At 69.2% G+C, this 112577-nt stretch carries 107 protein-coding genes, 2 tRNA genes and 1 pseudogene (1 of these 110 running past the window's edge); 57 read left to right on the top strand and 53 right to left on the bottom strand.

What is annotated here, in order from left to right; all coding sequences use genetic code 11:
• The 4 genes from B140_RS0104580 to crgA all read left to right on the top strand — a co-directional run.
• A protein-coding gene (locus B140_RS0104580) for a peptidoglycan D,D-transpeptidase FtsI family protein (protein ID WP_018118176.1) crosses the window boundary here: on the top strand, window positions 1-266 show its final stretch. Its footprint begins 1171 nt before the window's first position; 266 of the gene's 1437 nt are visible here — the last part of the coding sequence; its start codon lies beyond the left edge, outside the window; its stop codon occupies window positions 264-266.
• 67 nt (window positions 267-333) lie between these two features.
• On the top strand, window positions 334-1950 hold the full coding sequence (locus B140_RS12945; RefSeq protein WP_156801667.1) for a serine/threonine-protein kinase: 1617 nt from the start codon (window positions 334-336) through the stop codon (window positions 1948-1950).
• Complete coding sequence (pknB, locus tag B140_RS0104570; protein WP_018118174.1) at window positions 1947-3971, top strand: Stk1 family PASTA domain-containing Ser/Thr kinase; 2025 nt, start codon at window positions 1947-1949, stop codon at window positions 3969-3971. The genes B140_RS12945 and pknB overlap by 4 nt, the downstream gene beginning before the upstream one ends.
• 108 nt (window positions 3972-4079) lie before the next feature.
• The gene (gene crgA, locus B140_RS0104565; protein ID WP_018118173.1) at window positions 4080-4352 is read left to right on the top strand and encodes a cell division protein CrgA; all 273 of its coding nucleotides are present in this window, start codon (window positions 4080-4082) and stop codon (window positions 4350-4352) included.
• Between the two features lie 35 nt (window positions 4353-4387).
• Here crgA and B140_RS13705 read toward each other — a convergent pair whose 3' ends face one another.
• The 4 genes from B140_RS13705 to B140_RS0104550 form a co-directional block, all read right to left on the bottom strand.
• On the bottom strand, window positions 4388-4561 hold the full coding sequence (locus B140_RS13705; RefSeq protein WP_156801658.1) for a hypothetical protein: 174 nt from the start codon (window positions 4559-4561) through the stop codon (window positions 4388-4390).
• Window positions 4543-4752, bottom strand: coding sequence for a hypothetical protein (locus B140_RS0104560; protein ID WP_018118172.1), 210 nt, complete (start codon window positions 4750-4752; stop codon window positions 4543-4545). The genes B140_RS13705 and B140_RS0104560 overlap by 19 nt, the downstream gene beginning before the upstream one ends.
• Window positions 4753-4978: 226 nt before the next feature.
• Window positions 4979-5644, bottom strand: coding sequence for a rhomboid family intramembrane serine protease (locus tag B140_RS0104555; RefSeq protein WP_018118171.1), 666 nt, complete (start codon window positions 5642-5644; stop codon window positions 4979-4981).
• 79 nt (window positions 5645-5723) lie between these two features.
• Entirely contained in the window at window positions 5724-6248 is a 525-nt protein-coding gene (locus B140_RS0104550; RefSeq protein ID WP_026165997.1) for a peptidylprolyl isomerase, read from the bottom strand.
• 59 nt (window positions 6249-6307) lie between these two features.
• Here B140_RS0104550 and B140_RS0104545 point away from each other — a divergent pair, with 59 nt between their 5' ends.
• A complete protein-coding gene (locus tag B140_RS0104545; RefSeq protein WP_018118169.1) occupies window positions 6308-7042 on the top strand; it encodes a hypothetical protein in 735 nt (244 codons plus the stop codon).
• Here B140_RS0104545 and B140_RS0104540 read toward each other — a convergent pair.
• From B140_RS0104540 to B140_RS0104530, 3 genes are read right to left on the bottom strand one after another with little or no spacing between them, the layout of a single operon-like run.
• The gene (locus B140_RS0104540; RefSeq protein ID WP_018118168.1) at window positions 7039-7773 is read right to left on the bottom strand and encodes an ATP-binding cassette domain-containing protein; all 735 of its coding nucleotides are present in this window, start codon (window positions 7771-7773) and stop codon (window positions 7039-7041) included. The two genes, B140_RS0104545 and B140_RS0104540, sit on opposite strands and share 4 nt — an antisense overlap.
• Window positions 7770-8759: an ABC transporter permease gene (locus B140_RS0104535; RefSeq protein ID WP_018118167.1), complete on the bottom strand. Its 990-nt coding sequence runs from the start codon at window positions 8757-8759 to the stop codon at window positions 7770-7772. The genes B140_RS0104540 and B140_RS0104535 overlap by 4 nt, the downstream gene beginning before the upstream one ends.
• 38 nt (window positions 8760-8797) lie before the next feature.
• Window positions 8798-9796, bottom strand: a complete 999-nt coding sequence (locus B140_RS0104530; protein ID WP_018118166.1) for a substrate-binding domain-containing protein — start codon at window positions 9794-9796, stop codon at window positions 8798-8800.
• A gap of 249 nt (window positions 9797-10045) precedes the next feature.
• On the opposite strand from B140_RS0104530, the gene B140_RS0104525 reads away from it, so the two are divergent.
• Window positions 10046-10273 (top strand): hypothetical protein, encoded by a 228-nt coding sequence (locus B140_RS0104525; protein WP_018118165.1) that lies wholly within the window; start codon window positions 10046-10048, stop codon window positions 10271-10273.
• Window positions 10274-10366: 93 nt separating this feature from the next.
• On the opposite strand, the gene B140_RS13700 is transcribed toward B140_RS0104525, so the two are convergent.
• Window positions 10367-10543, bottom strand: a complete 177-nt coding sequence (locus tag B140_RS13700) for a hypothetical protein (RefSeq protein ID WP_156801657.1) — start codon at window positions 10541-10543, stop codon at window positions 10367-10369.
• Window positions 10544-10724: 181 nt separating this feature from the next.
• Here B140_RS13700 and B140_RS14525 point away from each other — a divergent pair, with 181 nt between their 5' ends.
• Window positions 10725-10850: a hypothetical protein gene (locus B140_RS14525; protein ID WP_280512655.1), complete on the top strand. Its 126-nt coding sequence runs from the start codon at window positions 10725-10727 to the stop codon at window positions 10848-10850.
• Between the two features lie 49 nt (window positions 10851-10899).
• Here the strand turns inward: B140_RS14525 and B140_RS0104515 are convergent, their stop codons facing one another.
• The gene (locus B140_RS0104515; protein WP_018118163.1) at window positions 10900-11697 is read right to left on the bottom strand and encodes an SDR family oxidoreductase; all 798 of its coding nucleotides are present in this window, start codon (window positions 11695-11697) and stop codon (window positions 10900-10902) included.
• A gap of 169 nt (window positions 11698-11866) precedes the next feature.
• On the opposite strand from B140_RS0104515, the gene B140_RS0104510 reads away from it, so the two are divergent.
• Window positions 11867-13090 carry a DUF3500 domain-containing protein gene (locus B140_RS0104510; RefSeq protein ID WP_018118162.1) on the top strand — a complete coding sequence of 408 codons (1224 nt, stop codon included), beginning with the start codon at window positions 11867-11869 and terminating at the stop codon, window positions 13088-13090.
• 67 nt (window positions 13091-13157) lie between these two features.
• Here B140_RS0104510 and B140_RS0104505 read toward each other — a convergent pair whose 3' ends face one another.
• From B140_RS0104505 to gyrA, 5 genes are all read right to left on the bottom strand, one after another.
• Complete coding sequence (locus tag B140_RS0104505; RefSeq protein WP_018118161.1) at window positions 13158-13526, bottom strand: DoxX family protein; 369 nt, start codon at window positions 13524-13526, stop codon at window positions 13158-13160.
• A 151-nt stretch (window positions 13527-13677) separates the two neighbouring features.
• Window positions 13678-13750 (bottom strand) — tRNA-Ala (locus B140_RS0104500).
• 9 nt (window positions 13751-13759) lie between these two features.
• Window positions 13760-13836: transfer RNA gene (locus B140_RS0104495), tRNA-Ile, on the bottom strand.
• A 75-nt stretch (window positions 13837-13911) separates the two neighbouring features.
• Window positions 13912-14253: a DUF3566 domain-containing protein gene (locus tag B140_RS0104490; RefSeq protein WP_026165996.1), complete on the bottom strand. Its 342-nt coding sequence runs from the start codon at window positions 14251-14253 to the stop codon at window positions 13912-13914.
• 12 nt (window positions 14254-14265) lie between these two features.
• A complete protein-coding gene (gene gyrA, locus B140_RS11965; protein WP_018118159.1) occupies window positions 14266-16866 on the bottom strand; it encodes a DNA gyrase subunit A in 2601 nt (866 codons plus the stop codon).
• 105 nt (window positions 16867-16971) lie between these two features.
• Between gyrA and B140_RS0104480 the strand changes: the two genes are divergently transcribed.
• From B140_RS0104480 to B140_RS0104465, 4 genes are all read left to right on the top strand, one after another.
• Window positions 16972-17169, top strand: coding sequence for a hypothetical protein (locus tag B140_RS0104480; RefSeq protein ID WP_018118158.1), 198 nt, complete (start codon window positions 16972-16974; stop codon window positions 17167-17169).
• 14 nt (window positions 17170-17183) lie between these two features.
• Window positions 17184-17447 carry a hypothetical protein gene (locus B140_RS0104475; protein WP_026165994.1) on the top strand — a complete coding sequence of 88 codons (264 nt, stop codon included), beginning with the start codon at window positions 17184-17186 and terminating at the stop codon, window positions 17445-17447.
• 128 nt (window positions 17448-17575) lie between these two features.
• On the top strand, window positions 17576-18967 hold the full coding sequence (locus B140_RS0104470; protein ID WP_018118156.1) for a YPDG domain-containing protein: 1392 nt from the start codon (window positions 17576-17578) through the stop codon (window positions 18965-18967).
• A 331-nt stretch (window positions 18968-19298) separates the two neighbouring features.
• The gene (locus tag B140_RS0104465) at window positions 19299-19739 is read left to right on the top strand and encodes a DUF6918 family protein (protein ID WP_018118155.1); all 441 of its coding nucleotides are present in this window, start codon (window positions 19299-19301) and stop codon (window positions 19737-19739) included.
• A gap of 56 nt (window positions 19740-19795) precedes the next feature.
• On the opposite strand, the gene B140_RS0104460 is transcribed toward B140_RS0104465, so the two are convergent.
• Window positions 19796-21244: an NAD-dependent succinate-semialdehyde dehydrogenase gene (locus B140_RS0104460; protein ID WP_040426039.1), complete on the bottom strand. Its 1449-nt coding sequence runs from the start codon at window positions 21242-21244 to the stop codon at window positions 19796-19798.
• Window positions 21245-21404: 160 nt separating this feature from the next.
• Here B140_RS0104460 and B140_RS0104455 point away from each other — a divergent pair, with 160 nt between their 5' ends.
• Window positions 21405-22217 (top strand): hypothetical protein, encoded by an 813-nt coding sequence (locus B140_RS0104455; protein WP_018118153.1) that lies wholly within the window; start codon window positions 21405-21407, stop codon window positions 22215-22217.
• An 11-nt stretch (window positions 22218-22228) separates the two neighbouring features.
• Here the strand turns inward: B140_RS0104455 and gyrB are convergent, their stop codons facing one another.
• From gyrB to dnaA, 5 genes are all read right to left on the bottom strand, one after another.
• Window positions 22229-24268 (bottom strand): DNA topoisomerase (ATP-hydrolyzing) subunit B, encoded by a 2040-nt coding sequence (gene gyrB, locus B140_RS0104450; RefSeq protein ID WP_026165993.1) that lies wholly within the window; start codon window positions 24266-24268, stop codon window positions 22229-22231.
• A gap of 132 nt (window positions 24269-24400) precedes the next feature.
• Window positions 24401-25042, bottom strand: coding sequence for a DciA family protein (locus B140_RS0104445; RefSeq protein ID WP_018118151.1), 642 nt, complete (start codon window positions 25040-25042; stop codon window positions 24401-24403).
• Window positions 25026-26273, bottom strand: coding sequence for a DNA replication/repair protein RecF (gene recF, locus B140_RS0104440; protein WP_018118150.1), 1248 nt, complete (start codon window positions 26271-26273; stop codon window positions 25026-25028). The genes B140_RS0104445 and recF overlap by 17 nt, the downstream gene beginning before the upstream one ends.
• Before the next feature lie 56 nt (window positions 26274-26329).
• Complete coding sequence (gene dnaN / locus B140_RS0104435; protein ID WP_018118149.1) at window positions 26330-27517, bottom strand: DNA polymerase III subunit beta; 1188 nt, start codon at window positions 27515-27517, stop codon at window positions 26330-26332.
• Window positions 27518-28242: 725 nt separating this feature from the next.
• Window positions 28243-29895, bottom strand: a complete 1653-nt coding sequence (gene dnaA / locus B140_RS0104430; RefSeq protein WP_425304658.1) for a chromosomal replication initiator protein DnaA — start codon at window positions 29893-29895, stop codon at window positions 28243-28245.
• A 999-nt stretch (window positions 29896-30894) separates the two neighbouring features.
• Here dnaA and rpmH point away from each other — a divergent pair.
• From rpmH to B140_RS0104395, 8 genes are all read left to right on the top strand, one after another.
• Entirely contained in the window at window positions 30895-31038 is a 144-nt protein-coding gene (gene rpmH, locus B140_RS0104425; RefSeq protein ID WP_018118147.1) for a 50S ribosomal protein L34, read from the top strand.
• A gap of 12 nt (window positions 31039-31050) precedes the next feature.
• Window positions 31051-31434, top strand: coding sequence for a ribonuclease P protein component (gene rnpA / locus B140_RS0104420; protein WP_018118146.1), 384 nt, complete (start codon window positions 31051-31053; stop codon window positions 31432-31434).
• Window positions 31431-31730: a membrane protein insertion efficiency factor YidD gene (yidD, locus tag B140_RS14520; RefSeq protein WP_083912231.1), complete on the top strand. Its 300-nt coding sequence runs from the start codon at window positions 31431-31433 to the stop codon at window positions 31728-31730. The genes rnpA and yidD overlap by 4 nt, the downstream gene beginning before the upstream one ends.
• A 78-nt stretch (window positions 31731-31808) precedes the next feature.
• Window positions 31809-32759 carry a membrane protein insertase YidC gene (yidC, locus tag B140_RS0104415; protein ID WP_018118145.1) on the top strand — a complete coding sequence of 317 codons (951 nt, stop codon included), beginning with the start codon at window positions 31809-31811 and terminating at the stop codon, window positions 32757-32759.
• Between the two features lie 144 nt (window positions 32760-32903).
• Entirely contained in the window at window positions 32904-33560 is a 657-nt protein-coding gene (gene rsmG / locus B140_RS0104410) for a 16S rRNA (guanine(527)-N(7))-methyltransferase RsmG (RefSeq protein WP_051069242.1), read from the top strand.
• A gap of 70 nt (window positions 33561-33630) precedes the next feature.
• A complete protein-coding gene (locus B140_RS0104405; protein ID WP_018118143.1) occupies window positions 33631-34569 on the top strand; it encodes a ParA family protein in 939 nt (312 codons plus the stop codon).
• Window position 34570: 1 nt separating this feature from the next.
• On the top strand, window positions 34571-35650 hold the full coding sequence (locus tag B140_RS0104400) for a ParB/RepB/Spo0J family partition protein (protein ID WP_018118142.1): 1080 nt from the start codon (window positions 34571-34573) through the stop codon (window positions 35648-35650).
• 19 nt (window positions 35651-35669) lie between these two features.
• Complete coding sequence (locus tag B140_RS0104395) at window positions 35670-36344, top strand: hypothetical protein (RefSeq protein ID WP_018118141.1); 675 nt, start codon at window positions 35670-35672, stop codon at window positions 36342-36344.
• A gap of 40 nt (window positions 36345-36384) precedes the next feature.
• On the opposite strand, the gene B140_RS0104390 is transcribed toward B140_RS0104395, so the two are convergent.
• The 7 genes from B140_RS0104390 to B140_RS0104360 form a co-directional block, all read right to left on the bottom strand.
• Window positions 36385-37578, bottom strand: coding sequence for an N-acetylmuramoyl-L-alanine amidase (locus B140_RS0104390; protein ID WP_026165991.1), 1194 nt, complete (start codon window positions 37576-37578; stop codon window positions 36385-36387).
• A 47-nt stretch (window positions 37579-37625) separates the two neighbouring features.
• Window positions 37626-37949: a thioredoxin gene (gene trxA, locus B140_RS0104385; protein ID WP_018118139.1), complete on the bottom strand. Its 324-nt coding sequence runs from the start codon at window positions 37947-37949 to the stop codon at window positions 37626-37628.
• A 37-nt stretch (window positions 37950-37986) separates the two neighbouring features.
• Window positions 37987-38928, bottom strand: a complete 942-nt coding sequence (gene trxB, locus B140_RS0104380) for a thioredoxin-disulfide reductase (protein ID WP_018118138.1) — start codon at window positions 38926-38928, stop codon at window positions 37987-37989.
• A gap of 101 nt (window positions 38929-39029) precedes the next feature.
• On the bottom strand, window positions 39030-39602 hold the full coding sequence (locus tag B140_RS0104375) for a sigma-70 family RNA polymerase sigma factor (protein WP_018118137.1): 573 nt from the start codon (window positions 39600-39602) through the stop codon (window positions 39030-39032).
• A gap of 91 nt (window positions 39603-39693) precedes the next feature.
• The gene (murJ, locus tag B140_RS11960; RefSeq protein ID WP_083912230.1) at window positions 39694-43362 is read right to left on the bottom strand and encodes a murein biosynthesis integral membrane protein MurJ; all 3669 of its coding nucleotides are present in this window, start codon (window positions 43360-43362) and stop codon (window positions 39694-39696) included.
• A gap of 74 nt (window positions 43363-43436) precedes the next feature.
• The gene (locus tag B140_RS14305; protein ID WP_018118135.1) at window positions 43437-46070 is read right to left on the bottom strand and encodes a hypothetical protein; all 2634 of its coding nucleotides are present in this window, start codon (window positions 46068-46070) and stop codon (window positions 43437-43439) included.
• Window positions 46067-47032, bottom strand: a complete 966-nt coding sequence (locus B140_RS0104360; RefSeq protein ID WP_026165990.1) for an NUDIX hydrolase — start codon at window positions 47030-47032, stop codon at window positions 46067-46069. The genes B140_RS14305 and B140_RS0104360 overlap by 4 nt, the downstream gene beginning before the upstream one ends.
• A gap of 83 nt (window positions 47033-47115) precedes the next feature.
• On the opposite strand from B140_RS0104360, the gene B140_RS0104355 reads away from it, so the two are divergent.
• From B140_RS0104355 to B140_RS0104340, 4 genes are read left to right on the top strand one after another with little or no spacing between them, the layout of a single operon-like run.
• A complete protein-coding gene (locus B140_RS0104355; protein ID WP_026165989.1) occupies window positions 47116-48594 on the top strand; it encodes a CCA tRNA nucleotidyltransferase in 1479 nt (492 codons plus the stop codon).
• Complete coding sequence (locus B140_RS0104350; protein WP_051069241.1) at window positions 48573-49226, top strand: YqgE/AlgH family protein; 654 nt, start codon at window positions 48573-48575, stop codon at window positions 49224-49226. The genes B140_RS0104355 and B140_RS0104350 overlap by 22 nt, the downstream gene beginning before the upstream one ends.
• Complete coding sequence (locus B140_RS0104345; protein WP_026165988.1) at window positions 49226-49921, top strand: AzlC family ABC transporter permease; 696 nt, start codon at window positions 49226-49228, stop codon at window positions 49919-49921. Before B140_RS0104350 ends, B140_RS0104345 begins: the two co-directional genes overlap by 1 nt.
• Complete coding sequence (locus B140_RS0104340; RefSeq protein ID WP_018118130.1) at window positions 49918-50262, top strand: AzlD domain-containing protein; 345 nt, start codon at window positions 49918-49920, stop codon at window positions 50260-50262. Before B140_RS0104345 ends, B140_RS0104340 begins: the two co-directional genes overlap by 4 nt.
• Before the next feature lie 9 nt (window positions 50263-50271).
• Here the strand turns inward: B140_RS0104340 and B140_RS0104335 are convergent, their stop codons facing one another.
• The 10 genes from B140_RS0104335 to B140_RS0104290 form a co-directional block, all read right to left on the bottom strand.
• Window positions 50272-50589, bottom strand: a complete 318-nt coding sequence (locus tag B140_RS0104335) for a hypothetical protein (RefSeq protein WP_018118129.1) — start codon at window positions 50587-50589, stop codon at window positions 50272-50274.
• A gap of 31 nt (window positions 50590-50620) precedes the next feature.
• A complete protein-coding gene (locus B140_RS0104330; protein ID WP_018118128.1) occupies window positions 50621-51580 on the bottom strand; it encodes a bile acid:sodium symporter family protein in 960 nt (319 codons plus the stop codon).
• Between the two features lie 10 nt (window positions 51581-51590).
• Window positions 51591-51974, bottom strand: coding sequence for a Rieske (2Fe-2S) protein (locus tag B140_RS0104325; protein ID WP_018118127.1), 384 nt, complete (start codon window positions 51972-51974; stop codon window positions 51591-51593).
• Between the two features lie 62 nt (window positions 51975-52036).
• A complete protein-coding gene (gene trpA / locus B140_RS0104320) occupies window positions 52037-52894 on the bottom strand; it encodes a tryptophan synthase subunit alpha (protein ID WP_018118126.1) in 858 nt (285 codons plus the stop codon).
• Window positions 52894-54141, bottom strand: a complete 1248-nt coding sequence (trpB, locus tag B140_RS0104315) for a tryptophan synthase subunit beta (protein ID WP_018118125.1) — start codon at window positions 54139-54141, stop codon at window positions 52894-52896. Before trpB ends, trpA begins: the two co-directional genes overlap by 1 nt.
• Window positions 54142-54145: 4 nt before the next feature.
• Window positions 54146-55669, bottom strand: coding sequence for a bifunctional indole-3-glycerol-phosphate synthase TrpC/phosphoribosylanthranilate isomerase TrpF (gene trpCF, locus B140_RS11950; RefSeq protein ID WP_018118124.1), 1524 nt, complete (start codon window positions 55667-55669; stop codon window positions 54146-54148).
• Entirely contained in the window at window positions 55659-56687 is a 1029-nt protein-coding gene (trpD, locus tag B140_RS0104305) for an anthranilate phosphoribosyltransferase (RefSeq protein WP_018118123.1), read from the bottom strand. Before trpD ends, trpCF begins: the two co-directional genes overlap by 11 nt.
• The gene (locus B140_RS0104300) at window positions 56684-57334 is read right to left on the bottom strand and encodes an anthranilate synthase component II (protein ID WP_018118122.1); all 651 of its coding nucleotides are present in this window, start codon (window positions 57332-57334) and stop codon (window positions 56684-56686) included. Before B140_RS0104300 ends, trpD begins: the two co-directional genes overlap by 4 nt.
• Window positions 57331-58902, bottom strand: coding sequence for an anthranilate synthase component 1 (locus tag B140_RS0104295; protein WP_018118121.1), 1572 nt, complete (start codon window positions 58900-58902; stop codon window positions 57331-57333). Before B140_RS0104295 ends, B140_RS0104300 begins: the two co-directional genes overlap by 4 nt.
• Before the next feature lie 297 nt (window positions 58903-59199).
• A complete protein-coding gene (locus tag B140_RS0104290) occupies window positions 59200-59616 on the bottom strand; it encodes an SdpI family protein (protein ID WP_018118120.1) in 417 nt (138 codons plus the stop codon).
• Window positions 59617-59668: 52 nt separating this feature from the next.
• Here B140_RS0104290 and B140_RS0104285 point away from each other — a divergent pair, with 52 nt between their 5' ends.
• The 3 genes from B140_RS0104285 (at window position 59669) to B140_RS0104275 (ending at window position 64058) form a co-directional block, all read left to right on the top strand.
• Window positions 59669-61294, top strand: coding sequence for a dihydroxyacetone kinase family protein (locus B140_RS0104285; RefSeq protein WP_026165987.1), 1626 nt, complete (start codon window positions 59669-59671; stop codon window positions 61292-61294).
• A 391-nt stretch (window positions 61295-61685) separates the two neighbouring features.
• On the top strand, window positions 61686-62543 hold the full coding sequence (locus B140_RS0104280) for a DUF2382 domain-containing protein (protein WP_018118118.1): 858 nt from the start codon (window positions 61686-61688) through the stop codon (window positions 62541-62543).
• Window positions 62544-62810: 267 nt separating this feature from the next.
• On the top strand, window positions 62811-64058 hold the full coding sequence (locus tag B140_RS0104275; protein WP_018118117.1) for a dicarboxylate/amino acid:cation symporter: 1248 nt from the start codon (window positions 62811-62813) through the stop codon (window positions 64056-64058).
• Between the two features lie 157 nt (window positions 64059-64215).
• Here B140_RS0104275 and B140_RS0104270 read toward each other — a convergent pair whose 3' ends face one another.
• Window positions 64216-65577 (bottom strand): MFS transporter, encoded by a 1362-nt coding sequence (locus tag B140_RS0104270; protein WP_211208144.1) that lies wholly within the window; start codon window positions 65575-65577, stop codon window positions 64216-64218.
• 250 nt (window positions 65578-65827) lie between these two features.
• Between B140_RS0104270 and leuS the strand changes: the two genes are divergently transcribed.
• Entirely contained in the window at window positions 65828-68695 is a 2868-nt protein-coding gene (leuS, locus tag B140_RS0104265) for a leucine--tRNA ligase (RefSeq protein WP_018118115.1), read from the top strand.
• Window positions 68696-68882: 187 nt separating this feature from the next.
• Here leuS and B140_RS13275 read toward each other — a convergent pair whose 3' ends face one another.
• The gene (locus tag B140_RS13275) at window positions 68883-70370 is read right to left on the bottom strand and encodes an ATP-binding protein (RefSeq protein WP_083912229.1); all 1488 of its coding nucleotides are present in this window, start codon (window positions 70368-70370) and stop codon (window positions 68883-68885) included.
• 139 nt (window positions 70371-70509) lie between these two features.
• Window positions 70510-70980: a hypothetical protein gene (locus B140_RS0104260; protein WP_156801655.1), complete on the bottom strand. Its 471-nt coding sequence runs from the start codon at window positions 70978-70980 to the stop codon at window positions 70510-70512.
• Between the two features lie 151 nt (window positions 70981-71131).
• Here B140_RS0104260 and B140_RS11945 point away from each other — a divergent pair, with 151 nt between their 5' ends.
• On the top strand, window positions 71132-71599 hold the full coding sequence (locus B140_RS11945; RefSeq protein WP_018118113.1) for a VanZ family protein: 468 nt from the start codon (window positions 71132-71134) through the stop codon (window positions 71597-71599).
• On the opposite strand, the gene B140_RS0104250 is transcribed toward B140_RS11945, so the two are convergent.
• Window positions 71569-73209: a bifunctional ADP-dependent NAD(P)H-hydrate dehydratase/NAD(P)H-hydrate epimerase gene (locus tag B140_RS0104250; protein WP_026165985.1), complete on the bottom strand. Its 1641-nt coding sequence runs from the start codon at window positions 73207-73209 to the stop codon at window positions 71569-71571. The genes B140_RS11945 and B140_RS0104250 overlap by 31 nt on opposite strands.
• Before the next feature lie 462 nt (window positions 73210-73671).
• Between B140_RS0104250 and B140_RS0104245 the strand changes: the two genes are divergently transcribed.
• The 3 genes from B140_RS0104245 to B140_RS0104235 all read left to right on the top strand — a co-directional run bounded on the left by B140_RS0104245 (window position 73672) and on the right by B140_RS0104235 (window position 75877).
• On the top strand, window positions 73672-74790 hold the full coding sequence (locus B140_RS0104245; RefSeq protein WP_026165984.1) for a sensor histidine kinase: 1119 nt from the start codon (window positions 73672-73674) through the stop codon (window positions 74788-74790).
• A gap of 179 nt (window positions 74791-74969) precedes the next feature.
• Window positions 74970-75185 (top strand): hypothetical protein, encoded by a 216-nt coding sequence (locus B140_RS13695; protein WP_156801654.1) that lies wholly within the window; start codon window positions 74970-74972, stop codon window positions 75183-75185.
• Window positions 75173-75877: a response regulator gene (locus tag B140_RS0104235; protein ID WP_018118109.1), complete on the top strand. Its 705-nt coding sequence runs from the start codon at window positions 75173-75175 to the stop codon at window positions 75875-75877. The genes B140_RS13695 and B140_RS0104235 overlap by 13 nt, the downstream gene beginning before the upstream one ends.
• Window positions 75878-76739: 862 nt before the next feature.
• Here the strand turns inward: B140_RS0104235 and B140_RS0104230 are convergent.
• Both B140_RS0104230 and B140_RS0104225 read right to left on the bottom strand, forming a co-directional pair.
• Window positions 76740-77345: a response regulator gene (locus tag B140_RS0104230; RefSeq protein WP_026165982.1), complete on the bottom strand. Its 606-nt coding sequence runs from the start codon at window positions 77343-77345 to the stop codon at window positions 76740-76742.
• On the bottom strand, window positions 77342-78733 hold the full coding sequence (locus B140_RS0104225; protein WP_156801653.1) for a sensor histidine kinase: 1392 nt from the start codon (window positions 78731-78733) through the stop codon (window positions 77342-77344). The genes B140_RS0104230 and B140_RS0104225 overlap by 4 nt, the downstream gene beginning before the upstream one ends.
• Before the next feature lie 184 nt (window positions 78734-78917).
• Here B140_RS0104225 and B140_RS0104220 point away from each other — a divergent pair, with 184 nt between their 5' ends.
• Window positions 78918-79967: an FtsX-like permease family protein gene (locus B140_RS0104220; RefSeq protein ID WP_018118106.1), complete on the top strand. Its 1050-nt coding sequence runs from the start codon at window positions 78918-78920 to the stop codon at window positions 79965-79967.
• 35 nt (window positions 79968-80002) lie between these two features.
• On the top strand, window positions 80003-80755 hold the full coding sequence (locus B140_RS0104215) for an ABC transporter ATP-binding protein (protein ID WP_018118105.1): 753 nt from the start codon (window positions 80003-80005) through the stop codon (window positions 80753-80755).
• Here the strand turns inward: B140_RS0104215 and B140_RS0104210 are convergent.
• Complete coding sequence (locus B140_RS0104210; RefSeq protein ID WP_018118104.1) at window positions 80683-81513, bottom strand: Fpg/Nei family DNA glycosylase; 831 nt, start codon at window positions 81511-81513, stop codon at window positions 80683-80685. The two genes, B140_RS0104215 and B140_RS0104210, sit on opposite strands and share 73 nt — an antisense overlap.
• A 64-nt stretch (window positions 81514-81577) precedes the next feature.
• Here B140_RS0104210 and B140_RS0104205 point away from each other — a divergent pair, with 64 nt between their 5' ends.
• The 4 genes from B140_RS0104205 to B140_RS0104190 all read left to right on the top strand — a co-directional run bounded on the left by B140_RS0104205 (window position 81578) and on the right by B140_RS0104190 (window position 87165).
• Window positions 81578-83065: a DUF1846 domain-containing protein gene (locus B140_RS0104205; RefSeq protein ID WP_018118103.1), complete on the top strand. Its 1488-nt coding sequence runs from the start codon at window positions 81578-81580 to the stop codon at window positions 83063-83065.
• A gap of 214 nt (window positions 83066-83279) precedes the next feature.
• A complete protein-coding gene (locus B140_RS12940) occupies window positions 83280-85118 on the top strand; it encodes an efflux RND transporter periplasmic adaptor subunit (protein ID WP_156801652.1) in 1839 nt (612 codons plus the stop codon).
• 41 nt (window positions 85119-85159) lie between these two features.
• Window positions 85160-85867, top strand: a complete 708-nt coding sequence (locus B140_RS0104195) for an ABC transporter ATP-binding protein (protein WP_018118101.1) — start codon at window positions 85160-85162, stop codon at window positions 85865-85867.
• 2 nt (window positions 85868-85869) lie between these two features.
• Window positions 85870-87165: an ABC transporter permease gene (locus tag B140_RS0104190; protein WP_244874390.1), complete on the top strand. Its 1296-nt coding sequence runs from the start codon at window positions 85870-85872 to the stop codon at window positions 87163-87165.
• Between the two features lie 54 nt (window positions 87166-87219).
• Here B140_RS0104190 and B140_RS0104185 read toward each other — a convergent pair whose 3' ends face one another.
• Window positions 87220-88308: an inositol-3-phosphate synthase gene (locus tag B140_RS0104185; protein WP_018118099.1), complete on the bottom strand. Its 1089-nt coding sequence runs from the start codon at window positions 88306-88308 to the stop codon at window positions 87220-87222.
• 247 nt (window positions 88309-88555) lie between these two features.
• Between B140_RS0104185 and B140_RS13690 the strand changes: the two genes are divergently transcribed.
• Window positions 88556-89236 carry a hypothetical protein gene (locus B140_RS13690; RefSeq protein ID WP_156801651.1) on the top strand — a complete coding sequence of 227 codons (681 nt, stop codon included), beginning with the start codon at window positions 88556-88558 and terminating at the stop codon, window positions 89234-89236.
• A gap of 100 nt (window positions 89237-89336) precedes the next feature.
• On the opposite strand, the gene B140_RS14620 is transcribed toward B140_RS13690, so the two are convergent.
• Complete coding sequence (locus B140_RS14620) at window positions 89337-89600, bottom strand: pentapeptide repeat-containing protein (protein WP_425304660.1); 264 nt, start codon at window positions 89598-89600, stop codon at window positions 89337-89339.
• A 178-nt stretch (window positions 89601-89778) separates the two neighbouring features.
• On the opposite strand from B140_RS14620, the gene trhO reads away from it, so the two are divergent.
• From trhO to B140_RS11935, 3 genes are all read left to right on the top strand, one after another.
• On the top strand, window positions 89779-90681 hold the full coding sequence (trhO, locus tag B140_RS0104180; RefSeq protein WP_018118098.1) for an oxygen-dependent tRNA uridine(34) hydroxylase TrhO: 903 nt from the start codon (window positions 89779-89781) through the stop codon (window positions 90679-90681).
• 123 nt (window positions 90682-90804) lie between these two features.
• Window positions 90805-91167 carry a hypothetical protein gene (locus B140_RS0104175; protein ID WP_018118097.1) on the top strand — a complete coding sequence of 121 codons (363 nt, stop codon included), beginning with the start codon at window positions 90805-90807 and terminating at the stop codon, window positions 91165-91167.
• Window positions 91168-91235: 68 nt separating this feature from the next.
• Window positions 91236-91604: an antibiotic biosynthesis monooxygenase family protein gene (locus tag B140_RS11935; protein ID WP_051069249.1), complete on the top strand. Its 369-nt coding sequence runs from the start codon at window positions 91236-91238 to the stop codon at window positions 91602-91604.
• A gap of 9 nt (window positions 91605-91613) precedes the next feature.
• On the opposite strand, the gene B140_RS0104165 is transcribed toward B140_RS11935, so the two are convergent.
• From B140_RS0104165 to B140_RS0104150, 4 genes are all read right to left on the bottom strand, one after another.
• Window positions 91614-92111, bottom strand: coding sequence for a hypothetical protein (locus tag B140_RS0104165; RefSeq protein ID WP_018118095.1), 498 nt, complete (start codon window positions 92109-92111; stop codon window positions 91614-91616).
• Window positions 92108-92740, bottom strand: a complete 633-nt coding sequence (locus B140_RS0104160; protein ID WP_026165979.1) for an SDR family oxidoreductase — start codon at window positions 92738-92740, stop codon at window positions 92108-92110. The genes B140_RS0104165 and B140_RS0104160 overlap by 4 nt, the downstream gene beginning before the upstream one ends.
• Window positions 92741-92782: 42 nt before the next feature.
• Window positions 92783-93730, bottom strand: coding sequence for a universal stress protein (locus B140_RS0104155; RefSeq protein ID WP_018118093.1), 948 nt, complete (start codon window positions 93728-93730; stop codon window positions 92783-92785).
• A 68-nt stretch (window positions 93731-93798) separates the two neighbouring features.
• The gene (locus B140_RS0104150; RefSeq protein ID WP_026165978.1) at window positions 93799-94251 is read right to left on the bottom strand and encodes a MarR family winged helix-turn-helix transcriptional regulator; all 453 of its coding nucleotides are present in this window, start codon (window positions 94249-94251) and stop codon (window positions 93799-93801) included.
• Between the two features lie 86 nt (window positions 94252-94337).
• Between B140_RS0104150 and B140_RS0104145 the strand changes: the two genes are divergently transcribed.
• From B140_RS0104145 to dnaB, 9 genes are all read left to right on the top strand, one after another.
• Window positions 94338-94733, top strand: a complete 396-nt coding sequence (locus tag B140_RS0104145) for a DUF5318 family protein (protein WP_018118091.1) — start codon at window positions 94338-94340, stop codon at window positions 94731-94733.
• A gap of 63 nt (window positions 94734-94796) precedes the next feature.
• The gene (locus tag B140_RS0104140; protein ID WP_018118090.1) at window positions 94797-97097 is read left to right on the top strand and encodes a transglycosylase domain-containing protein; all 2301 of its coding nucleotides are present in this window, start codon (window positions 94797-94799) and stop codon (window positions 97095-97097) included.
• A gap of 15 nt (window positions 97098-97112) precedes the next feature.
• Window positions 97113-98600 carry a glycosyltransferase 87 family protein gene (locus tag B140_RS11930; protein ID WP_018118089.1) on the top strand — a complete coding sequence of 496 codons (1488 nt, stop codon included), beginning with the start codon at window positions 97113-97115 and terminating at the stop codon, window positions 98598-98600.
• Window positions 98597-98791, top strand: a complete 195-nt coding sequence (locus B140_RS0104130; RefSeq protein WP_026165977.1) for a hypothetical protein — start codon at window positions 98597-98599, stop codon at window positions 98789-98791. Before B140_RS11930 ends, B140_RS0104130 begins: the two co-directional genes overlap by 4 nt.
• Before the next feature lie 149 nt (window positions 98792-98940).
• Window positions 98941-99228, top strand: coding sequence for a 30S ribosomal protein S6 (rpsF, locus tag B140_RS0104125; RefSeq protein ID WP_026165976.1), 288 nt, complete (start codon window positions 98941-98943; stop codon window positions 99226-99228).
• An 83-nt stretch (window positions 99229-99311) separates the two neighbouring features.
• Complete coding sequence (locus tag B140_RS0104120) at window positions 99312-99896, top strand: single-stranded DNA-binding protein (RefSeq protein WP_018118086.1); 585 nt, start codon at window positions 99312-99314, stop codon at window positions 99894-99896.
• 56 nt (window positions 99897-99952) lie between these two features.
• A complete protein-coding gene (gene rplI, locus B140_RS0104115; RefSeq protein ID WP_018118085.1) occupies window positions 99953-100405 on the top strand; it encodes a 50S ribosomal protein L9 in 453 nt (150 codons plus the stop codon).
• Between the two features lie 550 nt (window positions 100406-100955).
• The gene (locus B140_RS0104110) at window positions 100956-102770 is read left to right on the top strand and encodes a glycoside hydrolase family 15 protein (RefSeq protein ID WP_018118084.1); all 1815 of its coding nucleotides are present in this window, start codon (window positions 100956-100958) and stop codon (window positions 102768-102770) included.
• 40 nt (window positions 102771-102810) lie between these two features.
• A complete protein-coding gene (gene dnaB, locus B140_RS0104105; RefSeq protein ID WP_018118083.1) occupies window positions 102811-104274 on the top strand; it encodes a replicative DNA helicase in 1464 nt (487 codons plus the stop codon).
• Window positions 104275-104333: 59 nt separating this feature from the next.
• Here dnaB and B140_RS0104100 read toward each other — a convergent pair whose 3' ends face one another.
• Both B140_RS0104100 and B140_RS0104095 read right to left on the bottom strand, forming a co-directional pair.
• The gene (locus B140_RS0104100) at window positions 104334-104534 is read right to left on the bottom strand and encodes a hypothetical protein (protein WP_018118082.1); all 201 of its coding nucleotides are present in this window, start codon (window positions 104532-104534) and stop codon (window positions 104334-104336) included.
• A gap of 40 nt (window positions 104535-104574) precedes the next feature.
• Window positions 104575-106827: a heavy metal translocating P-type ATPase gene (locus tag B140_RS0104095; protein ID WP_018118081.1), complete on the bottom strand. Its 2253-nt coding sequence runs from the start codon at window positions 106825-106827 to the stop codon at window positions 104575-104577.
• Between the two features lie 52 nt (window positions 106828-106879).
• Between B140_RS0104095 and trxA (B140_RS0104090) the strand changes: the two genes are divergently transcribed.
• Entirely contained in the window at window positions 106880-107350 is a 471-nt protein-coding gene (gene trxA, locus B140_RS0104090; protein ID WP_425304659.1) for a thioredoxin, read from the top strand.
• Between the two features lie 171 nt (window positions 107351-107521).
• Window positions 107522-108286, top strand: coding sequence for a PspA/IM30 family protein (locus B140_RS11925; protein ID WP_040426031.1), 765 nt, complete (start codon window positions 107522-107524; stop codon window positions 108284-108286).
• A 63-nt stretch (window positions 108287-108349) separates the two neighbouring features.
• On the opposite strand, the gene B140_RS0104080 is transcribed toward B140_RS11925, so the two are convergent.
• A complete protein-coding gene (locus tag B140_RS0104080) occupies window positions 108350-109705 on the bottom strand; it encodes an NYN domain-containing protein (RefSeq protein ID WP_026165975.1) in 1356 nt (451 codons plus the stop codon).
• A 243-nt stretch (window positions 109706-109948) separates the two neighbouring features.
• Here B140_RS0104080 and B140_RS0104075 point away from each other — a divergent pair, with 243 nt between their 5' ends.
• The 3 genes and pseudogenes from B140_RS0104075 (at window position 109949) to B140_RS0104065 (ending at window position 112289) form a co-directional block, all read left to right on the top strand.
• Window positions 109949-110323, top strand: coding sequence for a GntR family transcriptional regulator (locus B140_RS0104075; protein WP_018118077.1), 375 nt, complete (start codon window positions 109949-109951; stop codon window positions 110321-110323).
• Between the two features lie 71 nt (window positions 110324-110394).
• Window positions 110395-111195: pseudogene (locus B140_RS0104070) on the top strand (AAA family ATPase); the annotation flags it as partial.
• The gene (locus B140_RS0104065; RefSeq protein ID WP_018118075.1) at window positions 111192-112289 is read left to right on the top strand and encodes a YrzE family protein; all 1098 of its coding nucleotides are present in this window, start codon (window positions 111192-111194) and stop codon (window positions 112287-112289) included. The pseudogene B140_RS0104070 and the gene B140_RS0104065, both read left to right, overlap by 4 nt.
• The last annotated feature ends 288 nt before the right edge of the window (window positions 112290-112577 follow it).

Here is a 112577-nt window from a genome sequence, read left to right as displayed (position 1 = left end):
TCACGGAGCTGATGCGCGCGTCCGAGCGCTCCACGGTGGGCTACGCGGGCCAGGACATCGCCTCCAAGACCGGCACCGCCGAGCACGGCGACGGCGTGGCCCCGCACACCTGGTATGTGGCCTTCGGCCCCAGCGAGAACGCCGACGTGGCCGTGGGCGTGGTGGTCAAGGACGGCGGCAACCAAGGTCAAAGCGCCACGGGAGGCAAGGTGGCCTCCCCGGTGGGGCGCGCCGTACTCAACGCCGCGCTGCAGGCGGCCCAGTGAGGAGGATTAGAAGGTGACGGACGAGAACTTCCAGCAACGCGCTTCCACCCCCAACTCCCACTCGGGGCTGTCGGATGACGAACAGCGCTCCCGGCTGCAACGGCTCATCGGCGAGGACTACCGCCTGCAATGGGTGATCGGCCACGGCGGCATGTCCACCGTGTGGCTTGCCGACGATCTCCGCCACGACCGCGAGGTGGCCATCAAGGCGCTGCGGCCGGAGTTTTCCAACTCCACGGAGTTCCTGGAGCGCTTCCGCAACGAGGCCCAGGCGGCGGAGAAGATCGTGTCCGATAACGTGGTGCGCACCTACGCCTACCGCGAGGTCCCGGACCCCCACGGCACCGTCTTTTGCTTCATCGTGATGGAGTACGTGCGCGGGGAGTCCCTGGCGGATCTGCTCTCCCGCGAGGGCGCCCTGCCGGAGGACATGGCCTTAGACGTCATGGAGCAGGCCGCCCACGGCCTGTCCGCGATCCACGCGATGGGCATGGTGCACCGCGACATCAAGCCGGGCAACCTCATGGTCACGCAGGCCGGGCAGGTCAAGATCACCGACTTTGGCATCGCCAAGGCCGCCGCCGCGGTGCCGCTGACGCGCACCGGCATGGTGGTGGGCACCGCCCAGTACGTCTCGCCCGAGCAGGCCCAGGGCCAGGACGTCCACGCCGCCTCGGACGTGTACTCCCTGGGCGTGGTGGGCTACGAGGTCCTCAGCGGCAAGCGCCCCTTCACCGGGGATTCCTCGGTGTCGGTGGTGCTGGCCCACATCAACCAGGCCCCGCCGCAGCTATCCACCTCCATCACCGCGCAGACCCGGGAGCTGATCGGCATCTCCCTGCGCAAGGACCCCCGGCGGCGGTTTACCGACGGCAACGAGCTGGCCCACGCCATCTCGCAGGTGCGGCTGGGGCAGCGCCCGCCGCAGCCGCGCTCGGCCAAGCTGTCCCGCCCGGCGCCGGAGCCCTCGCCCACGGCGGCCACGGTGGCCCTGGGCGCGGTGGCCCAGCCCACCACGGTGCAGCCCGCCGTCCCGGCCACCGGCAAGCCCCCCACCCCGGCGCGCAGGCGGGCGGTGCCGCCCGCCGCCCCGGTCTCCGCCGCGACCGCGAAGGGCGGCACAAAGCAGGCCAAGGAGAAGAACACGCGCGAGCGCATGGTGGTTCCGCTCGCCGTGGCGGCGGCGCTGGCCGTGCTGCTGGTGGTGGGCTTTGCCCTCTACCGCCTGGACTTCTTCGGCTCCGATTCCTCCCCCGCGCACCGCACCGGCACCGCTGAAACCTCCGCAACGTCCGCTCCCGCTGCGGGGGAGAACCCCGCCGAGCAGCCGGAGGTGGTCACGGAGACCCAGTACGTCGAGGAGGCCCCGGCCCACACGGTGCGCCGAGGCAACCCGGGCCGGGACGAGGACTCGCGGGAGGAGCCCGCGCAGCACACCGCCCAGCGCTCCCCGCGCGGGGAGGAACGCGGCGAGGCGGATACCCAGTACGAGGAGGAGGACTCCGCCGTGACCCTGGTCCCCGAGCAGGGTACCGTGGTGGACGAGCCGGAGCAGGAGGCTCCTCAGCCCAGCAACACGCCGAACAGTCCGGCGCAGGTGAATCAGGATAACTCGGATGTGCAGTTGCTCACCTCCGACGCGTCAGGCAACCTCCCGGAGGACGCCGAGGGAGAGGCACAATGACGATGATCGCGGACCGCTACGAGCTGGGCGAGGTGATCGGCACCGGCGGCATGTCCGACGTCTACGCGGCGCACGATGCGCTGCTGGGCCGGGGCGTGGCCGTGAAGGTGCTGCGCATGGAGCTGGCGCGGGACGTCAACTTCCGCGAGCGCTTCCGCCGCGAGGCCCAGAACTCCGGGCGGCTCAACCACCCCGCCATCGTGGCGGTGTATGACACCGGGGAGACGATGATCGAGGGGATCAGCGTCCCCTACATCGTGATGGAGCGCGTGTTCGGGCGCACCCTGCGCGGCATCGTGCGCGAGGACGGCCCCATGCCCCCCACGGAGGCCGCCGCCGTGATCGTGCCGGCCGCCCAGGCTCTCCAGGCCTCGCACGACGCCGGGATCATCCACCGGGACATCAAGCCGGCCAACATCATGATCACCAACACCGGCGCGGTGAAGGTGATGGACTTCGGCATCGCCCGCGCCCTGGACGATTCCACCTCGGCGATGACGCAGACCGCCGCCGTGATCGGCACCGCCCAGTACCTCTCCCCGGAGCAGGCGCGCGGCCGCAACGCCGACGCCCGCTCGGACGTCTACTCGCTGGGCTGCGTGCTCTACGAGCTGCTCACGGGCAACCCGCCGTTCCAGGGGGAGACGCCGTTCGCCGTGGCGTACCAGCACGTCCAGGAGGAGGCCACTCCCCCCTCGCACTTCATCGCGGACCTGACCCCCACCGCCGCCGTCAACGTGGATTCCGTGGTGCTCACGGCCATGGCCAAGCACCCGGCGGATCGCTACCAGTCGGCGGACGCGATGGCCGCCGATCTCGAGCTGCTCTCCCGCAACGCCGTGACCCAGGCCGCCCGCTCCCACGTCGCCGCGCAGCCGCAGCAGGCCCCCGCCGGGTCCGACGCCCAGGCGGTCGCCCCCACGGAGGTCGTTCCGGCGGCCACCACAAGCACGGCGGCTACGGTGCCCGCCGCCTCCCCGTCCCCGCGCAGGGCCGACGGCGGCGCGGGCGGGCGGCGCAGGCACCGGCGTCCCACCAAGAAGTCCCGCTGGCCCGCCTGGGTCGCCGGGCTGCTGGTGCTCATCGTGCTGGGCGTGGGCGGTGCCTTCGCCTACGACCTGCTGGTTCACCGCTCCCAGGATTCCTCCGGGGACGCGCCCGCCGTGGAGCGCCGCTCCGCCACCGTGGAGGTGCCCGACGTGACCGGGCTGCCCGTCAACGAGGCCCGCAAGACCCTGGAGGACGCGGGGCTGCAGGTGGACACCCACGAGGAACCCAGCCCGGACGTGCCGCGTGACTCGGTGATCCGCACCAACCCCGCCGCCGGTTCCACCCTCCAGGAGGGGGCCTCGGTGCAGCTCACGGTCTCCTCCGGCAAGGAGGTCACGGACGTCCCGGACCTCACCGGGATGACCCTCCAGCAGGCCTCCGCCGCCCTGCAGGGCAGCGGGCTGGCCCTGAACTCGCAGGCCACGGAGGAGGAGTCCGACGCGGTGCCGGAGGGGCAGATCCTGCGCCAGAACCCGGCCGCCGGGACGCAGATCTCCAAGGGCTCCCAGGTCAGCGTGACGGTCTCCTCGGGGCCGAAGCAGGTGCGCGTGCCGGACCTCACGGGGTTGCAGCTCGCCCAGGCCCAGACCACGCTGGATTCCCTGGATCTGGACAGCGAGATCACCTACGTGGACTCCCTGGAGCCGGAGGGCACGGTGCTCAGCGTCGAGGAGCAGGGCTCGATGGTGGACGCCCATTCCTCCATCACGATCGAGGTGTCCAACGGCCAGCTCTTCGAGATGCCGGATCTCACCCGCTCCACCCAGTCCCAGGCGCTGTCCAAGCTGCGCTCGGCGGGGTGGACCGCCCCGGATTCCGCCCTGGTGGCGGGCTCGGACGTCAAGACGGGGCTCATCACGGACCGCAAGCTGATCGCCGCCTCGGAGCCGCAGGCGGGGCAGACGCTGCGCAAGGACGCGCGGATCACGGTGCGCTACTACGAGTTCGATCTCACCGCGCTGACCCCCTAAGTTCCGGCCGGGGTGGGCGGGCCCACCTGCTAGACTGTGCAGCTAGCACAGGGCGCGCCCGCCTCGGCCAGCGCCATCTTCACGTTTAAGGAATCTCAGAGGTGACCGATGCCCAAGTCTAAGATCACGCCCCAGTCCAGCGCGATGCCCACCACGCCCGGCACCGTGGATCGCACCCCGGTGAAGATCAACACTGGCGGCACCCCCATGTGGTACAAGATCCTCATGTTCGGCTTCATGCTGGTGGGGCTGGCGTGGCTGGTGGTCAACTACCTTGCCGGCAACCAGATCCCCCTCATGACCGACCTCGGCGCGTGGAACTACCTGGTGGGCTTCGGGCTTTTCATCGTGGGCCTGCTCATGACGATGGGCTGGCGCTAGCCCGCCCCACGCCCCCCGTTCACCGGCCCCGCCTTTTAGGCTGCGGGCCGGTTTTCCCTTTCCGGCACCCGCACCGGCACCCGCCAGTAGTTCCATCCCCACAGCGGGTTGACCACCCGCCACGCCCACCAGCAGTAAAAGCCCGGCCCCGTGCTCGTGCGGTAGACCTGGGCGTCGGGATCGCTGCGCGCTATGCGGTAGATCCCCACAGGTTGGCTGCTATCAGCAGCCCCACCGAGGCCGCCGCCAGCAGCGGGTCGCGCCACCCGAAGGCGCTCTGCAGCACGAGGAATATCAACGGGTAGTAGGCCAGGCCCCGCGTGGCGGCCCAGACCGCCAGGATGTAGGCCCTGCGCTTGGTGCGCCGCACCGGGCCCCGGCGCAGCAGGGCGGTATCCACGTCGATGAGGTCGGGGCATAGCCAAAGATGCCAAAGATCGTGGTTCCTCCTTCGGTTTCTCACACCACTATTCCACAGCCTGTGGATAACTCTGTGCACTACATCCACAGGGCGATCGTGCGTTCGAGTAATCGCCCATCACGCCAGGCACACCCGTCACATTGCGAACGTTCGAACCTACCTGTTCGGTAAATTACAAGACCGTAACTATCCACAGTGTGGATAACTACTGTGGATAAACCCCGCCCGCCACGTAGCGCGCCAGCAGGCCCAGTACCACGATCCCCACCGCCGCCGTGCCCGCGCCCCGCAGCCTGCGCGAGCGCGGCAGCAGCACCCCGGCCAGGGCCGCGCCGGTGGCCAGGCCGCCCAGGTGTCCCCACAGGGACACCCCCGTGGACAGGAAGGTGTAGGCCAGGTTCACCCCCACCAGCGTCAGGGGCGCCACCACGTCCCCGCCGCGCCGCAGCGCGGAGCCCACCAGCACCGCCATGAGCCCGTACAGGGCGCCTGAGGCCCCGGCGGTGGGCACCAGCGGGTTCATCTCCACCACGGCGTAGGAGGCGCCCAGCCCGCTGAAGAGGTACACCGAGGAAAACAGGAGGCTGCCGAGGGAGCGCTCCAGCTCCCTGCCCACCAGCGCGATCATGAAGGTGTTCATCGCCATGTGCGCCACGTCCAGGTGGATGAACATGTTGCTCAGCAGGCGCAGCGGCTCCCCGGTGAGCACCAGCGGGGCGAAGAGAAAGCCCTCCCGCGTCAGGGGCGCGTTCCGGGTGTCCAGGGAGCCTGCCTGCAGGGCGGTGATCGCCCACACGACCACGATGACAAGGCAGAGCAGCGCGGTGACGGGGGCGCCGCGGAAGAAGCGTCGAAAGGTGGCGATGTTCATGCCGTCTAGGGTATCCCGGGCGCGAAAAAGGCCCGCGCCGTGCGGGCGCGGGCCTGGAACCCCGGAATGCGGAAAGGGGTTATTCCACGATCTCCACGGACTCGATCACCACGGGCTCGGTGGGGCGATCCATGCGGTCGGTGGCGGTGGTGGCGATGGCGTCCACGACCTTCTGGGAGGCCTCGTCGGTGACCTCGCCAAAGATGGTGTGCGCGTTGTTCAGGTGCGGGGTGGGCACCACGGTGATGAAGAACTGGGAGCCGTTGGTGCCGGGGCCAGCGTTGGCCATGGCCAGCAGGTAGGCACGGTCGAAGCGCAACTCGGGGTGGAACTCGTCCTCGAACATGTAGCCGGGGCCGCCGCGGCCGGTGCCGGTGGGGTCGCCGCCCTGGATCATGAAGTTCTTGATCACGCGGTGGAACACCGCGCCGTCGTAGAAGGGGCCCTCCTTGGTGCCGGAGGCGTTCTCCGTGCGGTACTCCTTGGTGCCCTTGGCCAGGCCCACGAAGTTATCCACGGTCACCGGGGCGTGGTTGCCAAAAAGATCAACGGAAATATCGCCGCGGTTCGTGTGCAGAATCGCAGTAGCGGTCTTCAAACTCATGAGAGCAAGTGTAACGCTTTTTCCCCATGAAACGCGGAACACGATTATTCTAGGATGCTATGAACACCACCGTGATGAAGATGGCCCTCTCCACCGGCCGCGATGCGTGGAGCCGCTACCGCGACCTGCGCGAGCGCAAGGCCTCCGAGGCCTACGACGCCCTCGCCAGCGCCGCCGAGAGTGCCTCGAGCAACTACGAGGAAACTGCCGAGAACCTTAAGGAGACCGCCGGCAAGGTGGCCAAGCAGGCCCGCCGCCGCCTGAATAACGCGGTGGAGAGCCTGGAGTCCAAGGGCAAGGACCTCCAGGAGTCCGCCGAGAAGGCCCAGGATAAGGCCCAGAAGGACGGCAAGAAGAAGGCGAAGGAGGCCGCGAAGGTGAGCCGCCGCACCAAGCGCCGCGCGGAGAAGGCCGCGTCCAAGGCCAGCGCCAAGGCGCAGCGCAAGCTCGACCGCAAGGAAAGCAAGAAGGCGAAGAAGAAGGGCCCGGTGCGCCGGGTCCTGCGCCTGCTCGCCGTGCTCGGCGTGCTGGGCGGCGTGGCCGCCTCCCTGTGGAACTACTTCCGCAAGCCCGCCAAGGTGGGCCCCATGCCCCCGCGCATCCAGGAGTTCGAGAGCTCCCGCCCCACCCAGTCCGAGCTGATCTACTCCTCCTCCACCCCCGCCACCCCGGAGGAGGAAAAGAAGCAGCAGGAGGAGCGCGCCAAGAAGAACGGCGAGGAGTTCACCACCGAGGGCGAGGACCTCATCGCCTCCCTCGACGAGCAGCTCGAGCGCCACCGCAAGGAGGACTAAGCCCCCTCCCCCGCCATCGCCAGGGTGAGCTCGTCCAGGCTCACCTCACCGCGACGGCACGCAAGGATCTGCCGCCCCAACCCCAGGACCACGAAGGAGTCGCCCACGCGCTCCGCGTGCCTGGGGTTGTGCGTAATAAACACCACCGCCACCCCGCGCCGCGCGGCGGCCTCGATAAGGTCGAGGACCATCCCGGACTGCCGCACCCCCAGGGCCGCCGTGGGCTCGTCGAGGATGAGCACCCGCGCGCCGCAGTGCACCGCCCGCGCGATGGCCACCACCTGCCGCTGGCCCCCGGACAGCGAGGATATGGGAACGTCCACGTCTGCGATGGTCACCCCCAGCTCCGCGAGCGCCCGGCGCGTCTCCTCCCGCATCCGGGAGGCGCGCAGCAGCCCCCACGGGCCGGTGTCCTCCCGCCCCAGGTAGAAGTTGCGCCACACGCTCATCTCCCCCACCACGGAGAGGTTCTGGTGCACGGTGGCGATCCCGGCCTCGAGGGCCGCGCGCGGGGAGGCGAAGGCGGCCGGGGTGGCGTCGATAAGCATGGTGCCCTCGGTGGGCCGGTGCAGCCCGGAGAGGATGCCGATGAGGGTGGACTTGCCCGCGCCGTTATCCCCGAGCACGCAGGTGACCTCCCCGGCGTTGACGCTCATGCTCACCCCGCTCAGCGCCGGGGTGGGCGCCCCCGGGTAGGTCTTGCTCACGTCCCGCAGCTCCACGAGGCTCATCGCGCTCCTCCCTTGGCCAGCCCGGCGGGGGTTCCCACGGCGGTGTTGCTGAGCACCGCGAGGAGCAGCATCCCGCCGAGGAAGAACTTGAACCAGTCCGGGTTCCAGCCCGCGTACACGATGCCCTGGTTGATCACGCCGAACACGAGGGCACCCAGGGCCGTGCCCACGGCGCTGCCGCGCCCGCCGGTGAGCGCGCAGCCGCCGATCACCGCGGCGATGATGTACAGGAACTCGTTGCCCACGCCCTGCCCGGCCTGCACCGAGTCAAAGGCGAACAGGTTGTGCATGCCCATGAACCAGGCGGCGAAGCCCACCAGCATGAACAGGCCGATCTTCACCCGGCGCACGGGCACCCCGCAGGCGCGCGCGGCGGACTCGTCCCCGCCCACCGCGAAGATCCAGTTGCCCCAGCGGGTGCGCAGCAGCACCACGGTGGCCAGGGCCACGAAGAGCAGCCACCACAGCACCGTCACGCGCACCTGCACCCCGCCCACCGAGATCGCGGAGGCGAACACCGCCCTGGCGGAGCCAAATCCCTCCATGTCCGAGATGATCGGCGTGGCCACCTGCCCGGTGACCGCCTTGGTGAGCGCGAGGTTGAGGCCCTGGAGCATGAGGAAGCTCGCCAGGGTGATGAGGAAGGAGGGAATCCCGGTGCGGGTGACCAGGAATCCGTTCCACGCCCCGACGCCCAGGGCCAACAGCAGCGAGAGGCCCGCGCCCACCCAGGAGTTCAGCCAGAGGTTGTAGTTGAGCATGGTGGCCGCCAGCGCCGTGCTGGTGACCGCCACCCCGGAGGAGAGGTCGAACTCCCCGCCGATCATCAGCAGCCCCACGGCCACCGCCATGATCCCGATGGTGGAGCTGGCGTAGAGCACCGTGGAGACGGCCTCGAAGGAGCGCATGGCCGGAGCCGCCACGGCGAAGGCCGCGACGACGAGCACCGCCCCCACCAGCCCGGCCAGCTCCGGGTGTCGGCTCATGCGCCGCCTGCCCGCGGCCGCGACGGGCCGCGCGGCGCTCATCGCAGCCCCCGCTGCGCGGCGTCCGCGATGACGTCAACGTTGGTGGCGTCCACGAAGCTCGGCCCGGTGTACACCGGCCGCCCGCCGCCCACGGCGGAGCCGTTGCGGTGGGCCAGCCACAGGGCGTCCACCGCCAGGTATCCCTGCAGGTAGGGCTGCTGATCCACGGCAAACTGGATGTCGCCCCCGCGGATCGCCCCCACCAGCTCCGCGTTGGTGTCAAAGGTGGCGATCTTGGCCTGGGAACCGGCGGCCTTGGCGGCGTCCGACGCCGTGAGCGCCACCGGGGTGACCAGCCCCATCACCCAGTCGATGTGCTGGTCGCGGGCGAGCTTGGCCTGCACCGTGGAGTGCACGCTCGTGAGATCCATGCCGTTGACGTAGAGCGTCTCCACCTCCGCACCCTGGGCGCCCTCCTTCAGCCCCGCGCAGCGCTCCTCCTGGGAGGAATTGCCCTGCTCGTGGATGACGCACAGCGCGTGGCGGGCGCCCTCCTCGCGCAGCCGCTGCCCGGCCTGCTGCCCGGCCACGCGCTCCTCCTGCCCAAAGAAGGCCGCCAGCCCGAAGTCCCGGTACCGGCCCATCCCGGCGTTCAGGCCCACGGTGGGAATCCCCGCCTCCACGGCGGCCTTGGCGGCGGGGCCGATCGCGTCCGGGTTGGGCATGGTCACCGCCAGGCCGTCCACACGGGAATCGATGGCGGTGCGCACCAGGCTCTCCTGGTTGGGGGCCTGGGGATCGGCGCTGTAGCGCAGCTCGATGTTGTTCTTGCGGGCGGCGTCCTCCGCGCCCTTGCGCACCAGGTCCCAGAAGGTATCCCCCGGCGCGCCGTGGCCGATCATGGCCACGACCATGCGCGGGGTATCCACCGTGCCGGAGGCACCCTCCCCCTCCCGGGCGGTGCGCGGGGCTCCCCCGGTGGCGGAGCAGGCGGTCAATGCGAAGCAGGCGAGGGCGGCGACGGTGACGACGGTGGTGGCCGCGCTCCTGCCCAAAGGTAATAGGCTCACCTATCAACGTAATAGCAGGTCACGACGGGAATCCGGGCATCCCGGGCGATCTGGATCGTTACAGAAGGGCCGCGGGCCGCGTGCCGACGCCCCGGGGGCGGGCGCAAAGGGAGGGGTGCGGGTGGCGCGGGTGTGGGTGATGAATGGCGGACGCCCGGGAACGCGGATGTGTGGTTTGCTGGTGCTGGTACCTGCGGAGGCACGGCATAAACGAATATAAGAAAGGAGCAGTCCATGAACACCACGAACGAGGATCGTGCGATCGCCGAGGACTTTGAGCGGGGCTGGTTGGAGGAACGCCTCAATGCGGCGCGCAGTGGTTGGGGCCTCGGTGTTATTGAGGTATTGCCGGATCACCTCGCAGCGCACCTTTCCGCCCAGGCGGAGGCCGAGGGACGCAGCACCCTGCATTTGATCAGTGAAGCGGTAGAAAAACTGCTTGCGGATCGTCACGCCGCATAAAACCGTTGCCCACCTCACCCGGACAATGAAGCGCACCGCAGCCACCCATGCAACTTTGGCGGCTATCTGCGGGCGCTCCCACCGCGAACATCCTCATTCCCCTCTGAGGTCGTTGATTGATTCCGCCAGCGTTGCCGTGGGGTTCTTCTTCTGGTGCTCTCCCACGGCCTCGGAGGAAGGCAGCGGCTTATCGCTCTTTTTGAGATTCTCGGATAATAGTTCCGGTACGCCGACCACCACGGTGGAGGTCACTGCCATATTCGTGGCCATGGAGTAATTTCCCTGAAACGCAAACCACAGGGTGAACAGGACGCAGACAACCCCGATTCCCCAAAGAAAGGGGCGGGCTTTCCGTAACACACTCCTCGCATTCATACTGCCGCCCACGCTACCAATCCTCCCTCGCCCCTACCGACGGCCAGCCCTCCTCATTTTTGTATACGATAACCGCATGAGCGAGTATCGCATGCGTGGGAAACTCGTCACCGAGGAACAGATTCGGGCGTGGGCCGACGAGGCGGAGGCGGGATACGACCTATCGACGCTGCCGGAGCCACGGCGCGGAAACAGCGCCTGACCCTGGATTAGTCCCCGACTAGGCACTGCTCCACACCCACCGCGCACCGCTACGGTCGCACGGGCCTATCAGTAGTGAACTTGGCGTTGACAAAGCGAATCAGCCACGCGGGGGAAAAGTGCGAGGCCGCGTACATGATCTTCGTCTGCAATCCCACCGGGTGATGCACCTTGGCCACCCGGCCGCGCTCGCGCTCTACCACGTCCGCCACGGCCTCCGCGACGTCGTCGGCGGTGAGCCGCACGCCCATGCGCTTGGTGCCGCTGGTGGACACGCCGTCGAGCATGCCGGTCTTGGCGTAGAGCGGCCACACGGCGGAGACCGTGATGTCATCCTGTTCCCATTCGAGGTTCAGGGCCTCCGTGAGGCCGCGCACGGCGAACTTGGTGGTGGAGTACACCGCCATGTCCGGGGTGCCGTAGATCGCGGCGGCGGAGGCGATGTTCACCAGGCGGGCGCCAGGGGTGCGCTTGAGGTAGGGGTAGGCCGCGCGGGACCCGTTGAGCACGCCCTTGACGTTCACGTCCACCAGCGCGGCGTCGCGCTCGAAGGAGCCCTCCTCCGCGAAGGGCCCGGCGTAGAGGATGCCGGCGTTGTTCACCACGGCGTCGATCCGGCCGCCGGTGTGGGAGGCGAAGTCCTCCAGGGCTGCGGACCAGGATTCCGGGTCGGTGACGTCCAGGTGGCCGTGGTGAATCCCGCCCCGGCCCGGGTCCTCGGCGGCGACCCACGCGAAGTCGTCCACGAGGTCGTAGGCCCCCACGGTCCAGCCGCGGCGGGCCAGGGTCAGGGCGGTGGAGCGACCGATCCCACGGGCGGCGCCGGAAATAAATACTGAGCGTGACATGGGTCCCAGCCTAGGCTCGACGCGCGCGGCGCGGCGGCTTTTCGCGGAAAATCCACCCCTCGGGGGTATTCCACGGTTTCTTGCCACCAAGCAAACTCACCGCCACCATCCCGTAACCTCACAGTAAATGGTCGGCATACTGCCACCCTTACCGTTCACACTGGTGCCCATGAGTTCAACCATCAGCAGCACGCGCCGTTTCCTCCCCCTCGTGGCCTCCGCCCTCGCGGTGGGCCTGACGCTGAGCGCCTGCTCCTCCTCCGAGACCAACAACGCCGCCAACACCACCAACAGCACAGCCACCGCCACGACCACCGAGGCGTCGGCAAGCACGGCGTCTGCGAGCGACGCAACCACCACCCGCGCCACCGTGCAGTCCACCGCCGAGGCCGCCCGGGCCTTTCTGAACACCCTCTCCGAGGAGCAGCGCTCCACCGTGCTGAAGGACTACGAGGACGAGGACAAGTCCGTCACGTGGTCCAACTTCCCCGTGACCTTCGTGGAGCGCGCGGGCGTGAACCTCAAGGATCTCTCGGATGAGCAGCGCGCCGCCGCCATGAACGTGCTCAAGGCCCTGCTCAACGACGATGCCTACGCCACCGTCACCGGCATCATGGCGGGCGACGAGTACCTGCTGGACAAGAGCAACACCACCGAGGACTCCCTGGGCCAGTACTACATCGCCTTCTACGGCGACCCCAGCGACACCGAGGCTTGGACGCTGCAGTTCGGCGGGCACCACCTGGGGCTCAACGCCACGATGGACGCCGACTCGCTCACGTTTGCCCCCACCCACCTGGGCACCCAGCCCACCGAGTGGGTCAACGAGCAGGGGCAGACCATCAAGACGATGGACAAGACCTACACCACCGCCTTTGCCTTCTACGACAGCCTGAGCGAGGAGCAGAGGTCCAAGCTCTACCAGGGGCAGCAGGTGGGCACGATGGTCTGCGCCCCCGGCGGCACCTGCGACTACCCCACCGGCACCGGCCTGAAGGGCTCTGACCTCACCGATGAGCAGAAGGATCTGCTTATCGACGTCGTGGCCAACTGGGTGGGCATGGCCGACGAGGAGACCACCGCCACGCAGCTCGACGCCATCCGCGCCACCCTGGACGAGACCTACGTGAACTGGTCGGGTGCTACTTCCTACGACACCACCACCGGCGAGGGCATCTACTTCCAGATCAGCGGCCCCAGGGTGTACATCGAGTTTGCCAACCAGAACGGCTCGGCCGGGGCGGACATCGAGGGGGTCACCACCGCGGGCTGGGGCCACGTGCACACCATCTACCGCGATCCGAGCAACGACTACGCCAACTCCGTGGAGCAGCAGGAGGCCAGCGGCCCCGGCGGCGGTGCGCCGAGCGGCGAGGCCCCGGAAAGGCCGTAACGCCCCACACGGCGCGGCGCTCCTCTTCCGGAGACTCCCGCCCACCCCGGGGCGCGGGCGGGGATTCCTAGCCCATCGCCTGCGCCACGTTCACCCCCGCCACCAGGGCGCTCAGCGCCGTCATGCCCAGGCAGTTCAGCCAGAACTCGCTGCCCAGGAACCGCGCGCGGACGTGGGCCGCGATGGCGAACAGGAAGTAGCCGAGCACCCCCAGGGAGGCGGTGGCCGCCACGCTGGGGTCGTGGCGCAGCGCCCCGGCCACCAGGGCGAGGGCCGCGAGCGCCTTGATCCCGATGAGCGCCCACCACCAGTCCCGGGGAAAGTTCACCCCGCTCAGACAGCGGGAGATGAAGGCGGGCGGCCGGAGGGAGAGCAGGGCGTCCCCGGCCAGGACGAGCGCGAGAACGTAGGTGAGAGCGATACTTGCGGCGGTCATTGCAACCTCTTCGATCCGTGTTCCATGCCGATGGTCATGCGTCTAGCACCACATCGTAACCCGGAACCCGGAACCGCCGCGCGGGCGTCGACCATGCAAAAAAGGGCGGCTTCCTCTTCGGGAAACCACCCTTGACATGGAGCCTTATCTGTGGAGCATAGGAGAATCGAACTCCTGACCTTCTGCTTGCAAAGCAGATGCTCTACCAATTGAGCTAATGCCCCATTGTCCCTTGGTGGGCCTAGCAAGAATCGAACTTGCGACCTCATCGTTATCAGCGATGCGCTCTAACCGACTGAGCTATAGGCCCTTGGAACGAGTATGTACTTTACATACCCGTCCACAGCGCGCACAAATCACCAGGTCACCCCGGAGATCGCCGCCCTTAGCGGATGTCCTCCACCTCCACCGCGAGACCGCCAAAGAGGTCCACCACGGAGTTGTAAATCACCGCGCACAGCGGGGCGAGGAGCGTGGCCAGGATGGCACCCAGCGCGCCCACCAGGGCGGAGACGCTGATCACCACGCCGAAGTTGATGATCTCCTCCCCGCCGATGCCGCCGATCACGGAGTTGAGGTTGTCCCACACCCCGGCGGCGTCGAGCCCCACGTAGAGGAGCGCCGCGCACAGCACCCACGCCACGAGCCCCACGAGGGAGAGCGCGAGGGCCACGCGGAAGGCCGCCATCGGCGGTATGCGCGATACCACTACTTCTCTGTATGCCATCTGCTCTTCCCTTTAGTCGTCGCCGTCGGTGGCCGGGTCTGCGGAGGTTGCGTCAGATTCTACCCCGGGAATGGTCTGGGCCGGGGCCTCCTTGCCCGCCGGGCCGTCCACCTTCCCGGTGGCCACGGCGGTGGCCTCCTCCTCGCCCTCGCCCTCCACGTTGCGGTCGATGGCCAGGAGCTCCACGTCCTTCTCCAGGTTCACCAGGCGAACGCCCATGGTGGCGCGGGAGGAGGGCCGGATCTGGGCCACCTCGGTGCGGATCACGCCGCCCACGGAGGTGATGGCAAAGATCTCGTCGTCGTCGTCCACGGTCATCGCGCCGATGAGCTTGCCGCGCTTGGGCGTGTACTTGAAGGTCACCACGCCCACGCCGCCGCGACCCTGGGAGTTGTACTCCTCGATGGGGGTGCGCTTGCCGTAGCCGCCCGAGGTGGCCACCAGCAGGTAGCCGCCGTCGCGCACCACGCACATGGCCAGGAGCTGGTCCTCGCCCCGGAAGCGCATGCCCTTCACGCCGGCGGTGGCGCGGCCCATCGGGCGGAGCTGCTCGTCGTCCGCGGTGAAGCGGATGGCCTGCCCCTCCTCGGAGACGAGCAGCAGCTCGCTGTCCTCCGCGCACAGGGCCGCGCCGATGAGGCGGTCGTCCTCCGCGAGGTTGATGGCGATGAGCCCGCCGGAGCGGTTGGTCTCGTAGTCCTCCAGCCGGGACTTCTTCACCCGGCCCTGGGCGGTGGCGAGCACCAGGAAGGGGGCGTCCTCGTAGGACTGGATCTGGATCACCTGCGCGATGCGCTCCTCCGGCTGGAACTCCAGCAGGTTGGCCACGTGCTGGCCGCGCGCGGTGCGGGAGGTCTCCGGCAGCTCGTAGGCCTTGAGGCGGTACACGCGCCCGAAGTTGGTGAAGAAGAGGATCCAGTCGTGGGTGGAGCACACGAAGAAGTGGCGCACCACGTCGTCGGACTTCAGCTCGGCCCCGCGCACGCCCTTGCCGCCGCGCTTTTGGGACTTGTAGGCGTCCACCTTGGTGCGCTTGGCGTAGCCGGTGGAGGTGATGGTGACCACCACGTTCTCCCGGGCGATCAGGTCCTCCTCGGAGACGTCGCCGGAGGCGGCCACGATCTGGGTGCGGCGCTCGTCGCCGTACTTATCCACGATCTCCGCCAGCTCGTCGCGCACGATGCTGCGCTGGCGCTGCGGGGAGGCGAGGATGTCCTTCAGATCCGCGATCTCCGCCTCCACCTCCTCCAGCTCGTCCACGATCTTCTGGCGCTCCAGGGCGGCCAGGCGGCGCAGCGGCAGGGCCAGGATGTGGTCGGACTGCACCTCGTCCACGTCGAGCAGGTCCATCAGGCCGGTGCGCGCGATGTCCACGGTGGCGGACCGGCGGATCAGGGCGATGACCTCATCCAACATGTCGAGCGCCTTGACCAGGCCGCGCAGGATGTGGGCGCGCTCCTCCGCCTTGTTCAGGCGGAACTGCGTGCGCCGCACGATGACGTCGATCTGGTGCGCCACGTAGTTGCGCAGCATCTGATCCAGGCGCAGGGTGCGCGGCACACCGTCCACGATGGAGAGCATGTTCGCGCCGAAGTTCGTCTGCAACTGGGAGTGCTTGTACAGGTTGTTGAGCACCACGCGCGGCACGGCGTCGCGCTTGAGGGTGATCACGATGCGCAGGCCCACGCGATCGGAGGTCTCGTCGTCGATCTTGGAGATGCCCGCGAGCTTGCCGTTGGCCACCTGCTCCGCGATGCTCGCCACCAGGTTATCCGGGTTGACCTGGTAGGGCAGCTCGGTGATCACGATGGTCTGGCGGTTGCCCTGCTCCTCGATGCTGGTCACGCCGCGCATGCGGATGGAGCCGCGCCCCGTGGTGTAGGCGTCCTTGATCCCCTGGTCGCCCACGATCAGCCCGGAGGTGGGGAAGTCCGGCCCCTTGACGTAGCTCATGCACGCCTCCAGGGCCTCCTTCTCCTCCGCCTCCGGGTTGTCCAGCAGCCAGTAGATGGCCTCGGCCAGCTCGTTGAGGTTGTGCGGGGGGATGTTGGTGGCCATGCCCACGGCGATGCCGCCGGAGCCGTTCATCAGGAGGTTGGGCACGCGCGAGGGCAGCACGTCCGGCTCCATCGTCTTGCCGTCATAGTTCGGGGAGAAGTCCACGGCGTTCTCGCGGATGTCCCGCACCATCTCCATCGCCAGCGGCGTGAGGCGGCACTCCGTGTAACGCATGGCGGCGGGGCCGTCGTTACCGCGCGAGCCGAAGTTACCCTGGCCGTCCACCAGCGGGTAGCGCATGTTCCAGTCCTGGGCCAGGCGCACCAGGGTGTCGTAGATGGCGCTATCGCCGTGCGGGTGGAACTGGCCCATCGCGTCGGACACCGGGCGCGCGGACTTCACGTACCCGCGGTCCGGGCGGTACCCGGAGTCGAACATCGCGTAGAGGATGCGGCGGTGCACGGGCTTGAGCCCGTCGCGCACCTCGGGCAGGGCGCGCCCCACGATCACCGACATCGCGTAGTCGATGTAGCTCGACTGCATCTCCTCGTTGATGTCGATGGGGTGGACGCGATCGAACAGGTCGTTGCCGGACCCGTTGTTGTCGTCGCTCATACTCACCTTTTCTTCGGCGGAATCATTCCCCGCCTAGTTTAGTGCCCTGAGCGCCTCCTGCGCCCATTCCGGGCGCCCATTCGGTATCATCCTGATACCGTGGCCATGACGCTGAGACTCACCGAGGAGCAGGATCGCGCCCTCACCCTGCTCGCCCGCGCCCACTCGTGCAGCAAGCAGGAGGCGGCCGTGCGCGCCATCCTCGCCGCCGCCACGCGCACGCTCGACGACGCCCGCGTGAACCAATTGGCCCGCGCCGCCCTGCCCGAGTACCTCGACGCGCGCCGTCGGCTGCGCTCATGAGGCCCCTGATGCCCATGAGGGGACTGAGCCTGGAGCAGATGGTGATCGTCGCGGACGCGGTGTGCGAGCGCACCGACGCCCGCATCCGCAGCTACCCCGCGCTGGCCGCCTGCGCCGCCGTCACGCACGCCCGCCTGCACGGCGTTCCCCTGCACCGCGATGTGATTCACATGACAAAGACGCTCCGCGAGCACGTCCGGGCGCTGCGCCCCCTCACGCATCACAACGATGTGTTTTCCCATGTGACGAGCGATATTTTGTACGATCTCAATACTTAATCGTCCGACGTCCGCTCAGCGGCGGCAGCCGGACGCCGTATGTCGGGGTGACAAGACCAAGGTAGACGTTTACTATTTTCACAAGTATATTTTCCGGACCCTTCTACCTAAATCAAAGGAAGAACTACATGCGCAAGCGCGTTTCCGCAGCGGCCATCTCCCTGGCCCTGGCCGGCTCCACCTTTGCCACGCCCCTGGCCCTCGCCGAGGACGAGGCCCCCGAGGCCGTCGTCGAGAACACCGACGTGGAGATCCTGGACGAGTCCACCGGGGAGGCCGCCGAGGCCGTGACCGAGGAGGCCGCCGAGGACGAGGCCGCCGAGACCCCCAAGGTGACCACCTACGCCACCGACGCCGCCGCGAGCACCCTGAGCTACGGCAAGAACAACGAGGTGGAGATTCCCTGGGACTCCGAGCAGGAGTTCGAGGTCCAGGGCACCCCCGCCAGCACCGCCAGGTTCATCGCCCCCACGGAGACCGTGCAGGGCTGGGACTACAAGGTGGACGAGAAGACCGGCAAGCTCACCATCAAGGCCGAGGCCAGCCGCCGCCCCGGTTCCTCCCTCACCCTCCCGATCCTGGTGCGCACCTCCAAGGGCTACACCCAGATCGACGTGAAGGCCACCGTGGTCAAGGGCGAGACCTCCCCCTCCGACGGCGTGACCCTGACGTACCCCGAGGAGTTCACCGAGATCGCCCCCGGCGAGTCCGGCACCGTGGAGCCCACCGTGGAGGGCACCCTGCCCGAGGGCACCGAGTTCGTGATGAACGAGAAGAACTCGGACGGCTGGACCTTCAAGGTGGACGAGAAGGGCGTGGTCACCGCCACCGTGCCCAAGGACGCCAAGGTGGGCCGCACCTGGAAGATGGGGCTCATCGCCGTGTTCCCCGACGGCTCCACCAAGGAGTACAAGGTGCCGGTGAAGGCCGCGGCCGGCGAGGACTCCCCCAGCAAGAACCTGGAGCTGAGCTACGAGGACTTTGAGGTTCCCTTCGGCGGCGAGGCCAAGGCCCCCATCGTGGCCAAGGGCGGCGAGCTGGACGGCACCACCTTCGAGCTGATCCACGAGTCCTACGCGGGCCTGGACTTCTCCCTCGACTCCGAGACCGGCGAGCTGACCGCCAAGGCCACCGACGCCAAGCGCGGCACCGCCGTGTGGGTTCCCGTGAAGGTGAACTACGCCGACGGCGCCGTGGACTACGTGGTGTTCCACGCCACCGTGAGCGCCCCGGAGAATGCGATGGCCGACTCCGCCGACTACGAGCCCGCCTACGAGGACGTGGAGGTCGAGCCCGGCAAGTCCGTGGAGGCCAAGCTGGGCGGCACCGTCCCCGAGGGCACCCGGTTCATCGCCCCGAGCACCGAGGGCACCGACTGGACCGTGGAGGTGGCCGAGGACGGCACCGTCACCGTCACCGCCCCGGAGGCCCCGAAGGGCTCCAAGCTCTTCATCCCCGTGATCGTGAAGTACGCCGATGGCTCCTCCGAGTCCGTGCGCTTCACCGCCGTGGTGAAGTAAGCCCCGTGCCTTCCCCGCCGCCGCGCCTCCCGCGCGGCGGTTTTTCTTTGCCCAGGGCCTGACCGCGCACCCGCCCCCTTTGCGATACCGTGACTAATCGTTAGCGAGCCAAAGCCTCGATTTCCCCGTGACCGCACGGCACCCGCGAGGCTTGTGCAGCGAGCGCACCTCCGGTATTGTTGTGATTGTTGTGGTTGCAGTTAATTGTTGTGGTGATTTGCTGTGGCGGAAGAACCGCAACGGTTGCGATTTCCTTAATGGGTAGAATCAATCATGTACTTACCCAGAATGGGGATCGCCTTTCTTTTAAGAGGAGAATCAGGAGTCAACTATGAATCCCCTGAGCACCATCGTGGAGGAGACCCACCGAAGCGAGGCGGTGGACGACCTCACTCGTTTTGCGGAAGAAACGGTTAAGGCGCAGTCCGGGATCACCGGAATGACCCTCAAGACGGGGCTCAAGGCCGCCCGGGCCGTGGACTCCGGCATCGTGCGCCGGGGCGTGAACCTCCTCCTCCCCGAGATCGCGGACGCCCTCACCCCGCAGTGGGAGGACTACCACGCGGCGGGCGATCAAGCCCCCGACTTTGGCCGCTACCTCGCCCAGGACCCCCAGCGGTCCATCGACGCCATCCTCGCGGTCATGGACCGCTACGCGGACAAGGCGGGCCCCCTTTCCTCCGTGTACTCCGCCCTGCGCGGGAAGGCCACCAAGCTCATCGAGCCCACCCTCCCCGAGCTGGGCCGCATCCTGGAGCGCCACGCCGCCTAGGATCGCATAGCGGCGCCCGTGGCTCCCCCGTGGCGCCCGGAGCCCACAGGGCGCGCCTACAGCGCCACGTAGCGGACGTCAAGGTACTCCTCGATCCCCTCGGTGCCGCCCTCGCGGCCAAAGCCAGACTGCCCCACCCCGCCGAAGGGCGCGGCGGGATCCGAGATGGCTCCCCGGTTGATCCCCACCATCCCCGCGCGGAGGTTGCGCGCCAGGTAGCGGGCGGTGTCCAGGCTGCGGCTAAAGCCGTAGGCCGCCAGGCCAAACCGGGTATCGTTGGCCCGCGCCACCGCCTCCTCGAGGTCGCGGAAGGTGGTCACGGTGGCCACCGGCCCGAAGATCTCCTCGCGGAGGATCCGCGCGCCCTCCGGCACGTCCGCGAGCACCGTGGCGGGATAGAACCACCCCCTCCCCTCCGGGACGCGGCCGCCCGTGGTGAGCCGCGCGCCCTCGTCCACGGCCTGATCCACGAGGTCCGCGATCCGCCGCCGCTGACCCTCGGTGATGATCGGCCCCAGCGTCACCCCCTCCTCCATGCCGTTTCCGCAGCGCACCGCCTCCATCCTGGAGGTCAGGCGCCGGGTGAACTCCTCGGCCACGGATTCCTGCACCACAAAGCGATTGGCCGCGATGCACGCCTCCCCGCCGTTGCGCATCTTGGCCTGCATGGCGCAGTCCAGCGCCAGGTCGAGGTCGGCGTCCTCGGCCACCACGAAGGGGGCGTTGCCGCCCAGCTCCATCGAGGTGCGCAGCAGGTTCTCCGCGGACTGCTCCACCAGGAGCTTGCCCACGGCGGTGGACCCGGTGAAGGTGACCTTGCGCAGGCGCGGGTCCCGCATGAGCGCCGTGGACAGCGCGGCGGCGTCGCTGGTGGGCAGGATGGACACCAGGCCCGAGTATTCCTCTGGCAGGGCGTCTGCGAGCACCTGGCCCAGCAGGAGCAGGGTGAGCGGGGTCTCCGCCGCGGGCTTGACGATCACCGGGCAGCCCGCCGCCAGCGCCGGGGCGATCTTGCGCGCGGCCATCGCCAGGGGAAAGTTCCAGGGCGTGATGGCCAGCACCGGCCCCACGGGCACGCGCGTGACCAGGATGTCCCCCTGGCCGCCCGGCGCCCCGGCGTAGCGGCCCGGCCAGCGCACCGCCTCCTCCGCGAACCACCGGAAGTACTCGTTGCCGTAGGCCACCTCCCCCCGGGATTCCGCGAACGGCTTGCCCATCTCCAGCGTCATCACCCGGGCGAACTCCTCGGCGCGCTCGGCCACGCGGTCAAACACGCCCATCAGCAGCTCTGACCTGCGCCGGGGCGGCACCTTGGCCCACCGCTCCTGCGCCCGCACCGCCAGGGACAGCGCCTCCAGGGCGTCCTCCTCCGTGGCGTCCGCCACGCGCGCCACCTCTTCCTCCGTGGCCGGATCGTGCACCCCGAAGGTGCCGCCCGAGGAGGCCGGACGCTGCCGGGCCCCCATCCACAGGCCGGTGGGAAAATCCTTACGCACTACGCTCATCGTTTCTACCCCTTTCGCACGTGTACCCCTCATGGTAGGCGCGCGGGCGGCCCACCACCCCCGGCCCCGATCCGCTCCCCCGCGCGCGGGACCGTCGCCGCACGGCGCCCCTAGAATGGGGGTGGCACGGCGTTCGATTTTCGAGCATAAGGGGTTGCGCGTGAGAAAGATCTTCCTGGCGCTCTGCGTCACCGGGGTGCTGATCGAGGTGGGTTTGATCGGGATAAGGCTCTCCGGGCAGGGCGTTGCCACCGGGCTCTTTCTCCTGCCCCTGGCGCTGGTGGTCGCGGCGGTCCTGCTGCTGGGCGGCGCGCTGATCTCCGCCCGGAGGGGCCTGGGCACCTGGCCGCGCGCCGTGCGCTCCACGGCCACCCGGTACGGGGTGCCCGCCCCGGCGCTGGGCTACTGGGTCTCGGAGGTCCTCATGCTGCTGAGCCTGCGGCGGCTCTTCTCCCCCGCCCCGCCCGGCACCCACGGATATTCCCGGGCCCTCAGGCCCGTGGTGTGGGCGATCACCGGGCTCACGGCGGTGGAAACCACCCTTGTGCATCTGCTGGTGCCCAGCCCCGCGTGGCGCGCCGTCATCGCCGTTATCAGCCTCTACGGCGTCCTCGTGCTGCTGGGCTTCTACGCCTCCCTCAAGGCAAACCCCCACCGGATCGCGGGCGAGGGGCTGCTCCTGCGGGCGGGAAGCCGGTTCAGCCTGAACATCCCGTGGCGCGCCATCGAGGCGGCGGGACAGCAGCGCCCCGGCGACGGCGCGAAGATCGCCATCGACGACGCCGGGGCCTGCCGCCTGCCCGTGCTCAACCAGGTGAACGCGAAGCTGCGGCTCTCCGAGCCGGTCACCGCGCACGACCTCTTCCTCGGGGAGCGCGAGGTGCGCAGCGTGGAGTTTCAGTGCGACGACCCCGCCGGGCTCCTCGGTGAGGTGCGCGCCCGGATCGCGGGCGCGCCGAGCGCGGATGCCTAGGCGTCCTGAGCCTAGATGTCCAGGAAGCGCACGTCCTTGGCGTTGCGGGTGATAAAGGAGCGGCGCGCCACCACGTCGTCGCCCATGAGCACGGAGAACAGCTCGTCGGCGCGCTGCGCGTCGTGCAGGTCCGCGCGGCGCAGGATGCGGGTGGTGGGGTCCAGGGTGGTCTCCCACAGCTCGCTGGGGTTCATCTCGCCCAGGCCCTTGTAGCGCTGGATGCCGTCGTCCTTGTTGATCTTGCGGCCCTTCTCCAGGCCCTCGGCGAGCTGGGCGTCGCGCTCCGCGTCCGAGAAGGCGTAGCCGGGTTCTCCCTTCTGCCACTTCAGCTTGTACAGCGGCGGGTTGGCCAGGTACACGTGGCCCTCCTTGACCAGCTCCGGCATGAAGCGGAACAGCAGGGTCAGCAGCAGGGTGGCGATGTGCTGGCCGTCCACGTCGGCGTCCGCCATGAGCACGATCTTGTGGTAGCGCAGCTTGGAGATGTCGAACTCGTCGTGGATGCCCGTGCCCAGGGCCGTGATGATGGCCTGCACCTCGGCGTTCTTGAGCACCTTATCCAGCCGGGCCTTCTCCACGTTGAGGATCTTGCCGCGCAGCGGAAGGATGGCCTGGTACATGGAGTCGCGTCCGCCCTTGGCGGAGCCACCGGCGGAGTCGCCCTCCACGATGTACAACTCGGACTTCAGCGGGTCCTTGGAGCGGCAGTCCGCCAGCTTGCCGGGCAGGGCGCCCATGTCCCCGGCGGTCTTGCGGCGCACCATCTCGCGCGCCCTGCGCGCGGCCAGGCGCGCCTGGGAGGAGGAGATCGCCTTGTTCACGATGGCCTTGGCCTCCGCGGGGTTGGCCTCCAGCCAGTGCCCCACGTGCTCGTTGGTCATGCGCTGCACAAAGGAACGCACCTCGGTGTTGCCCAGCTTGGTCTTGGTCTGGCCCTCGAACTGGGGATCGCCCACGCGCACGGAGATCACGGCGGCCAGGCCCTCGCGGCAGTCCTCGCCCGTGAGGTTGCTGTCCTTGCTCTTGAGCATGTTGTGCTCGCGGGCGTACTTGTTCATCAGGGAGGTCAGCGCGGAGCGGAAGCCCTCCTCGTGCGTGCCGCCCTCCACCGTGTTGATGGTGTTGGCAAAGGTGTGCACCGACTGGTTAAAGCCGGAGGACCACTGCATGGCCAGCTCCACCTCGTGATCCTCGCCCTTGGCGTCGAAGGAGACGATGGAGGGGTGGATGGGGCTCTTGGACTTGTTGAGGTGGTTGACGTAATCCTCAAGCCCGTTGGGGTAGTGGAAGACGCGCTTCTTTTCCTTCTTTTTCTTCGGCGCGCTCTGCTCGCTGGCCTCCTCCACGACGGAGTCGATCTCCTCGAGGGAGGTGGCGTTCTCCCCCGCCTCCGCAAGGGCCTCCAGCTCCACCTCCTCCTCGGTGGCGCGCTCGTCGGTCAGCGTGATGGTGAGGCCCTTGTTCAGGAAGGCCATCTCCTGCAGGCGCCGCGAGATCGTCTCGTAGTCGAAGGTGGTGGTCTCGAAGATCTCCGCGTCCGGCCAGAACCGGATGGAGGTGCCCGTGCCGCGCGCGTTGCCGCCCTGAACCAGCTCCTCCGGGACGGCGTTGGTGAAGTTCTGCTCCCAGTGCTTGCCGTCGCGCTTGATGTTGGCCTCCACGCGCGTGGACAGCGCGTTGACCACGGAGATACCCACGCCGTGCAGGCCACCGGACACCGCGTAGGAATCGGAATCGAACTTGCCGCCCGCGTGAAGCTGCGTCATCACCACCTGGACGGTCGGCACGCCCGAGGCGTGCATCTCCACGGGGATACCGCGACCGTCATCGACGACCTGCACGCCGCCGTCGGCAAGCAGCGTGACGTCCACCTTGGTGGCGTAGCCTGCCATTGCCTCATCGACGGAGTTGTCCACGACCTCCCACACCAGGTGGTGCAGGCCGCGGGAGCCCGTCGAGCCGATGTACATACCGGGCCGCTTGCGTACGGCTTCAAGGCCCTCAAGGATGGTGATCGATGAGGCGCCATATTCGTGTTCGGTGGTAGCCACGTGAAACGTGCACTCCTCGTAATAAAAGGGTCTTAGACCGTTCCATTCTACACCCCGGTACCCCTATCCGTTACCCTGTGTTCCCCCTCTCAGCGGCCCCTGCGGGGCGCCGAGACCCGTTGCTCGCCGCCGTTATCCGTACGTATCGCGCGGCCCCCGCCCCGCCACGTGCAGCGCCCCGTGCCGCCACGAGGGGGCCTTGGGGCCAAAGATCTTCAGCTCCGTGATCCCGTCCGGACCCACCTTGGCCGCGATGGTGCGCAGGATCTCGCGCTGCATCATCCGCAGGTTGGTGGCCCAGGCGGTGGAGTCGCAGGAGATGAACAGCGTGCTCCCCTTGAGCATCTCCACCCTGGTGTGCGCGGCGATCTTCTCCCCCACCAGGTCCTGCCAATGCCCGGTGACCCAGCCGCCCGCGATCTCCCTGGCCCAGCCGCGCTGCCGGATCTCCCGGTTCACGATGCTGCCCAGCGTATCGACGTCCCGGCGGCGCGGAATCCGGCGGCCGTCCGGGCCCGTGGGGATGCCGCGCCGACGCCGCGCGGATCCGGATCGCCGCCGGGCATCGGGCTCCTCCCCGGTCAGGCCGGGCACGCGCACCCGCTCCCGCGCGTCGGCCTCACCGGCATCCCGGAGCGCGTCGCCCAGCCCGCTGGGGGCGCCGGCGGCGCGGCGGCGCGCGCCGCCCTGGAGGTTGAGGCTGGGCACGGAGCCGTTGCGCTTGAGGGCCGCCGCGCGCATGGCCTCGAAGGCCTGGTTAATCGGATCGCTCATCGCCGCCCGCCTTCTCATCCACGAGCACCGAGAACCGAACCCGCTCCTCCTCTGGTGGGGCGTCGCCGCCCGCCTCGGCCGCGCGCGCTTCCCCCTCGCGCACCTCGATGCGGTGCCGGGCCACGATCTGCTCCCCCAGGTTCTCCGGGAGGTCCTCGTCCACCGCCGCCGTGATGAGCACCTGCTCCGCGCCCATCGCCAGGTCCACCAGCTTGGCCCGGCGCTTGGCGTCCAACTCCGCAAAGACGTCATCCAGGATGAGGATGGGGTCCGAGCCCTCGCCCCGCAGCAGGGAAAACTCCCCGAAGCGCAGCGCGATGGCGAAGGACCACGTCTCCCCGTGGCTGGCAAAGCCCTTGGCGGGCTGCCGCCCCAGCAGCAGCTCCACGTCGTCCCGGTGGGGCCCCACCAGGGACATGCCGCGCTCGATCTCCCGCTGGCGCCTGGCGCCCAGCTCCGCGAGCATCGCGGCCTCGATCAGCTCCGCGTCCTCCCCGGTATCCTCCCCGACCGGCACGGTGCAGCGGTACCCCAGGGAGGCCGGACGGGACTCCGGGGCCAGGGAGGCGTAGGCCGCGTGCACCTCGGCGTCGAGCCGACCCACCAGCTCCCGCCGCGCCACGATCACCCGGGCTCCCAGGTGCGCCAACTGGCCGTCCCAGGCGTCGAGCGTGCCCAGGGCCGCCGCGCCCTCATTCGAGGAATAACCCCGGCGCAGCGCGGCCTGCGCGGACTTCAGCAGCGCGTTGCGCTGCCTGAGCACCTTGTCATAGTCCGCCTTGACCCCCGCCAGCCGGGGCGACCGGGTGGCGATGATGGCGTCCAGGTAACGACGCCGCTCCGCAGGCTCGCCGCGCACGAGCGCCAGGTCCTCCGGGGCGAACAGCACGGTGCGCACTACCCCCAGCACCTCGCGGGGGCTTTTCAGCCGCGTCCTGTTGATCTGCGCCTGGTTGGCCGCGCGCGGCCTGATGAGCACGTGCGCGGTGAGCTCGCGGCCCTGGTTGATGGCGGTGGCGGAGATCCTGGCGTTCTCCGCCCCCACGCGGACCAGGGGGGCATCGTGGTTGACCCGGTGGGAGGACAGGTGGGCGAGGTAGCCCACGGCCTCCACGATGTTGGTCTTGCCAAAGCCGTTGCGCCCCACGAACACCGTGACACCGGGGCGCAGGCTCAGGGTAAGGTCCGGCCAGGAGCGAAAATCGCGGAGGGAAAGCTCGGAGATGTACATCCCGCTCCTTCCCTGAAACTACATCCTCGCTGGCATTCCCCGATATTTCCGATTACCTAGTTGGGCAACCGCACCGGCATGAGCAGGTAGGTGAAGTAGGTCTCGGGGGTGGGGAACACGCCCTCCTCGTTGCGCTCGGGCATCTCCTCCGGCTCGGGGATCATGATCGCCGGGCGCGAGGGCTCCGTGAAGCCAAAGACCACACGCTGCGTGTTCACCACGGCGAGCCCGTCCTTGAGGTAACCGGGGTTGAACGCGATGAGCAGCTCCTCGTCACCCTGGAAGGTGCACGGCACCACCTCCTCGGCGTGGCCGGAATCGTTGCCGCCGGCGGACAGAATGACCTGCCCCTCCGAGAACTGCATGCGGATCTGCGCGTTGCGGTCGGTGACCAGGGAGACGCGCCGGATCGCCTCCTGAAGAGGCGCGATCTCCACCAGGGCCATCGCGGTGTGGCTCTTGGGCAGCAGCGGCTGCACGTTGGGGAACTCCGCGTCGAGCAGGCGGGTGGTGGTCTCCCGGTTATCGGTGTGAATGCCAAACAGGCCCTCGCGGCCCACCTGATCCTGCGATCCCACGGCGAAGTCGATGGGATCGGTGCCGTGGGCGTCGAGGGTGCGCGCGTTATCCAGGAGGGTCTTGGCGGGAATGAGCAGGTTGGCCTCCACGTCCTCGGAGGCGGGATTCCACTCCACCGTGCGCAACGCCAGGCGGAAACGGTCGGTGGCCGTCAGCGTCATGTTCTTGCCCGTGGCCTTCATGTTCACGCCGGTGAGCATGGGCACCGTGTCATCCTTGCCCGCCGCGGCGGCCACCTGGGTCACCGCCTCGGTGAACAGCCGGGGATCGATGGTGCCCGTGACCTCGGGCAGGGTGGGGAGCTGAGGATAGTCGTCCAGCGGGATCAGCGGCAGCTCGAAGCGGGCCTGGCCGCAGGTCATGAGGACCTTGGCGCCCTCCACGGTCATGTCCACCTGCTTGTTGGGCAGGCTGCCCACGATCTCCGCGATCAGCTTGCCCGCCACGGCGATGCGCCCGGGGCTGAGCACCTCCGCAGAGAGGCGGACGCGGGTGGAGATCTCGTAGTCGAAGCCCGCCAGTTCCAGGCCGTCATCGTCGGCATTGATCACCAGGGCGCGCAGCACCGGCTGCGCGGGCTTGGTGGGCAGATTGCGGGCCACCCACGCGACGGCGTCGCCCAGGTCGTCTTTTGCCACTCGGAAGGAAACCTGCTCTGACTCCATGCTTCTCTCAGCTCCTTGACCACGACATGTGATTCGGGTGGGCGTGCGGGGGAATCACACGATCCTCTACGCCGCGCGGGTGGTGCGAGCCACGCGGCGAATAACAACATCTCCAAAGTACCGGGAGAGTGCCCTCGCGTGGCAACTCTTGTCATTCGCTCGATGGGGCGGTCGCATCCCGCCGTGGCGGCGGGGCGACGCGAAAGTTGTTATTTGTTCACACGCCCTCTTTCCTCTAGGTAAGTACAAGAAATGGAAGAGCAACAGCAGTAGGTCCTGTGCACTCTGTGGATGAGGCCCTGAATGACAAGGTAGCCCCGAGATTCCGCGGTGTGAAGGGCGGTGTGGGAAGTCTGTGGATAGATCGGGGCGGTTGTGGATAACCCTCGGGGACCGGATTTTATCCCCATCGCGGCCGAGATTCTCCACACGTCATCCACACAGCTCAGGGCGGTTATTCACAGGGGTGCGGCGCGGGTTGCGGCGGCGTCAAGGTGAGCAAGCTCATGGAGTTACATTCTTGTAATTACACAGGTGTGGATAAGCCTGTGGACACTGTGGATAACGGCGTTTCCCCTGCACAACGCCCGGAGTCCCGCGAGACGCCGGGAGAACCGCGCCCGGGGTTGGCGCGGTGAGAAGTCCTCGGTGAGGAGGCGGAGACGACGAAGGGGCGGGGCCGCGCGGCCCCGCCCCTTATCCAGGCTTGTTCCGACAACGCCCCGCTAGATACCCCGCCCCCGGGACTTGATGGACTGGGTGAGCTGCTGGATCTCGTCGTAGGTGTCCCGCTTTTCCTTCATCTCCTTGCGGATCTTGCGGTCCGCGTACATCACCGTCGTGTGATCCTTGCCCCCGAACTGCGCCCCGATCCGGGGGAGCGAGAGATCAGTGAGTTCCCGGCACAGGTACATCGCCAACTGGCGCGCGTGCGCCACCGCGCGGGTCTTGCCGACGCCGCACAGGGCGTCGGTAGTAATGCCGAAGTACTCCGCGGTGACCTCGATGATCGCGGTGGGGGTGATCTCGACGTCGGCGGCCTCCGGGAGGATGTCGCGCAGGGCGATCTCCGCCATCTGCATGTCGATGGGCTCGTTGGTGAGCGAGGAGTATGCGGAGACGCGGATCAGCGCGCCCTCCAGCTCGCGGATGGAGGACTCGAAGCGGGAGGCGATCAACTCCAGCACGGAGCGATCCACGCGGGTGCCGTCGGCCTCGGCCTTCTTCATCAGGATGGCGATGCGGGTCTCCAGGTCCGGCGGCTGGATGTCCGCGATGAGCCCGGCCTGGAACCGGGTGCGCAGGCGGTCCTCCAGCGTGGTGAGCTCCTTGGGCGGGCGATCCGAGGACAGGATGATCTGCTTATTGGCCTGGTGCAGGGCGTTGAAGGTATGGAAGAACTCCTCCTGCGTGCCCTCCTTGCCCTGGAGGAACTGAATATCGTCCACCATGAGGATGTCCAGGTTGCGGTAGCGGCGCTTGAAGGACTCCTGGCGGTCGTCGCGCACGGAGTTGATGTAGTCGTTGGTGAACTCCTCGCTGGACACGTACTTGATCCGCAGGGTCGGCTGCAGCACCTTGGCGTAGTTTCCGGCGGCGTGCAGCAGGTGCGTCTTGCCCAGACCCGAGCCCCCGGAGATGAACAGGGGGTTATAGGCGCGGGCCGGGTTCTCCGCCACGGCCACCGCCGCGCCGTTGGCGAAGCGGTTGGAGGAGCCGATCACGAAGGACTCGAAGGTGTACTTGGGGTTGAGGGAGTTTTCCCTGTTGGGGTCGTGCGCGGGGGTCTCCCTGGGGAGCCGCTGCCCCACCGCCATCCCGGCGTCCCCGGCGGGGCTCAGGGGCGCGGGCTGGGGCGAGGCGGAGGGCACCACGGTCTGCTGCGGCATGGGGGGCTGCGCCGGGGCGTGGCTGGTCTGCCACTCCGTGCTGCTGCGGTAATAGGGGGCGAACTCCGCGGGCTGGCCGGAGGGGACGGCGTCCTGCTCGGGATGCCGGGTGGCCTGGGGCGCCGGAGGGGTGGGGGCTGCCTGAGGGGTCTGGGGGGCCTGGTTCCGGGGCGCGTGGCCGGCCTGCGGGGAGGCCTGCGCCGCAGGCTGCGAAGCCGCAGGAGGGCCGGACGGCTCCTCCGCCCGCTGCGGATCGATGCTCACCGCGAGCCCGCAGGGCTGGTTCATGCGCTCGGAGAACACCTGCGTGATGTAGGCGCCCAGCTCGTCCTCCACCACGTCCTTGGCCATCTTGTGCGGAACGGCCAGCAGGACGTAGCCCTGCACGATGGTGATCGGCTTGGCCAGGTTCAGGAAGGCCTTTTGCCTGGCGGTGAGCGTGGGGATGGAGGAATCGGGAAGCTCCGCTTGGTGCACAAGCTCCGTCATTACCTCGTGCCATGTGTGCTGCAGCGCCGCGGCGTCGTCCGTCACTCGTTCCTCGTCCTTTGTTCTTTTCCGTGCGTATTACTTGTGAGTAAGTACCGGAAGAGGGCCCGCTATGTTTTATATCTAGGTCATAACGGGTGGTGCGCTGTGAGCGCGGGAAAAATGTCATTCACCGCGTCTTCCACAGGCGCTCTGGGCGGTTGCCCTGGTCTTCCACAAAGTTACTCACACCTGTGGATAACTCTACGGTACCGAGTTATCCACACCCTATTCCCGCCCCTGTGAATAACGTCATGCGGGTCCATTGAGGCTTTGACCAGCACTTTTGCCGGGGATCGGGGATTCTCTCAAGGTTAGGTTGAGAGTTATCCACAGGCGCTTCTTCTTCACAGGTGTGGAAATTGTGCGTGCCGATCCACTTCTACTCGGTGGGCTGTGGGATTGTCTAGGCCGCGGCGGGCGGGTAGGAAAGCACAGGAATGTGATTCGGTGGGGGCGGCGGTTCCTACCTGGTGGCCCCGAGGAATCGGTCGGGCCCGCCCCAAATGCCAACTTTGTTATTCCGGGGGTACCCGCCCTCCCTCGGCTCCTGTCCCGCCCCCGCGGCGTCGCTTCCCTGCCCGCCGACGGGTGGTGACGGGCCGGGAGGGGTGGCTCCGATTGGTGTTGATCGGCGTTGATCCGGGGCGTGTCGATTTGTTCCGCCGCTGGACGCTCGCGTATCCTTTACTCGTCTGTCACATCCGCGGAGGCGCACCAGCCTCGCGCGTGTGCTTTGTAGCTGAGAGCAGCCCGTGGTGATCCCGGGCCGCGCCGCCTATCCCCCTGGGCCGGGCGACGCGCGCCGGTGCGGAGCTGAGCACGATCGCTGGAGCGGGGATCACCCTGGAATCCCCTCCGGTAGTCGTCTCTCGGGAACCAACTCAGGGTTGGTCGATGGAATCCGATGGATGGAACTATCCGTCGGCCGACACATGAATATCAGAGGAGTAATGAACCGTGGCAAAAGGTAAGCGCACTTTCCAGCCCAACAACCGTCGTCGCGCGCGTAAGCACGGCTTCCGTACCCGCATGCGCACCCGCGCCGGCCGCGCCATCGTGGCCGCCCGCCGCAACAAGGGTCGCGCCAAGCTGACCGCCTAAGGCCTTTTAAGGGTGCTTCCCGCGCAGCACAAGCTCACCTCGCCGGTGCAGTTCCGACGCACCATCAGGCGGGGGGAACGCGCGGGAACCCGAACCCTCGTGCTCCACGTGTGGAACGGCGAGGGCGCGGGCGTGGCCCACTGGGGCGGACCACGGTTTGGCCTCGTGGTCTCCAAGGCCGTCGGGAACGCGGTGCTCAGGCACCGGGTCTCCCGGCGGCTTCGTCATGCCTGCATGGAGCTGGCCGGGGAGCTTCGCCCCGGGGACCACGTGGTGGTGCGCGCGCTGCCCGCCGCGGCCCAGGCGAGCTCCTCCGAGCTGACCCAGGATATGCGCCGCGCCCTGCGCAAGCTGGCGAGGAAAAACGCCTCCGACGCCCCCGCCCGGCGCCCATGAGCCCTCGGCCGGGGGGCACGGGGCGGGGGCGCGCCACGGCGGGGCGATCCCTGCCCGCGCGCGCGGTGGTGCGTGCGGTGCGCTTTTACCAAATATATCTTTCTCCCCTTAAAATGGGTTCAACCTGCCGCTTCGAGCCGAGTTGCAGCGCCTACGCCCTGGACGCCGTGAGGACTCACGGGGCGTGGCGCGGCGTTCTTCTCAGCCTCGCTCGGCTATCCAAGTGCGGCCCCTGGCACCCCGGAGGGTATGACCCCGTATCTTCCTACGCCCTGGGGCATTGGGCACCGCGATAGCGGGGTGGGCTGCGCGCGAGGCGCCTGTTTAATTGATACCACCACTATCACCAACCACATCAGGAGTTTGGACGTACAGTGCTCAACTTCATTTACTGGCCGATCTCTGCGGTCCTGTGGTTCTGGCACAAGATTTTCGCCTACCCGTTCGGCGCGGACTCCGCCTGGGCGTGGATTCTGGCGATCATGTTCCTGACCTTCACGCTGCGTCTTTTGCTCTTCAAGCCCATGCTGAACCAGATGCGTTCCATGGTGAAGATGCAGAAGTTCGCTCCGCAGATGCAGGCCATTCGTGAGAAATACAAGAATGACCAACAGAAGATGATGGAGGAGACCCGCAGGCTCCAAAAGGAGATGGGCGTGAACCCCCTCGCGGGCTGCCTGCCGGTGCTGGCGCAGATGCCGGTGTTCATCGGCCTGTTCCACGTGCTGCGTTCCTTCAACCGCACGGGCGGGGACATCGGCCTCACGGTGGAACAGAACCGCATGACGCCCAACTACATCTTCGGCGCGCAGGACGTGCAGTCCTTCCTGGACGCCAACATCTTCGGGGTGCCGCTCTCCGCGTACATCGGCATGCCCACGGAGATGTTCGCGGCCTTCCCCAACGCGGACTTCTCCCGCACCACGATCATCGCGGTCACCGCCCCGCTGATCCTTATCATCGTGCTGGCCACCCACTTCAACGCCCGGCTCTCCGTGGATCGCCAGGAGGCGCGCCGCGCCTCGGGCAAGCAGCAGGGGCCGACCTCGGAGCAGGCCGCGATGCAGATGAACATGATGAACCGCATGATGCTGTGGGTCATGCCCGCCACCATCCTGGTGACGGGCTTCCTGTGGCACATCGGTCTGCTCTTTTACATGGTGGCCAACAACCTCTGGACCTTCTTCCAGAACCGCTACATCTTTGCCAAGCTGGATCGGGAGGAGGAGGCCGAGGAGGCCGCGATCAAGGAGGCCAAGCGCACCACGGCCCCCAAGCCCGGCGTGAAGCCGAACAACCCGAAGAAGAAGGGCGGCAAGCGCTAGCCCTCACCCGTGCGCCACGCATGGCGGCCTCGGCCCCGTGCATAAGACCAGTTCAGCGCCCGTTGCCTCGCGGAGGTGGCGGGCGCTGTCGCATGCGGCTGATAGTCTTTCCTCATTGGCTCTTGATTCCGGATCAGCATGAGGATGTTTCACGTGAAACCAAGCGATATACCCGCTCCCCCACCCGCCGCCGAGCGTATTTTTGGGGAAAACCTGGGGAAGGCGGTGGCTTATCACGCCTCCCTGGCCACGGCGGGCGCCGAGCGGGGTTTCATGGGTCCGCGCGAGGTCCCGAGGCTGTGGGAGCGGCACATACTCAACTGCGCGGTGATCGGGGAGGTCATGCCGGAGGGCGCCGCGGTCACCGACGTGGGATCGGGCGCGGGGCTGCCGGGCATTCCCCTGGCGCTGGCCCGCCCGGACCTGCGGATCACCCTCGTGGAGCCGCTGCTCAAGCGCTCCGTGTATCTGGGGGAGGTCATCCGCGACCTGAGCCTGGACAACGTGCGCGTGGTGCGCGGCCGGGCCGAGGACAAGGCGCTGCGGGCGGAGGTGGGCCGGGCCGAGGTGGTGACTTCCCGGGCCGTGGCCCCCTTGGGTAAGCTGTGCACGTGGTCGATGCCTTTGGTGGCACACAAGGGGGCGATGATAGCGATGAAGGGGGCATCCGTGCGCGAGGAGCTGGAGCGGGACGCCGATGCGATCCGGGCGTCCGGAGGGGGCGCGGGCGAGGTGATCCGGGTGGGCGCCGATCACCTGGCGGAGCCCACCACCGTGGTGCGCATCCCGAGGATACGGTGACCCTCTCGCAGCGCAAGGGGTCATGAGACGTTTGATAGGAAACAAGCAGAGGAAGGGGCGTGTGGAAGCGATGGCGGAGAGGGAACCGCAGTACCGCACCGGGGCCTCGGACATTCCGTTGCGGGCGCCGTTGCCCAAGCCGGAGAGGCCGAGGCTCGTCACCATTGCCAATCAGAAGGGCGGGGTGGGCAAGACCACGTCCTCCGTCAACCTCGCGGCCGGATTGGCGGCCTGCGGGATGAAGGTCCTGGTGATCGACCTCGATCCCCAGGGCAACGCCTCCACCGCGATGGGCGTGGAGCACCGGGCGGGCACGGTATCGAGCTACGAGGTGCTCATCGGAGAGGCCACCCCGGAGGAGGCCATGCAGCCCTCCCCGCACAGCGAGAACCTCTTCTGTATTCCCGCCACGATTGACCTCGCGGGCGCGGAGATCGAGCTGGTCTCCATGGTGCGCCGGGAGTATCGGCTGTACGACGCCCTCAAGGGGCAGTTCCTGGACCGCTGGGGCTTCGACTTCGTGTTTATCGACTGCCCCCCGTCCCTGGGCCTGCTCACCATCAACGCGATGACCTTCGTGGAGGAGGTGCTCATCCCCATTCAGTGCGAGTATTACGCGCTGGAGGGCGTGGGCCAGCTCCTCAACAACATCTCCATGATCCGCCAGCACCTGAACCCCCAGCTTCATATCTCCGCGATCCTGCTCACCATGTACGACGCGCGCACCAAGCTCGCGGAGCAGGTGGCCAGCGAGGTCAAGGAGCACTTCGGGGACGTCACGCTGCGCACGGTGATCCCGAGGTCCGTGAAGGTCTCGGAGGCCCCCGGCTACGGGATGCCGGTGCTGGCCTACGATCCCTCCTCCCGGGGGGCCATGGCCTACGTGGCGGCCTCGGAGGAGTTCGCCACGCGCGGGGACTACTCCCCGGCGGAGGGAACGGGCCCCATCGGGGTCAGCCCGGAGACGGCTCAGCGCTTGGCTGAGGGAGCACAGGAAGAAAGGGAGTAGGTTGTCCGCACACGAAACCCGCAAGGGTGGTCTAGGCCGTGGGCTGGGTGCCCTGATCCCCCAGGGCCCCTCCAAGCCCCGGCTCTCCGACTCCGCCGCCGACGCCATCATCGGCGGCGGGCGCGCGGGGCGGAGCGCGCCGCAGGGGCAGGCAGAGCGATCCCGGGGCGACGTTTCACGTGAAACGCGCGCGCCGAGGGGCGTTCCGCCGCTGATCGCCCAGGCGGGAAGGCGGGAGGCCCCGGAGGCGTCCGACCCCCGGGCGACCAATGAGTTTGGCGCCTCCTACCGGGAGATCCCCGTGGGAGAGATCATCCCCAACGAGAAGCAGCCGCGCCAGGTCTTTGACGAGGAGGCCCTGGAGGAGCTGGTCCACTCCGTCAAGGAGTTCGGCCTGCTGCAACCCATCGTGGTGCGCCGCGCCGCGGACGATAGCGGTTACGAGATCATCATGGGCGAGCGCCGCTGGCGCGCCGCCAGCAAGGCGGGCCTGGGGGTCATCCCGGCCATCGTGCGGGAGACCGACGACGGCGAGATGCTGCGGGATGCCCTCCTGGAGAACATCCACCGCGTGCAGCTCAACCCCCTGGAGGAGGGTGCGGCGTACAAGCAGCTCCTCGACGAGTTCGGGGTGACGCAGGAGGAACTGGCCCGGCGCCTGGGCCGCAGCCGCCCCACGATCACCAACACCATCCGCCTGCTCTCGCTGCCCGTGACGGTGCAGTCCAAGGTGGCCGCCGGGGTGCTCTCCGCGGGCCACGCCCGCGCGCTGATGGGGCTCAAGACGGGCGAGGACGGCCAGCGGCACCTGGCGGACCGCATCGTGGCCGAGGGGCTCTCCGTGCGCGCCACGGAGGAGGCCGTGACGCTGATGAACAACGGCCACGCCCCGGAGCCCAAGCCCAAGCGCCAGCCGCTCCCCCAGCCCGAGCACTTCACGCGTACGGCGGAGCGCCTGGGCGACCGCTGGGACACCAAGGTGACCGTCACCATGGGCAAGCGCAAGGGCAAGATGGTGGTGGAGTTTGGCGACCAGGAGGACTTCGAGCGCATCCTCGCCCTGATCGAGGGCCGGGGATAGCGAGGCCTCGGGGGAAGCCATGAGGACCGCGCCGCTGCGCATCACGCAGGAATCCTTCGATCGCCTCGTGCCGAGCGCGGCCAGCGGCGTGTTCTGGGAGCTGGACCCCGAGAGCGCCGAGAGGGTGCGGCGGCGGGGGGAGGAACGCTTTGAGAAGGAGGCCTGGCTCTCCTCCGTGCTGCTCGACGCCCCCGGCTGCGGCTTCTACCTCTGGGAGGACCGGCCCCTGGCCACCCTCTTCTACTGCTCCCCCGCCCAGGCCCCGGGGGCACGGCAGCTCCCCACGGCCCCGGCGAGCGCAGACGCCACCCTCATCACCTCCCTGTACACCGCCCCCGGCTGGGAGGGCATGGGCATGGAGGCCGTGCTCATCGACGCCGCCATCATGGACGTGATGCGGCAGGGGGACGCGCTCGCCGTGGAGGCCTTCGGGTGGAGGGACGAGGGCGATGGGCGACTCCCCGGCGATCGCGAGCCCCGGGACGGGGAGGCAGAACGCATCGTGGCCCGGGCCCCGGAGATCGGCCTCCTGAGCGCCTCCGCCCTGGAGGCGGCCGGGTTTAGCACGGTGCGGGAGCACCCGCTGCTGCCCCGCCTCCGCCTGGAGCTGCCGCCGCAGCGGGAGCTCCTCGTCGAGTGGGAAGCCCAGCCCCTTCGCCACCCCCTCGACGAGCTGGCACGGGTGCACGCATAAAAAAGCGCGGCCCCGGTGGGGCCGCGCGGTGTGAGGCGCCCTACCAGGCGCGCCGCTCGGCGGCGAGCAGCTCGTCGAAGCGGTAGGTGCCGGTGGGGCGGTTATCGTCCTCCAGCAGGTAGAGGCGCTTGACGGCCACGAGAACGGCCTCCGCGATGGCGTCGCGGCTGGCCGGGTTGGTCATCACCGCCACGTCCTCCGGGTTGCTGAGGTAGCCCGCCACCACCTCCACCGTGGGGGCCTTGGTGAAGCGCAGGATCTCCCAGGTGCGCGCGTGGTTGCCGCAGTTTTGCAGCGCCGTGCGGGCCACGATCTCGCGCTGGATGAAGCCGGAGAGGGTCTCCCCGGTCAGGGAGCTGGACCCTATCTCCGAGCCGAAGTAAAAAGTGGCCACGCCCGAGGCTCTCTCGTTGGGGTAGCGATCGCACTGCAGGGAGATCACCATGTCCGCGCCGAAGGCGTTGGCCATGTCCGCCCGATCCTTGGCGGAGGGGTTGTCCATGCGGGGGCGGGAGAGGATGGTCTCCATCCCCATCGCCTTCATCCTGTCCTCGATGCGGGCGGCGAGGTCCCAGAGGATCTCCTCCTCGGTGATCTCCCCGTAGCGGCCCCGCACCACCTGCCCGGTGTCCTTGCCGCCCAGGGCGGGGTCGATCACCACGCGCTTGCCGGCCAGGTGCGGCCCCGCCTGGCGCATGTCCTCGCGTTCGCGGATCGCCTGGGCGGAGCCGCCGCGGATGCGGCGACCCAGCAGGCTGAGCGCGCGGATGGTGTCGGGGCCGCACACGCCGTCGGGGTCGAGGCCGCCGTTGAGCTGGTAGCTGCGCAGGGCGTAGCTGGTGTCCGGCCCGAAGTGCCCGTCCAGGCGGCTGGAATAAAAGCCCAGCTCCTGGAGGTGCTCCTGGAGCTGCACCACGTCGTCGCCCACCAGCGGGTTGTCCTCCTGGTACATCAGGGGTCGCGCGCCCAGGGTGTAGGAGGCCCCGCGCATCTCGCGCAGCGTGATCTCGTCGATGGCCCCCGTGGGGATGATGCCGCGCGACTGCTGGAAGGCCTTGATGGCCTCGGCGAGGGGGGCGTCATAATACGTGTCATCGCCGCTGAACTGCTGGGAATCACCCGTGGTGGGGCGCACGTCTCCCGAGTAGCTTTGAAGCAGCCCAAGCCGCGCGAGGGTAACACGAGCCTCTGCGACGCGCGGGCTGCGGTCACCGACCCGGAGTACGTCCGCCACGTGAGTCCTTCCTAAAAATAATGATTACAACTCAACCAGGGTAGCAGCTAGAGCACGGAATCGAGCTTCGCCACAATATCGGCCTTGGGGCGGGCACCCACGATCTGATCCACCTTCTTGCCGTCCTTGAACAGCAGCATGGAGGGGATGGACATGATCTGGAACATGGCGCCCAGGCCGCGCTCCGCGTCCACGTCCACCTTGACGATCTTGACGCGGTCCCCGTACTCCTGCGCGATCTCCTCCAGAACGGGGGTGAGCTTGGTGCAGGGGCCGCACCACTGGGCCCAGAAGTCCACGAGGACCGGCACCTCGGACTCGATCACGGTGGACCGGAAGGAGTCCTGGGTAACGTTGTTAAGGGTAGACATAAGATTCTCCTCCTTGGGAAAACTACGCTCCCCTAGTTTAAACGAGGGCCTCGGCGAGGTAGTTCTGGGCATCCAGGGCGGCCCGGCAGCCCGAGCCGGCCGCCGTGATCGCCTGCTGATAGTGGTCGTCCACCAGGTCCCCGGCGGCAAAGACCCCCGGGATGGAGGTGGCCGTGGAGGGCTCCCGGGTGGCCACGTAGCCGCCCGCCTTGAGCTCCACCTGCCCCTCCAGGAACCCCGAGCGCGGGTCGTGCCCGATGGCCACGAACATGGCGGTCACGTCCAGCTCGGAGGACTCCCCGGTGAGCGTGTCGCGCAGCACCAGGCCGGAGACCTTGCCCTCGGACTCCCGGACGCGCTCCACCACCTTGTTGGTGAGGAACTCGATCTTCTCGTTGGAGCGCGCGCGCTCCACCATGATCGGGGAGGCGCGGAACTCCTCGCGGCGGTGCACCACCGTGACCTTCTCCGCGAACTTGGTGAGGAAGGTGGCCTCCTCCATCGCGGAGTCCCCGCCGCCGATCACGGCGATCTGGTGGCCCTTGAAAAAGAAGCCGTCGCAGGTGGCGCAGGTGGACACGCCCCGGCCCATGAGCTGCTGCTCGCCCTCCACGCCCAGCAGGCGGGGGGCCGCGCCGGTGGCCAGGATGACGGTGCGCGCGGCGTACTCCTCCTCCCCCACGACGATGCGCTTGACCTCGCCCTGAAGCTCCACCCGATCCACCAGCTCCATCCGCAGGTCGGCGCCGAAGCGCTCGGCCTGCGCGCGCATCTGCTCCATCAGCTCCGGGCCCATGATGCCCTGCTGAAAGCCGGGGTAGTTCTCCACCTCCGTGGTCTGCATGAGGGAGCCGCCGTACTCGTAGCCCTCGAAGACGATGGGCTTGAGCTCCGCGCGGGCGGCGTACAGCGCCGCCGTGTAGCCGGCGGGGCCGGAGCCGATGATGGCTACGTCGTGGATGGTGCCTGTGCTCGCCATAGTTTCTGTGCCTTCCTTGCGGAGCCGCTTTGTGGTGCCTTCTGCCGTGCCCAAGTGTATCGGGGCACCCGCTATGGCGGTCAACGAGGAGCGGGGGCGATTCATTCCTCGGCGGGGCCGAGCGCCTCCCGCAGCGCCACCTTGGCCCGCGCCCGGCGGGACTTCACGGTCCCCGGCGACACCCCCTCCAGCGCGGCCACGTGGGCCACGCTGTAGCCCGCGGCGTCGATAAGCACCAGGGCGGCGGCCTGATCGGGGCGCACCCGGGCCAGGGCCGCCTGCAGGGCCAGCCGGGTGTCCACGCCGCCCACGGGATCGTAGGCCAGGCGGGTATCGGCGTCCCGGGGGACGCGGTCGTCGTCCAGGGTGGCGACCTCGCGCAGGTGACGGTGATGGGCGAAGTCATACCCGGAGTTGGCCACCAGGCGGTGCAGCCAGGTGCTCAGCTTGGCCTCCCTGCGGAAGGTGTGCAGGTTCTGGGAGGCGCGCAGCAGGGCCTCCTGGAGGATGTCGTGGGCGTCGTGCTCGTTGCGGCCGTAGCGGCGGGCCACCCACAGCAGCCGCGCCCCGTGGCGGGCCACGATCTCCGCGAAGGCCGCCGCCTCCCCCGCCAGGTAGGCCATCACGAGCTGGCTATCGGATAGGTGCTGGTGCGAGCAATGCGCGTGCGGCATGGAATCCCCCGTCGTGTCGGTGCGGGCCCTCCCCCGAGGAACCCGCACCCATTACATCGCGCCGCGCCACCGCCCCGCGCGATGTTCGCGCCTACTGCATTGGGAGGGTGCCCCCGTCGCCCGGGGCCTCGGAGGGCTTCGCGGCCCTGGCCCCCAGCACGGACATGGAGGACACGCTCACCGCGTGCGACTCCGGGGCCACGGCGTCGAACCACACCACCAGGGCCTGCGTGGGCTCCGGCGTGGGGGCCAGGTCGATGACGTTGCGCTCGGCGCCCAGGGTGGTCTCCGCCACCAGCGGCACGGTGCCGAGGTCCAGCTCCTCCCCCGCCGCCGAGGAATCCCGCCCGGCGGGCACCGCGTAGATCACCGCGTGGCTCCCCGGCGCGGGGGTGAGCAGCTCGAGCTGGCTCGCCTGCACCGGATTCTGCAGGGTCACGATCAGCCCCACCCCCGGCTTGTCCCTAAAGCCCTCCGGGTACTCGTCCGAGGCCCACGAGGTCGTCGGGTTGCCGTCCACGGCGTAATGGGCGTCCTGGGGGCGATCGGCGTGCTCCGGGTCCGCCAGCCCGCTGGGCTGCCACACGTTGATCCCGCTGAGCGGCTGGACCTGGGGCGCGGGCGCGGCCTCGCTGTTGTGCGCCGAGCCCGGGTTCACGGGGGAGGAATCGCTTTGCTTGCCCACCACCGCGGCGATGTAGGTGGCGGCCACCGCGACGCCGATCACGGCGGCGAACACCGCCAGCCCCAGCCCGGCGGTGCCCCGGCGGGTCATGGACTTGGCGCCGAAGCCGGGCCGCTCCTCCACCTGCGGGGTGGCCTCGGCCACCACGCCCAGGGACTGCGCGCGGCGGCGCGCCTGCTCGCTGGGCGAGGCGGCGGCCGTCGTGCCGCCCTCGTCGGAGGAGGCGGCCTCGCCGGGGGCAGCCTCGGTCTCCCCCGCCTCCCCGGCGTCGGCCAGGCCCGCGCGGCGCAGCCCCTCCCCGAGCGCGCGCAGCGACTCGGGGCTCAGCGCCTCCCTGGCCTCCGGGGTGGCGGCCTCGGCGGAGTCGTCCGCAGCCAGGGTGGCCACGTTCTCCACCCGCTGCTTCGCCTGCAGCACGTCCTCCGGGGCGTCCTCGTCCACGAGGAGGTTGAGCGCCCAGGCGAGGGCGTCGAGGTCCTGCGCGGTGGAGGCGGAGGAGAGCACCGCCGGGAAGGCGAGCACGGCGGTGCCGGAGGTGGTGATGCGGATGCGCCCCCAGTTGTCCAGGCCCAGGGGGGTGTGCACCGCGTCCGCCGCCGCGGCGGCGTTGGCCAGCGGGGCCAGGGCGTAGGCCGCGGCCCGGGGGTTGATCCGCTCCGAGCGGGAAAGCTCCTTGAGGGAGGTGCCCTCCACCCAGTCCGCCACCACCAGGCAGCCCGCCCGGTACGCGGAGACCTCGATGTTCGGGGCGATGGCCGGGTGCCCCAGGGCGGCCAGGGCGCGCGTGCGGCGCGTGACCTCCGAGGCCGCCCCGGCCGCGGCCGCCGGGCTGGCGGGGGCCATCGGCGCGGTGCCGCTGGTATCCACGAACACCAGCGCCACGAGCCTGCCCGTGGCCTGCTCCTTGGCCTGCCAGAAGCGCGCGCCGGTGACGGAGCCGTGATCCACCAGCAGGCGGAAGCGGCCGTCGGACACCGGGGCGCCCGGAACCAGGCGCGGCCCGCGCACCACGCCCGCGGACATGGGCGGCGGCACCGGCGAGGCGTTGAAGGTATCCGAGCCGATGAACTGCGTGGACAGCTCCTGCTGGGTGGGGGCCTCCACCTGGATCTGGCGCTCCGGGTCGGTGCGGATCAGGCGGTTCATGCCCGGGATGCGCTGCGCCACCGCCCCGAGGTTCTGCACCTCCGGCAGGCGGGAGAAGGACAGCACCACGCCGGTGACCACGAGGAACACCACCCCGATGACGCACAGGCGCACCAGCACCCACAGGGAGCCCAGGGTCTCCGGCGCCACCAGGCGGCCCAGCAGGATGCTGGCACCCCCGGCCACCGTCACGCCCACGATCGACGCCCCGAAGGCCCACAGGGAGGTGCGCAGCACGGCGGCGAAGCGCAGCGAACCCAGCTTGCGGCGCAGCAGCATCGCGCCGATGATCGCGCCCGCCACGAAGCCGAAGCCGTTGGCCGCGCCCAGGAGCACCACCACCCGATCCGGGGAGGAGGCCACCGTGGGGGCCAGGAAGGAAAGAACCACCTTGGTGACCGTGATGCCCGCGATGATGAAGGTGGGGGTCCACGCCTCCTCCCGGGCGTAGAACACGCGCAGGTGCAGCAGCACCAGGGCGTAGGGAATGAGCGTGAAGGCCGAGAAGCTCAGCGTGAGGCCCAGGATGGAGGCCGAGTCCGGGTCGAAGTGGCCGTAGTGGAACAGGCCGAAGGCGATGTCCTGGCCGAAGGCGGTGAAGAACACCACGATGGGCAGCAGGGCGATGAACGTGAGCTTGGTGGCCAGGGTGAGGTCATCCACCACGCCCCGGTCGTCGGCCTCGGCGGCCTTGCGGGAAAGGCGCGGCATGATGGCGGTGAGCAGGGTGACGCCGATGATGCCGTAGGGCACCTGCAGCAGCAGCCAGTGATTCTGGTAGATCAGCAGCGCGGAGCGCGAGAAGTCCGAGGCGATCTGGCTGGTCAGGCTGTAACCCAACTGCGAGATGGCCACGTACACCACGATCGCGGCGGCCATGCCGCCGAAGTCCTTGAGGCGGGCGTCGATCCCCCACAGGGGCCGCAGATCCACCCCGGCCCTTTTCAGCGCGGGCACCATGATGAGCAACTGCGTGACCACGCCCAGCGTGGTGCCCAGGCCCAGCAGCAGGACGTGGGGATCGAAGGGGCCGGAGGGGGCGGTATCCGAGAGCCGCCCCGGCAGGAACTGATACAGCAGCAGCACCGCGATGCTGATGATGTTATTGGCCACCGGGGCCCACGCGCCCGGACGGAACACCCCCTTGGTGTTCAGCACGGCCATGAACAGGGAGAACAGCCCGTAGAAGAAGATCTGCGGCAGCAGCCAGTAGGCAAAGGACACCGACTGGGTGATGTTCACCTCGCCGTTCTTGCGCACCAGCATCTGGGTGAGCAGCGGGGCCGCGATCACCGCGAGCACCGTAATCACCGTGAGCAGCGAGAAGGCGAGGGTAAACAGGCGCCTGATGAAGGCCGCTCCCCCGTCCGGGTCCTCCTTTTCCGCGCGCACCAGCACCGGGACCACCAGGGAGGTGAGCACCGCGCCGAGCACGATCTCCGTGATGAGGTTGGGCAGCGTGTTGGCCGCGCTGAACGCGGAGCCCACCGCCGTGCCCACCGTGGAGCCGATGAGCACGGTGCGCAGGAACCCCGTGATGCGCGAGATGAGGGTGGCCAGCGCCATCGAACCGGTGGAGCGCACCACGTCGCCGTCGGTGGTCTCCGAGGCCCGGGGCGCCTCCTCGGGTCGCTCGTTGCGCCCTGCTTGCTCTGCCTGTCCGGTCTGCCCTGCCTGCCCGGCTTGCTCGGCGCGCGGCGTGGTGGCCACGGCGGCGGTGCCGGGCGGCGCGTCCGGGGAGGGGGCCTGCCCGGGCGCGTGGCTGAGGTCGGAGCGATCGAGCGTAGCCTGCGGGGTGGGCCGGGGCCTGCTCTTGACCTCGGGCACCGGGGCAGGCGGTGTGGGGGCCACGATGCGGGAGCGCAAACCCCGTGAGGGTCCCCCGGCGTCGCGGCCCGATTGCCTGTGTTGCGGATCTGTGGCGTTCACGAGTGACCATTGTTGTGGCTGACACCCGTGAAAGGAAACTGACACGGCCCTGGGGAGCGGGATGTAATTAGTTCTTAATCTCCGCGCGCCCGCCCGCCCCGGCGGCGCCTGCCCAGGCGGAACAGCGTCCCCGCCACCAGCAGCCCGCCCAGGCCCGCGATGAGGGCCGAGGTCTTGACCAGCCCCGCCCTGGTGTTCACCGCGATGCGCACGGGGGACGAGATGGCGGAGCCGTCCGAGGAGGCCAGCCACAGGTCCATCTGGGCCTGATCGTCCGCCCCGGGAATGTCCGCCGTCATCTGCACGGTGATGGAGCCCCGGGCCGGGATGCGCAGGTTCCGGGGCACGGTGATCGTGGCCTCCTGCTCCGTGTGATACCGCATCGTGGCGTCCACGGGCAGCGGCAGGCCGTTCTTGGCCACGATGAGCAGCGGCGAGGAGTCCGAGGTGCGGGTGTACACGTTGCCGGGGGGCAGCAGGGTCACCGAGCCGCGCAGCTCCTGAAGCACCTCGCGGTTGCCCTCCAGGCGGCGCGAGGTGTCCGCCACGGCGTCGGAAAAGCCCGCCATGCCGCGGCGGCGGGTGGTGCTCAGCGCGGCCAGCAGGTCCTGACGCAGCGGCGCGGTGAAGGCGTACCGGGTCAGCGCGATGCCGGGGTCGTTGACCATGAGGCCCGTCAGGTCGTCCGTGTAGTTGGCCTGCTGCGTGGTGCGCAGCACCTCGGCGTCGCTGTACACGGCGGGGTCGAGGAAGGGGGCGCCCAGCCGAGGCGCGCCGTCCGGAGACCCCTGTTGCGCCGTCTGCGCGGCTTGTGCGGCCTGGGCCACGGCGCGCAGATCGCTCTCCTGCTCCTCGCTGGGGCTCAGGTAGGCGCTCAGGCTCATGGGGCGGGCCCGGCCCTCGCTCAGGGCGGACTCCAGCTCCTCCAGGAGCATGGTGCCCACGGCGGCGTCGAGCCCGGCGGGCGGGACCATGAGCATGGGCTCCCGCGCGTCGCGGGACTCCTCCGTGGCCAGCCGCACCGCCGCCGCGGCGGTGAGCCGCCGGGCCAGCGCGGAATCCAGGTTGGGGTCGAAGCGCCCCTCCGGGTTGGAGTAGCCCACCGTGGCGGGATCGCTCCCCGTGGCCGCCAGCGTGGCGGACAGGGACGCCGGGTAGGTGACCGCCCGGATGCCCGAGTGGATCTGGGCAAAGCGGCCCGCCTCCGGCGCGGACCATACCGTGTTGTCCGCCACCAGCACGGACACCGGGTGCTGCGGGGCGTGGGGCTGGTTTGCCGTGGGGCTATCCGGCAGGGAGGGGGAATCCAGGGTGGAGCCCGAGCCCTGCCGGGGTGGGCGCGATGTTGGGGACTCAGGGGCCGCCGAGGGCGCAGCCTCCCAGGCCTCCTCCGGGGTGCCGTCCTGCCCCGCCCAGCCCAGGGAGGCCGCCGTGGCCTCGGAGACGTAGCCGGAGTCGGGGATCACCACCCCACGCTGGGGGGCGGCCCCCACCACCCGGGCGATCACCTCCTGGCCGCGCTGCAGGGCCTCGCGCATGAGCCAGGGGTTGGCGGTGCGCTGCACGGCGTTGAGGTCCGCGTTGGCCCACGGCAGGGCCACCACGCAGTGCTGCTCGGCCACCCCGCGCAGCCGGTGCAGCCACGACTGCGCGGCCTGGGTGCCCGCGCCGGGGCTGCGCCGCTCCTCCTGCGAGCCGGCCCCCCAGCTATCGCGCAGACGGCGCGCAGGGCTGCCCTGGTGGTGGCGCTGGTAGTCCGGGGACACCACCGAGTAGCCCTCCTGCATGCGATCCACGATGCTGATGAGCGCGGGATCGAGGGCCAGGCAGGTGGAGCCCGCCACCTCGGAGGAGGCGATGGCGCGCTCGTAGGCCGTGAGCAGGGAATGCAGGCGCCCGCCGGAGGCCAGGGAGCTGGCCAGGGAATCGTCCTCGAGGAGCAGCGGCGCGGCCTCCGGGGCCTCGCCGGTCTCCCCCGGCGCCACGTGCGCGGGCTCGGAGAGCGGATAGAGCAGGGAGATCCCCTGGGGGTCGGGGGTTGCTGAGGCCTCCTCGGCCCCCGAGGCCTCAGCGTCCGACGCCGCGCGGCTCGCGTCGTTGGTGCCCCGGGCGGTCAGCGTGTCCACCACCAGGCGCTCGGAGCCGAAGTCCCGGGCCACGCCGTCGATCAGGCCGGAGGCGGCCACCATCGCGGGGTAGGCGGCGTCGGCCGCCAGGCCCAGGCCGTCCGCCCCCGTGGCGGCCCGCAGCTCGACGGTGCGCTCCTCCCCCGGCCGCAGGGAAGCTCCCACCGAGACCGGGGCGAGGGCCTGGGGGTACGAGCCGACATCGAGGGCCAGGGCCTGGCGGGCCTCGGCCACGGTGGAGACCTCCGCCCCGCGCCGCACCTGCAGCGCGGGCTGCGCCACCGCGTCCTCGGAGACGTTGCGCACCCGCACGCGCAGGCGCAGCTCCTCCCCGGGGCGCAGGTGGGCCCCGGGCCCGTCCTCGACGGAGAGCAGCTCCACCCGCACCGGGCTCTCCTCCTCCCCCGCGCGCACCAGCGGGTTGACCCAGGCGTCCCGGGAGGCCTCCGAGGTGGGCGAGAGCGGCAGCACGTCCGCCTGGGCGGCGGGCAGCGCGAGGTGGAGGGCGAGGGTTCCCGCGGTGGCGGCCAGGCTCAGCGGCCGCAGCAGCGCGCGGTCGCGGCGGCGCTCCGGGACGATCATCGCGGGGTGCGCCTCCCCTCCTGTTTTTCCGCGCGGGCGAGGCCGGGCAGGACGTCGTGCGCCACGCGGGCGAGCTTGCGCTCGTCGGCGTAGGCCAGGTGCTCGATGAGCTGATGCACGGGAATCCAGGCGACCTCGGTGACCTCCGGGTCCTCGTCGTTGAGGTAGCCGTCCACGTACCGCAGCAGGTGGTGGTGCACCGTCTTATGGATCCGCACGCCCTCGGAGACAAACCAGTAGTCGATCACGCCGAGCTCCTGGAACACCTCGCCGCTGATGCCGGTCTCCTCCCACACCTCGCGCTCCGCGGTGCTGCGGTGGTCCTCGCCGGGTTCCACGTGGCCCTTGGGCATGGACCACAGCAGGCGCCCCCGGCGATCCAGGCGGCCGATGAGGGCCACGTACAGGCGGGAGAGGTCCACGCTGCCGTCGGGCCGCACGGATTCGGCCAGGCCGGAGACCACGAGGCCGCCGGCGGACGTCTCGCGGCGCGTCTCGAAGTGCGAGGCCTCCGCGCTCCGGCGGGGGTTGCCGCGACGCCCGCCGCGCTGGCCGGAGCGGGCGGTGCGCCTGCCCCCCCGGTTGCCGCGACGCCCGCCGCGCCCGCCCTTGGCCCCTCCCTGGGCACCCTGGCGGCGGCGCCTGCGGCGCTGACCCGGCTGCTTGGCCTCGTTCTTCTCGGAGCCCTTGGCCTCATGGGACTTATTGGACGCCTTATTGGATTCAGCCTTGGCGCCCTGGGGGCTTGCGCCGGAGGCGGGGCGCTGCGACCCCGATCCGCCGGTGCTACCGGTGCTGCTGGCGCCGGATTCCTCTGAGGAACGCCGCGCGGCGTTGTGTTCCTGGCGGCCCCGCCCGCCCCGACCGCGCCCGCCGCGGCGGCGTCGCTTGCGGCGGTTGCCGGGAGTGCCGGTCCCGCCTGCCGCGCCCGCCCGGCTCGCGCGCTCGTCCTTTTCGCTCATCATCTAGATGGTATCCGTTCGGGGCGGTCGGCGGTATTCCGGAGCGAGGCCGGGCGACGGATAATAAGGAGGAAGGTAGAATCATGCGGGTGAAACTCCAGGAATCCCACGAACCTCACGAACCCTCGGAAGCGGAGATGCTGGCGCGGGCGCAGCGGTCGGTGCGGGAGCTCGGCCCGGTGCTCTCGGACCTGGTGCGGGCCTTTGCCGAGCGGGGAGAATCCCTCTACCTCGTGGGGGGCTCCGTACGCGACGCCCTCCTGGACCGCCTGGGGCACGACCTCGACTTCACCACCTCCGCCCGGCCCGCCGTGATCAAGGAGATCCTTGAGGGGTACGCCCCGGCGGTGTGGGACACCGGCATCGAGTTCGGCACGGTCTCCGCGGAGAAGGCGGGCCAGCAGATCGAGATCACCACGTTCCGCTCCGACTCCTACGACGGCGTCTCGCGCAACCCCGAGGTGTGCTTTGGCGACACCCTGGAGGGCGATCTGGTGCGGCGCGACTTCACCCTCAACGCTATGGCGGTGGAGCTGCTCCCCGGCGCGGGTGGGGTGGAGGGCCGCTTCCACGATCCGATGGACGGCTTCGCCGCCCTGCGCGCCGGCGAGCTGGACACCCCCGCCGCCCCGGAGCAGTCCTTTGCCGACGACCCCCTGCGCATGCTGCGCGCCGCGCGCTTCGTGGCGCAGCTCGGGGTGCGGGTGGCCGAGCGGGTGGAGGCAGCCATGCGTGAGATGGCCGGGGAGATCCGGCGCATCACCGCCGAGCGGGTGCGCACCGAGCTGGACAAGCTGATGGCCGGGGCCCGCCCCGAGGCGGGCTGGGACCTGCTGGTGCGCACCGGCATCGCGCAGATCGTCTTCCCGGAGGTCGCCGGGCTGCACCTCACCCCGGACGAGCACCTGCAGCACAAGGACGTGTACGCCCACTCGATGACGGTGCTGCGGCAGGCGATGGACCAGGAGGAGTCCGATGAGGGCCCGGACCTGGTGCTGCGCTGGGCGGCCCTGCTGCACGACGTGGGCAAGCCCGCCACCCGCGCCGCCAAGCCGGGCGGCGGGGTGACCTTCCACCACCACGAGGTGGTGGGCGCGAAGATGGTGCGCAAGCGCCTGCGCGCGCTGAAGTATTCCAAGCAGATGGTGGGAGACGTGAGCCAGCTCGTGTTCCTGCACATGCGCTTCCACGGCTTCAGCGAGGGCCAGTGGACGGACTCCGCCGTGCGCCGCTACGTCACCGACGCCGGTCCCCTCCTGCCCCGCCTGCACAAGCTGGTCCGTGCCGACTGCACCACGCGGAATAAAAAGAAGGCGGCCCGGCTGCGTGCCCACTACGATCACCTCCAGGAAAGAATCGAGGAGATCCAGGCCAAGGAGGACCTGGCGCGGGTGCGCCCGGACCTGGACGGCAACGAGATTATGGAGATCCTGGGCCTGCGGCCCGGGCCGGAGGTGGGGCGCGCCTGGGCCTACCTCAAGGAGCTGCGCCTGGAGCGCGGACCGATGGAGCGCCCGGAGGCCATTGCCGCGCTGCGGGAATGGTGGGCGCGTCAGAAGTAACGAGCGGTGGAAGGAGACGGCCCGTGGCCGAGGAGTACTACGCGGATCGATTGTTCAACGCCCTGGAGCGCAACGATCCCGCTCCGGGGATGCTGCTGGTGGCGGCCCCCGGCATGGAATCGGAGGGCTTTGCCCGCTCGGTGGTGCTGGTGATCGAGCACAACGACGCCCTGACCTTTGGCGTGAACCTGGCCTCGCGCAGCGACGTGGCGGTGCACAACGTCATGCCGGAGTGGGTGGAGCTGGTGGCCAAGCCCCAGGCGCTGTACATCGGCGGCCCGCTGCAGCAGCAGTCCGTGGTGGGCGTGGGCGTGCCCGCCCAGGGCGTGGAGGTGGAGGCGCACCCCTACCTCAACCGCCTGGCCAACCGCCTGGCGATGGTGGATCTGCGCGCGGAGCCGGAGGCGCTGCGCGGCGACCTGGAGGGCATGCGGCTCTTTGCGGGCTACGCGGAGTGGGGCCCGGGCCAGCTCCTGGAGGAGATCGAGCGCGGGGACTGGTACGTGGCCCCCGCCCTGCCCGCGGACGTGGTGGCGCCGGGGCGCTCCGATCTGTGGTCGGAGGTGATGCGCAGGCAGCCCATGCCCCTGCCGCTCTTTTCCACCTACCCGGTGGACGCGGGAGAGAACTAGTGCATGTTTCACGTGAAACATGGCGGGAGGTTCGGGCCGGGATCGCGGACACGTGGACGGTGGGCCTCGGCCTGATCCCCCTGGGCCTGGCCTTCGGCATGCTCATGGTGCAGTCCGGGTACGCCTGGTGGTGGACCCCGGTGTTCTCCGTGGTGATCTACGCCGGGTCCATGGAGTTCCTGGCGATCAGCCTCGTCTCGGCGGGCATCGGCCCCCTCTCCGCCGCCGTCACGGGGCTCATGGTGAACTTCCGCCACATCTTCTACGGCCTGACCTTCCCGCGTGAGGCCGTCCGGGGCCGCGCCGGCCGGGCCTATTCCACCTACGCGCTCACCGACGAGTCCTACGCCGTGGCCTCCTCCCACCCGCCCGGCTCCCTCGGCGGGGCGAGGGTGCTCACCATCCAGGCGCTGTGCCAGGCGCTCTGGGTGCTGCCCGGCGTCGTCGGGGCCCTCGTGGGGCAGGTCATTCCCCCGGATGTGACCGGCATGGAGTTTGCGCTGACCGCCCTGTTCATCGTGCTGGGGTGGGAGGCCTTCCGCAACAATCGGGATGTGTTTCTCCCGGCCGTGGCGGCGGCGCTCGCCGTGGCCAGCGCCGTGCTGGTGCCCGGGCAGATGCTCATGGTGGCCCTGGTGCTGTACTTCCTGATCCTGGTGCTGCGCTTTCGTCTGGGCTCGGGGGAAGGCTCGTGAGCGCAGGGCTGCCGGAGGGAATCGCGCTGGCCGACGTCGCGGCGGTGCTGGTCCCGGTGGCGCTGGTGACGGTGCTGCTGCGCCAGTTCCCCTATAGCGCGAAGAGGATGCTGCGCCGCAGCCACTTCATGGGCACCCTGGGCATGACCATGCCGGTGGGCGTGATGGTGGTGCTGGTGGTGTACACCATCGCGGGGCAGGCCCACGCCCCCGGTGGCGTGGGGGCGGCCCTGCTGGCCGGGGCGCTGACGCTGGGCCTCCACGTTTGGCGGCGGCAGGCGGGGCTGTCCATCCTGGCGGGCACCGCCGCCTACATGATCCTGGTCAACGCGGTGTTCTGAGGCCGGACCCTAGGTGTCGAGCCCCGGGAACGCCGCCACGGCCGTGGCCCAGAGGCGGCCGAACTCCTCCGCGTCGATCCGCTCGGCGGACACGTCGGGAAAGTCCCCGTAGGTATCGGGGTGCGGGACGATGGCCTGCGGCGGCGTGGCCATCCCGTAGTGGCGGTCCCCCGCCGCCGCCCCGGTGGGGCGCCCCTCGGGATCGACCTCGACGATGCGCGCCAGGCGGCACCGGCGGGCGTCCAGCGGGTGCAGCTCCGCCACGTGCACGGCCGTGCCGGCACCGGGCACGGTGAGGGTGGTGCGAAGGAAAAGCGAGGAGTTCATTGCCGCCATTGTAGCCGCCCCTCCCCCGGCCCTATGCCGAAGGATCCTGGCGCGCGTAGCGCGCCGCCAGCCAGGAGCACATCATGAGCTGAACCTGGTGGAAGATCATCAGCGGCAGGATCAGCAGGCCCAGCCCGCCCCCGCCGAACATCACGGAGGCCATGGGCAGGCCCGAGGCGAGGGACTTCTTGGTGCCGCAGAACTGCGCCGCAAGGGCGTCCCCCCGCCCGAAGCCCAGGCGCCGCGCGCCCGCCTTGGTCAGCCACAGCATGAGGGCCACGAGGGCCACGGAGAGGAGGATGAGAAACACCACCTCCGGGGCGGAGGTGGTGGCCCACACCCCCTCCACCACCCCGGCGGAGAAGGCCGAGTACACCACCATCGTGATGGAGCCGCGATCCACGATCTTGGTGGCCCTGTGCGCCGCGAGGCCCCCCACCCAGCGGCGCGCGACCTGCCCGAGGAGGAACGGGATGAGTAGCTGGAGCGCGATGTCGAGGAACACCGAGGCGTCGATGCGCAGGCCCGACTGGCTGTTCATCAGGGCGAACACCAGGAGCGGGGTGAGGAACACCCCGGCGAGGTTGCTCACCGAGGCCGCCACGATGGCCCCCGCCACGTTGCCCCGGGCGATGGAGGTAAAGGCCACCGAGGACTGCACGGTGGAGGGCACCAGGGTGAGATACAGGATACCCAGGTAGAGGTCCTGCGGCAGGAAGAGCGTGAGGGGCCGAAGCCCCAGGCCGATGAGCGGAAACACCACGAAGGTGCAGCCCAGGATGAGCAGGTGCAGGCGCCAGTTGTTCAGGCCGCGCAGCGCCTCCTGCGCGGACAGGCGGGCGCCGTACAGGAAGAACAGCACGGCGATGGCCACCGATGTGGCGGCGGACAAGGCCTCCGCGAAGGAGCCCTGGGCCGGGGCGAGGATGGCCACCACCACGGCCGCGAGGATGAGGAAGATGAGGGGGTCTTGGCGCTTGAGTAGGCTCATCCTGCGGATTTTAGAGGCTCGCGCGCACCTGCGCGCCGTTTTGCTCCGCGGATCCCTCGGTGAGGGGAGCCCGCGCGGGCCCCTCCACCACGGACCCGTCCTTGAGGGAGAACACGGAGTTGTGCGCGGGGCAGCGCACCGTGTCCCCCTCCACCTCGGTGATCTTGCTGCTCTGGTGCGGGCAGGTGGTGGAGTAGGCGCGGTACTGCCCCTCGGTGGGCTGCGCGACGATGAAGTCCCCCACGATCACGGCGCTGCCCACGGGCACGTCGGTGGCGGCGACCTCCTCGGTGGGGCTCGAGCCGCAGGCGGCGAGGAGCGCTCCGGCGAGGGTGGTGGCGCTGCCGGCGAGGAAGAGGCGGCGGCTGCAGGGGAGAAGCGGGGAATCGACCATGCACCCCAGTATGCGCCGTCCTTCCCCGCCGGGAAAGCAAGCGGAGCCTAAGAAAACTTACGTCACAGTGTTGCCCGCTTCATCTCGCGTACGTACTCCTCCAGCTCCGCCCGCAGCGCCGCCCGGTCCCCCACCCGGGACGCCGGCACCCCGTGCTCGGAGCGCGAGGGCCGGGACTCGTCCGGCACGCAGTGCCCCTCGACGATCTTCGTGATGGCCGAGCCCGTGATGGCCCCCGCCGCCCCGGCCTGCATGGCCGCCCGGACGTGCTCCGGGCGGGAGATGCCGAAGCCCAGCAGGATGGGGGCGCCGCCGAACCGCGCGACGTGCTCCACCGCCTCCTTCAGTCCCACGGTGCGCGACTGCTTCTCGGTGCCGGTGACGCCGTCGCGGGACACCGCGTAGATGTAGCCGCGCGAGTGGGCGGCCACGGATTCCAGCACCGCCTCCGCGGCCTGCGGCGGGGCGATGAACACGGGGTCGATGCCCGCGCGCTCGGCGGCTTTGATGAAGGGCCCGCCCTCGCGCACGGGTACGTCGGGGAGCAGGATCGCGTCGGCCCCGGCCTCCGCGAACTCCCGGTAGAAGGCGTCCAGCCCACGGGCGAAGGGCACGTTGCCGTACACCAGCATGCCCAGGGGCAGGCGGGGAAACTCCTCGCGGATGGCCCGGATCTGCGCCAGGGAGCCCTCCAGGCTCGCTCCCCCGGCCAGCGCGCGGACGTGGGCCGCCTGGATGGTGGGGCCGTCGGCCACCGGGTCGGAGAACGGCACGCCCAGTTCCAGGGCGTCCGCCCCGGCGGCGACGAGCGCCCGCACGATCTCCAGGGAATCCTCCGGGGAGGGATCGCCCAGCATGAGGAAGGGCACGAAGGCCCCCTCCTCGCGGAGGCGGGAGAAGAGGGTGTCAAAGCGGCTCATTAGTTGTCCTCCAATACGAGCTGGGGGTGGGCGTCGAGGGTGCGGCGGACGTGATCCACGTCCTTGTCTCCGCGCCCTGACAGGGAGACCAGGATGGTCAGGTCCCGGCCCTCCTCCTGCGCGGAGCGGGCGCGCTTCAGGGCGTAGGCGAAGGCGTGGGAGGACTCCAGGGCCGGGATGATGCCCTCGCGGCGGGCCAGGATCTGGAAGGCCTCCAGGGCCTCGGCGTCGGTGATGCCCACGTAGCGGGCCCTGCCGGTGGCGGAGAGGTGGGCGTGCTCGGGCCCCACGCCGGGATAGTCCAGCCCGGCCGAGATGGAATAGGACTCCTCCACCTGCCCCTCCGCGGTGCGCATGAGGTAGGAGCGCGCCCCGTGGAGGATGCCCACCTGCCCGTTGTTGATGGTGGCGCCGTGGCGGCCCGAGTCCATCCCCTCGCCCGCGGCCTCGGTGCCCACCAGCTCCACGGAGGGCTCGTCGAGGAACTCCGCGAACATGCCGATGGCGTTGGAGCCGCCGCCCACGCAGGCCACCACCACGTCCGGCAGGGAGCCGGTGCGCTCGAGTATCTGGGCCTTGGCCTCCTGGGAGATTACGCGGTGAAACTCCTTGACGATGGTGGGAAACGGGTGCGGTCCGGCGGCGGTGCCCAGCAGGTAGTGGGACTCGTGGAAGGTGGCCGTCCAGTCGCGCAGGGCCTCGTTCACGGCGTCCTTGAGCGTGCCGGAGCCGGTGTCCACGGGCACCACGGTGGCGCCGTGGAGCCGCATCCGGTACACGTTAGGCTGCTGACGCTCCACGTCCTTGGCGCCCATGTAGATCACGCACTCCATGCCCAGGAGTGCGCAGGCCAGGGCGGTGGCCGTGCCGTGCTGGCCCGCGCCGGTCTCCGCGATGATGCGCCGCTTGCCCATCTTCTTGGCCAGCAGGATCTGGCCGATCACCTGGTTGGTCTTGTGCGCGCCGCCGTGCACCAGGTCCTCGCGCTTGAGGAAGATCCGCACCCGGGCGGTGTCGGCGGATCCGCCGGATGTTTCACGTGGAACGTTGCGGCACTCGGTGAGCGGGGTGGGGCGCCCGAGGTAATCGCGGAGCAGCCCGCGATACTCCTCCATGAACGCCTCGTCCGCCAGGGCGTCCACGAAGGCCCTCTCGAGCTGGTCGAGCGCCGGGATGAGGGACTCCGGGACGAATTGCCCGCCGAACTCCCCGAAGTACGCCGGGAGGAGGGGGTGGGAAGAGGTCATGGGGTTATGTCCTTTCGTGGGAGGGAGCGGGATCGTGGGTGCTGTGCGGGCCGTGGTCCCCGTGATCGCCGTGCGCGCGGATGATGTCGAAGCAGCGGCGCAGGGCTGAGGCGTCCTTCTCCCCCGTCCAGGCCCCGGCCTCGGGCCCGTATTCCACGCCGGAGTTGAGGTCCACGCCGTCGCAGCCCACGCGGAGGGCGGCGGCGAGGTTGTCGGGCCCTATCCCCCCGGCCAGGAGGCTGCGGGAGCGGGCGGCCTCGGGGATCAGGGACCAGTCGAAGGCCTGCCCGGATCCGCCGGAGCCGGAGTCGAGCACGAGCCGGTCGAGCGGCCCCTCTTCGATCAGGCGGGAAAGCCCCCGGGCCAGGTCGGGTCCCCCGGCGGAGGTCATGGAGACGGAGCGCCAGAGGCGCACGCTCTCGAGCCCGTGGGCGTCGAGGTCCGCGCGGATCTCGCGGAGCAGCCGCTCCTCCTCGTCCACGCTTCCCAGGTTGGGGGCGTGCACCTGTGCGGCGGCCACGGGGAGGCCGTCGAGCAGCTCCCCCCAGCCGGAGGTCCGGCGGGACACGGCCACGTAGTCGAGTCCCGGCTCGGCGGCCGCGATGGAGAGCGTCGTTTCACGTGAAACGTTGCGCGGCGATCCCTCCTCGAAGATGAGACCGCCGTACGCGGCGCCCACGGCGCGGGCGGCCTGGGCGGCGGAGGGCCGGGTGAGCCCGCACACCTTGTTCTCCCCGAACACCAGGCGGCGGGCGGCCCGGTCGACGTCCGGCTGCCCGGTGAGCTGGGAGCCCACGAGGAAGGCGTGCGAGTGCTCCCCCAGCAGCGTCACGGCGCGGCGATCCCGGATGCCGGACTCGGAGACCACCACGACCTCCGGGGGAAGGAGCGCGGCCAGGCGCCCGGACCGGGAGAGGTCGATGGAGAGGTCGTGGAGGTTGCGGTGGTTGATGCCCACGATCCGTGCCCCCAGCCGCAGCGCGCGCGCCACCTCCTCCTCGTCGATGACCTCCGTGAGCACGTCCATGCCCAGGAGGCGCGCCTCGGCGGAGAGGTTCGTGTAGTCGACGTCGTCGAGGACGGAGAGCATGAGCAGGATCGCGTCCGCACCGAAGTACCGGGCGGCGTGGACCTGCGCGGGGTCCACGATGAAGTCCTTGCACAGAACCGGCAGGTGGGTGCTGGCGGCCACGGTGGCCAGGTGGTCGTAGTCCCCGCCAAAGCGCTCCGGCTCGCACAGCACCGAGATCCCGGAGGCGTAGCGCGAATACACCGCGGCGATCTCGCCCGGCTCGTAGCGCTCCCGGATCGTGCCCAGGGAGGGCGAGGAGGACTTGCACTCCATGATGAAGCGGTTGGTGCGCGCGGCGCCCCCCTCCTCTCCCCCGCCGAGGTGGTGGTAGAGGGAGCGCGTGGAGGGGGCGAGCCGCGCGGGATCCACGTGGGCGATGCGCGCGCGGATCTCCGGGAGGCGCGCGCGGCGGGCGGCCACGATCCCCTCCAGGACGGTGGGCATCTTAGCGGGCATAGTTGGCCTCCTCGTGGGTGCGCAGCCACCGGCTGACGGTCCCCTCGCTCATCGTGGTCAGGGCGCGCTCCACGCCCTCGCGGACGCTCGGGGCGTGACCGGAGACGTAGAACATGGCCCCGGCGGAGGCCGCGAGGGCGTCGCGGTGCGCGGCGGGCCCGGTGCCCTCGAAGGCCGCGTAGAGGTGGCGGGCGTTCTCCCGGGCGTCGCCGCCCACCAGGGCGTCGAGCGCGTGGGTGCCCAGGCCCATGTCCTGCGGGCGGAGCGTGTATTCCTCGATCTCGCCCGAGGGGGTGAGCTCCCACACTTGCGTGGGGCCCCACACGGCGATCTCGTCCGCCCCCGAGCCGTGCACCACCAGGGCCCGGGTGCGGCCCAGCTCCCGGAACACCTCGGCCAGCATGCGGCCCAGGCGGGGCTGGGCCACGCCCATGATCTGAAACTCCGGGCGGGCCGGGGAGAGCACCGGGCCGAGGGTGTTGAAGATGGTGGGTATCTTCAGGGCGCGGCGCACGGGTTGTACGTGCGCGATGGCCGGGTGGTAGGCGGGGGCGAAGAGGAAGGTAAAGCGCGAGGCCTCGAATTGCCGCACCGCCCGGTCGGGGTCGAGGTCAAGCGGGATGTTCATGGCCTCCAGGACGTCCGCGGAGCCGGAGGCGGAGGACACGGAGCGGTTCCCGCACTTGACCATCGGGACCCCGCCCGCGGCCGCGATGAGGGAGGCCCCGGTGGTGATGTTGATGGTGTTGAGGCCGTCTCCCCCGGTTCCGGCGGTATCGGTGATGCCCCTGCCGGTGATGGGAAAGGGCCGCCCGGCGGCGAGGAAGGCGCGGGCCGCGCCAAGGAGGTCCGCGCGCGTTTCTCCCCGCGTGCGGATGGCCGTGAGGAGCGCGGCGATGTGGACGTCGTCGTACTCCCCCACGGTGAGGGGCGTAAAGACCTCCTGCGCCTGCTCCGCGGTGGGGCGAGGCTCGTCCAGGTAGGCGATGAGGTTGCGCAGGGCTTCGGGGCTGGTCACGCTGCTTCCTTCCGGTGGGTGAGGAGGTGGGAGATGAGGCGGTCGAGCAGGATCGGGCCGCTGGGGCTGAGTACGGACTCCGGGTGGAACTGGAGGCCGATCGCGGGGCGGTCGGTGCACCGGGCGGCCATGATCACCTCGCCGATGCGGGAGTCCGACCACCCCAGGGCCTCCATCCCCTCCGGCGCGGCGGTGCAGCCGAGGGAGTGATAGCGCGCCACGGGCACGGCGCGCCCCTCCCGCTCGGGGTGGTCGGGCTCGGCGTCGATGGTCAGTCCGTGGAAGATGCCGGAGTCTGCGGCGGCCGACGTCAGCCGCATGACGTCCGTGGTGCCGTGCACCGGGCCGCAGGGCACCACGCTGCCGCCGAAGTGCTCCAGGAGGGCCTGGAACCCCAGGCAGATGCCGAGGGTGGGCACGCCGAGGTCGAGTGCGCGCGCCAGGGTCTCCATCATGGTGCCCGCCTCGCGCGGGTGCCCGGGCCCGGGCGAGAGGACCAGGAGGTCCGGGCGGGCGGCGAGGACCTCCGCCGTGGGCACCGAGTTGCGGAACACCGTGCAGCGGTGCCCCCCGGCGCGCAGGGCGTCCACGAGGTTGTAGACGAAGGAATCGTGGTTGTCCACGAGGACGATGTGCGCGGGATTCATCGGATCACCTCCACGGTCTTTCCGGCGGCGAGCGCCAGGGCGTGCAGAACGGCATAGGCCTTGTGCAGGGTCTCGTCGGCCTCGGCCTGCGGGTCCGAGTCCCGCACCACGCCGGCCCCGGCCTGCACCACGGCCACGCCGTCTTGGACAAAGGCGGAGCGGATCACGATGCAGGTGTCCATGTCCCCTCCCCCGCGCAGGTAGCCCACGGCGCCCCCGTAGGAGCCGCGCCGCTGTTTCTCCACGCCGCGCAGCAGCTCGGTGGCCCGCAGCTTGGGAGCGCCGGTGAGCGTGCCCATGTTCATGCAGGCGCGGTAGGCGTCCAGGGCGTCGAGCCCGGGCGCGAGGCGGGCGGTGACGCGGGAGATGAGGTGCATGACGCGGGAGTAGCGGTCCACCTGGAGCAGGTCGGCCACCCGCCGCGTCCCGGTCTGCGCCACGCGGGCGAGGTCGTTGCGGGCGAGGTCCACGAGCATGGTGTGTTCCGAGAGTTCCTTGGCGTCCGTGCGCATGGCCAGCTCGTTTCGTATGTCCAGCTCGTGATCGACGGAACCGTCCGGCCGCAGACCGCGTGGGCGGGTGCCCGCGATGGGATAGAGCTGAAGGGTGCGGTCGGCCGCCTCGTACTTGAGGTTGGACTCGGGCGACGCCCCGAACAGCTCGAAGGGGCGGCCGTCGCCCGAGACGCCCTGCACGTAGAACATGTAGGGGCTGGGGTTGGTGGCCCGGAGGTGGAGGTAGGCGGCGAAGGCGTCCGTGCAGGGGGCGGTGAAGGTCCTGGACGGCACCACCTGGTACACATCGCCGCGCTCGATGTGCCGCTTCATCTCCCCCACCTGGGCGCGGAAGTCCGCGTCCGTGGGCTCGGCCTGGACCTGCAGCGCGCCGTCCGGCTCCCCCGGCGGGGGGCGATGTTTCACGTGAAACGCTGCGATGGACTCGGCCAGCGATTCGACGCGCCGCCGCACCCCCTCCTCGTGTCCGGGGGCGGCGATCGCGCGGAGGGTGGCGGTGCGCTCGCGGTGGTTGATGTCCAGCAGCACCTCGGCCAGGTGGAACTGGTAGTCCGGGTAGGTGTTCAGGGAATCCCCCACGGCGGGCAGATCCTCGAAGGTGCCCAGGTAATCGAAGGCGAAGCCGCCCACGAGCAGAGGCAGGCCCTCCGGGTAGCCGGGGGGCTCGACGAGGCGGCGCAGCGGCTCCACCGTGCTCACGGCGGTGAGGCGCTCCCCCTCCTCCGCGGCGGCCGAGGGGGGAAAGAGGAAGGCGCCCTCCCCGGCCCCGTCGCGGTAGGCGGACAGCTCCTCGCCAAGGCGCTCGGCCAGGATCTCCCCGGAGGGGCTCAGCGGGGTGATCTCCACGCGCTCGCCCCGGCAGGTGAGGCGCAGGGAGGAATGAAGCACCGCAAGGGAGCTGATGCCGGAGCGGGTGGAGATGTCCGCGCTCTCCAGGAGCGCGGCGTCCTCCGAGCCGACCCCGCCGAGGGCGCGGAAGAGGGCGGAGGCGTCCTCGTGATACGTAACATTACGTTCTATAAGGGAGGGGGCACCCTGGTGGTTATTCGTCATGTGCTTTCATCCTTTCGGCGTTTTCCGTGGTTCTGTGGTGGCCCTGTGGTGAGGCGGACCCGGATACACCGAAGGCCCGCCGCTTCCCTGGGAAGCCCGCGAGCCTGATCGTGTATGAGGGTGACGGCCCGCTACGAAGCGTGCCACCACCACTGAAAAGAGGAAGAAATGCTCAAGGTCACACCGCCATCCTACCCAGTGGTGCAGGTAATAGGCAACAAATAAAATGCGCCGCCCCCGGAGGCCGCGCACTGGGCCCCAGCGGGCCTCGGGGTTCTCGGCGGACCTCGGCGGGCCTCAGCGGTCCGAGGCCCGGGCGGCGCGGCGCAGCGCGTCCACGTCCACGGCGGGCTTGGGGCCGCCGGTCTCGGCCTCGATCATGCGGCGGGCGTCGATCGCCGCCACGGCGTGCGCGGCCTGCCCGGCCCCCGCCCCCACCGCGACGAGGGCGATGAGGAGGGTGAGCACGGGAAGAACCCACAGCCACCCCTGGGCGATGAAGGCGAAGCAGGCGCCGAAGAGGAGGGCCACGCCGCCGAGGGTCCAGAAGGGCCCGGCGATGCGGTGAGCCAGCACCCAGAGGTCGCGGCTCTTGCGCACCTCCGGCACGCGGATGCCCACCACCCCGTTGCCGGGGAGCTTTGCCGCCCAGGCGAGGCCGCCGATGACGGTAAGGATGAGGCCGAGGACGAGCAGGACGATGCCAAAGATCATGCGTTCTATTTTATGCCGCCGCCTCTCCGGCGCGGCGGCTACCCTCGGGGGCATGAGCACACCGCGTTCCTTCCGCAACTCCCCCGCCGATTTCCTGCCCGAGGCCCTGGGCGGGCTCGTCGCCGCGCACCCCCAGGCCCGGTGGGACGAGCGGGGCTTCGTCGCCCTCGTCGATCGCCCGGCAGCGCCCGGCCCGGAGGCGCCCGCCGATCCCGGCCCCCGCGTGGCGGTGGTCTCCGGCGGCGGCTCCGGGCACGAGCCCCTGCACGCGGGCTTCCTGGGCGAGGGCATGCTCAGTGCGGTGTGCCCGGGGCTGGTCTTTACCTCCCCCAACGCCGTGCAGATCACCGAGGCCACGCGGTGGGCGGACCGGGGCGCCGGGGTGCTGCACGTGGTGAAGAACTACACCGGCGACGTGATGAACTTCCGGGTGGCCGAGGACGTGGCCACCGCCCCCGGGGACGAGGGGCCGGGCCGCAGGGGCACCGCCGCCACCCTGCTGGTGGAGAAGGTGGCCGGGGCCGCCGCGTGGCGCGGGGATGACCTGGACGCCGTGGCGGACGTCGCGCAGTGGGTGGCCGATAACTCCCGCAGCATGGCGGTGGCCCTGGCCCCGGGGCACCTGCCCGCGAGCGGGGCGCGGACCTTCGACCTGGAGGAGGGTCAGATGGAGGTGGGCGTGGGCATCCACGGCGAGCGCGGCGTGGTCAGGGATCAGGCCGCGCCCGCCTCGGAGATCGTGGATCGCCTGCTCGCGGAGGTGGCCGAGGACCTGCGCCTGGGCGCAGGCGAGGAGGTGATCCTGCTGGTCAACGGGCTGGGAGGCACCTCCCTGCTGGAGCTGCACCTGCTCTTCGGGCAGGCGCTCGCCTGGCTGGAGGGGCGCGGGGTGACCGTGCGCCGCAGCCTCGTGGGCAACTTCGTCACCTTGCTGACCATGGCCGGGGCCTCCCTCACGCTGACCCGCGCCACGGAGGAGGTCGTGAGGCTTCTCGACGCCCCCACCACCGCCCCCGCCTGGCCGCACGCCCTGGGCCGTCGGCCCCGCTACGCCCCGGCGGTGCTGAGCGCGGAGGATGCACTGCCCGCCGAGGGGGAGGAGAACGCGTGGCTGAGCGCCTTCGTGCGGCGCGTGCAGGAGGGCGCCGGGCGGCTCACGGAGCTGGATCGGCTGGCGGGGGACGGGGACTTCGGCGCAAACATGGAGGCCGCCCTGGGGGACGTGCGGTTGCCCCTGCGCGGCCCGGACGCCGCGGTGTTCGCCGGGCTCTCGCGCCGCTTCCTCGTCCGCTCGGGCGGGACCTCGGGCGCGGTGCTGGGCACGCTCTTCCGCGAGCTTGCGCGGGCGGCGGAGCGGGACCCCTCCCCCTCCGGCCTGGCCCGGGGACTGGAGCGCGGGTGCGCCGCGATCCGGGAGCTCGGCGGCGCGCGCCCCGGCGACGGCACGCTTCTCGACGCCCTCCAGCCCGCGGCGGAGGCCGCCGCACGGGTGGCGGAGCGGGGCGAGGACGCGGAGGGCGGGTTGCTGCGGGAGGCGTACCGCGCCGCCGTGGCGGGCGCGGAGCGCACCCGGGAGGCGGTGGCGAGGAAGGGACGGGCCTCCTACGTGGGCGAAGCCTCCCGCGGGGTGATCGATCCGGGCGCGGTGCTGGTGACGTGGCTCTTTGGCGAGGAGTAGCGCGCCTTTTTCTTTCCCTTGTTTTTCCGGGCGATAAAGGCCATACAACGGGGCTCGGGGGACGCGCGGCGACGCCGGGGCGCCCCATCTGGGCGGAAAACGCGAAAATATGTGGTAACAATCTAATAACCTTCTCCTGGCATATGCATTGGAGGAGCATTGCAGTATCCTCCGACCCCGCGCGCTCGGATTTGATATAGCACCAGCTAGATCGGTGTTTTTCGGCTAAACTAAAATCCCGCTGGCGGAAAAATTTATCCGTTACCGGCCCGTAACATGGCGATATTTTCGTGGTGATCGCGTCTCGGTGCTGATACCGTTAAAGGTGTCCGAGAGGAAAGATGGTTACTCGGATTTTGGATTGAACGTGTTAGTTATGAAAGGACAAAACATGAGCACTAAGAAGGATATCGCCGAACTCTTCGACGCCACCGCGTATGACAGCAAGGGCGATAAGCTCGGCAGCGTCAAGGAGATCTTCCTGGACGACAACTCCGGCAAGCCGACCTTCGTCGAGGTCAACCACGGGCTCTTCGGCCTGAGCTCCTCCCTGGTGCCCCTGCGTGGCGCCACCTTCGAGGGCGGCGAGCTGCGCCTGGCCTTCGCCAAGGACCTCATCAAGGACGCCCCGGACTTCGACTCCGACTCCTCCCTGACCACCGCCAACCAGGATGAGCTGAACCAGCACTACGGCGTCGGCACGGCGGAGTACCAGGACATCTACGAGGCTCCCGCCCCGCGCGGCGGCGCCCGCGAGGAGGCGGCCCGCACCGAGACCGCCCGCACCGACGTTGCCGGTGCCGCGAACACCACGGACACCAAGGGCGCGCAGGACGCCGCCCGCACGGAGAAGAAGGCCGCCGCGGACGATGGCAGCCTGGTCCGCTCCGAGGAGGAGCTGAACGTCTCCAAGGAGAACGTCCAGACCGGCGAGGCCCGCCTGCGCAAGTTCGTGGTCACGGAGACCGAGACGGTGGACGTGCCCGTCAGCCGCGAGGAGGTGCGCGTGGTGCGCACCCCGCTGACCGGCGACGAGCAGGTGGACGGCCAGGCCCTCACTGACGACGAGGCCTCCGTGATCCTGCACGAGGAGCGCGTGAACGTGTCCAAGGACACCGTGGCCAAGGAGAAGGTGGCCCTGCAGAAGGAGCAGGTCACCGACACCCAGCGCGTGTCCGAGGAGCTGAAGAAGGAGCGCATCGAGACCGACGGCGTGGCCACCGACGCCGAGGGCGACGCCCGCAAGTAGTCTCCCCCGGGCCGCACGGCCCGACGCTCGCCGCGACGCGGTGAGCACCCACGAGGCCCCCGACGCCCGCCGCCGGGGGCCTCGTCGCGCGTCCGTCCCGCGTGGGGGTAGACAAACGCTTTCCTTCCGTCCAACAGTTATCGCCCCGCCCGCGCGATCTTGTAATCTAACGGCTTACCTGGGGCGTTTTCCCGGTGGCGTGGAGGCGCGCGAGCGCGCTCGGCGCGTCCGGCGCCCCGCCGTCGATAGTAGAAAGCGCAGGACCGCATGGACATCAAGCGCATGGCCTCCTCCCTGCTCGCGCGGGTGATCATGGCGATCATCCTCGGCATTGCGTGTAGCTTCTTCCTCCCGGAGGCGCTGGCCAGGATCTTTATCACCTTCAACGGGCTGTTCTCTCAGTTCCTGGGATTCTTCGTGCCCGTGTTGATCTTCGCGCTCATCACGCCCGCTATCGCGGGCCTGGGGCGGGGCGCGGGCAAGTGGCTGGCCATCACCACGGCCGTGGCCTACGCCTCCACCATCCTCTCCGGCCTGTTGGCCTACGGCGTGGCGCGCGGGGTGTATCCGCGCCTGCTGTCCGGGGAGCGCCTGGACACGGGGGTCTCGGACATCGAGGCGGGGGCGCTCTCCCCGTACTTCACGGTGGAGATGCCGCCGCCGATGGAGCTGATGAGCGCCCTGCTCCTGGCCTTCTGCCTGGGCGTGGCGATGGCCACGATGAAGGCGGATCGGCTGTACAACGCCACCCGGGAGCTGGAACAGATCGTGATGAAGGTGGTCGGCTCCTTCATCGTGCCGCTGCTGCCGCTGTTCATCTTCGGCATGTTCCTCAACCTGGGCATGAACGGCAACCTGGTGGACACCCTGGTGGCCTTCGGCAAGGTGCTGGTGCTGGCTACGGCGATGACGCTGGTGTACCTGATCCTGCAGTTCCTCCTCGCGGGGGCGCTCACGGGCACCAACCCGCTGCGGGCGCTGCGCACCATGCTCCCGGCCTACGGCACCGCCCTGGGCACGGCCTCCTCGGCGGCGACCATCCCGGTGACCTATCGCGCGGTGCGCAGTAACGGCGTGGCCTCCTCCGTGGCGGGCTTCGTGGTGCCGCTGTGCGCCATGATCCACCTGGCGGGCTCCATGATGAAGCTGACGCTCTTTGCCTTCGCCATCGTGTACATGGCGGGGATGGACGTGTCCGTGGGCCTGGCAGTGGGCTTCATCTTCATGCTCGGTATCACCATGATCGCGGCCCCCGGCGTGCCGGGCGGCGGCGTGATGGCGGCGGTGGCGCTGCTGAGCAGCATGCTGGGCTTTGGCGAGGACCAGGTGGCGCTGATGATCGCCGCCTACATCGCCATCGATTCCTTCGGCACCGCGGCCAACGTGACCGGGGACGGCGCCATCGCCCTGATCATCAACAAGTTCGCTCGCGGGGATCTCCCCGAGCGCGAGCCGGGCGGGGAGGATCTGGGTGCCGGGCTGACGGAGGCGGCCGAGCCCGCCGGAAGGGCCTAGCCGGGCATCGCGCCTGGCGCTCCGCCTGGGGGCGTGGCCCCGAGTAAACGGGAAGGCCCGGGCCACGAGACGCGCTGCGCGCCGTGGTCCGGGCCTTCCCTTGCGTATCGCGGGGTTCCCCGCCCCCCGGGGGCGTCGATACGCCCCGCCTTTGTTGTTATGCCTTGTGGAAGCGCAGCGGGGAGACCGCCTGCTCCTCCTCGTGGTCCGGCCCCAGCGGAATGCCGGTGCGGTCCCGCAGGACGAGCGCGGCGCACAGCCCCACGATGGTCATGAGGGCGAGGTACGCGGATACCGCCCCGGTGCCGCCGGTGGTGCCGTAGAGCCACTGGGCGATCATGGGGGCGAAGGCGCCGCCGAGGATGGCGCCGATGGCGTAGCTGATGGAGACGCCGGAGAAGCGCATGGAGGCCGGGAACAACTCGGCGTAGGTGGCGGACTGCTGGCCGTAGGTGAGGCCGAGCCCCACGGTGAGCAGCAGCAGGCCCGCCGTGAGCATGGCGGGGGTGCCGACGTTGATGAGCGGGAACAGCGATACCGCGCCCACGAGCTGCAGCAGGTAGCCCACGACGTAGGTGGTGCGGCGCCCCCAGCGGTCGGAGATCCACCCGGCGAATCCGGTGGTGATGAGCCAGGCCACGGCGGAGGCGGTGACCGCCCACAGCACGGTGCTGCGCTCGAGGCCGATGGCGCCATCGGGGTCGCTGGCGTAGTTTTGCACGTACCCGCCCGCGGTCATGTAGCCCACGGCGTTGTTACCGGCAAAGAGCAGTGCGGCCACGAGCACCAGCGGGGTGCTCGTGCGGAAGAGCGCGCCGATGGGCGCCTGGGAGGTCTTTTTGCGCTGCTCGATCTCGGTGAACACGGGGGACTCCTCCACCCGCATGCGCACCAGGTAGCCGATGCCCACCAGCACGATGCTCAGCAGGAAGGGCACGCGCCAGCCCCACTCCAGGAAGGCGTCGCCGGGCGCGATGTTGCTCATCAGCGCCAGCACGCCGGAGGAGAGCAGCAGGCCGGCGGGCACGCCCATCTGGGGGAAGGCGCCGAAGAAGCCGCGCTTGTTCGTGGGCGCGTGCTCCACGGAGAGCAGCACCGCCCCGCCCCACTCGCCGCCCGCGGAGATGCCCTGGATGATGCGCAGCAGGATCAGCAGCAGCGGGGCGGCGATGCCGATGCTCTCGTAGGTGGGGAGCACGCCGATGAGGGTGGTGGCGATGCCCATTCCAAAGAGGGTAATCATGAGCACCACGCGGCGGCCGTAGCGGTCCCCGAAGTGGCCCGCGAGGAAGGCCCCGAGGGGCCGGAACAGGAAGGAGAGGCCGATGGTGAAGTAGCTGAGGATGAGCGCGAGGCCGCCCTCCACCTCGCTGAAGAAGAGGTGCTTGAACACCAGGCCCGCGGCGGCGGCGTAGAGGAAGTAGTCATACCACTCCACTGCCGTACCGATGGTGGTGGCAAAGAGCACGCGCCTGCGCGCCTGCGCGGTGATCTCCTGCGATGCTTGTGCGCTAGTCAAAATGGCCTCCTTTTGAGGTCGTGTGAGCTATCACGGGCGGTTTTTTCGTTAATGAATCGCCGCCTTGACATAGAGTGTTACTGAGGCTACAGGGTGGGGGTGTCGCGAGGGTATTTTTTTATCCGGCAGGGGGTGGCCGCGTCCTCCCCTGCCCGCGTATCGACGCCCTCTTGCCCTCCGCCCCGGGCGGCCCCGGCGCCCCGGGCGCGGGGGCGCGGGCCGTCCCGCCCACCTACTACACTGTTCAACCATGACGAATCCCAGCGAAACCCCCTCCGTCCCGCCGCACCGCTACACCGCGGATCTGGCCGCGCAGATCGAGCGATCGTGGCAGCGCTACTGGGAGGAGAGCGGCACGTTCCACGCCCCCAACCCGGTGGGGGATCTGGCCGCCGAGGGGGCCGCGCTGCCGGAGGACAAGCTCTTTGTGCAGGACATGTTCCCCTACCCCTCCGGCGCGGGGCTGCACGTGGGGCACCCGCTGGGCTACATCGCCACGGACGTCTACGCGCGCTTCCACCGCACGCTGGGCAAGAACGTGCTGCACACGCTGGGGTACGACGCCTTCGGCCTGCCCGCCGAGCAGTACGCCATCCAGACCGGCACGCACCCGCGCGCCACCACGATGGCCAACATCGAGAACATGAAGCGCCAGCTCGGGGCGCTGGGCCTGGGGCACGACCGCCGCCGCAGCGTGGCCACCACGGACCCCGAGTTTTATCGCTGGACGCAGTGGATCTTCCTCCAGATCTATAACGCCTGGTTCGACCCCGAGCAGGGCAAGGCGCGCCGCATCGAGGAGCTGGTGGGCCTGCTGGAGAGCGGGGAGATGCCGCTGCCGGAGGGCTTCGAGGGGCGCTCCTACGCGGAGCTGGACGCCCTGGAAAGGCAGCGCGTGATCGACGCCTTCCGCCTGGTGTACCGCTCCCACTCGATGGTCAACTGGTGCCCCGGGCTGGGCACCGTGCTGGCCAACGAGGAGGTGACGGCGGAGGGGCGCTCGGAGCGCGGCAACTTCCCGGTGTTCCGCAAGCGCCTCTCCCAGTGGATGATGCGCATCACCGCGTACTCGGACCGCCTCATCGACGACCTCGAGCGCGTGGACTGGCCGGAGAAGGTCAAGACCATGCAGCGCAACTGGATCGGCCGCTCGCGCGGGGCTGAGGTGGACTTTAGCTGCCAGGGCCACGACCTCACCGTGTTCACCACCCGCCCGGACACCCTCTTCGGGGCCACCTACATGGTGCTGGCCCCCGAGCACGAGCTGGTGGACGCCCTGGTGGAGGGCGGCACCGGCAGCTACGAGGGCGTGGACGAGCGCTGGACCTACGGGCAGGCCACCCCGCGCGAGGCCGTGGCGGCCTACCGCGCGGACATCGCCGCCAAGTCCGACCTGGAGCGCCAGGAGAACAAGGATAAGACGGGCGTGTTCCTGGGCGCCTACGGCGTCAACCCCGTCAACGGGCAGCGCGTGCCCGTCTTTATCGCGGATTACGTGCTCACCGGCTACGGCACCGGCGCGATCATGGCGGTGCCCGCCCACGACCCCCGCGACTACGAGTTCGCCCAGGCCTTTGGCCTGCCCATCCGCGAGGTCATCGCGGGCGGCGACGTGAGCGCGCAGGCCTACGAGGGCGACGGCGAGCACGTGAACTCCGCCAACGAGGAGGGACTGGACCTCAACGGCGCGGACAAGGCCACCGGCATCGCCCGCGCCATCGCCTGGCTGGAGGAGCGCGGCGCGGGGCGCGGCCGGATCCAGTACAAGCTGCGTGACTGGCTCTTCGCGCGCCAGCGCTACTGGGGCGAGCCCTTCCCCATCGTGTACGACGCCCAGGGCGTGGCGCACGCCCTGCCGGAGTCCATGCTGCCCGTGAACCTGCCGGAGGTGGACGACTACAAGCCCGTGGCGGCGGACCCCAACGACGCCGACTCCGAGCCCCACCCGCCGCTGGCCAAGGTCCGCGACTGGGTGGAGGTGGAGCTGGACCTGGGCGAGGGCCCCCAGACCTACTACCGGGACACCAACGTGATGCCCCAGTGGGCGGGCTCCTCCTGGTACCAGCTCCGCTACATCGACCCCACCAACGCCGAGGCCTTCTGCGACGTCGAGAACGAGCGCTACTGGACGGGCCCGCGCCCGGAGCGGCACGGCCCGCAGGACCCGGGCGGCGTGGACCTCTACGTGGGCGGCGTGGAGCACGCGGTGCTGCACCTGCTGTACTCGCGGTTCTGGCACAAGGTGCTCTTTGACCTCGGCTACGTCACCTCCTCGGAGCCGTACCGCAGGCTGTTCAACCAGGGCTACATCCAGGCCTACGCCTACACGGACGCCCGCGGCGTGTACGTGCCCGCCGAGGAGGTCGAGGAGCGCGACGGCGAGTTCTTCTACCGCGGCGAGCGGGTGAAGCGGGAGTACGGCAAGATGGGCAAGTCCCTGAAGAACGCCGTGGCCCCCGACGATATCTGCCGGGACTACGGCGCCGACACCCTGCGCGTGTACGAGATGTCGATGGGCCCGCTGGACACCTCCCGCCCCTGGGCCACCAAGGACGTGGTGGGCGCGCACCGCTTCCTCCAGCGCCTGTGGCGCCTCATCGTGGACGAGGAGAGCGGGCGGCTCACCGTCTCCGAGGCCTCCCCCACCGAGGAGGACCTCAAGGCCCTGCACCGCACCATCGCCGGGGTGCGCGAGGACTACGAGCACCTGCACAACAACACCGTGGTGGCCAAGCTCATCGAGTACGTCAACCACCTCACCAAGGCCTACCCCAACGAGGTGCCCCGGGAGCTGGTGGAGCACCTGCCGGTCATGCTCTCCCCCGTGGCCCCGCACATCGCGGAGGAGCTGTGGTCCCGCCTCGGCCACGAGGGCACCATCGCCTTCGTGCCCTTCCCCGCCCACGAGGAGAAGTGGCTGGTGGACGACGAGGTGGAGCTGCCGGTGCAGATCAACGGCAAGGTGCGCGCGCGCATCACCGTGGCCGCCGACGCCGAGCAGCAGGCCATCATCGACGCCGCCCTGGCCGACGCCAAGGTTGCCGAGCACGTGGCGGGCAAGAACGTGGTAAAGACTATCGTGGTGCCCGGCCGGATGGTGAACCTGGTGGTGAAGTAGGGGCGGCCGGGGCGCTCCCGCCCGGCAACTCCACACTCAACACTCCACACAACACCACACAGTGTGGTGTTGTGTGGAGTGTTGAGTGTGTATGTGTGGAGTCCTTCTTCCCCTGCGGCGGCTAGTGTGGCTATGCCACGGACATGTTGTTGCCCAGGCTGGCGGCCAGGCCTCGGTCGCGGGGGTGTTAGCGAAGAATGCGGTAGCGCTGTTTAGGGCTGCGCAGGGGTTCCGTTCTCTCCACAACCCCTTCCTCGACGAGTAAACCGATGATGCGGCGCACCCCGTTGGCAGATAATCCTGCAGCCGCCGCTAGCTCGCGCGTCGAGGCGGAATGATGCGCATCGAGATACTGCAGAATGGATTGGCGATTACCGCCGGAGCGTGAGGCCGCGCGTTCTGGTTCCGTATGTCTTCTCCGCTCAAAAGTGAGGGTAAAGGCGGTGAGCGAATCGCGCACGGTGGGTGGGGGGAGGAGTTGTTGCTGCAACTGGTCTAGTATCTCCGCGTATCCCGTGCCACGGTTTTCCGCCACAAATCTTTGTTCTGGGCCCGGTGCGGGTGTCACCTCAAGGAGTGCGGATAGGCGTTGATTACGGGAACTGGATATTCCGCTTTTGCCGAGATTATCCAACGTTACCGTTCCGAAAAGGCCTCCGGGATTGGTGATCTCCAGGCGGTCAATAAACATATCCACTTGCACTTGGCTTCCGTGGGCCTGGGGTGAATAATCGCGGTGCATGAGGGCGTTCGTCACCGCCTCTCGGATTGCAACCGGAGGATAATCGGGCAGATCCTTACGGAAGGAGCCCTCGATGACGCCGCCGGTGCGCATGTTGCGGGTAACCGCCTGCACGGCCTCTTCCACGAGGGTGGGTATTGGGCCTACGAAGGTGGCGTTGTCGAGGAACCTTTGCCCGCGCGCGTCGGAGGACTTGGTGGTTCCGGGATATGCAGAAAAGGTAACGGCAAGGCGAGGGAAAAACTGCTGCGGATATGTTCCTGCCGCGAGCAGCCCGGCGAGGGTTGGGCGGAGATGGCCCGAGCTATCTTCTTTGATTATTTGCAGGCTCTTCAGGGCCTTCTCGTCGTTTAGTTTCCCAAATACGTTTGGGTGCAGTGCGCGTTCCCGCGACAGGATGCTTTTAAGGATGTCGGGGTCACAGTCCTCTAGCGTCGCTTCGGGGACGATCTCCGTATCCCATTTTGGCTGGATTTTGTTTTCCTCTAGACGATCTATCTCGTAAGGCTTGAGGAGCCGGTCTCCGTCGTGGCCGCCGCGAATGTAACTACCCTGGTATTTGCTCATTGCCGATTTTACCCAACAGGGTTTATCTAGGGGAGAATGCTCTGGGATCTCGGCTACAACCACGTGCGTGCCTTCGAAGGGAATGATAGATACCTGTGTCCTAATTGCCGGGACAACTTTTTCTGCAAGTGCCGCGTCCAGTGCATCGGCAATGCTGCGGGCGTTGAAGCCTTCTGCGGGGGTGAAGCCGGACTCCTCGTCAAGGCCGAGTATGACGGTCCCGCCGTGCCCATTAGCGAAGGAGGAAAGGGATCGGATGATTTTCTTGGGGAATCCTCCGCCTGCGGCTTTTACCTCGACTTTGTTGATGTCTGTGCCGAGGCTGCGTAGTTGTTCCACGACGGCGCGGAGTTCCTGGCTGTCCACGTTGTCTCCTCCGGGAGTGCATCTAATGTGAGGATGACACTACACTCAACACTCCACACAACACCACACTGTGTGGTGTTGTGTGGAGTGTTGAGTGTGTATGTGTGGAGTCCTTCTTCCCCTGCGGCGGCTAGTGTGGCTATGCCATGGACATGTTGTTGCCTAGGCTGGCGGCCAGAAGGAACAGGGTTGCGCTGCTCAGCCACACCGCCCACCATCGGCGGCGGGGCAGGGCGGGCAGGCGCGGAAGATCGTGGGCGGGGTTCTTGGCCTCGTTCTCGGCCAGCCACTGCCAGTTGGTGCTGTAGGCCTCGTGCTGCGCGGCCCAGCGGTTAACGCGCCGCACGTCTCGCAGGGTGCGCAGGAGCCAGTAGGCGCCGGGTAGCCCGGTGGAGACGGTGAACACGAGCCCGGCGGTGAGGTTCCATGCCACGTCGGCCCCCTGGTAGGCGCGGAACCCGTGGAGGGCGGCGAAGAGGAAGAGCAGCGCCACGCCGAGGCTGATGCCGGAGAGGATGCGCTTGGCGGTGGTGGGCCGGTAGGTGTAAAAGGTTCCCAGGCCGTCGCCGCCCGGCGCGGGCACCCGCGCCTCCTCCTGTGCTTCCGTCATGGGTGCAATGCTAGTGGAGGGTGGGGCGTGGGCACGAGGAAAAAGCGCCCTGCGGCGGAGATAGGGGACGAAGGGAGAGTGATCCGACGTTTCACGTGAAACATCGCAATCGCACAGAGAGAGCACAGGGTGCCTGCCTAGCCTGGCGGTTATGCCCTTTTCCGCCTCGTCGTTGCGCCAAAAAGTATATGTCGCGCTGTGCGCCCTCTACCTCGCGGTCGTGGTGAGCGCCACCCTGCTCAAGAGGTGGCTGAGCATAGGCGGGGTGTGGGAGGCGGGGGCGCATCATCAGCGGAGCATCGACCTGGAGCTTTTCAATGGTTTCCTCGACTCCCCGGTGTGGTGGGGGCCGTGGCTGAACGTCGTGGGCAACGTGATCCTCTTTGTTCCCCTGGGCGTGTTGATTGCGCTCGCGCGGGTCAGAGGGCCGCTGTGTTCTTCCCTACGCGGGGCGGCGGCGGGGGTTCTTGTGAGCGCCGCTATCGAATCCGCCCAGTACGTGTTTGCCGTGGGTTACAGCGACATCGACGACCTGCTCTGCAACGCCGTGGGATCCGCGCTGGGGGCGTGGGGAGCGAGCGGGCTGCGTCAGGCCCAGGGGCCGCGCGCGGCCCGGTAGCGCCGGAGTTCCTGGGCGGTGGCTCCGGAGACGGCGTGCGCGATGCGGGAGGCGGACGCGGGGGCCGGGCCGTAGGGAGTCTCGGCGGCGATCCGGGCGGCCACGGCGTGCAGGTGCGTGGCGATCACGGCGGCGCGGTGCGGCTGACCGGGCATGCGCGCCAGCCATGCGCCGAGGAGCCCGGCGAGGACGTCCCCGGAGCCGGGCGTGGCGGCCCAGGAGTGCCCGGCGTCGATGGTCACCACGGTGGATTCCCCGGCGATGCTGGTGAAGCGCCCCTTGAGGAGCACCACGCAGCGCAGGGCCTCGGCCACCTCCCGGGCCTGCTCCCAGCGGGGGCCGTCGCTCTTCCCCAGCCCCATGCCTCGGCGCAGGCGGGCGAACTCGCCGGCGTGGGGCGTGAGCACGGTGCTGTAGGGGGCGCGCCCCAGCAGGCGGCGGCGCAGGTCCTCGCGCCGGGCCAGCAGGGTGAGGGCGTCGGCGTCGCAGAGCACGGGCTCGGGGCGGCCAAGGACGTGGTCGAGCTCGGCGGCGGCCTCCTCGCCGGTGCCCCTCCCGGGGCCCACGACCCACGCCTGAACCCGCCCGGCCGTCGCGGCGTCCGGGGTGGCCACCACCTCGGGCAGCGCGGCCACGATACCTCGGTGCTCGGAGCCGGCGTAGCGCACCATCGAGGGGGTGGCCCGCACGGCGGCCGAGGCGGCCAGCAGCCCCGCGCCGGGGTAGGCGGCGCTCCCGGCGAGGATGCCCACCACCCCCGAGCTGTACTTATCGTCCGCACCGGCGGGTTCGACGTCCTCGGTGAGCAGGGGCGCGGCGGGCACCGGGAGGATGTGCTCCGGCAGCGCGGAGAGGGCGTGGCGGGGCGGCACCGCGCGGTACAGGAAGGGGGCGCGAGGGGCGTCGGGGCCTTCGTCGAGGGCCGTGGCCAGCGAGGGGGTTCCGGGGAGCCCGATGTCCGCGCAGAGCACCTGCCCGCAGGCCTCGCTGGCGCCGTGGACCCCGCGCAGCCCGCCGAAGGTGAGGGTGACGTGCGCGGTGATAAAGCCCGGCACGGTGCGGCGCGCCCCTTGGTAGGTGGCCTCGCGCGGCGCCGGTGGCCGCCCGGTATCGGCGGGCAGCCCCGAGGGGGTGTCGATGGAGAGGACGGGGACGCCGGAGTGCGCGAGGTCGTCGGCCAGCCACGCGGCGGAGCCGGTGAGTCCGGGGCGCCCGCCGAGCCCGGAGATGCCGTCGATGGTCAGGTGATAGGTCCAGGTCAGGCGCTCCCCCACCGCCTCGGGGGCGGCGTCGAGGAAGGTTCCCCCGGCGTCCAGGAAGGCCCGCGCCCCACCCTCGTGGCGGGCGGGGCCGAGCGGGAGGGCGTCCACGCGCAGGCCCCGGCGCAGCAGGCGGGCCCCGGCGTAGAGGGCGTCGCCCCCGTTGCCGCCGCTGCCCACGAGCAGCAGGACCCGGGCGGGTGCGGGGGCGGCGAGGCGGTCGAGCATGGCGGCGGCGGTGCGGGCCACGGCCGCCGCGGCCTCGCGCATGAGCTGGTCGGGGCCGGTTTGGGCGGCTAGGAGCGTGGCCTCGGCGGTGCGGACGCTGTCTACCGGGTACATGCGGCTCATGGTGAGCGATATTACCCGCATTCGTGGCGCGAGGTTAGACCATATATTTAGGTAAGCCTACCCCCATATGAGGGTGGCGTGGCCTCGCCGCCGGGGCGGTGACCTGCGCATACGGCGGGCGTCGAGGGATTTTTCCCGGAGGGGGTTGATCCCCCCGGCAAGCTAAGGTTACCCTGTGCTTAGATCAGAAAACGGGAGCCGCCGGAGAGGTTCTCGGGACTTGATCGAACGGGAAACCACAGTGAGTGCGTCCAACAGGGTCGTGCAGTGTAGAGGGGTTCCGGTCCGGGCGGGGCAACGCCTGGGTCGGAACCCCTCTTTTCTGTTGTCGCCTGGGCCCCTCGGCGCGCCGGGAAGATCGAGCGGACGGGCCGGAGGGGAAACCGCGCCGCGCGCCTCGTCTCGCGGCCGCCGTGCTGCGATAATGCAGGGGATGCTAATCGGTAACGAGGGTGAGGGGCGATGGAGAAGATAACCGGGTGGATGCGGCGCGTTCCGCTCGAGGGCTGGGTATTCGCGTGCGCGATGGGATGGGTGGCCTTTGCGCTCGGGATCAGCGACCCCTGGGAGGTCACGGCGGAGAGCGCGCTGTGGGCCGCCATCCTCACCGCCAGCGTGGGCGTCGCGGTGCGCTACCCGCTCACCGGCAGCGTGTGCTTCCTGCTGTCCTTCGCCCTGACCATCTACCTTCCCCACATTTTCCTCCAGCCCAACGTATTCCTCTGCGCCGTGGTGATGGGCGTGGTGGGCTACCACGGACGCGGCCGGCTCATGCTGCCGGTGGGGGTGGCCGTGGGCATCCTCGGGTTGATCGACCGCAACTCCAAGACCATCGAGGCGGACTTCTCCGCGATCCTCATCTGGGAGGTGTTCGTGGCCATCGCCGCCTTCGCCGGATGGACCCTGGGGCGCAAGGTGCGCCAGAAGATCGAGCTCGCGGAGCAGTGGCGCGACGAATATCGCAGGCGGCGCGAGGAGCTGGCGAGCACGCTGCACGACTCCGTGGCCGCCTCGCTGACCTCCATCGTCATGCGCTCCGAGGTGCTGGCCATGCAGGAGCCGGAGGACGGGCGCCTCCACGGGGAGCTATCGAGCATCGCGGAGGACGCCCGCATCACCATGTCCCAGGTGCGCTCCCTGCTCAGCCTCCTCAACGCCCCCCAGGACAAGCAGGAAAAGACGGCGGCCCCCACCCTGGTGTCCACGGTCAAGGAGGTGGTCACCAAGATGCGGGACCACCACTTCACGGTGTCCGTGGTGGACGAGACCGAGGACATCCAGGTCACTAACCCCACCCTGGAAATGCTGCACAAGGTGCTGCTCGAGGGCGCCACCAACGTGATCAAGTACGCCAAGCCCGGCTCCGAGGTGCTGCTCCGCGCGGAGGGCAGCGGCAAGAACCTCAGCATCAGCCTGAGCAACCAGATCGCCGGGGAGGCGGAGCGCCGCGGGCGTCTCTCCTCCTCCGTGCTCTCCTCGGGATTGGGCATGAGAATGATGCGGCGCTCGGTGGCAAGTATGGGCGGCAAACTAGTGAGCCATAGCGACGGCGAGGTGTGGACGCTCTCCATTAAGTTCTAGGAATAAAAGCCCACTGAGCTGCGGGAAGCGCCGCGAGGAGGGGCGGCGCGGCGCCGCGCGGAAAGCCGGTGACTTTTGTCTCGGAAGGGGCGATGTTCCTATCGCGTGGCGCGGCGTCGTCATATAATATGGCATTGACCTGAATCTCACTTCATGCCTAGAAAGGCTGGTGCAGTCCCATGATTCGTTCCCGTCGTTTGCGCAGCGCGGCCTGTGCCGTGGCTGCTACCGCTGGTCTCCTCGTGGTTGCCCCCGGGGCGCAGGCCGATGAGGCTCCCGTGACTTCGAGCGACGCCTCCTCCGAGGTGGCCACGGCGGTGGAGCACTCCGTGCGCGATTCCGCCGCGTCCATTTTTAGCTGCCGCAAGAACCCCACCCTCGTGTGGTGCTCGTGAGCTCGGCCTTCGCGGAGCGCGGTGGACACATCCGTCTGCTGCTGGTGGATGACGACCCCCTGGTCCTCTCCTCCCTGCGGACGTACTTCAACACCACCGCCGACATCCACGTGGTAGCCGAGGCCGCGAACGGCGTGGCCGCGCTCAAGGCGCTCGAGGACTACGAGATCGACCTCGTGCTCACGGACATCCACATGCCGGAGATGGACGGCATCGCCCTCCTCCAGGAGACGCGCAAGCTGCCCGAGCCTCCCGTGTTCGTGGCCATGACCGGCTTTGACACCGACGAGACGATGCTCAAGACCCTCACCGGCGGCGCGGCCGGATACATCATCAAGTCCGCCCGCCCCCAGGAGATCATCTCCTCGGTGCGCGACGCCATGAACGGCGGCACCTCCGTGTCCCCGCAGTGCCTGTCCCGCCTGGTGGACTACATCCCGGCCCGCGAGCTGGCGCAGCAGCAGGCCCAGGACAGCAAGGACGAGATCGTCCTCTCCCCCGGCGAGCAGCGCGTGCTCTCCCTGCTCTGCGACGGCCTCTCCAACGCGGAGATCGCCGCCAAGACCTCCTACGCGGAGTCCACGGTGAAAAAGCACGTCTCCCAGCTCATCAACCACTTTGGCGTGAACTCCCGGCTGAGCCTCGTGGTGGCCGCCATGCGCACGCACTGGGGGCAGCACCCCTCCTACTGAGGCCGGGGCGTGCGGGCGCCGGCGCCCGCCGCTTGGCGGCGTGGTCGGGGGTATGGCTGCGCGCGTGGGGAAGGGTTGACCGGGGCAGGGCCTTTTCCTGATTGACGGAAGCGCGCGCCGATACGATGCATAGGTAGAACCGCCTGTTACGACAGGAGAGGAAGAAGATCCTGGGATCCCAGCCGGACGACTGGACCCAGGTTCTTCGCTTTTCATGGGGACCCCTCCACTGTGCGCTGGAGAACCACCTTTTCTTTTAGCATCTCCCAGTAGGCATGCTCTCCTCGATACGTGGCGTTGAAGGCCCCTAGCACCACGTCCGGTATCCACAACAGTGGGTCATCGCCTCCCCGTGCATGCGTAATCCTGATACCCCTGTACCGGCCTGCCGCTTGTAGCGCAACGAGATGTTCGACGTCTTTCCTGCTTTGATTTTCCTGTCGGCTTTCCAGGGTAAGGTCGGTGACTCGCATGTCCGAGAGTTCGAAGTAGAGAGTCTCTAGGCATTTGCGCCGGCAGCGTTCGGTCTTCCGGCTTCTTTCGCTGCGGTTGGTGATGATGACCTGGAAGGAATCCAGGTGAAAGATCGTCCGAACAATCTGGTGGCGTCTTGTGGTCCCTTCGTCCGTCCAGTGAAGCTTGATTTGCCCTGGTAGGAGCAAGGGGCGGAGAGTCGTGCGTAACACCTTAAAGCTCTTTGACGTCGAGGATAGTTGCGCACATGAGGTATTCCTGATGAGCGGCGTTGCGCCATACGGAGGACTCATCGGCGTAAGCAACCAGACTGGATTTCACCGCTTCATCGTATCTTTCCCAGGCAGGGCATTTCCTCACGATGAGGCTGAAGACCTCGGTTTTCCCCTCAGATAAGCCGCCGCTGCCGCGCGGCGGCGATGGCCGCGGTGCGGTTATCCACGCCCAGCTTTTGGTAGATGTGCAGCAGGTGCGTTTTCACGGTGCCCAGGGAGATGAACAGGGAGTCCGCCAGTTGCCGGTTGGTGGCCCCGGTCTCCAGGGCGCGCAGGATCTCCGTCTCCCGGGCGGAGAGGGATTCCTGGGGGCGGCCCAGCCGCTCCGCGAGCGCGGTGGCCACCTCGGGGGAAAGGGTGCGTTGCCCGCGCGCGGTGGCCACCACGGCCCGGTGCAGCTCCTCCTCGGGGGCGTCCTTGAGCAGGTAGCCCAGCGCCCCGGCGGAGAGGGCGGCCACGATGTCCGCCTGGGCGTCGTAGGTGGTGAGGATCAGCACGGGCGGGCCGCCCGCCTCGTGGAGGGCCTGGGTGGCGGCGATGCCGTCGGTGCCGGGCATCTGGATGTCCATGACCACCACGTCCACCTCGGAGGGGATGTCCCCCGGCCGTGGTCCCTCGGCGCCCTCGGCCACCACGGTGATGTCCTCGAAGCTGTCGAGGATGGCGCGCAGCCCGGCCCGCACCACGGGGTGATCGTCGATGAGCATCACTCGTATCATGATTGCTCCCACGGTACCCGCGCCGCCACCACGGTGCCGCGCGGGGAGGAGTCGATGTGCAGGCCGCCGCCCAGCTCGTCGAGGCGGGCGCGGATGCCGGGCAGGCCGTAGCCGCGCGCGGAGGCGGGGTCGAAGCCGGTGCCGTCGTCGTAGACGTCCAGGGCGATCTCCGCGTCCCAGCGGGCCAGGGTGAGGCGGGCGCGGGTGGCGTGGGCGTGGCGCACCACGTTGGTCAGCGCCTCCTGGGCCACGCGCAGCAGCGTGGTGGAGACCTCGGCGGGCAGGCCCGAGGTGGCCTCGGCGGGGGCCACGACCTCCACGGGCAGGCCGTGGCGCTCGGTGACGCGCGCCCCGAGATCGGACAGGGCGCGGGAGAGGTCCCCGGTGTTCGGGGCTCCCCCGGCGACGAGGAGGCGGGCCTCCGCGAGGTTTTCCGTGGCCACGGAGTGAATGGTGGCGAGCTGCTCCCGTGCGGTGGTGAGCCGCCGGTTGCTGTCCCGGGCGGCGCCTATCGCCCCCGAGGGCTCCGCCTCCTTCGTACCCTCCGCCCCCTCTGAGGCCTCCGTGCCTTGCGAGCCCTGCGCGCCCTCGGTGGCGAGGGCGCGCAGGTTCTTCTGGCAGGCGCGGGAGAAGAGCACGATGGAGTTGAGCCCCTGGGCGAGGGTGTCGTGGATCTCCCGGGAGAGGCGCTCGCGCTCGGCCAGGCGCCCCGCGTTGTTCTCCGCGAGGAGGAGCCGCTCCTGGGTGGCGGCGAGCTGCTCGGCCACCCGGCGGTGGTGGGCGGCCTCCCGGTGCAGCGCCCGGTAGGCGAAGTAGCAGCCGGAGGCGAAGCCCACGCCGAGGAGGGGGCCGAACACGCCGCCGAGCCCCCACCCCGGCGCGCCGGTGAGCAGGGGCCACCCGGCGGCGGGGATGCCCACGCCGAGCCCCCAGCTTAGGGCGGTGAGGAGGAAGCCCACGAGGTCGCGGGGCACGGCGTGCCAGACGAGGAAGGTCAGGGGGAACAGCAGCCACACGAAGTGGGCGCTGAGCAGGATCAGTCCCAGCCACTGGCCGAGCACGAGCCCCAGCCACGCCGCGCGGTAGGCGGCGGGGTCGCGCTGGGTGCGGCGGCGGGCGAAGCGGTTCTCCCACACCGTGCCCGCCAGGTAGGTGGCGGCGAGGGCGGCGGCGAGCAGCAGCATGGCGGCGGTCGCGGCGCGCCGTCCCGCCGCGCCGGTGGCCCCGAGCGGGGTGGCGTCGAGGTCGGGGCCGTCGAGACCGCCGGAGCGCAGCGCCGCCAGGGTGGTGCCCACGCCGAGGGCGAGCAGGAGGGCGAAGAGCACGTGGAGGCCCACGCGCATGGTCTCCAGGATGCGGTCGAGCGAGCTGCGGGGAGGAAGGGACACGCGGCCCAGCCTAGAGGGGCGGGCGGCGGCCCACATCGGCCGAATGGCCGATGGCAGAATCCGGTGCTCAGCCGATGTGCGCGGCGCGCGTGGCCAGCAGGATGAGGGGTAACGGATCGCGCCTGGGCGTCTGCCGACGGGGCCCGGGGCGCGGCGCAAGAATAAACGGAAAGGAAGACACAGCATGTTCCTTGGTGTGCGGGATATCCGCCGCGCGTGGGGCCGCTTCAGCCTGCTGGGCACCGTGGTGTCGCTCATCGTGCTGCTCCTGGTGATGCTCACGGGGCTCACGGGCGGCCTGGGCAAGCAGAATACCTCCGCGCTGGAGGCGCTGGACCCGCAGCGCTACGTGTTCAGCCCGGAGATCGACTTCGTGGAGTCCACGGTGTCGGAGGGCACAGAGGGCACAGAGGGCGCCTGGCGGGAGACCCCCGGGGTGGAGTCCGTCACGCCGCTGGGCGTGAGCCAGACGAGCGCGCACTGGGGCGAGACCACCGCCGCCGTGGCGGTGTTCGGGCTGCCCGCGGGTAGCCGGGTGCCCGGCGGCGGGGAGGTTCCCGAGGAGGGGGTGCTCCTGCCGGAGGGTATCGACGCCTCGGGGGCCGGACTCCCGGAACGGCTCAGCATGGGCGGGGTAAGCCTGCCGGTGGCGGGCGCCGCGCCGGAGGAGTACTACAGCCACCTGCCGGTGGCGTGGGTGAGCCTGAACACCTGGAAGGAGGTGGCGCACTCCCCCTCCCCCACCGTGCTCATGGTGGAGGGCGATCCGCAGGATTCCTGGCGGGACACGGAGGAGGCCACGGGCTCCACGGCGGTCAGCGTGCGGGATTCCTTCGGCGGCCTGGCGGCCTACCAGTCCGAGCGCGGTTCCCTGCTGTCCATCCAGGGGCTGCTCTACGGCATCTCCGCGCTGGTCATCCTGGCCTTCCTGAGCGTGTGGACCATCCAGCGCACCCGGGACATCGCGGTGCTGCGGGCGTTGGGGGCGTCCCGGGGCTACGTGCTGCGCGATAGCCTCGGCCAGGCGGCGCTGGTCCTGGGCGCGGGGGCCGCCGTGGGGGCGGGGCTGGCCACGGGCCTGGGCCTGCTGGCGCGCCGGGCGGTGCCCTTCGACCTGTCCGCCGCCACGGTGGCGGCGCCCGCGGCGGGCGTGCTGGCCCTGGGCCTGCTGGGCGCCTGGCTGGCCACGCGCAAGGTGGCCGCCGTGGACCCGCAGATGGCACTGAACAGCTAAGGCATCATCCGTAACCCCAAGGAGGCTTTCCCACCATGACCCTTTCCCTTGACCGCGTAACCTGCGTCTTTCCCGATGGCACCGGAACCGTGACCGCTCTGGACGAGGTGAGCCTGAGCGTCCCGGCGGGCGCGCTGGCCGCCGTGGTGGGCGAGTCCGGCTCCGGCAAGTCCACCCTGCTCTCCGTGCTGGCGGGGCTGATCGTGCCCAGCTCGGGCGAGGTGTGGGTGGATTCCCAGGCCCTGCACGGGCTCGACGAGTCCGGGCGCTCCCGGGTGCGCCGCGAGCGCATCGGCATGATCTTTCAGAACCCCAACCTGCTGCCCGCCCTGACGGTGCGCGAGCAGCTCCTCGTGGCGGATCACCTGCGCGGGGTGGGCGGGCTGCGCGGCGGCCGCGCCCGGCGGGCGGACTCCCTGCTGGAGGAGGTGGGCCTGGGTGGCCTGGGGCACCGGCGCGTGCAGGAGCTCTCCGGGGGCCAGCGCCAGCGGGTGAACATCGCCCGCGCGCTCATGGGGGATCCGGCGGTGATCCTGGCGGACGAGCCGACCTCGGCGCTGGATCGCGCCCTCTCGGAGGAGATCGTGACCCTCCTGCGTCGGCTGACCGACGAGCGCCGGGTGGCCACCCTCCTGGTCACCCACGATCGCTCCCAGCTCGCGGTGGCGGACGCCGCCGTGGAGATGAGCGACGGCCGCGCCCGCCGCCTGAGCGATCAGGAGGTGCGCGCGGCGGCCTCGGGCTGGCAGGACGGGCACCAGAAGAGGTTGCGCCCCTCCATGGCCTGAAGGCGCACGGGCGCGCCGCACACGTAGCAGGGCTGGCCCTCGCGCCGGTACACGTACACCTCGCCGCCGTGGTCGTCCTTGCGCGGCGGGCGGCCCATCGCCTCCGGGGTGTGCTCCTCGCGCACCGTGTCGATCCGCCCGCGCTCCACCCCCACCCGCATGAGATCCACGAGGTCCTCCCAGAGGGCGCGGGCGGTGTCCGGGTGTAGGTCGCGCCCGGGGGTAAAGGGGGAGATCCCGAGGCGGAAGAGCGTTTCCGCGCGGTAGATGTTGCCCACCCCGGCGAAGAGCCGCTGGTCCATGAGCAGGGAGCCGATGGGGCGGCGGGAGCGCAGCACGCTGTCGAGGATCGGCTGGGGCTTGGCGTCCGCGCGCAGCGGGTCCGCGCCCTGCTTGGCAATCGCGAGGGCGCGCTCCTCCTCGGTGATGAGCCGGCACCACTGGGGGCCGTGCAGGTCGGCGGCGGTGTGGCCGTCGGTGATGCGCAGGCGCACCTGCCCTATGGGTGCGGCGTGCGGGTGCACCGCGAGCTTCCCGATGAGCCCCAGGTGGATGTACACGACGTGCTCCGGGGCGGGGGCGTCGAAGGTGATAAAGAGGTGCTTGCCCCAGGCCTCGGCGCGCTCGAGGCGGTGGCCGTTGAGCAGCGCGGCCTCGCGGGCAAAGCGGCCCTGGGGGGATACGACCTCCACCGCGCTGCCGCCGAACTCGGCGCTGAGGCGGTGGGCGAGCCCGTGGATGACGTGACCTTCCGGCATGGGCAACAGTATAGGGCGGCGGTATGCTGAGGCGGTTGAGCGAGGATGAGCGGAAGGGTAAGGCATGATCCAGGGTTTTGATCGGGAAAAGTACATTCGGATGCAGTCCGAGCACATCAGCGAGCGCCGCGCCCGCATCGGCGGCAAGCTCTACCTGGAGATGGGCGGCAAGCTTTTCGACGACCTCCACGCCTCCCGCGTGCTGCCCGGCTTCACGCCGGATAACAAGATCGCCATGCTGGAGCACATCCGCGACGAGGTGGAGATCGTGGTGTGCGTGAACGCCAAGGACCTGCAGCGCCAGAAGGTGCGCGCGGACCTGGGCATCCCCTACGAGGAGGACGCCCTGCGCCTCGTGGACGTGTTCCGCGAGCGCGGTTTTACGGTCAACAACGTGGTGATGACGCAGCTCGAGGACTCCAACTCCCTGGCCCAGGACTTCATCGCCCGGCTGGAAAAGCTGGGCCTGTCCGTGGCCCGCCACCGCGTGATCCCGGGATACCCCACGGATACCGCCCGCATCATCAGCGAGGAGGGCTTTGGCCGCAACGAGTACGTGGAGACCACCCGCGACCTGGTGGTGGTCACCGCGCCGGGGCCGGGCTCCGGGAAGCTGGCCACCTGCCTGAGCCAGGTGTACCACGAGTACAAGCGGGGCATCCAGGCCGGTTACGCCAAGTTCGAGACCTTCCCCATCTGGAACCTTCCCCTGGAGCACCCGGTGAACCTGGCCTACGAGGCGGCCACGGTGGACCTGGACGACATCAACGTCATCGACCCCTTCCACCTCTCCGCCTACGGCAAGCAGGTGACCAGCTACAACCGCGACGTCGAGGTGTTCCCCCTGCTCAAGTCCATGCTGGAGACCATCGCCGGGGGCTCGCCCTACCAGTCCCCCACCGACATGGGCGTGAACATGGCCGGGTACGCCATGAGCGACGACGCCGCCTGCCGCGCGGCCTCCCGGCAGGAGATCATCCGCCGCTACTACAAGGCCCTGGTGGACGAGCGCCGCGAGGAGCGCGACCCGGTCCTCTCGGAGCGGGTGGCGATGGTGATGAGCAAGGCCGGGGTGAGCACCGAGGACCGCCGCGTGGTGGCGCCCGCGCTGCGGGTGGAGGAGGCCACCGGCGGCCCGGCCTCCGCGATCGAGCTGGCCGACGGCACCATCATCACGGGCAAGACCTCCGATCTGCTGGGCTGCTCGTCCGCGATGCTGCTCAACGCGCTGAAGCACCTGGCCGGGATCGATAAGTCTGTGAATCTGCTGTCACCGGATTCCATCGAGCCGATCCAGACCCTGAAAACGCAGCACCTGGGTTCCCGCAACCCCCGCCTGCACACGGACGAGGTCCTCATCGCGCTGTCCGTGTCCGCCGCGCGCTCGGAGGAGGCGCGCCGGGCGGTGGCGGAGCTGAAGAACCTGCGCGGGTGCGACTGCCACACCACCACCATCCTGGGCTCCGTGGACGAGGGAATCTTCCGCAACCTGGGGGTCCTGGTCACCTCGGAGCCCAAGTATCAGCGCCGGGCGCTGTACCGCAAGCGCTAGGCGGCGTGCGCCCGGCGGCGCTTCACGCGGGTGACGTACCTGTACCTATAAAGGAGGGTCCGGCGGGGGTGTTTGTCCGCCAGGTTGCGCGGGTATGCGATAACCTCAGTACCAACAAAACTGTGGAGCACCTCTTAACCTGGTGAAAGGAGAACCCCGGCCCCAGCCTTACGGCCGCCCGCGCACGGCGGGCGAGGGGCCGGGGGATATGCGCGTGAATACTGAGAATGACCCGCCAAAGCTCATTGAAGGTTCCCTCTATAACGAGGTTCCCATGCCGCCCCGCAACGGGAAGGAGGAGGACCTCGTGACCACCGAGGCCGCCGGGGCCACGGGCGCCGCCGAGCCCCGGGTGTCCCGCGAGTCCCCCGAGGTCGAATCCGTGGAGGGGGATCGGGAGGCCGCCGATCACGGCGCGGAGCGCCCCACCGCGCAGACGGAGATCGCGGCGGGCAACACCACCGCGGGCGCCTCCGGGATCGGCGCCGCGGACGTGGACAACGTGGGCTTCGGCGCGGCGGGCCTGGCGGCCGGCGCGGCCGGGGCCGCGGGTTCCTCGGCGCTGTCCCGCCGCTTCGGCTCTGCGGGTGCCGAGGGTACGGAGGACACGGAGGGCTCCGGCGAGGCCCCCGAGGGGGATGAGGAGCCCACCGAGTCCCCCGAGGGCGAGACCGAGGAGGCCACGGAGGAGTCCTCGGCCTCCGCCGTGCTGGGCGAGGACCACGCGGAGGAGGAGCGCAAGAAGAAGCGCCGCCGCACCCTCCTGGCCCTGCTGGGCCTCCTCCTGCTGCTCCTGCTCGTGTTCCTCGGGTGCCGCTCCGTGTTCGGCGGCGGGGATTCCTCCGGGGACTCCGAGCTGACCAGCATGGACCTCCAGCCGGTGTCCACCGAGGGCATCGTCAACCGCATCGCGGTGTCCGCCACCATCGAGCCGGAGAGCCAGCAGGTCATCTCCGCCCCGGGCGCGGCCAAGGTGGAAAAGCTCGACGTGGCCGTGGGCGACCGCGTGGAGAAGGACCAGGTCCTGGCCTCCCTCAACGCCGACGACCTCAAGGAGCAGCTCGCGGAGGCCGAGCGCCACGCGGACGCGGTGCGCAAGGAGGGCGACGAGGCCGTGGCCGCCGCCGAGAAGGAGTACGAGCGGCTCAAGGCCGAGGCCGCGCGCGGCAACGCCACCATCGTGTACGACGGCAAGGAGTACACCCTGGACCAGGCGCGCTCCAACCCGGAGATCGAGCCCGAGGCCCTGCAGCAGGCGCTGGCCGAGGCCAACGTGGTGGACACCGGCGTGACCCAGAAGGACGTGGACGCCCAGGCCAAGGTGGTGCGCGATACCCGCAAGAGCGCGGAGGACGCGGACAAAGAGGCCGAGAAGGCCGTGGAGAAGCTGCGCAAGCAGATCGACGACGCCTCCGTGAAGGCCCCGATGGACGGCGTGATCACCGAGGTGCGCGTCAAGGAGGGGCAGAACGCCGAGGGCACCATGATGGTGGTGGCCGACGACTCCGCCTTCAAGATGCGCGGCGAGGTCAAGGAGACGGACATCGACAAGGTGACGGAGGGCTCCCAGGTGACCTTCACCACCCCCGCGACCGGGGACAAGGAGTTCACCGGCGAGGTCGTCTCCGTCTCCCCCGTGGCCGGCGGCACGGCCCCGCAGGAGGATAGCTCCTCCGCGATGGGGTCCTCCTCCTCGGCGGGCAGCGGCGCCAAGGTGACCTTCCCGGTGGAGATCGCCGTCACGGGCGATACCGAGGGCCTGCGCATGGGCGCCTCGGCCCGCGCCAAGATCCTGCAGGAGATCGCCAAGGACACCATGGCGGTGCCCGCGGAGTCGGTGTACAGCTCCGAGAGCGGCAGCGAGGCGGTGCTGGTGGTCACCCGCGATTCCCGCGTGGTGGAGCGCGAGGTGGAGACCGGCGAGACGGACGGCTACCTCGTCGCGGTCAACGGCAGCGACCTCAAGAGCAGCGATCGCGTGATCCTCCAGCCCTACATGTATCAGGATCTCGAGGGCAAGAAGGTCGATGTGTCCGACGGCTTGCCGTCCTAACAGCGGGCTAGAGAAGGGATTGAGAGGGCAGAATCGACCTCATGGAAGAACAGCAGCGCACCTTGATCGAGTTACGCTCGATCGTGAAAACCTTTAACCAGGGCTCTCCGAACGAGCTTACGGTGCTCCACGGCATTGATCTCTCGGTGCGCCACGGGGAGTTCCTCTCCGTGGTGGGCTCTTCCGGTTCCGGCAAGTCCACCCTGATGAACATCATCGGGCTCCTGGACCGCCCCACCTCCGGCGGGTACTGGCTCGACGGCGTGAACGTGCTCGACTCGGACGATAACGCCCTGGCCGCCACCCGCGCCAAGACCATCGGCTTTGTGTTCCAGAACTTCAACCTGATCAGCCGCATCAGCGCCCTGCGCAACGTGGAGATGCCCATGATGTACGCGGGCATCAACCCCCGCGAGCGCACCGCGCGGGCCAAGGACCTGCTGGGCCTGGTGGGCATGAGCGACCGCGTGGATCACCAGCCCTCCGAGCTCTCCGGCGGCCAGAAGCAGCGCGTGGCCATCGCCCGCGCCCTGGCCAACGACCCGGACATTCTGCTTGCCGACGAGCCCACCGGCGCCCTGGACAGCCGCACCGGCCGCATGGTCATGGACATCTTCCACAGCCTGCACGAGGAGATGGGCCGCTCCATCGTCTTTATTACGCACAACCCGGAGCTGGCCCAGGAAACCGATCGCACCATCACCCTCGTGGACGGCCGCGTGGACGTCGAGTCAGGAGGCTACCTGTGAGCATGGTCGAAGCCATCCGCCTAGCCCTGGGCAGCATGCGCACCAACAAGATGCGCTCGCTGCTGACCCTCCTGGGCATCATCATCGGCATCGCCTCGGTGATTACCATTCAGACCATCGGCGCGGCGATGAAGAACGAGGCCACCGAGGGCCTCGCCCGCCTGGGCGCCAGCGACCTCCAGGTCTCCGTCCAGGATCGCCCGGACGAGGACGAGGAGACGGTCTCCTTCCCCGGCGAGGAGGGGGACGAGGAGATGTACTACTACGGCAGCTCCGTGTCCAACGAGGAGGACGAGCTCACCCCGGAGATGCTGAACGACCTGCGCGAGCAGTTCGACGACGTCATCGACGGCGTGGGCATCGGGGAAAACAGTTACCTCTCCGGCAACGCGGTCAACGAGTCCGGGGAATCCTCCGTCCAGATCAACGGCGTCAACCCGGACTACCTGAGCATGAACTCCGTGGAGGTGGAGTACGGCCGCGCCATCACGGACGAGGACCTGGACAACAACCGCAAGGTCGTGGTGCTCGGCCCGGAGGCCGTGGATACCCTCTTCCACGGCGACGCCTCCGCCGCGCTCGGCTCCGAGGTCTCCCTCATCAGCAGCGATGAGGACGAGACCCTCTTCCGCGTGGTGGGCGTGTACAAGGGCGATAACGACCAGGGCTTCTTCGGCGGCGGCTTCGGCATGGCCAACGCCTACATCCCCTACACCTCCTTCAAGGAGATCGCCTCCTACTCCTCGCTGCTCGGCCAGGTCAGCGTGCGCCTCTCCCCCGAGGCCGACCGCGAGCAGGTGAAGGCGGACATCCAGGGGTACTTCGACGGCATCTACGCCGCCAACGAGAACGCCATGGTGCGGGTGAGCGACTTCCAGAAGCAGGTGGACGAGGTCAACTCCGTGATTGGCAGCATGTCCCTCGCGGTGACCGCCATCGGCGGCATCTCCCTGCTGGTGGGCGGCATCGGCGTCATGAACATCATGCTGGTCACCGTCACCGAGCGCACCCGGGAGATCGGCGTGCGCAAGGCCCTCGGTGCCCGCCGCCGCGACATCCGCCTCCAGTTCATCATCGAGGCCATGATCGTGTGCCTGCTCGGCGGGATCATCGGCGTGGTGCTGGGCGGCGCGCTGGGCATGTTCGCCGCGTCCTTCGTGGGCGCGGTGGTGCTGCCCCCGCTCGACGGCGTGCTCATCTCCCTGCTCTTCTCGATGGCCATCGGCATGTTCTTCGGGTACTACCCGGCGAACAAGGCCGCCAAGCTCAACCCTATCGAGGCCCTGCGGTACGAGTAGGAGGCCGCAGATCCCACACCCCCGGCGGGGAACCCCGCCGGGGGTGTGGTGTATCTAGCCGGTGATGAACTCCTCCAGGCGCTGCCGGGCGAGGTCGTCGGGAAGCTGCTCCGGCGGGGACTTCATCAGGTAGGACGAGGCCGCCATGATCGGCCCGCCCACTCCCCTATCCAGGGCGATCTTGGCGGCGCGGAGGGCGTCGATGATAATGCCCGCGGAGTTGGGCGAATCCCAGACCTCCAGCTTGTACTCCAGGTTCAGGGGCACCCCGCCGAAGGTGGTTCCCTCCAGGCGCACGTAGGCCCACTTGCGGTCGTCCAGCCACTCCACGTAGTCGGAGGGGCCGATGTGCACGTTGCGGTCGCTGGTCTTTCCGGCGAGGGGGCCGCTGCTGAGGTTGGAGGTCACGGACTGCGTCTTGGAGATCTTCTTGGACTCCAGGCGCTCGCGGTCGAGCATGTTCTGGAAGTCCATGTTGCCGCCCACGTTGAGCTGCATGGTGTGATCCAGCCGCACCCCGCGCTCCTCGAAGAGCCGGGCCAGCACCCGGTGGGTGATGGTGGCCCCCACCTGGGACTTCACGTCGTCCCCGACGATCGGCAGGCCCGCCTTACGGAACTTTTCCGCCCACTCGGGGTCGGAGGCGATGAACACCGGCAACGCGTTGACGAAGGCGCACCCGGCGTCCAGTGCCGCCTGGGCGTAGGCCTTATCGGCGCGCTCGGAGCCCACGGGGAGGAAGGAAACGAGGACGTCCGCACGGGCCTCGCGCAGCGCGGCGGCCACGTCCACCTCGGGCGCCTCGGATTCCTCCACCGCCTGCCGGTAGTGGGTGCCCAGGCCGTCGAGGGTCGGCCCGCGCTGCACGGTCACGCCGAGCGGGGGCACCTCCGCGATGGTGATGGTGCAGTTGCGCGAGGCGCGGGTGGCGTCCGCGAGATCCCGGCCCACCTTGGCGGCGTCCACGTCGAAGGCCGCGACGAACTCGATGTCTCCCACGTGATAGTCCCCGAACTGCACGTGCATGAGGCCGGGGACGGTCTCGCTGGCGGGGGTATCGCGGTAGTACTCCACGCCCTGGATCAGGGAGGTGGCGCAGTTGCCCACCCCGGCGATGGCCACGCGAATCTTCTTGCTGCTCATGAGAACCTTTCTGGTTGGTATCGAGCAAGTGGTGATACGGCTGCGATGCTAGGAGCCCGGCGGCATTGAACGATGCTCTCAAGGGGTGTGGCGAGGGGTGGATCGTTTCAGTTGCCGTGGGTATACCCCGATTGGGGGTAAGGAGCCATCAGTAGCGGTATGTGTGCTATCATGATCATAACGGTGCGGGTTGAATCGCTACTAATGTCGCATCCCGTAAAAAGGGGTGCTGTATTGAGGGGGTATAGTGAGAAATAAGATCTTAAGCATACTGATGCTTGTCTCTGCACTTTTATTTGGCGGTCAAGTTCACGCTAATGCGAGTGCAGCTTCTTCTGTGAGGGCAAACCTCATTCCTGCGATACCGTCCATACCGTCTATACCACTCCCGGGTATGGATTTTGGCGTTGATTTTGGCTATATTGAAGGAACGTCACGCTTGCCGGTCATTGAAATGGTCAAGAGTCAGGCCGAAGGGTTTGTCAAAAATTCGGTAGGTGTCGCGCCTTTAAATTTATTCAAAAATAAATCAGACCATGAGATTGTTGATTCGTGGATATCTGCCGATGGGAAGAAGGTAAATTTAAGGAAGAATATTGCTGATAAAATTGTGAGTAAACATGGGCTTCCTCGTAATTCTGCGCGTGTGGTTTCCAGGTGGGCACCATTTTATCACAGGGAGGATGTGGGGGAGATGGAAGCGATGGTATATGAGCTTCCTATGGTCCATACTAAATGTAGGATTGGATACTTGCTGTGTAGGAATGCTGAAGTGAGGAATGTGCGCACAGTAGTGCGTTACAAGATTAATAATAGCTTTGACGGTAAAAGTCAAGGGGTTGTTACGACGTTCTGCCCTTGGAGTCGCGATCAGGGGCTTGGTGATAAGTGTCCTGATTGGGTTGCTCGATCGCCCCAATTGCAATAAATATATTCACGAGCGTCATCAATGATGATGTCGCTCGCTGGTAGGTGCATCTGCTTATTCTGTAGGTGTGCTACTTTCTTTGTAGTTTCTCGTGGAGAATTTAACAGTGTAACCTGGTTGTTTCGTCTGTCCGCGCGCTTCGCAATTGCTCCGGCGTTATATTAGACATTTCTAACTTGGCTCCGCGTAGATCTGCATTGGTGAATATGCATCCGTCAAGTTCGGTATCGTTCAGCCACGCGTCTCGGAGGTCTGCGTCAGTGAAGTCAACATTGATCAAGGTAGAGAGTGTGAAGCCAGCGTGCCTGAGTGATGATCCCTTGAAGCTTACATTTTCTATGGTTAAGCCGTAGGCGGACAGCATGTCTAGGTTCTGATGGGAAAAGTCCTCTCCGCTATAACTCTCTAAAATAGATACATTTTTTCCGCAGAAGTTTAATGGCATGTTTTATGGCCTTCTCTTTATTTCTATCTGTGGCATGAGCAGATTATTTTCTACAGTATATCGCATGGCATAGAATCTGTGGTGATAGAATAGTCCCGTGTCGCTCGGCAAGATTCTTCTTTACTACAAGTTCACCCCCATCGCGGACCCGGAGGCCGTCAAGCTCTGGCAGCGGGATCTGTGCGAGTCGCTGGGCCTGCGCGGCCGCATCCTCGTGGCCAGGCACGGGATCAACGGCACCCTGGGCGGGGACATCGAGGCGTGCAAGCGCTACATCAAAAAGACGCGCGATTACCCCGGCTTTAAGGGCATGGAGTTCAAGTGGTCGGAGGGCGGTGCCGAGGATTTTCCCCGCCTCTCGGTCAAGGCGCGCGAGGAGATCGTGGCCTTCGGGGCGCCGGAGGAACTCCGCGTGGACGAGGGCGGCGTGATCGGCGGCGGCGTGCACCTCAAGCCGCACGAGGTCAACGAGCTGGTGGAGCGCCGGGGCGAGGACGTCGTGTTCTTCGACGGGCGCAACGCGATGGAGGCGCAGATCGGTCGCTTCAAGAACGCCGTGGTCCCCGACGTCCGTACCACGCACGACTTCATCGCGGAGCTGGAATCCGGCAAGTACGACGCCCTCAAGGACCGCCCGGTGGTCACCTACTGCACCGGCGGCATCCGGTGCGAGGTGCTGTCCGCGTTGATGCGGAACCGGGGCTTCAAGGAGGTGTACCAGATCGACGGCGGCATCGTTCGCTACGGGGAGGCCTACGGCAACAAGGGGCTGTGGGAGGGCTCCCTGTACGTCTTTGATCGCCGCATGACCATGAACTTTGGCATCGACCCCGCGAGGCTGGGCCGCTGCGTGCACTGCGGGGAGCACACCACCTCCTTCCGCAACTGCGCCAACGAGGAGGGCTGCCGCCGCCAGGTGCTCATCTGCGACTCCTGCTGGCGGGGCGAGGGGCTGCGCCACTGCGGGCGGGAGGAGTGCCTGGCGGCGGCGATGGCATAGCGCCCTGAGCACTACACACCACCGCGCCATCGTCCACCCGCCTCATCCCGTACACTCGTGCCCCGTGAGGGCCGCCTGCGGCTCGCCGGTGGTGTGACGTCGATAGTGGGAAGGAGCCAGCCCGTGCGCGGATGGAGTACCAGGGCGGCGGTGGGGCTGACGCTCACCACGGTGGTTTTCCTCTCGGGGAGTTATCGCGCGCTCACGGAGCACGGAGGCCCGGCGGCGGTGGCCCTCGTGGCGGCCACCGCCTTGTTGCCGCTGGCGGCCTGGCTCCTTCGCGGCCTTTCTCGCTGGCCCTATATCTGCGCCCTGTACGCGGGCTACGTGGCCCTGGTGGTGCTGCACACGCTGGTGCTCCGGCCCGGCGAGTGGAGCTGGAGCGCGCTGAGCTGGAAACTCACCCTCCTCGGGGCGCTGGTGCTGGGCACGGCGATGGAGAGGGCTTCGGAGGGGCGGTCCGCGCAGGAATCGCAGGAACCGTAGGGCCGCCGTCCGGGCGCGGTGCCGCCTCCGAGCATGGTGCGCGGCCGCGCGGGGTTATGCTGGGCGGCATGAGCATCGTGAAGATCAACGCCCTGACCGTTCCCGCCGAGGCCGCCGCCACGCTGGAGGAGCGCTTTGCCGCCCGCAAGCATTCCGTGGACAGCGCCCCCGGCTTCGAGGGCTTCCAGTTGCTGCGCCCCACGGCGGGCGAGGAGCGCTATTTCGTGGTCACCTGGTGGAAGGACGAGGCCTCGTATGCGCACTGGCGCGATAACCGCGCGGCGGCCGCCCACGGCGAGGGCGAGGAGGGGCAGGAGAAGCGCCGCCCCGCCGCCACCAACGCGGAGCTGCTGGAGTTCGAGGTGGTGCTGGACTCCCGCGCGGAGGACGCCAGCACCACAGTGGACGCCAGCAACGCCGGGAACACCGCGGACTAGGGGCGGGCCCTACCCCACCGCGCTGCCGCCTATAATCGCGTAGGGCAGCGTGGTGGTCATCCACAACATGGCGTGGGGCACGAGCACCCAGAACACGCCCATCCAGGCCCGCCACCGGGTGTAGCGCTGGAGCTTGCGCACCATGAGGATCATGCAGCCGAGCAGCCCGCCCACCGGCACCACGGCGGAGCCCACGCCCCACCACACCTGCGCGTCCCGGGAGCAGAGCCAGGCGGCCTGCCCCGCCTCGCAGTAGGGGCCGCCGAGGGCGCGCGCCACCAGCGCCAGGGCGAGGGAGACCACGGCGGAGCCCACCACCGTGCCGCCCAGCCACCACAGGGCCTGGCGGGTGGAGGCCTGGTTGCGGGCGTGCTGCACGGCGGGGTCGGTGAGCCTGGTCAGGTCCTCCGCCGAGCGCGGGGCGGGCGGGATCTTGTTGGCGTCGTCGGCGTCGCCGTGCAGATCGTTTTCGGGGTGCTCCGGCTGGGTGCGGGAAAACGGGTTCACGGCCGCACCTGCACGTCGGTGGCGCGGGTGCCCAGGGCGTCCACGATCGCCCGGGCCACCTCGTCGGCGGTGAGGTAGGCCTCGGGGTTCCACCGCTCGCCCAGCTCCTCCACGATGCCGCGCTGCATGTCCGTGGCGATGCGCCCGGGGTACACGCTGCTCACCTTGATCTCGGGCTCCTCGGCGCGCAGGGCGTCGCACCAGGCGCGGGCGGCGTGCTTGGCGGAGGAGTACGCGGACCAGCGGGGCTTGGAGTGCAGCCCGGCCCCGGAGTTCACGTACACCACGTGCCCGCCCGCGCCCCGCAGCGCGGGCAGCAGGCGGGCGGTCAGCTCCACGGGGGCGTGGAGGTTCACGGCGAGCGATTCCTCCCAGGCGGCGCGCGGGGTCTCGGCGGCGGTGCCGATGGGGCACACCCCGGCGCAGTGGATGAGGGCGTCGAGCCGCTCGGGGAGCGGGGCCTCGGCGGGCAGGGGCGCGGAGAAGTCCGCCTGCCACCACTGGGCGGGCAGCGCGGGGTCCGGGTCGGTGCGGTACTGGGCGGTCACGGTCCAGCCGGCGTCGAGAAGCAGCCGGGCCACCCGGTGGCCCACTCCCCTGCTGGCTCCGGTGACGAGTGCGTGCGGCATGGCGGCGTCCTTTCGGTTTTCTAGCGGCGTTCTAGTGGCGTTCTAGCGGCGGGGTACGGGGTAGACGATCACGGGCACGCGCACGTGCGGCAGGAGGTCCATGGCCGCGCTGCCCACGAAGACGCGCTCGATGGCCCCCAGGGGGTTGGATCCCAGGCACAGCAGGTCGCCCTTCTTCCACTTGAGGGCGTCCACGGCGCCGGACCACCCGGGCCCGGTTCCCACCTCGGACTCCAGCTCCAGGCTGGGGTAGAGGGAGGCGATCCAGTCCCGGGCGCGGTCCAGCATGGCCAGCGAGTGCTCGCGCCAGTCGTGCGCCAGCTCCTTGCCCAGGTTCAGGCTGCCCTCCAGGGAGGCGTCCGCGATGCCGGAGGGGGAGAAGGAGAGGATGCGCAGCGGGGTTTTCCAGGTGGCGGCCATGCGGGCGGCGTAGGCCAGGCTGGGGTCGTGGTCGGCGTGCTCGGTGCCCAGGTAGGCGAAGTTCACTCGCCGCACCCCGTGCTTGGAGAGCTTGGCCGAGCGCGGCACCAGCCCCAGCGCCGTGGGGGAGGAGTGAAGCAGGGCGTCCGCGGTGGAGTTGGCCACGAAGCGCCCCTTGGGGGCGGCGGCCTGGGAGCCCAGGATCACCAGGTGGGCGGAGAACTCCTCGGCGGCCTCGGTGAGCAGCGCGGGCTGGGAGGGGCCGTCCACGAACACGGAGACGTCCTTATCCCAGTGCCCGGGCTCGATCTGCGCGCGCTGCAACGCCCTGGTCACGGCCTTGTGGCAGGCGCGCCGCTGCTTCTCGTGCCACTTGCGGTACTTGCCCCCGAGCTTTTGCAGCGACGTCGCGGGCCAGGGGCGCAGGAACGTGGTGACCACGCGGATGCGCACGTCGGTGGTGCGGGAAAGCCAGGCGGCAAAGTCGATGGCGTCGGTGCTGGGGGCGTCGGGCCGCCATGCCACGAGGATGCGCTGGGGGCCGCCCTCCTCCGAGTGCGCCGTGGTCATCTACATACCCTCCCGTGGGACTGCGTGGGAATGGACTGCGGGGTATCGAGGGAGATACTACTGCGGTACTACTGCGGGGCGTCGGGGGTGCCGTACGTGGCGGCCAGAGAGTTGATAATGTCTACCAGCTCGTCGGCGCGGTTGAGTTCCTCATCGGAGAGCTGCTTGAGCATCCCCGTCAGGTTTTTGGTACGCTCCTCCCCCACCCGCTCCAGCTCGGTAAGCCCCAGCTCCGTGAGGCGCACGCGCACGCCGCGGCGATCCTGGGTGTCGCGGATGCGCTCCACCATCCCGCGCTGCTCTAGCTGGTGCAGCGCGTTGGAGGCGGTGGGCATGCGGATCCCCTCTTCCTTGGCCAGGTGGCTGATCCGTGACTCCCCGTTTTCCTTCATCCGGGTCATGATGGAAAGCTGCGGGCCGGTGAGGTTGGACTGGTCGGCAACGCGGAAGTACATCACATACAGCTTGGTCAGCGCGGGTCGTACCTTTCGCGCCACCTCTTCTGGGGTGGGGGAACTCATAGATTCTACTGTAGCGCTAGGGAAGTATGGAGGCGGAAACCGTGGGGGTTTAAGGTCTGACCGATCTTTTCTCTAGGCTCGGGCGCGTGATCCAGTACCGCTACGAAGTGAGCCATCAGTGGCAGCGGCGGAGTCTGCTGCGCCGGTTCCGCGCCGGGCAGGTGCCCAGGGAGGCGCTGTGCGACGCCGACTTCCTCCTGGTCACCGCCGCGCGCTTCCACGGGGTGCCCGCGCCCGTCCCGTGCCCGGTGTGCGGGTCCGACGACGCCCGCGTGGTGCGGTGGGTGCACGGGGAGGAGCTGGGGCGGCGCTCCGGCACCGCCCGCAGCGAGGAGGAGATCGCGGCCCTGGTGGCGGAGCGCGGCGAGGTCAGCGTGCACACCGTGGAGGTGTGTCCCCGCTGCCGGTGGAATCACCTGCTCAGTTCCGCTACCGCGGTGGCGGAGGGGGAACCGCAGGGCAACCCCCGCGGCGAGGGTTAGACCTGGGCCGGGTGGAACAAGTAACCTGCATGTCACATACACGTTGAACGATGGGGATCGCAGGTGTCAAAAAAGAAGAGCCAGTACGACGAGTACGAGGACGATTACTTCGATGAGGAGTACGAGGACGACGAGCCCAAGCGGGGCTTTCGTAAGCGACCCATCCTCTGGACCTCGGTGGGTGTGCTGGGCTTCCTGATCCTCCTGCCGATCGTTGGCTTCATGGCGGCCTACATCATGGCCAAGGTCCCGGAGCCGGAGGAGCTGTCCGCCAAGCAGGTCTCGCAGATCTTCACCTCGGATTCCTCCGAGGAGCTGGCGCGCATCGTGCCCCCGGACGGCAACCGCCAGCAGATCCCCTACGACCAGATCCCCGAGGGCATGCGCAACGCCGTGCTCGCCGCCGAGGACCGCGAGTTCTGGACCAACCCCGGCTTTTCCATCACGGGCTTTGGCCGCGCGGTGCTTGGCCAGCTGCGCGGGGATAGCTCCGCGGGCGGCGGCTCCACCATCACCCAGCAGTACGTGAAGAACATGCTGGTGGGCAACGAGCACTCCATCGAGCGCAAGCTGCGCGAGCTGGTGTATTCCACCAAGATGGCCAACGAGTGGTCCAAGGAGGAGGTGCTCTCCGCCTACCTGAACACGGTGTACTTCGGCCGCAACGCCTACGGCGTGGAGTCCGCCTCCCAGGCGTACTTTGGCAAGCACGCCGCCGAGCTGACCCCCGAGGAGGGGGCCGTGCTCGCGGCGGCCATCCAGCGCCCCAGCCAGCTCGACCCGTGGGTGAACCGCTCCGAGTCCGAGCTGCGCTGGAACTACGTGCTCGACGGCATGGTGGAGATCGGCGGCATGACCCCGGAGCAGCGCGCGCAGGCGGTGTACCCGCAGACCACGGACCCCGCCTCCTACAGCGCCTACACGGAGGCCGACGGCACCAACGGCATGATTAAGAACCAGGTGATGGCGGAGCTGGAGACCCTGGGCATCACCGAGCAGGACGTGACCATGCGCGGGCTCAAGGTGACCACCACCATCGACCAGCAGGCCCAGGAGGCCACCGTGAACGCGGTGCACAACAACCTCCAGGGCGAGCAGGAGAACCTGCGCACGGCGGCGGTCTCCGTGGAGCCCGCCACCGGCGCGGTGCGGGCCTACTACGGGGGCGAGGACGCCCACGGCTGGGACTACGCCAACGCGGGCCTGCAGACCGGCTCCACCTTTAAGATCTTCGGCCTGGCGGCCGCTCTGCAGCAGGGCATCCCGCTGTCCACCGGCTACTCCTCGGACCCGGTCACCCTGCCCGGCGGCATCACCGTGAACAACGTGGAGGGCTTCAACTGCGGCTTCTGCTCCATCAAGGACGCCCTGAAGTACTCTCACAACACCAGCTTCATCCGCCTGCAGAACGACCTCGCCAACGGCACCCAGGACACCGCCGACATGGCGCACGCCCTGGGCATCGAGCGCTCCCTGCCGGGGATCCCCGAGACCCTGACGGAGAACGGAGCGCAGCCCTACGAGGGCATCGTCCTGGGCCAGTACCAGTCCCGCCCCCTGGACATGGCGGTGGCGGTGGCCACGCTGACCAACCGGGGCGTGTGGCAGCAGCCGCACTTTGTGCAGAAGGTCGAGACCGCCAACGGCGAGGTCCTCTACGAGCGCGAGGACCAGGCGGGCGAGCGCCGCGTGAACGAGGTGGTGGCGGACAACGTCATCGACGCCATGCAGCCCATCGCCGCCTACTCCAACGGCAAGACGCTGGCGGGTGGGCGCCCCTCGGCCTCCAAGACGGGCACCACGCAGCTCGGGGACACCGGCTACAACAAGGACGCCTGGATGGTGGGCTCCACCCCGCAGCTCGCCACCGCCGTGTGGGTGGGCACCGAGGATAACTCCCCGCTGCTCACCGCCTGGGGCGGCCAGATGTACGGCTCCGGCCTGCCCACGGACATCTGGAAGGCCACGCTCGACGGCGCCCTGGAGGGCCGCGACTTCGAGGACTTCGCCCCGGCCGGGCCGATCACCTGGGGCACGGGCGGCTACGGCGGCGGCTACGCCGCCCCGGGGGCGGGCACCGGCTCCTCCTCGTCCTACTCGGGCGATACCTCCGGCGCCACGGGCGCGGACACCGGCCAGGCCGCCACGCCCGATACCCCGGCGGAGCAGCCCGCCCCGCAGCCCAGCCCGGCCCCGGCGGAGCAGCCCGCCCCGGCGGCACCCTCCCCGGCACCGGCCCCCCAGCCGCAGCCCCCGGCCCCGGCGCAGCGCCCCGCGCCGGGCCCGAATCCGGAGGACTACAACCAGGGCGCGGACACGGTGCAGATCATCCCCGACGAGGTCGGGGAGCTCCTCGGCATCTGATAGAAAAGGCTCGACGTGCCCGATTCACCGTCCGTTTCCCCCAGCGTCGATGACCCGGTCGATGGCGCAGCCGATCGCCCGGTCGATCGCGTAGCACCGGCGCGCACCGAGCCGCTTGCCGCGGGCGTGATCGAGCGCCTGGGCGGCCCCACGGGCAGGTTCGGCAGCGTGGGTACCCAGCGGTGGTGGACGCCCCTGCGCGTGCTGATCGCCCTGGGCATGACCTTCCTCTCCCTCGGGTACCTCTCCAAGGCCAACTGCCTGGTCAGCGCCACGGGCGAGGGCGGGCGCGCCACGCTCAACTGGTCCGGCAACCGCCAGTACATGTCCGCCTGCTACAGCGACGTGGTGGGCCAGTACGGCGCCCGGCACTTCGAGCAGGTACGCAACCCCTTTGCGGAACGGCAGGTGGACGGCCCGGTGCTCACCGGCCTGTTCCAGTGGGCCCTCAACGCCCTGGCCCACCTCACCGAGCCGCTGGTGCGGGCGCTGCCCTTCCCGGTGGCCCCCGCCGCCTGGTACTTCATGCTCACCGCCCTGGCGCTGGGCTGCGTGTGGATCGTCACCCTGCGCCTGCTGCTGGACCTGGTGGGCCCCCGGGTCTGGGACCTGGTGCTGGTGGCCGCCTCTCCCCTACTCATCGTCTACGCCTTCCACGCCTGGGATCTCCTGGCCGTGGCGGCCCTGGTGGCGGCCCTGCACGCGCTGCACCGGGCCCGCTCGGGGCTGGCGGGCCTGTGGATCGGCCTGGGCGCCGCCCTCCAGGTCTGGCCCGTCCTCCTGCTTGTGGCCCTGGCGCTCGTCGCGGCGCGCGGGGGCGGCGGTGGCGCGGGGAACCCCGTGCGGTGGTCCTCGGTGCGCCGCGCGGGCGGGGCGGCGGCCGCCGCCTGGTTCGCGGTGAACGCGCCGGTGCTGCTGGCGTACCCGCAGGCCTGGGCGGACTTCTACCGCGCCGCCGCCGGGCGCAACGCGGACTGGGGCACGCTGTACTACCTGGTGGGCGAGGCCCTCGGGGTGTCCTTTCCCCCGGCGGCCCTGAACGTGCTGGTGCCCATCCTCTGGGCGGTGGGCCTTGTGGCCGTGGTCCAGTGGGTCGCTGGCGCGGCGCGCGCCCCGCGCCTGGCCGAGGTGCTGTTCCTCCTGGTGGCCCTGACGCTGCTGGTGGGCAAGGCGTGGCTGCCCCAGCACGCGCTGTGGCTGCTCGTCCCGGCGGTGCTGGCGCTGCCGCGCTGGCGGTGGCTGTATGCCTGGATGCTCGCGGAGTTCGCGGTCTTTCCCGCCACCATGCTCTACAGCGGGGCGGAGGAGGGCAACGGGGTGCCGCTGTGGTTCTTTAGCGCGGTGATCCTCGCGCGCGGGGGCATCGTCACGGCGCTGGCGGTGATGGTGGCGCAGCAGGGCCGGGGCCGGAGGGAGGACGCGGTGCGCGCCGCCGCCGGGGGCCGGGACCCGCTGCTGCCCCCACCGGGGGACCCCGCGCGCACGCCGGGGGCGGGCCGATGAGCGCGGCCCTGATGCTGGTCACGATGGCCAGCGTGTTCTGCGGTTTCCTGTGCATCCTGGGGGCCTTTGCCAGCTTTATGTACAAGAAGCCGGCGGCGCTCACCTGGGCGCTCGGGGGCGCGGCCCTGGTGCTGGTGACGGTGATTCCGGTGGTCATCGCGGTGTTGTACGCGGCGGGGACCAACTCCTAGCCGCCGCCTGAGCGCCGCCGAACCGTTGGCCTTTTTACCCCCGGGTGCGCTATCTTTGAAAGGTTGCTTGACGCAACGACCCTCCTGCCACACCCACGACGGGTGTAGCCGAATACTCAATTACTAGACCATAGGAGGTGATGAGGTCCGTGCGTCACTACGAAATCATGGTCATCCTGGATCCCACTCAGGATGCACGCACCGCAGCCCCGTCCCTGGAGAAGTTCCTTGACGTGGTTCGCAAGGAAAACGGCACTGTTGAAAAGGTCGATGTGTGGGGCAAGCGCCGCCTGGCCTACCCGATCGACAAGAAGGAAGAGGGCGTCTACGTCGTCATCAACCTTGAGTGCGAGTCCGCTACGGTCAATGAGGTTGATCGTCTCCTGAACCTCAACGACAACATTCTGCGTACGAAGGTTCTGCGCACCGATAAGTAAGAGGGATAGACTCTCGGATAGAACCGGGGGGGTGATACACCCCTTGGGCCGCCGTCGATCGCACAGGAGAAAGGTGAAGCAGTATGGCACAGGGAGATACCAACATCACGGTCGTGGGCAACTGCGTCAACGACCCGGAGCTGCGTTTTACGCCCTCGGGCGCCGCCGTGGCTAACTTCCGTGTGGCCTCCACCCCCCGCCGGTTCAACTCGCAGACGAACCAGTGGGAGGACGGCGAGGCGCTGTTCCTCACCTGCAACGTGTGGCGGCAGGCCGCCGAGAACGTCGCGGAGACCATCACCAAGGGCATGCGGGTGATCGTCACCGGCCGGTTGCGCCAGCGTTCGTACCAGAACCGCGAGGGCGAGAACCGCACGGTGTACGAGATCGAGGTCGATGAGGTCGGCCCCTCCCTGCGCTACGCCTCCGCTCAGGTCAACCGCAATCCCCGCGAGGGGGGCGGCAACCGAGGCGGCCAGCCCGGCGGTGGCTTTGGCGGCGGGAACTACGGCGGCCAGCAGGCGCCGCAGGGTAACCAGGGCGGTTTTGGGGCTCCCCAGAACCAGCAGTCCATGGGCGGGGCGCAGTCGGCCCCGGCCAACGACCCCTGGAACTCCGCGCCGCCCGCCGGTGGCTTCGGCGGCTCGGACGACGAGCCCCCGTTCTGATCCTTGAGAGAACCTTTCCCACACCATCTTCTTTCCAACAACGAAAGGCAGGGATCATGAAGCTGATCCTCACCGCTGCCGTTGAGAACCTCGGTGTCGCTGGTGACATCGTTGAGGTTAAGGACGGCTACGGACGCAACTACCTGCTTCCGCGCGGCCTGGCCATCGTGGCTACCCGCGGTGCTGAGAAGCAGATCGAGGGCATCAAGCGTGCCCAGGAGGCTCGCGCGATCCGCGACCTCGACCACGCCCGCGAGATCCGCGAGCAGCTCGACGCCCTGGAGAACGTCACGGTTTCCGTGCGCACCTCGGACAAGGGCAAGCTCTTCGGCTCCGTGAAGGCCGATGACATCGTGGACGCCGTGAAGAAGGCCGGCGGCCCGAACCTGGACAAGCGCGTCATCGAGCTTCCGAAGAACCTGGTCAAGACGACCGGCAAGTACCGCGTGAAGGCACAGCTGCACAAGGACATCGCAGCCAATGTGAACTTTGAGGTCGTCTCCGCTTAATACAGCGATGGACGGCGGCGCGCTCCGAGGAGCGCGCCCAACGACAACAGCACGCCGATGGCCCCGGCTCGCGCCCGCCGCGAGTTGCGGGGCCATCGGTGTTTCTTTGCAGCTCCCCCTCTCCCCTTGCGCCCCGCGCGGGTTGAGGCGATAGCGAGCCCGCGATCCCGGGCCTGTGGATAGATTGTGGATAACTGTGGAAGAACTCCCGGGGGAATACCCCAGGTCAGTGCGCCGTGGCGGTCCTAACAAGGCGGGCCGGGCGGTGTCAAACCCCCTGGTGCGGGGCCATATTCGCGGCCCGCGCCGCGCCCGAGGCGCGGAGAAATACCGCTTTACCTGCGGTTATATGGACCCCTGCGCCCCCGCGCTGGTGCCAGGAGCCCGCCGCGCCCTCCCGTTGTGCACAGGAGCAAGCCCCCGGGGTGGATAACTCCGCGACTTGTCCACAGGGCCTGTGGATAACTCTCCTGCGGGTGGGAATGCGGAGGGGGTGTGAGTACATTATGGGGGACGGAAAACGTACACCCCGCGCCGGAAGGATCACGGTATGCCGAGCACCCCGCTAGAGGATTACGCCCTCCTTTCCGATCAGTCCACCGCGGCCCTCGTCTCGCGCGAGGGGTCGATCGACTGGCTCTGCCTGCCCCGCTTCGACTCCGGGGCGCTCTTTACCGCCCTGCTGGGCGAGCCCGCGGACGGGCGCTGGAAGCTGGCCGTGCGCGGCGGCGAGGTCACGGGGCGTCGATACGTGGGCAGTACCTTTATCCTGGAGACCCTGTGGGAGTCCCCCACCGGCACGGCCCGGGTCTTAGACTTTATGACGCCCCACAACGGCTCGGCGGACCTCATCCGCCGGGTGGAGTGCCTCAGCGGCACCGTGGACGTGGTGATGGACCTGCGCATCAGCTTCAACTACGCGCGCGTCAAGCCCTGGTTCCGCTGGGTCACGGTGCCCGGCACAGGGGAGCCGGGGCTGCTGTGCACGGGAGGGCCGGAGGGCCTGCTGTTGGCCGGGCCCCAGATCGTCCCGGACGCCGCCGAGGGCGCCTATGACGCCGACGCCATCGGCGGCAGCGTGACGCTGGCGGAGGGGCAGCGCGCGGACTGGTCGCTGACCTGGTTCAAGCCCTGGAACCCGGTGCCGGAGCCGGAGGACCCGGACGAGGCCCTGGCGGCGGCGGAGGACTACTGGGGGGACTGGATAGAGCGCCTGGACGTGGAGGGGCCCGCCCACCCGCAGGTGGAGCGCTCCCTGCTGGTGCTGCGCGCGCTCACGCACACGGAGACGGGCGGGATCGTGGCGGCCCCCACGGCGTCGCTGCCGGAGTCCTTCGGCGGCGGGCGCAACTGGGACTACCGCTTCACCTGGCTGCGCGACGCCGCGCTGACGGTGGAGGTGATGGTGGCCCACGGCCTCATCAAGGGGGCCACGGCCTGGCGCAACTGGCTGCTGCGCGCGGTGGCGGGCGATCCCGCCAAGCTCCAGATCATGTACGGGCTGGGCGGGGAGCGCGAGCTGCCGGAAAAGGAGCTGCCCCACCTGCGCGGCTACGAGGACTCCCGCCCGGTGCGCATCGGCAACGGCGCGGCGGACCAGTACCAGGCGGACGTGGTGGGCGAGGTCATGCTGGCCCTCGCCGCGCTGCGCGACGCAGGGTACAAGGACTCGGACTACTCCTGGGCGCTCCAGGTCAAGCTGCTGGACTACGTGATGGACCACTACGAGGACCGCGATCACGGCATCTGGGAGATGCGCGGGGACCTGCACTACTTCACCCACGGGCGGGTGATGATGTGGGCCTCCTTCAACGAGGCCATCCGCGCGGTGGAGGAGCACGGCTACGAGGGGGACGTTCCCACCTGGGCGCGATACCGGGATCGGCTGCGCGCGGAGATCATGGAGGGCGGGTGGAACGAGGAGCTGGGCACCTTCACCCAGACCTACGGCGGCACCGAGGTGGACGCCTCCCTGCTGCAGCTCCCGCACACCGGCTTCCTCGCCGCCGACGACCCCAAGATGCTCAGCACCGTGGCCCGCATCGAGGCGGACCTCGTGGACGAGCACGGCCTGGTGTACCGCTACCGCACGGTGGAGGGCGAGGGGATCGACGGCCTTAAGGGCGAGGAGTACCCCTTCGTGATGTGCGCGTTTTGGCTGGTGGAGCAGTACGCGGCCTCCGGCCGCCTGGCGGAGGCCCGGGAGAAGTTCGAGATGCTCTGCGGGCTGTCCACTGACCTCGGGCTGCTGGCGGAGGAGTATGACCCCGCCACGCGGCGGCTGGCGGGCAACTTCCCCCAGGCGTTCTCGCACCTCTCGCTGATCCGGGCGGCCGACGCCATCGCCCGCGCCGAGTGCTCCTAAGATTATCGGGGCAGGCAACACCCCGAGGCGAGGAGGGCGCATGAGCGCGAGCACGAGCGAGGCAAGTTTCGACGACGACTACGTGCCGCCCTCGGACGCGGACGCCCCTCCCGCCTTCCCCGAGCCGGGCGAGTATCGGGGTCGCGGGGACTACCAGGCGCGCGGGCGCGGGGCCGACGGCGGCTTCCGCCAGCCCCCGCACGACCGGGAGGCCGAGCAGGGCGTGATCGGGGCCATGCTGCTGAGCCCCAACACGGTGCTGGACATCATCGAGATCCTCTCCCCCGACGACTTCTACCACCCCGCGCACACCCTGATCTACCGGGCGATCATCGACCTCTTCTCGGAGAGCAAGGACATCGACCCGGTGATCGTCTCGGCGCGCCTGGAGCGCCAGAACGAGCTGGACCGGGTGGGCGGCGCCCCCTACCTGCACACCCTCATCGCCTCGGTGCCCACGGCTGCCAACGCCCGCTACTACGCGGAGATCGTGGAGGAGAAGGCCACCCTGCGCAAGCTGGTGGACGCCGGAACCCGCGTGGTGCAGCTTGGCTACGAGGGTGCCGAGGGCGCCGAGGTGGACGCCGTGGTGGACATGGCGCAGCAGGAGGTCTTTGGCATCAACCGGGACAAGTCCGCCGAGGACTACGAGGTCCTGGCGGACATCCTGCAGCCCACCATCGACGAGATCGACATGATTACCTCCAACGGCGGCCTAGCGCAGGGCATCCCCACGGGTTTCATCGACCTCGACGAGCTGACCCAGGGCCTCCACGGCGGCCAGATGGTCATCGTGGCGGCCCGCCCCGGCGTGGGCAAGTCCACCCTGGCGCTGGACTTCGTGCGCTCGGCGTCCATCAAGCACAACAAGGCCTCGGTGATCTTCTCCCTGGAGATGTCCAAGACGGAGATCGTCATGCGCCTGCTGTCCGCGGAGACGGAGATCAAGCTCTCGGACATGCGCTCCGGGCGCATGGACGGCGTGGCCTGGGAGAAGCTGGCCAGTCGGGTGGGGCAGATCTCCGAGGCCCCGCTGTTCATCGACGACTCCTCCAACATGACCATGATGGACATCCGCGCCAAGGCCCGGCGGCTGAAGCAGAAGCACGACCTCCAGCTCATCGTGGTGGACTACCTCCAGCTCATGAGCTCGGGCAAGCGGGTGGAGTCGCGTCAGCAGGAGGTCTCGGAGTTCTCCCGCTCGCTCAAGCTGCTGGCCAAGGAGCTGGACGTGCCCCTGGTGGCCATCTCGCAGCTCAACCGTGGCCCGGAGTCCCGCACGGACAAGCGACCGCAGCTCGCGGACCTGCGTGAATCCGGCTCGCTGGAGCAGGACGCGGACATCGTCATGCTCCTCTACCGCCCGGACTCGCAGGACAAGGACAACGAGCGCGCGGGCGAGGCGGACATCATCCTGGCCAAGCACCGCGGCGGGCCCATCGACACCGTGAGCGTGGCCCACCAGCTCCACTACTCCCGGTTCGTGGACATGGCGCGCGGCTAGCGCCCTCCCGTGGGGGCGGGGCGGCCGGGGCCGGCAGGGGGCTCAGGGGCCCGGGAGGATCAGGGGTGGCGGGGCCTGCCGCGCAGGGTGCGCCCGATCCGGGCCAGCCCCTCCCTGCCCTCCCGCGTGACCACGGAGGCGAGGATGAGACCCATCATCAGGCCCTGGCTGAAGGCCTCCCAGGTTCCGGGCGCGGCCTCCCAGAACAGGGGGTGCACGGTGTAGGCCACGGCCGCCGCGATGGTGATGAGAATGAACATGGTGCGTCCTCGTGGTGGTCGGTACGTGTCTGCCGCCACCCTAGCGCAGCCCCCGGAACCGCCGCAGCCGCAGGGAGTTGCTCACCACCAGCACGGAGGAGGCGGCCATGGCGATCCCGGCGAGCATGGGGTTGAGCAGGCCCAGGGCGGCCACGGGGATGAGCACCGCGTTGTAGGCGAAGGCCCAGAACAGGTTGCCCCGGATGATCCCCAGGGTGCGTCGGGCCAGGGCGATGGCCTCGGCGGCGGAGCGCAGGTCGTTGTTCATCAGGGTGATGTCCGAGGCCTCGATGGCCACGTCCGTGCCCGCGCCCATCGCCAGCCCGAGGTCGGCCTGCGCCAGCGCTGCGGCGTCGTTCATGCCGTCGCCCACCATCGCCACGGTGCGTCCCCGGCGTTGCAGGGCGGCCACGCGGGCCACCTTGTCCCCGGGCAGCGCCTCGGCGTACACGGAGTCCTCGGGGATGCCCACGGCGCGCGCGGCGGCCTTGGCGGCGCCCGGGCCGTCGCCGGTGAGCAGCATGGGCTCCAGGCCCAGGCCGCGCAGGGCCGCGATCGCCTCGGCGGAGCCCTCCTTGGGGGCGTCCGCCACGGAGATCACGCCCGCGGGCTTCCCCTCCACGAGCACCGCCACGGCGGTGGCGCCCTCCCGCTGGGCCGCCGCCACGGCGGGGTGCGCGCGCAGGTCGCCCTCCGGGCGCCCCACGCTCACGGCGCGCTCCCCCACGCGGGCGCTGATCCCGCTGCCCGCCGTGGCCCGGAAGTCCCGTGTGGGCTCGGGGGCGGCCCCCTCCCCCGCCTCCCCCGCAGCGGAGGCCCCGTGCGCGGCCACGATGGCCCGGCCGATGGGGTGCTCGGAGCCCGCCTCCACCGCGGCGGCCAGCCGCAGCACCTCCTCCAGGGAGAACCCGCCCACGGGGGTGACCCGGCGCAGCCGCATCCGGCCGGTGGTCACGGTGCCCGTCTTGTCGAGCAGGATGGTGTCGATCCTCCTGGTGGACTGCAGCACCTCGGGGCCCCTGATGAGCAGCCCGAGCTGGGCCCCGCGCCCGGTGCCCGCGAGCAGCGCGGTGGGGGTGGCCAGCCCCAGGGCGCAGGGGCAGGCGATGATGAGCACCGCCACGGCGGCGGTCAGGGCCTCGGGGGGCCCGCCGGAGCCCAGGAGCAGGTGCCCCGCGAGGGTGGCGGCGGAGACCGCTATGACCACGGGGACAAACACCTGCGCTATGCGATCCACCAGGCGTTGCACCGGGGCCTTTCCGGCCTGCGCCTGGGCCACCAGGCGGCCCATCTGGGCCAGGGTGCTCTCCTCCCCCACCCGGGTCACCTCCACCACCAGCCTGCCGGAGGAGTTGAGGGTGGCCCCGGTGACCCGCGCGCCGGGCCCCACCTCCACGGGGACGGACTCCCCGGTGAGCATGGACTCGTCCACGGCGGAGCGGCCCTCGGCCACCACGCCGTCGGCGGGGATCTGCTCGCCGGGGCGCACCACCACGTGATCCCCCGGGCGCAGCGCGGCGGCGGGCACGCGCTCCTCCCGGCCCCCGCGCAGCGCGGTGGCCTCCTTGGCCCCCAGGCTCAGCAGGTGGCGCAGCGCCTCCGAGGAGCGCCCCTTGGCGCGCTCCTCCAGGCGGCGCCCCAGCAGCAGGAAGGTGATGACCACCCCCACGGTCTCCAGGTACAGCGCCTGGCCCTGGGCGTGCCCGCTCAGGCTCATGTGCATCACCAGGCCCGGCCTGCCCGCCGAGCCGAAGAACAGCGCCCACGTGGACCACCCGTAGGCTGCGGTGGTGCCCAGGGAGACGAGGGTGTCCATGGTGAAGGCCCCGTGGCGCAGGTTGGTCAGGGCCGCGCGGTGAAAGGGCCAGCCGCCCCACAGGTACACCGGGGTGATCAGCGCCAGGGCCACCCACTGCCACAGGGGGAATTGCCACGCCGGGATCATGGAGAGCGCCGCCACGGGCGCGCTGAGCGCGGCGGAGACGGGCAGGCGCGGGTCGCGCGCGCCGGGGTCCGCGCCCGACGGCGCGGCGGCGGGGGCCTCCCGGGTGCCGTCGGCGTCCCGCTCGCTCAGGAGAAAGCCCTCGTAGCCGGTGGCGCGGATGACGTCGAGCAGCTCCTCCGGGGTGGTGCGCGCGGCCTCGTAGGAGACGGAGGCCGTCTCGGTGGCAAAGTTAACGCTGGCCTCCACGCCCTCGAGTTTGTTGAGCTTGCGCTCCACCCGGGCGGAGCAGGAGGTGCAGGTCATGCCGGTAATGCCGAGGTCGATGCGGGAGGCAGGGGCGGGGCTCATGACGCCAGGCTATACCCCCAGGGGGTATAGGGCAAGGGGGTGCGGGGTGGCGTTGCCGTACCCTGGGCGGAATAGCGCGCCGGGCGGGCGCGTTGCAGCCCGTGTAAGGCACACAAGCACAAACATCAGCGAGGAGACGCGCACTATGGCAACGATCAACGTCACCGAGGACACCTTCGAGCAGACCGTCACCGGCGAGGGCATCGTCCTCGTGGACGCCTGGGCCTCCTGGTGCGGCCCCTGCCGGGCCTTCGCCCCCACCTTCGAGAAGGCCTCGGAGCAGCACGAGGACGTGACCTTCGCCAAGCTGAACACGGAGGAGAACCAGCAGCTCTCCGCCGCGCTGGAGATTCAGTCCATCCCCACGATCATGGCCTTCCGCGACGGCATCATGGTGTTCCGCGACGCCGGCGCCCTCCCCCCGGCGGCCCTGGAGGATCTCATCGGGCAGATCAAGGGGCTGGACATGGACGAGGTGCGCCGCCAGGTAGCGGAGCAGAACGCGGCGCGCGACGCCGAGTAGCCCTTATCGTCCCTTCGGCCCGGCTCGTCCGGGCCCTCGGTGCGCCCCGCGCGTCGTCGTCACCGTTGGTGGGGAGGCGCGCGGGGCGCCTCTGCCCTTTGCCCTTGCGTACACTCGCGGGGGAACGATATGTACGTGTGCCACAGCGCGCAGGAAGGCGGGACGCGGATCATGGCTAATCCCTTCAGCAAGGGTTGGAACTACCTCAAGGCATCGCTGGATCAGAAGATCGACGAGAACGCGGATCCCAAGGTGCAGATCCATCAGGCGGCGGAGGCGGCCAAGAAGCAGCACCAGGAGATCACGCAGCACGCCGCCGCGATCATCGGGAACAAGCGCCAGCTCGAGATGAAGCTGGACCGCCTGCTCAAGGAGCGCGATACCCTCCAGGATCAGGCCAAGCAGGCCATCGGCATGGCGGATAGCGCCGCCGCCGAGGGCAACAGCGCCCGCTCCGCCGAGTACACCAACACCGCCGAGGTCTTTGCCAGCCAGCTCGTGGCCGTGGAGCAGCAGATCGAGGAGCTGAAGGCCTCCCACCACCAGGCCGCGCAGGCCGCCGAGCAGGCGCAGCAGAAGCAGCGCGAGTCCGAGGAGCGCCTCAAGGAGCAGATGGCGCAGATCAACCAGATGCAGGCCCAGGTGGATCAGGCCAAGATGCAGGAGGCCTCCAACGAGGCGATGGGCGCGCTGTCTACCGCCTCGAACGATTCCGTGCCCACCCTCGACGCCGTCCGGGACAAGATCGAGCGCCGCTACGCGGACGCCCTGGGCGCGCAGGAGCTGGCGGAGGGCTCCATGACCTCCCGCATGGACGAGATCGCCGCCGCGGGGCGCGACATGAAGGCCGCCGCCCGCCTCGAGCAGATCCGCGCCGAGCTGGGCGGCGGGGGCGATGCGGCCGCCCTCGAATCCGGGGAGGACGAGGGCCGCTAGGCCCTCTCCCGGTCGTCCGTCCCAGGGGCGAGGCGACTCGGGGTGCCCGCCCCGGCCCGGCGCTTAGGTGCGCCGAATGTTGATGAGCACGCCCCGGATGCCGGAGTGGAAGCCGTCGCGCAGGTTCACGCGCTGGGACTCCGAGAGGGTGTACTCGTGCAGCGTCTCGCAGGCGAACTGCAGCAGCGGCCGGTCCACCTCCGGGGGCAGCCCCCCGCCGGAGAGCAGGTGCGCCTGATCGCGCTGCTCCGCCGACGCCGCGTTCTCGTACCACCAGGCCGCGTACTGCTGGCCCACGTCGTAGGGGGTTTGATACCCGGCGGAGGCCCACACCTCGTTGGGCAGCGGCACGTAGCGCGAGCGCAGCTTGCGCTTGGGCGCCATCATGGAGGGCTTGGGCACGGGCCGCGAGGAGGGAAGGTCCCCGGGGGTGGGGGCCGTGGACTCCTCGGCGGGGCGGGTCGGCTCCTCGGGGGCGTCCTCGCCCTTGTCCGCGTCCTTCGTGTCCCCGGCCGCCTCCGGGGCGTCGCCCGGCGTCGGGGCCTCCTCCCGGGGCTTGCCCGGGGATTCCTCCTGCGGGGGCGTGGGGGTGGGGCGGTCGGCCCCGGCGGGAGCCTGGGTAGGCGTAGTCGGCTCGGCGGCTGGGGCGGGCGTGGACGCCGGTGCGGACGCCGTGGGGGCGTCCACGAGCAGCTTGCGCGCCTCCTCCTCGGGGCAGTCGCTCTCCGGGCGCTCCGCGTTGTCGGCGGCGGTGGGGGTGATCGGCGGGCGGCGATCCTGGGTGGCGTCCTCCGGGACGAGGGTCGGCCCGGGCTCCTCCGGCGGCTCCGTCTCCCCCAGCGGCTTGGCGGGCACGGAGGGCGGCAGCGGCCCCTCCAGGACCTGGATCTGCATGGAGTCCGCGAAGTCCTCGCGGGGGTCCAGGATGGTGGTGGTGTCGCAGGCGTATCGCAGCGCGGAGGACATGGAATCCCAGCCGAAGCCGTAGAGGTGCACCCGGATGCCCGCGTTCGCGGCCTCCTGCACCCCGGGGATCATGTCCGCGTCGCCGGACACCAGGACGATGTCCGTGTACTGCCGGTTCACGGCGGCCACCACCATGTCCGCCACCAGGCGGGTGTCCACGGCCTTCTGGGTGCGCCGCTCCCCCCAGGCGATGAGCTGGCCCGCGCGCAACTGCACGCCGTCGCAGGAGCGCAGGGCGCGCTGGTAGCGGTGGGGGCCGGACTCCGGGATGCCGTCGTACCAGAGCTGCCGGTGAATGGGTTGGTGGAGCTGATTTTCGATCATCCCGCCCAGGACTCCCACGACCTCGGGCAGGTCAATTTCTAACTGTGCGCGCGCGCCGGTCTCCCACGAGTTATAAAAGCTCGCCAGGAGGTATGAGGTGTCCACGAACACGAGTGTGCGTTCAAGCATGGCTCCTAATTTCCGTTTCGTAACTATTGCTCTAAATTGCAGTACCCCCAGCATGCCCCATGCCGGGGCCCTGCGTCGAAGTTCCCGGAGTTTTTCCTGCTGGGAGCGGCGGGCGGGGGCGGCGAGTCGGCTCCGGGCGTCGCCTCGCGGGTGGTGGGCCGCGCCGTAACCCGCCGATAACCCTTGACGGCAGGCGAGTTGGTTGGTTACATGAGTAACTAAGCAGCGAGGAGGAGGTCTGAGATGGACGAGGCGGCGGCCCCGCTGTTCCAGCAGATAGCGCAACTGATCGAGGACAGCATCGTGGAGGGCACCCTTTCCGAGGGGCAGCGCGCGCCCTCCACCAACGAGCTGGCCGCCTTCCACAAGATCAACCCGGCCACCGCCCGCAAGGGCCTCACGCTGCTCGTGGAGTCCGGCGTGCTGGTCAAGCGCCGGGGGGTGGGCATGTTCGTGACCGACCGCGCCCGGGAGATCATCATGGCCCGCCGCAGGGAACAATTCCCCGGCTCCTACCTGGCCCCCATGATCGACGAGGCCCTGCGCCTCGACCTCAGCCGGGCCCAGCTCCACGACCTCGTTGACCGCGTAGCAGAAAGCAGAGGACTGTACTCATGAACACCACACCGCTCATCGAGGCCCGTCAGTTGCGTGGGCGCTACGCGCGCACGCGCATCTTCGACGGCCTCAACATCACCATCCGAGGAGGCGGCATCCACGGCCTCATCGGCCCCAACGGCGCGGGCAAGACCACCCTCCTGCGCGCCTTGTCCGGGCAGCTCCCCCACGACGGCCACCTCGCCGTCTGGGGCCAGGACCCCTTCGACAACCCCGAGGTCATGGGGCGCATCGCCCTCGCGGGTATCGACGCCCCCCTGCCCGCAGGCTGGGAGGCCATGAAGCTCTTCCGGGTCGCGCAGTCCCGCTACCCCACCTGGGACCAGGGGCGCGCGCTGGCGCTGCTGCGCGAGTTCTCCCTGCCCAGCTACAAGAAGTACAGCAGCCTCTCGCGCGGACAGAAGTCCGCCCTCGGCATCATCTTCGCGCTGTCTGCCGGCTGCGACCTCACCCTCATGGACGAGCCCTACCTGGGGCTGGACGTGGAAAAGCGCGACGTGTTCTACCGCGAGCTGCGCAACGAGCGCGAGCGCCGCCCGGAGGCCACCTTCGTCCTCTCCACCCACGAGCTGCACGAGTCCGAAAAGCTCCTCGACACCGTGAGCATCCTGCACCGCGGCGGGGTGCGGCTCGGCGGCCCGCTGGACGAGGTTCTGGAGAGCTACAGCACGTTCCTCGGGCCCGGCGGCGCGGTGCGGCGGCTTGCCGACGCCCACGCGCCCCACGTCATGCAGGTCGAAGAGCTGGCGGGCAGCGCCCGCCTCGTCCTCTCCCTGCCGCTGCGGGCCGTGGAGGAGGTTCCCGCCGGGGTGCGCGGCGGCGAGCTGACCCTGGAGGAGCTGGCGCGAGCCGTGGAGGGGGAGCAGCGATGAAGGGGCTGAAGCTGTGGTGGGGGTTGATGGATAAGTCCGAGGCGGCCTTCTGGCTGATAGCGGTGTTCTTCTGGCCGGTGATCTTCCTGGGGGAGGTGATAGAGAATTGGTGGAGCTTTACCCTGGTTTTGTTCATCGTCTTTGCGGTGGCCAAGAAGAACGTCCGCCTGAACGCCGGGTATGCGGCGCTCAATCTGCCCCGCTCAACGTGGCGGCGGCACCAGCGATGCGACGTGCTCATTAACCTGGCCGCCTGTCTCTTTGGTCTGAGCTGGGCCCCGCCCTGGGGGAGCTGGCAGCAGATTGTGCTGATGGCTGTGGCTGTGCTTTCCTCCCTGCGGGCAATCCTCGGGCGAAAGGCCTATCCGGCGGGATCCTACGTCGGAGAGTCGTTGGAGGAAAGGACACGCTCCGTGGAGGCCTCCGGGGATGGTCGTGACGGGAGGACGAAGGGGATCAGTTACCCCGAGACCCTGTTTGTGCAGAGTATCCTCGTGCCGCAGCTTCGAGTGTGGTTGGGGTGGGTCGCTGCCGCCGCCTTCTTTGCGGTGTGTGTGGCGCTGGCGAACGTGTTGCTGGATACCTCGGGCGGCATGACCCTCATCCTGATACTGGCTACCGGCGTCGCCATATTCACGGTGATGGACGGAACTCAGCGCAGCTACGGCGAGTGGATTCGTTTTGGCGGACACCGTGCGGCGTGGGCTCGATGGACCGGTCTGATTAGCCTTCTGCCCGTGGTGGCTTCGGCCCTGATAGGAGGGTTCTTGGGCTTTGCGAATGGCTCCGGCTGGATAGCCGGCATGTCTGCCGGATTGGCTTATATCCTCCTGATCCTTCCCGTGATACTGGTGTGCACCATTGGGGAGTCCAGCAATATCGGCTGGTGCCTCCTCCTGCTGGTGGGAATGGTGATCGGGGGCAGCCTCTTTATCGCCCAGGTAATAGAAAGAACAGAGTGGTTCCTCCTGCAGGGTGGGCTGGTGGCGCTGTTGCTCCTCTGCTTGCCGGTGCTGGTTCGCGGCACGGGGCACAACCTGACGGGCGCGGCCCGCTTCTTTGGCGTCAGCAAGGAAAACAGCGAGCAAACGTAGGGTTACGAGGTGCTCTGAAAAACCTGCTGTGACCTGGTTGTTTGTGTGGGTGTGGGTGGGTGTGTAGATTAGTGCGAGTCGCCGCGACAGCAACCAACCAGGTACTAGCCGGTTGGGTTTGTGGTCGGTGGTGGTGTTGTGTGAGAACTCGATAGCGTACTGATGCACTTGATGATTATAGGAATCTCTTGTGTGCAGAAACACCCAGCATGCCATATGTTTGTTGGTGTTTTTGTTCATCCATCCACCCCTTATGTTGCCACGCCTGGTGGTGTGGCGCGTGGGGTG

Origin of the sequence: Corynebacterium mastitidis DSM 44356, assembly GCF_000375365.1 — a bacterium.
Classification (GTDB): Bacteria; Actinomycetota; Actinomycetes; order Mycobacteriales; family Mycobacteriaceae; genus Corynebacterium; species Corynebacterium mastitidis.
This window is presented reverse-complemented; position numbering and strand designations above follow the sequence as displayed.

Bases quoted from the DNA above. Each gene is read 5' to 3' on its own strand.
- pknB (WP_018118174.1), top strand. From the start codon at position 1,947: ATGACGATGATCGCGGACCGCTACGAGCTGGGCGAGGTGATCGGCACC.
- crgA (WP_018118173.1), top strand. From the start codon at position 4,080: ATGCCCAAGTCTAAGATCACGCCCCAGTCCAGCGCGATGCCCACCACG.
- B140_RS0104555 (WP_018118171.1), bottom strand. From the start codon at position 5,644: ATGAACATCGCCACCTTTCGACGCTTCTTCCGCGGCGCCCCCGTCACC.
- B140_RS0104550 (WP_026165997.1), bottom strand. From the start codon at position 6,248: ATGAGTTTGAAGACCGCTACTGCGATTCTGCACACGAACCGCGGCGAT.
- B140_RS0104545 (WP_018118169.1), top strand. From the start codon at position 6,308: ATGAACACCACCGTGATGAAGATGGCCCTCTCCACCGGCCGCGATGCG.
- B140_RS0104540 (WP_018118168.1), bottom strand. From the start codon at position 7,773: ATGAGCCTCGTGGAGCTGCGGGACGTGAGCAAGACCTACCCGGGGGCG.
- B140_RS0104535 (WP_018118167.1), bottom strand. From the start codon at position 8,759: ATGAGCCGACACCCGGAGCTGGCCGGGCTGGTGGGGGCGGTGCTCGTC.
- B140_RS0104525 (WP_018118165.1), top strand. From the start codon at position 10,046: ATGAACACCACGAACGAGGATCGTGCGATCGCCGAGGACTTTGAGCGG.
- B140_RS13700 (WP_156801657.1), bottom strand. From the start codon at position 10,543: ATGGCCACGAATATGGCAGTGACCTCCACCGTGGTGGTCGGCGTACCG.
- B140_RS14525 (WP_280512655.1), top strand. From the start codon at position 10,725: ATGAGCGAGTATCGCATGCGTGGGAAACTCGTCACCGAGGAACAGATT.
- B140_RS0104515 (WP_018118163.1), bottom strand. From the start codon at position 11,697: ATGTCACGCTCAGTATTTATTTCCGGCGCCGCCCGTGGGATCGGTCGC.
- B140_RS0104510 (WP_018118162.1), top strand. From the start codon at position 11,867: ATGAGTTCAACCATCAGCAGCACGCGCCGTTTCCTCCCCCTCGTGGCC.
- B140_RS0104505 (WP_018118161.1), bottom strand. From the start codon at position 13,526: ATGACCGCCGCAAGTATCGCTCTCACCTACGTTCTCGCGCTCGTCCTG.
- B140_RS0104490 (WP_026165996.1), bottom strand. From the start codon at position 14,253: ATGGCATACAGAGAAGTAGTGGTATCGCGCATACCGCCGATGGCGGCC.
- gyrA (WP_018118159.1), bottom strand. From the start codon at position 16,866: ATGAGCGACGACAACAACGGGTCCGGCAACGACCTGTTCGATCGCGTC.
- B140_RS0104480 (WP_018118158.1), top strand. From the start codon at position 16,972: ATGACGCTGAGACTCACCGAGGAGCAGGATCGCGCCCTCACCCTGCTC.
- B140_RS0104475 (WP_026165994.1), top strand. From the start codon at position 17,184: ATGAGGGGACTGAGCCTGGAGCAGATGGTGATCGTCGCGGACGCGGTG.
- B140_RS0104470 (WP_018118156.1), top strand. From the start codon at position 17,576: ATGCGCAAGCGCGTTTCCGCAGCGGCCATCTCCCTGGCCCTGGCCGGC.
- B140_RS0104465 (WP_018118155.1), top strand. From the start codon at position 19,299: ATGAATCCCCTGAGCACCATCGTGGAGGAGACCCACCGAAGCGAGGCG.
- B140_RS0104460 (WP_040426039.1), bottom strand. From the start codon at position 21,244: ATGAGCGTAGTGCGTAAGGATTTTCCCACCGGCCTGTGGATGGGGGCC.
- B140_RS0104445 (WP_018118151.1), bottom strand. From the start codon at position 25,042: ATGAGCGATCCGATTAACCAGGCCTTCGAGGCCATGCGCGCGGCGGCC.
- recF (WP_018118150.1), bottom strand. From the start codon at position 26,273: ATGTACATCTCCGAGCTTTCCCTCCGCGATTTTCGCTCCTGGCCGGAC.
- dnaN (WP_018118149.1), bottom strand. From the start codon at position 27,517: ATGGAGTCAGAGCAGGTTTCCTTCCGAGTGGCAAAAGACGACCTGGGC.
- dnaA (WP_425304658.1), bottom strand. From the start codon at position 29,895: ATGACGGAGCTTGTGCACCAAGCGGAGCTTCCCGATTCCTCCATCCCC.
- yidD (WP_083912231.1), top strand. From the start codon at position 31,431: ATGAGCCCTCGGCCGGGGGGCACGGGGCGGGGGCGCGCCACGGCGGGG.
- rsmG (WP_051069242.1), top strand. From the start codon at position 32,904: ATGTTTCACGTGAAACCAAGCGATATACCCGCTCCCCCACCCGCCGCC.
- B140_RS0104405 (WP_018118143.1), top strand. From the start codon at position 33,631: ATGGCGGAGAGGGAACCGCAGTACCGCACCGGGGCCTCGGACATTCCG.
- B140_RS0104395 (WP_018118141.1), top strand. From the start codon at position 35,670: ATGAGGACCGCGCCGCTGCGCATCACGCAGGAATCCTTCGATCGCCTC.
- trxA (WP_018118139.1), bottom strand. From the start codon at position 37,949: ATGTCTACCCTTAACAACGTTACCCAGGACTCCTTCCGGTCCACCGTG.
- trxB (WP_018118138.1), bottom strand. From the start codon at position 38,928: ATGGCGAGCACAGGCACCATCCACGACGTAGCCATCATCGGCTCCGGC.
- B140_RS0104375 (WP_018118137.1), bottom strand. From the start codon at position 39,602: ATGCCGCACGCGCATTGCTCGCACCAGCACCTATCCGATAGCCAGCTC.
- B140_RS14305 (WP_018118135.1), bottom strand. From the start codon at position 46,070: ATGATCGTCCCGGAGCGCCGCCGCGACCGCGCGCTGCTGCGGCCGCTG.
- B140_RS0104360 (WP_026165990.1), bottom strand. From the start codon at position 47,032: ATGAGCGAAAAGGACGAGCGCGCGAGCCGGGCGGGCGCGGCAGGCGGG.
- B140_RS0104355 (WP_026165989.1), top strand. From the start codon at position 47,116: ATGCGGGTGAAACTCCAGGAATCCCACGAACCTCACGAACCCTCGGAA.
- B140_RS0104350 (WP_051069241.1), top strand. From the start codon at position 48,573: ATGGTGGGCGCGTCAGAAGTAACGAGCGGTGGAAGGAGACGGCCCGTG.
- B140_RS0104335 (WP_018118129.1), bottom strand. From the start codon at position 50,589: ATGAACTCCTCGCTTTTCCTTCGCACCACCCTCACCGTGCCCGGTGCC.
- B140_RS0104330 (WP_018118128.1), bottom strand. From the start codon at position 51,580: ATGAGCCTACTCAAGCGCCAAGACCCCCTCATCTTCCTCATCCTCGCG.
- B140_RS0104325 (WP_018118127.1), bottom strand. From the start codon at position 51,974: ATGGTCGATTCCCCGCTTCTCCCCTGCAGCCGCCGCCTCTTCCTCGCC.
- trpA (WP_018118126.1), bottom strand. From the start codon at position 52,894: ATGAGCCGCTTTGACACCCTCTTCTCCCGCCTCCGCGAGGAGGGGGCC.
- trpB (WP_018118125.1), bottom strand. From the start codon at position 54,141: ATGACCTCTTCCCACCCCCTCCTCCCGGCGTACTTCGGGGAGTTCGGC.
- trpCF (WP_018118124.1), bottom strand. From the start codon at position 55,669: ATGCCCGCTAAGATGCCCACCGTCCTGGAGGGGATCGTGGCCGCCCGC.
- B140_RS0104300 (WP_018118122.1), bottom strand. From the start codon at position 57,334: ATGAATCCCGCGCACATCGTCCTCGTGGACAACCACGATTCCTTCGTC.
- B140_RS0104295 (WP_018118121.1), bottom strand. From the start codon at position 58,902: ATGACGAATAACCACCAGGGTGCCCCCTCCCTTATAGAACGTAATGTT.
- B140_RS0104290 (WP_018118120.1), bottom strand. From the start codon at position 59,616: ATGATCTTTGGCATCGTCCTGCTCGTCCTCGGCCTCATCCTTACCGTC.
- B140_RS0104285 (WP_026165987.1), top strand. From the start codon at position 59,669: ATGAGCACACCGCGTTCCTTCCGCAACTCCCCCGCCGATTTCCTGCCC.
- B140_RS0104280 (WP_018118118.1), top strand. From the start codon at position 61,686: ATGAGCACTAAGAAGGATATCGCCGAACTCTTCGACGCCACCGCGTAT.
- B140_RS0104275 (WP_018118117.1), top strand. From the start codon at position 62,811: ATGGACATCAAGCGCATGGCCTCCTCCCTGCTCGCGCGGGTGATCATG.
- leuS (WP_018118115.1), top strand. From the start codon at position 65,828: ATGACGAATCCCAGCGAAACCCCCTCCGTCCCGCCGCACCGCTACACC.
- B140_RS0104260 (WP_156801655.1), bottom strand. From the start codon at position 70,980: ATGACGGAAGCACAGGAGGAGGCGCGGGTGCCCGCGCCGGGCGGCGAC.
- B140_RS11945 (WP_018118113.1), top strand. From the start codon at position 71,132: ATGCCCTTTTCCGCCTCGTCGTTGCGCCAAAAAGTATATGTCGCGCTG.
- B140_RS0104250 (WP_026165985.1), bottom strand. From the start codon at position 73,209: ATGAGCCGCATGTACCCGGTAGACAGCGTCCGCACCGCCGAGGCCACG.
- B140_RS0104245 (WP_026165984.1), top strand. From the start codon at position 73,672: ATGGAGAAGATAACCGGGTGGATGCGGCGCGTTCCGCTCGAGGGCTGG.
- B140_RS13695 (WP_156801654.1), top strand. From the start codon at position 74,970: ATGATTCGTTCCCGTCGTTTGCGCAGCGCGGCCTGTGCCGTGGCTGCT.
- B140_RS0104230 (WP_026165982.1), bottom strand. From the start codon at position 77,345: ATGATACGAGTGATGCTCATCGACGATCACCCCGTGGTGCGGGCCGGG.
- B140_RS0104220 (WP_018118106.1), top strand. From the start codon at position 78,918: ATGTTCCTTGGTGTGCGGGATATCCGCCGCGCGTGGGGCCGCTTCAGC.
- B140_RS0104215 (WP_018118105.1), top strand. From the start codon at position 80,003: ATGACCCTTTCCCTTGACCGCGTAACCTGCGTCTTTCCCGATGGCACC.
- B140_RS0104210 (WP_018118104.1), bottom strand. From the start codon at position 81,513: ATGCCGGAAGGTCACGTCATCCACGGGCTCGCCCACCGCCTCAGCGCC.
- B140_RS0104205 (WP_018118103.1), top strand. From the start codon at position 81,578: ATGATCCAGGGTTTTGATCGGGAAAAGTACATTCGGATGCAGTCCGAG.
- B140_RS0104195 (WP_018118101.1), top strand. From the start codon at position 85,160: ATGGAAGAACAGCAGCGCACCTTGATCGAGTTACGCTCGATCGTGAAA.
- B140_RS0104190 (WP_244874390.1), top strand. From the start codon at position 85,870: ATGGTCGAAGCCATCCGCCTAGCCCTGGGCAGCATGCGCACCAACAAG.
- B140_RS0104185 (WP_018118099.1), bottom strand. From the start codon at position 88,308: ATGAGCAGCAAGAAGATTCGCGTGGCCATCGCCGGGGTGGGCAACTGC.
- B140_RS14620 (WP_425304660.1), bottom strand. From the start codon at position 89,600: ATGCTGTCCGCCTACGGCTTAACCATAGAAAATGTAAGCTTCAAGGGA.
- B140_RS11935 (WP_051069249.1), top strand. From the start codon at position 91,236: ATGAGCATCGTGAAGATCAACGCCCTGACCGTTCCCGCCGAGGCCGCC.
- B140_RS0104160 (WP_026165979.1), bottom strand. From the start codon at position 92,740: ATGCCGCACGCACTCGTCACCGGAGCCAGCAGGGGAGTGGGCCACCGG.
- B140_RS0104155 (WP_018118093.1), bottom strand. From the start codon at position 93,730: ATGACCACGGCGCACTCGGAGGAGGGCGGCCCCCAGCGCATCCTCGTG.
- B140_RS0104150 (WP_026165978.1), bottom strand. From the start codon at position 94,251: ATGAGTTCCCCCACCCCAGAAGAGGTGGCGCGAAAGGTACGACCCGCG.
- B140_RS0104130 (WP_026165977.1), top strand. From the start codon at position 98,597: ATGAGCGCGGCCCTGATGCTGGTCACGATGGCCAGCGTGTTCTGCGGT.
- B140_RS0104120 (WP_018118086.1), top strand. From the start codon at position 99,312: ATGGCACAGGGAGATACCAACATCACGGTCGTGGGCAACTGCGTCAAC.
- rplI (WP_018118085.1), top strand. From the start codon at position 99,953: ATGAAGCTGATCCTCACCGCTGCCGTTGAGAACCTCGGTGTCGCTGGT.
- B140_RS0104110 (WP_018118084.1), top strand. From the start codon at position 100,956: ATGCCGAGCACCCCGCTAGAGGATTACGCCCTCCTTTCCGATCAGTCC.
- dnaB (WP_018118083.1), top strand. From the start codon at position 102,811: ATGAGCGCGAGCACGAGCGAGGCAAGTTTCGACGACGACTACGTGCCG.
- B140_RS0104100 (WP_018118082.1), bottom strand. From the start codon at position 104,534: ATGTTCATTCTCATCACCATCGCGGCGGCCGTGGCCTACACCGTGCAC.
- B140_RS0104095 (WP_018118081.1), bottom strand. From the start codon at position 106,827: ATGAGCCCCGCCCCTGCCTCCCGCATCGACCTCGGCATTACCGGCATG.
- B140_RS11925 (WP_040426031.1), top strand. From the start codon at position 107,522: ATGGCTAATCCCTTCAGCAAGGGTTGGAACTACCTCAAGGCATCGCTG.
- B140_RS0104080 (WP_026165975.1), bottom strand. From the start codon at position 109,705: ATGCTTGAACGCACACTCGTGTTCGTGGACACCTCATACCTCCTGGCG.
- B140_RS0104075 (WP_018118077.1), top strand. From the start codon at position 109,949: ATGGACGAGGCGGCGGCCCCGCTGTTCCAGCAGATAGCGCAACTGATC.
- B140_RS0104065 (WP_018118075.1), top strand. From the start codon at position 111,192: ATGAAGGGGCTGAAGCTGTGGTGGGGGTTGATGGATAAGTCCGAGGCG.